The sequence below is a fragment of the Saccharothrix sp. CB00851 genome (genome assembly GCF_001905065.1).
In the GTDB taxonomy this organism is placed as follows: domain Bacteria; phylum Actinomycetota; class Actinomycetes; order Mycobacteriales; family Pseudonocardiaceae; genus Actinosynnema.
This window is the reverse complement of sequence record NZ_LWLC01000021.1, coordinates 1-113,792: the sequence shown is the minus strand read 5'-3', so window position 1 is coordinate 113,792 and position 113,792 is coordinate 1. Positions and strand designations below refer to the sequence as shown.

General features: G+C 70.0%; 108 protein-coding genes and 5 pseudogenes. 75 read left to right on the top strand and 38 right to left on the bottom strand.

What is annotated here, in order from left to right; translation table 11 throughout:
- Positions 1 to 644 precede the first annotated feature (644 nt).
- From A6A25_RS44150 to A6A25_RS21015, 5 genes are all read left to right on the top strand, one after another.
- Positions 645 to 1,187 (top strand): copper chaperone PCu(A)C, encoded by a 543-nt coding sequence (locus A6A25_RS44150; RefSeq protein ID WP_158073779.1) that lies wholly within the window; start codon positions 645 to 647, stop codon positions 1,185 to 1,187.
- A gap of 270 nt (positions 1,188 to 1,457) precedes the next feature.
- Positions 1,458 to 1,820, top strand: a complete 363-nt coding sequence (locus A6A25_RS46650) for a trypsin-like peptidase domain-containing protein (RefSeq protein ID WP_073892499.1) — start codon at positions 1,458 to 1,460, stop codon at positions 1,818 to 1,820.
- 12 nt (positions 1,821 to 1,832) lie between these two features.
- Positions 1,833 to 2,003: a hypothetical protein gene (locus A6A25_RS45635; protein ID WP_241828827.1), complete on the top strand. Its 171-nt coding sequence runs from the start codon at positions 1,833 to 1,835 to the stop codon at positions 2,001 to 2,003.
- Positions 2,004 to 2,381: 378 nt separating this feature from the next.
- Complete coding sequence (locus A6A25_RS21020; protein ID WP_158073778.1) at positions 2,382 to 2,732, top strand: SPW repeat domain-containing protein; 351 nt, start codon at positions 2,382 to 2,384, stop codon at positions 2,730 to 2,732.
- Entirely contained in the window at positions 2,729 to 4,816 is a 2,088-nt protein-coding gene (locus A6A25_RS21015) for a transglycosylase domain-containing protein (RefSeq protein WP_241828826.1), read from the top strand. Before A6A25_RS21020 ends, A6A25_RS21015 begins: the two co-directional genes overlap by 4 nt.
- A 480-nt stretch (positions 4,817 to 5,296) precedes the next feature.
- Here A6A25_RS21015 and A6A25_RS21010 read toward each other — a convergent pair whose 3' ends face one another.
- The 3 genes from A6A25_RS21010 to A6A25_RS21000 form a co-directional block, all read right to left on the bottom strand.
- Positions 5,297 to 6,664, bottom strand: a complete 1,368-nt coding sequence (locus A6A25_RS21010; RefSeq protein ID WP_073892496.1) for a DUF6414 family protein — start codon at positions 6,662 to 6,664, stop codon at positions 5,297 to 5,299.
- Positions 6,661 to 7,899, bottom strand: coding sequence for an ATP-binding protein (locus A6A25_RS21005; RefSeq protein WP_073892495.1), 1,239 nt, complete (start codon positions 7,897 to 7,899; stop codon positions 6,661 to 6,663). Before A6A25_RS21005 ends, A6A25_RS21010 begins: the two co-directional genes overlap by 4 nt.
- Positions 7,900 to 8,661: 762 nt before the next feature.
- The gene (locus tag A6A25_RS21000) at positions 8,662 to 9,120 is read right to left on the bottom strand and encodes a DUF3592 domain-containing protein (RefSeq protein ID WP_143193315.1); all 459 of its coding nucleotides are present in this window, start codon (positions 9,118 to 9,120) and stop codon (positions 8,662 to 8,664) included.
- A 786-nt stretch (positions 9,121 to 9,906) separates the two neighbouring features.
- Here A6A25_RS21000 and A6A25_RS46890 point away from each other — a divergent pair.
- Together A6A25_RS46890 and A6A25_RS46885 are read left to right on the top strand one after the other, a co-directional pair.
- A pseudogene (locus A6A25_RS46890) lies at positions 9,907 to 10,032 on the top strand (L-threonylcarbamoyladenylate synthase); the annotation flags it as partial.
- 7 nt (positions 10,033 to 10,039) lie between these two features.
- Positions 10,040 to 10,153: a Sua5 family C-terminal domain-containing protein gene (locus tag A6A25_RS46885; protein WP_380735009.1), complete on the top strand. Its 114-nt coding sequence runs from the start codon at positions 10,040 to 10,042 to the stop codon at positions 10,151 to 10,153.
- A 39-nt stretch (positions 10,154 to 10,192) separates the two neighbouring features.
- Here the strand turns inward: A6A25_RS46885 and A6A25_RS20990 are convergent, their stop codons facing one another.
- Positions 10,193 to 10,834 (bottom strand): carbonic anhydrase, encoded by a 642-nt coding sequence (locus A6A25_RS20990; RefSeq protein ID WP_073892492.1) that lies wholly within the window; start codon positions 10,832 to 10,834, stop codon positions 10,193 to 10,195.
- Between the two features lie 196 nt (positions 10,835 to 11,030).
- Between A6A25_RS20990 and A6A25_RS45630 the strand changes: the two genes are divergently transcribed.
- Complete coding sequence (locus A6A25_RS45630; RefSeq protein WP_241828824.1) at positions 11,031 to 11,381, top strand: response regulator transcription factor; 351 nt, start codon at positions 11,031 to 11,033, stop codon at positions 11,379 to 11,381.
- Complete coding sequence (locus A6A25_RS45625; RefSeq protein ID WP_241828823.1) at positions 11,369 to 11,677, top strand: response regulator transcription factor; 309 nt, start codon at positions 11,369 to 11,371, stop codon at positions 11,675 to 11,677. Before A6A25_RS45630 ends, A6A25_RS45625 begins: the two co-directional genes overlap by 13 nt.
- Positions 11,678 to 11,783: 106 nt before the next feature.
- On the opposite strand, the gene A6A25_RS20980 is transcribed toward A6A25_RS45625, so the two are convergent.
- Positions 11,784 to 12,779, bottom strand: a complete 996-nt coding sequence (locus A6A25_RS20980) for an exonuclease domain-containing protein (RefSeq protein WP_083668520.1) — start codon at positions 12,777 to 12,779, stop codon at positions 11,784 to 11,786.
- 239 nt (positions 12,780 to 13,018) lie between these two features.
- Here A6A25_RS20980 and A6A25_RS20975 point away from each other — a divergent pair, with 239 nt between their 5' ends.
- Together A6A25_RS20975 and A6A25_RS20970 are read left to right on the top strand one after the other, a co-directional pair.
- A complete protein-coding gene (locus A6A25_RS20975; protein ID WP_143193314.1) occupies positions 13,019 to 13,723 on the top strand; it encodes a DUF6218 family protein in 705 nt (234 codons plus the stop codon).
- Positions 13,724 to 13,917: 194 nt separating this feature from the next.
- Positions 13,918 to 16,020 (top strand): tetratricopeptide repeat protein, encoded by a 2,103-nt coding sequence (locus A6A25_RS20970; RefSeq protein WP_083668519.1) that lies wholly within the window; start codon positions 13,918 to 13,920, stop codon positions 16,018 to 16,020.
- On the opposite strand, the gene A6A25_RS20965 is transcribed toward A6A25_RS20970, so the two are convergent.
- On the bottom strand, positions 16,021 to 17,652 hold the full coding sequence (locus tag A6A25_RS20965) for a hypothetical protein (protein ID WP_143193313.1): 1,632 nt from the start codon (positions 17,650 to 17,652) through the stop codon (positions 16,021 to 16,023).
- Positions 17,653 to 18,087: 435 nt separating this feature from the next.
- On the opposite strand from A6A25_RS20965, the gene A6A25_RS20960 reads away from it, so the two are divergent.
- Complete coding sequence (locus tag A6A25_RS20960; RefSeq protein WP_083668518.1) at positions 18,088 to 20,187, top strand: tetratricopeptide repeat protein; 2,100 nt, start codon at positions 18,088 to 18,090, stop codon at positions 20,185 to 20,187.
- Here the strand turns inward: A6A25_RS20960 and A6A25_RS20955 are convergent.
- Both A6A25_RS20955 and A6A25_RS20950 read right to left on the bottom strand, forming a co-directional pair.
- Positions 20,175 to 21,779: a hypothetical protein gene (locus tag A6A25_RS20955; protein WP_158073776.1), complete on the bottom strand. Its 1,605-nt coding sequence runs from the start codon at positions 21,777 to 21,779 to the stop codon at positions 20,175 to 20,177. The genes A6A25_RS20960 and A6A25_RS20955 overlap by 13 nt on opposite strands.
- A gap of 1,204 nt (positions 21,780 to 22,983) precedes the next feature.
- Positions 22,984 to 23,904: a hypothetical protein gene (locus A6A25_RS20950; RefSeq protein WP_073892484.1), complete on the bottom strand. Its 921-nt coding sequence runs from the start codon at positions 23,902 to 23,904 to the stop codon at positions 22,984 to 22,986.
- A 348-nt stretch (positions 23,905 to 24,252) separates the two neighbouring features.
- Here A6A25_RS20950 and A6A25_RS20945 point away from each other — a divergent pair, with 348 nt between their 5' ends.
- The 12 genes from A6A25_RS20945 (at position 24,253) to A6A25_RS20900 (ending at position 34,207) form a co-directional block, all read left to right on the top strand.
- Positions 24,253 to 24,558: a hypothetical protein gene (locus tag A6A25_RS20945; protein WP_143193309.1), complete on the top strand. Its 306-nt coding sequence runs from the start codon at positions 24,253 to 24,255 to the stop codon at positions 24,556 to 24,558.
- A gap of 30 nt (positions 24,559 to 24,588) precedes the next feature.
- Positions 24,589 to 25,026 (top strand): hypothetical protein, encoded by a 438-nt coding sequence (locus A6A25_RS20940; RefSeq protein ID WP_073892481.1) that lies wholly within the window; start codon positions 24,589 to 24,591, stop codon positions 25,024 to 25,026.
- Entirely contained in the window at positions 25,023 to 26,246 is a 1,224-nt protein-coding gene (locus tag A6A25_RS20935) for a hypothetical protein (protein ID WP_073892479.1), read from the top strand. Before A6A25_RS20940 ends, A6A25_RS20935 begins: the two co-directional genes overlap by 4 nt.
- Before the next feature lie 425 nt (positions 26,247 to 26,671).
- Positions 26,672 to 27,475, top strand: a complete 804-nt coding sequence (locus A6A25_RS20930; RefSeq protein ID WP_073892477.1) for an ANTAR domain-containing protein — start codon at positions 26,672 to 26,674, stop codon at positions 27,473 to 27,475.
- 150 nt (positions 27,476 to 27,625) lie between these two features.
- Complete coding sequence (locus A6A25_RS20925) at positions 27,626 to 27,925, top strand: DUF3040 domain-containing protein (protein ID WP_073892475.1); 300 nt, start codon at positions 27,626 to 27,628, stop codon at positions 27,923 to 27,925.
- 285 nt (positions 27,926 to 28,210) lie between these two features.
- Complete coding sequence (locus tag A6A25_RS20920) at positions 28,211 to 29,422, top strand: zinc-dependent alcohol dehydrogenase (RefSeq protein ID WP_073892474.1); 1,212 nt, start codon at positions 28,211 to 28,213, stop codon at positions 29,420 to 29,422.
- A complete protein-coding gene (locus tag A6A25_RS45620; RefSeq protein ID WP_241828822.1) occupies positions 29,419 to 30,201 on the top strand; it encodes a thiamine pyrophosphate-binding protein in 783 nt (260 codons plus the stop codon). Before A6A25_RS20920 ends, A6A25_RS45620 begins: the two co-directional genes overlap by 4 nt.
- Positions 30,090 to 30,716, top strand: coding sequence for a hypothetical protein (locus tag A6A25_RS44830; protein ID WP_241828829.1), 627 nt, complete (start codon positions 30,090 to 30,092; stop codon positions 30,714 to 30,716). Before A6A25_RS45620 ends, A6A25_RS44830 begins: the two co-directional genes overlap by 112 nt.
- Positions 30,661 to 31,170, top strand: coding sequence for a thiamine pyrophosphate-dependent enzyme (locus A6A25_RS44825; protein ID WP_198932794.1), 510 nt, complete (start codon positions 30,661 to 30,663; stop codon positions 31,168 to 31,170). Before A6A25_RS44830 ends, A6A25_RS44825 begins: the two co-directional genes overlap by 56 nt.
- 167 nt (positions 31,171 to 31,337) lie before the next feature.
- Positions 31,338 to 31,553, top strand: a complete 216-nt coding sequence (locus tag A6A25_RS20910) for a DUF2945 domain-containing protein (protein ID WP_073892472.1) — start codon at positions 31,338 to 31,340, stop codon at positions 31,551 to 31,553.
- Positions 31,550 to 31,858 carry a DUF3140 domain-containing protein gene (locus tag A6A25_RS20905; protein WP_073892470.1) on the top strand — a complete coding sequence of 103 codons (309 nt, stop codon included), beginning with the start codon at positions 31,550 to 31,552 and terminating at the stop codon, positions 31,856 to 31,858. The genes A6A25_RS20910 and A6A25_RS20905 overlap by 4 nt, the downstream gene beginning before the upstream one ends.
- A 144-nt stretch (positions 31,859 to 32,002) precedes the next feature.
- The gene (locus A6A25_RS20900; protein WP_158073775.1) at positions 32,003 to 34,207 is read left to right on the top strand and encodes an alpha-glucosidase; all 2,205 of its coding nucleotides are present in this window, start codon (positions 32,003 to 32,005) and stop codon (positions 34,205 to 34,207) included.
- 8 nt (positions 34,208 to 34,215) lie between these two features.
- Here A6A25_RS20900 and A6A25_RS20895 read toward each other — a convergent pair whose 3' ends face one another.
- The gene (locus A6A25_RS20895) at positions 34,216 to 35,250 is read right to left on the bottom strand and encodes a LacI family DNA-binding transcriptional regulator (RefSeq protein ID WP_241828821.1); all 1,035 of its coding nucleotides are present in this window, start codon (positions 35,248 to 35,250) and stop codon (positions 34,216 to 34,218) included.
- 166 nt (positions 35,251 to 35,416) lie between these two features.
- Between A6A25_RS20895 and A6A25_RS20890 the strand changes: the two genes are divergently transcribed.
- From A6A25_RS20890 to A6A25_RS20870, 5 genes are all read left to right on the top strand, one after another.
- Positions 35,417 to 36,703 (top strand): ABC transporter substrate-binding protein, encoded by a 1,287-nt coding sequence (locus A6A25_RS20890; RefSeq protein ID WP_073892466.1) that lies wholly within the window; start codon positions 35,417 to 35,419, stop codon positions 36,701 to 36,703.
- 82 nt (positions 36,704 to 36,785) lie between these two features.
- Positions 36,786 to 37,733, top strand: a complete 948-nt coding sequence (locus A6A25_RS20885; RefSeq protein ID WP_073892464.1) for a carbohydrate ABC transporter permease — start codon at positions 36,786 to 36,788, stop codon at positions 37,731 to 37,733.
- Between the two features lies 1 nt (position 37,734).
- Positions 37,735 to 38,577 carry a carbohydrate ABC transporter permease gene (locus A6A25_RS20880; protein WP_073892462.1) on the top strand — a complete coding sequence of 281 codons (843 nt, stop codon included), beginning with the start codon at positions 37,735 to 37,737 and terminating at the stop codon, positions 38,575 to 38,577.
- Positions 38,574 to 40,178: a glycoside hydrolase family 43 protein gene (locus tag A6A25_RS20875; RefSeq protein ID WP_073892461.1), complete on the top strand. Its 1,605-nt coding sequence runs from the start codon at positions 38,574 to 38,576 to the stop codon at positions 40,176 to 40,178. The genes A6A25_RS20880 and A6A25_RS20875 overlap by 4 nt, the downstream gene beginning before the upstream one ends.
- A 25-nt stretch (positions 40,179 to 40,203) precedes the next feature.
- Positions 40,204 to 42,627, top strand: a complete 2,424-nt coding sequence (locus tag A6A25_RS20870; protein ID WP_143193307.1) for a hypothetical protein — start codon at positions 40,204 to 40,206, stop codon at positions 42,625 to 42,627.
- Positions 42,628 to 42,807: 180 nt separating this feature from the next.
- On the opposite strand, the gene A6A25_RS20865 is transcribed toward A6A25_RS20870, so the two are convergent.
- On the bottom strand, positions 42,808 to 43,803 hold the full coding sequence (locus A6A25_RS20865; RefSeq protein WP_073892457.1) for a LacI family DNA-binding transcriptional regulator: 996 nt from the start codon (positions 43,801 to 43,803) through the stop codon (positions 42,808 to 42,810).
- Between the two features lie 140 nt (positions 43,804 to 43,943).
- Between A6A25_RS20865 and A6A25_RS20860 the strand changes: the two genes are divergently transcribed.
- The 5 genes from A6A25_RS20860 (at position 43,944) to A6A25_RS20840 (ending at position 51,396) form a co-directional block, all read left to right on the top strand.
- Positions 43,944 to 45,002 (top strand): ABC transporter substrate-binding protein, encoded by a 1,059-nt coding sequence (locus A6A25_RS20860; protein WP_073892456.1) that lies wholly within the window; start codon positions 43,944 to 43,946, stop codon positions 45,000 to 45,002.
- Complete coding sequence (locus tag A6A25_RS20855; RefSeq protein WP_073892454.1) at positions 45,002 to 46,516, top strand: sugar ABC transporter ATP-binding protein; 1,515 nt, start codon at positions 45,002 to 45,004, stop codon at positions 46,514 to 46,516. The genes A6A25_RS20860 and A6A25_RS20855 overlap by 1 nt, the downstream gene beginning before the upstream one ends.
- Complete coding sequence (locus A6A25_RS20850) at positions 46,513 to 47,472, top strand: ABC transporter permease (RefSeq protein WP_073892453.1); 960 nt, start codon at positions 46,513 to 46,515, stop codon at positions 47,470 to 47,472. The genes A6A25_RS20855 and A6A25_RS20850 overlap by 4 nt, the downstream gene beginning before the upstream one ends.
- A complete protein-coding gene (locus A6A25_RS20845; RefSeq protein ID WP_073892451.1) occupies positions 47,469 to 48,443 on the top strand; it encodes an ABC transporter permease in 975 nt (324 codons plus the stop codon). Before A6A25_RS20850 ends, A6A25_RS20845 begins: the two co-directional genes overlap by 4 nt.
- Before the next feature lie 118 nt (positions 48,444 to 48,561).
- Positions 48,562 to 51,396 carry an AbfB domain-containing protein gene (locus tag A6A25_RS20840; RefSeq protein WP_073892450.1) on the top strand — a complete coding sequence of 945 codons (2,835 nt, stop codon included), beginning with the start codon at positions 48,562 to 48,564 and terminating at the stop codon, positions 51,394 to 51,396.
- Between the two features lie 243 nt (positions 51,397 to 51,639).
- Here A6A25_RS20840 and A6A25_RS20835 read toward each other — a convergent pair whose 3' ends face one another.
- From A6A25_RS20835 to A6A25_RS20825, 3 genes are read right to left on the bottom strand one after another with little or no spacing between them, the layout of a single operon-like run.
- On the bottom strand, positions 51,640 to 52,797 hold the full coding sequence (locus A6A25_RS20835) for a M6 family metalloprotease domain-containing protein (RefSeq protein ID WP_073892448.1): 1,158 nt from the start codon (positions 52,795 to 52,797) through the stop codon (positions 51,640 to 51,642).
- Between the two features lie 17 nt (positions 52,798 to 52,814).
- A complete protein-coding gene (locus A6A25_RS20830) occupies positions 52,815 to 53,996 on the bottom strand; it encodes a ricin-type beta-trefoil lectin domain protein (protein ID WP_073892447.1) in 1,182 nt (393 codons plus the stop codon).
- 1 nt (position 53,997) lies between these two features.
- Positions 53,998 to 55,998: an AbfB domain-containing protein gene (locus A6A25_RS20825; RefSeq protein ID WP_083668514.1), complete on the bottom strand. Its 2,001-nt coding sequence runs from the start codon at positions 55,996 to 55,998 to the stop codon at positions 53,998 to 54,000.
- Positions 55,999 to 56,238: 240 nt separating this feature from the next.
- Between A6A25_RS20825 and A6A25_RS20820 the strand changes: the two genes are divergently transcribed.
- The 3 genes from A6A25_RS20820 to A6A25_RS20810 all read left to right on the top strand — a co-directional run bounded on the left by A6A25_RS20820 (position 56,239) and on the right by A6A25_RS20810 (position 60,255).
- Positions 56,239 to 57,408, top strand: a complete 1,170-nt coding sequence (locus tag A6A25_RS20820) for a GH12 family glycosyl hydrolase domain-containing protein (protein ID WP_073892444.1) — start codon at positions 56,239 to 56,241, stop codon at positions 57,406 to 57,408.
- Entirely contained in the window at positions 57,405 to 59,612 is a 2,208-nt protein-coding gene (locus tag A6A25_RS20815) for a CBM35 domain-containing protein (protein WP_073892443.1), read from the top strand. The genes A6A25_RS20820 and A6A25_RS20815 overlap by 4 nt, the downstream gene beginning before the upstream one ends.
- Positions 59,613 to 59,826: 214 nt before the next feature.
- A complete protein-coding gene (locus A6A25_RS20810) occupies positions 59,827 to 60,255 on the top strand; it encodes an ATP-binding protein (RefSeq protein WP_073892441.1) in 429 nt (142 codons plus the stop codon).
- Between the two features lie 45 nt (positions 60,256 to 60,300).
- On the opposite strand, the gene A6A25_RS20805 is transcribed toward A6A25_RS20810, so the two are convergent.
- On the bottom strand, positions 60,301 to 61,584 hold the full coding sequence (locus tag A6A25_RS20805; RefSeq protein WP_338013221.1) for an NAD(P)/FAD-dependent oxidoreductase: 1,284 nt from the start codon (positions 61,582 to 61,584) through the stop codon (positions 60,301 to 60,303).
- Positions 61,585 to 61,899: 315 nt separating this feature from the next.
- Here A6A25_RS20805 and A6A25_RS20800 point away from each other — a divergent pair, with 315 nt between their 5' ends.
- On the top strand, positions 61,900 to 62,697 hold the full coding sequence (locus A6A25_RS20800) for a tryptophan-rich sensory protein (protein WP_073892438.1): 798 nt from the start codon (positions 61,900 to 61,902) through the stop codon (positions 62,695 to 62,697).
- Positions 62,698 to 62,752: 55 nt separating this feature from the next.
- Here the strand turns inward: A6A25_RS20800 and A6A25_RS20795 are convergent, their stop codons facing one another.
- Together A6A25_RS20795 and A6A25_RS20790 are read right to left on the bottom strand one after the other, a co-directional pair.
- Positions 62,753 to 63,796, bottom strand: a complete 1,044-nt coding sequence (locus A6A25_RS20795; RefSeq protein ID WP_158073774.1) for an NAD-dependent epimerase/dehydratase family protein — start codon at positions 63,794 to 63,796, stop codon at positions 62,753 to 62,755.
- 74 nt (positions 63,797 to 63,870) lie between these two features.
- Positions 63,871 to 64,539 (bottom strand): DUF1990 family protein, encoded by a 669-nt coding sequence (locus A6A25_RS20790; protein WP_143193306.1) that lies wholly within the window; start codon positions 64,537 to 64,539, stop codon positions 63,871 to 63,873.
- A gap of 250 nt (positions 64,540 to 64,789) precedes the next feature.
- Here A6A25_RS20790 and A6A25_RS20785 point away from each other — a divergent pair, with 250 nt between their 5' ends.
- Positions 64,790 to 65,233 (top strand): DUF4383 domain-containing protein, encoded by a 444-nt coding sequence (locus A6A25_RS20785; RefSeq protein ID WP_073892434.1) that lies wholly within the window; start codon positions 64,790 to 64,792, stop codon positions 65,231 to 65,233.
- A 121-nt stretch (positions 65,234 to 65,354) separates the two neighbouring features.
- Here A6A25_RS20785 and A6A25_RS20780 read toward each other — a convergent pair whose 3' ends face one another.
- Positions 65,355 to 65,945 carry a hypothetical protein gene (locus tag A6A25_RS20780; RefSeq protein WP_073892432.1) on the bottom strand — a complete coding sequence of 197 codons (591 nt, stop codon included), beginning with the start codon at positions 65,943 to 65,945 and terminating at the stop codon, positions 65,355 to 65,357.
- 100 nt (positions 65,946 to 66,045) lie between these two features.
- Here A6A25_RS20780 and A6A25_RS20775 point away from each other — a divergent pair, with 100 nt between their 5' ends.
- Positions 66,046 to 66,375: a transcriptional regulator gene (locus tag A6A25_RS20775; RefSeq protein WP_073892430.1), complete on the top strand. Its 330-nt coding sequence runs from the start codon at positions 66,046 to 66,048 to the stop codon at positions 66,373 to 66,375.
- A gap of 126 nt (positions 66,376 to 66,501) precedes the next feature.
- Here the strand turns inward: A6A25_RS20775 and A6A25_RS20770 are convergent, their stop codons facing one another.
- Complete coding sequence (locus A6A25_RS20770; protein ID WP_073892429.1) at positions 66,502 to 67,044, bottom strand: C40 family peptidase; 543 nt, start codon at positions 67,042 to 67,044, stop codon at positions 66,502 to 66,504.
- Between the two features lie 227 nt (positions 67,045 to 67,271).
- On the opposite strand from A6A25_RS20770, the gene A6A25_RS46395 reads away from it, so the two are divergent.
- The 3 genes from A6A25_RS46395 (at position 67,272) to A6A25_RS20755 (ending at position 68,894) form a co-directional block, all read left to right on the top strand.
- Positions 67,272 to 67,679, top strand: coding sequence for a P1 family peptidase (locus A6A25_RS46395; protein ID WP_073892427.1), 408 nt, complete (start codon positions 67,272 to 67,274; stop codon positions 67,677 to 67,679).
- Positions 67,680 to 67,686: 7 nt separating this feature from the next.
- Complete coding sequence (locus tag A6A25_RS46880) at positions 67,687 to 68,493, top strand: P1 family peptidase (RefSeq protein WP_073892426.1); 807 nt, start codon at positions 67,687 to 67,689, stop codon at positions 68,491 to 68,493.
- Between the two features lie 119 nt (positions 68,494 to 68,612).
- Entirely contained in the window at positions 68,613 to 68,894 is a 282-nt protein-coding gene (locus A6A25_RS20755) for a hypothetical protein (protein ID WP_143193305.1), read from the top strand.
- A 7-nt stretch (positions 68,895 to 68,901) separates the two neighbouring features.
- Here the strand turns inward: A6A25_RS20755 and A6A25_RS20750 are convergent, their stop codons facing one another.
- Complete coding sequence (locus A6A25_RS20750; protein ID WP_143193304.1) at positions 68,902 to 69,363, bottom strand: hypothetical protein; 462 nt, start codon at positions 69,361 to 69,363, stop codon at positions 68,902 to 68,904.
- 495 nt (positions 69,364 to 69,858) lie between these two features.
- On the opposite strand from A6A25_RS20750, the gene A6A25_RS20745 reads away from it, so the two are divergent.
- A complete protein-coding gene (locus tag A6A25_RS20745; RefSeq protein ID WP_143193303.1) occupies positions 69,859 to 70,230 on the top strand; it encodes a hypothetical protein in 372 nt (123 codons plus the stop codon).
- Positions 70,227 to 70,529 carry a hypothetical protein gene (locus A6A25_RS20740; RefSeq protein ID WP_073892419.1) on the top strand — a complete coding sequence of 101 codons (303 nt, stop codon included), beginning with the start codon at positions 70,227 to 70,229 and terminating at the stop codon, positions 70,527 to 70,529. Before A6A25_RS20745 ends, A6A25_RS20740 begins: the two co-directional genes overlap by 4 nt.
- A gap of 585 nt (positions 70,530 to 71,114) precedes the next feature.
- On the opposite strand, the gene A6A25_RS20735 is transcribed toward A6A25_RS20740, so the two are convergent.
- The 3 genes from A6A25_RS20735 to A6A25_RS45610 form a co-directional block, all read right to left on the bottom strand.
- Positions 71,115 to 71,519, bottom strand: a complete 405-nt coding sequence (locus A6A25_RS20735) for an OsmC family protein (RefSeq protein ID WP_073892418.1) — start codon at positions 71,517 to 71,519, stop codon at positions 71,115 to 71,117.
- A gap of 534 nt (positions 71,520 to 72,053) precedes the next feature.
- A complete protein-coding gene (locus A6A25_RS20730; protein ID WP_073892416.1) occupies positions 72,054 to 75,818 on the bottom strand; it encodes a glycoside hydrolase family 2 TIM barrel-domain containing protein in 3,765 nt (1,254 codons plus the stop codon).
- A 96-nt stretch (positions 75,819 to 75,914) separates the two neighbouring features.
- The gene (locus A6A25_RS45610) at positions 75,915 to 77,369 is read right to left on the bottom strand and encodes a cellulase family glycosylhydrolase (RefSeq protein WP_073892415.1); all 1,455 of its coding nucleotides are present in this window, start codon (positions 77,367 to 77,369) and stop codon (positions 75,915 to 75,917) included.
- Positions 77,370 to 77,697: 328 nt separating this feature from the next.
- Between A6A25_RS45610 and A6A25_RS20720 the strand changes: the two genes are divergently transcribed.
- Positions 77,698 to 78,831 carry an ROK family transcriptional regulator gene (locus tag A6A25_RS20720; RefSeq protein ID WP_241828820.1) on the top strand — a complete coding sequence of 378 codons (1,134 nt, stop codon included), beginning with the start codon at positions 77,698 to 77,700 and terminating at the stop codon, positions 78,829 to 78,831.
- Positions 78,832 to 78,938: 107 nt separating this feature from the next.
- Here A6A25_RS20720 and A6A25_RS20715 read toward each other — a convergent pair whose 3' ends face one another.
- Positions 78,939 to 79,628 carry a hypothetical protein gene (locus A6A25_RS20715; protein ID WP_073892413.1) on the bottom strand — a complete coding sequence of 230 codons (690 nt, stop codon included), beginning with the start codon at positions 79,626 to 79,628 and terminating at the stop codon, positions 78,939 to 78,941.
- A 197-nt stretch (positions 79,629 to 79,825) separates the two neighbouring features.
- Between A6A25_RS20715 and A6A25_RS20710 the strand changes: the two genes are divergently transcribed.
- Both A6A25_RS20710 and A6A25_RS20705 read left to right on the top strand, forming a co-directional pair.
- Entirely contained in the window at positions 79,826 to 80,944 is a 1,119-nt protein-coding gene (locus A6A25_RS20710; RefSeq protein ID WP_338013220.1) for a cellulose-binding domain-containing protein, read from the top strand.
- Between the two features lie 115 nt (positions 80,945 to 81,059).
- Entirely contained in the window at positions 81,060 to 81,710 is a 651-nt protein-coding gene (locus A6A25_RS20705; RefSeq protein WP_241828819.1) for a GAF and ANTAR domain-containing protein, read from the top strand.
- A gap of 325 nt (positions 81,711 to 82,035) precedes the next feature.
- On the opposite strand, the gene A6A25_RS20700 is transcribed toward A6A25_RS20705, so the two are convergent.
- The 3 genes from A6A25_RS20700 to A6A25_RS43170 form a co-directional block, all read right to left on the bottom strand.
- Positions 82,036 to 82,233: a hypothetical protein gene (locus A6A25_RS20700; protein WP_073892525.1), complete on the bottom strand. Its 198-nt coding sequence runs from the start codon at positions 82,231 to 82,233 to the stop codon at positions 82,036 to 82,038.
- A complete protein-coding gene (locus tag A6A25_RS46875; protein ID WP_380734555.1) occupies positions 82,152 to 83,105 on the bottom strand; it encodes an SU10 major capsid protein in 954 nt (317 codons plus the stop codon). The genes A6A25_RS20700 and A6A25_RS46875 overlap by 82 nt, the downstream gene beginning before the upstream one ends.
- 113 nt (positions 83,106 to 83,218) lie before the next feature.
- Entirely contained in the window at positions 83,219 to 83,548 is a 330-nt protein-coding gene (locus A6A25_RS43170) for a hypothetical protein (RefSeq protein ID WP_143193301.1), read from the bottom strand.
- Between the two features lie 725 nt (positions 83,549 to 84,273).
- Between A6A25_RS43170 and A6A25_RS44140 the strand changes: the two genes are divergently transcribed.
- Entirely contained in the window at positions 84,274 to 84,438 is a 165-nt protein-coding gene (locus tag A6A25_RS44140) for a hypothetical protein (protein ID WP_158073772.1), read from the top strand.
- A 236-nt stretch (positions 84,439 to 84,674) separates the two neighbouring features.
- On the opposite strand, the gene A6A25_RS20680 is transcribed toward A6A25_RS44140, so the two are convergent.
- The 4 genes from A6A25_RS20680 to A6A25_RS20665 are packed head-to-tail and all read right to left on the bottom strand — an operon-like array spanning position 84,675 to position 87,862.
- Positions 84,675 to 85,796, bottom strand: a complete 1,122-nt coding sequence (locus A6A25_RS20680; RefSeq protein WP_083668510.1) for an SPFH domain-containing protein — start codon at positions 85,794 to 85,796, stop codon at positions 84,675 to 84,677.
- A complete protein-coding gene (locus A6A25_RS20675; protein ID WP_073892405.1) occupies positions 85,775 to 86,230 on the bottom strand; it encodes an NfeD family protein in 456 nt (151 codons plus the stop codon). The genes A6A25_RS20680 and A6A25_RS20675 overlap by 22 nt, the downstream gene beginning before the upstream one ends.
- 13 nt (positions 86,231 to 86,243) lie before the next feature.
- Positions 86,244 to 86,900 (bottom strand): response regulator, encoded by a 657-nt coding sequence (locus tag A6A25_RS20670; RefSeq protein WP_073892404.1) that lies wholly within the window; start codon positions 86,898 to 86,900, stop codon positions 86,244 to 86,246.
- A gap of 2 nt (positions 86,901 to 86,902) precedes the next feature.
- Positions 86,903 to 87,862, bottom strand: coding sequence for a HAMP domain-containing sensor histidine kinase (locus tag A6A25_RS20665; RefSeq protein ID WP_241828817.1), 960 nt, complete (start codon positions 87,860 to 87,862; stop codon positions 86,903 to 86,905).
- A gap of 172 nt (positions 87,863 to 88,034) precedes the next feature.
- Between A6A25_RS20665 and A6A25_RS20660 the strand changes: the two genes are divergently transcribed.
- The 12 genes and pseudogenes from A6A25_RS20660 to A6A25_RS44790 all read left to right on the top strand — a co-directional run bounded on the left by A6A25_RS20660 (position 88,035) and on the right by A6A25_RS44790 (position 96,353).
- Complete coding sequence (locus A6A25_RS20660; protein WP_206745045.1) at positions 88,035 to 88,625, top strand: CBS domain-containing protein; 591 nt, start codon at positions 88,035 to 88,037, stop codon at positions 88,623 to 88,625.
- 176 nt (positions 88,626 to 88,801) lie between these two features.
- Complete coding sequence (locus A6A25_RS20655) at positions 88,802 to 90,088, top strand: SLC13 family permease (protein WP_073892402.1); 1,287 nt, start codon at positions 88,802 to 88,804, stop codon at positions 90,086 to 90,088.
- A gap of 129 nt (positions 90,089 to 90,217) precedes the next feature.
- Positions 90,218 to 90,698 (top strand): annotated as a pseudogene (locus tag A6A25_RS20650) (cation:proton antiporter regulatory subunit).
- Positions 90,699 to 90,707: 9 nt separating this feature from the next.
- Positions 90,708 to 91,889 carry a cation:proton antiporter gene (locus A6A25_RS20645; protein WP_073892401.1) on the top strand — a complete coding sequence of 394 codons (1,182 nt, stop codon included), beginning with the start codon at positions 90,708 to 90,710 and terminating at the stop codon, positions 91,887 to 91,889.
- A gap of 281 nt (positions 91,890 to 92,170) precedes the next feature.
- Positions 92,171 to 92,260, top strand: a pseudogene (locus tag A6A25_RS46870) (Tn3 family transposase); the annotation flags it as partial.
- Positions 92,261 to 92,346: 86 nt separating this feature from the next.
- Complete coding sequence (locus A6A25_RS20635) at positions 92,347 to 93,501, top strand: tyrosine-type recombinase/integrase (RefSeq protein WP_073892398.1); 1,155 nt, start codon at positions 92,347 to 92,349, stop codon at positions 93,499 to 93,501.
- Between the two features lie 306 nt (positions 93,502 to 93,807).
- On the top strand, positions 93,808 to 94,194 hold the full coding sequence (locus A6A25_RS44805; RefSeq protein ID WP_198932792.1) for a hypothetical protein: 387 nt from the start codon (positions 93,808 to 93,810) through the stop codon (positions 94,192 to 94,194).
- 288 nt (positions 94,195 to 94,482) lie between these two features.
- Complete coding sequence (locus A6A25_RS44800) at positions 94,483 to 95,610, top strand: tyrosine-type recombinase/integrase (RefSeq protein ID WP_338013223.1); 1,128 nt, start codon at positions 94,483 to 94,485, stop codon at positions 95,608 to 95,610.
- Positions 95,610 to 95,771, top strand: coding sequence for a Tn3 family transposase (locus A6A25_RS46390; RefSeq protein ID WP_274534328.1), 162 nt, complete (start codon positions 95,610 to 95,612; stop codon positions 95,769 to 95,771). The genes A6A25_RS44800 and A6A25_RS46390 overlap by 1 nt, the downstream gene beginning before the upstream one ends.
- Positions 95,735 to 95,917: pseudogene (locus A6A25_RS46385) on the top strand (Tn3 family transposase); the annotation flags it as partial. The gene A6A25_RS46390 and the pseudogene A6A25_RS46385, both read left to right, overlap by 37 nt.
- A 77-nt stretch (positions 95,918 to 95,994) precedes the next feature.
- Entirely contained in the window at positions 95,995 to 96,141 is a 147-nt protein-coding gene (locus A6A25_RS46380) for a Tn3 family transposase (protein ID WP_338013222.1), read from the top strand.
- The gene (locus tag A6A25_RS44790; RefSeq protein WP_198932789.1) at positions 96,111 to 96,353 is read left to right on the top strand and encodes a Tn3 family transposase; all 243 of its coding nucleotides are present in this window, start codon (positions 96,111 to 96,113) and stop codon (positions 96,351 to 96,353) included. Before A6A25_RS46380 ends, A6A25_RS44790 begins: the two co-directional genes overlap by 31 nt.
- 23 nt (positions 96,354 to 96,376) lie before the next feature.
- On the opposite strand, the gene A6A25_RS20620 is transcribed toward A6A25_RS44790, so the two are convergent.
- Complete coding sequence (locus A6A25_RS20620; protein WP_073892521.1) at positions 96,377 to 96,820, bottom strand: response regulator; 444 nt, start codon at positions 96,818 to 96,820, stop codon at positions 96,377 to 96,379.
- 94 nt (positions 96,821 to 96,914) lie between these two features.
- On the opposite strand from A6A25_RS20620, the pseudogene A6A25_RS45600 reads away from it, so the two are divergent.
- Positions 96,915 to 97,337 (top strand): annotated as a pseudogene (locus tag A6A25_RS45600) (ATP-binding protein); the annotation flags it as partial.
- A gap of 150 nt (positions 97,338 to 97,487) precedes the next feature.
- Here A6A25_RS45600 and A6A25_RS45595 read toward each other — a convergent pair.
- The gene (locus tag A6A25_RS45595; protein ID WP_241828831.1) at positions 97,488 to 97,715 is read right to left on the bottom strand and encodes a hypothetical protein; all 228 of its coding nucleotides are present in this window, start codon (positions 97,713 to 97,715) and stop codon (positions 97,488 to 97,490) included.
- A 56-nt stretch (positions 97,716 to 97,771) separates the two neighbouring features.
- On the opposite strand from A6A25_RS45595, the gene A6A25_RS20610 reads away from it, so the two are divergent.
- Both A6A25_RS20610 and A6A25_RS20605 read left to right on the top strand, forming a co-directional pair.
- Positions 97,772 to 97,996, top strand: a complete 225-nt coding sequence (locus A6A25_RS20610) for a hypothetical protein (protein WP_073892395.1) — start codon at positions 97,772 to 97,774, stop codon at positions 97,994 to 97,996.
- Between the two features lie 174 nt (positions 97,997 to 98,170).
- Entirely contained in the window at positions 98,171 to 99,505 is a 1,335-nt protein-coding gene (locus tag A6A25_RS20605; RefSeq protein WP_073892393.1) for a hemolysin family protein, read from the top strand.
- On the opposite strand, the gene A6A25_RS20600 is transcribed toward A6A25_RS20605, so the two are convergent.
- On the bottom strand, positions 99,455 to 99,853 hold the full coding sequence (locus A6A25_RS20600) for a MerR family transcriptional regulator (protein ID WP_073892519.1): 399 nt from the start codon (positions 99,851 to 99,853) through the stop codon (positions 99,455 to 99,457). The two genes, A6A25_RS20605 and A6A25_RS20600, sit on opposite strands and share 51 nt — an antisense overlap.
- Before the next feature lie 136 nt (positions 99,854 to 99,989).
- Between A6A25_RS20600 and A6A25_RS20595 the strand changes: the two genes are divergently transcribed.
- The 8 genes from A6A25_RS20595 to A6A25_RS20555 all read left to right on the top strand — a co-directional run bounded on the left by A6A25_RS20595 (position 99,990) and on the right by A6A25_RS20555 (position 106,908).
- Complete coding sequence (locus tag A6A25_RS20595; RefSeq protein WP_241828816.1) at positions 99,990 to 101,315, top strand: hemolysin family protein; 1,326 nt, start codon at positions 99,990 to 99,992, stop codon at positions 101,313 to 101,315.
- A complete protein-coding gene (locus A6A25_RS20590; protein ID WP_073892392.1) occupies positions 101,312 to 102,388 on the top strand; it encodes a hemolysin family protein in 1,077 nt (358 codons plus the stop codon). Before A6A25_RS20595 ends, A6A25_RS20590 begins: the two co-directional genes overlap by 4 nt.
- On the top strand, positions 102,388 to 103,461 hold the full coding sequence (locus tag A6A25_RS20585; protein ID WP_073892390.1) for a sporulation protein: 1,074 nt from the start codon (positions 102,388 to 102,390) through the stop codon (positions 103,459 to 103,461). The genes A6A25_RS20590 and A6A25_RS20585 overlap by 1 nt, the downstream gene beginning before the upstream one ends.
- Before the next feature lie 54 nt (positions 103,462 to 103,515).
- The gene (locus A6A25_RS20580) at positions 103,516 to 103,785 is read left to right on the top strand and encodes a GlsB/YeaQ/YmgE family stress response membrane protein (RefSeq protein ID WP_073892388.1); all 270 of its coding nucleotides are present in this window, start codon (positions 103,516 to 103,518) and stop codon (positions 103,783 to 103,785) included.
- 118 nt (positions 103,786 to 103,903) lie between these two features.
- Positions 103,904 to 104,668, top strand: coding sequence for a TerC family protein (locus A6A25_RS20575; RefSeq protein ID WP_073892386.1), 765 nt, complete (start codon positions 103,904 to 103,906; stop codon positions 104,666 to 104,668).
- A gap of 133 nt (positions 104,669 to 104,801) precedes the next feature.
- Positions 104,802 to 105,704 carry a KPN_02809 family neutral zinc metallopeptidase gene (gene ypfJ / locus A6A25_RS20570; RefSeq protein WP_073892384.1) on the top strand — a complete coding sequence of 301 codons (903 nt, stop codon included), beginning with the start codon at positions 104,802 to 104,804 and terminating at the stop codon, positions 105,702 to 105,704.
- 77 nt (positions 105,705 to 105,781) lie between these two features.
- A complete protein-coding gene (locus A6A25_RS20565; RefSeq protein ID WP_083668508.1) occupies positions 105,782 to 105,976 on the top strand; it encodes a PspC domain-containing protein in 195 nt (64 codons plus the stop codon).
- A 338-nt stretch (positions 105,977 to 106,314) separates the two neighbouring features.
- Positions 106,315 to 106,908, top strand: coding sequence for a hypothetical protein (locus A6A25_RS20555; protein ID WP_143193300.1), 594 nt, complete (start codon positions 106,315 to 106,317; stop codon positions 106,906 to 106,908).
- On the opposite strand, the gene A6A25_RS44785 is transcribed toward A6A25_RS20555, so the two are convergent.
- Positions 106,860 to 107,846, bottom strand: a complete 987-nt coding sequence (locus A6A25_RS44785; protein WP_198932788.1) for a hypothetical protein — start codon at positions 107,844 to 107,846, stop codon at positions 106,860 to 106,862. The two genes, A6A25_RS20555 and A6A25_RS44785, sit on opposite strands and share 49 nt — an antisense overlap.
- A gap of 488 nt (positions 107,847 to 108,334) precedes the next feature.
- On the opposite strand from A6A25_RS44785, the gene A6A25_RS20545 reads away from it, so the two are divergent.
- From A6A25_RS20545 to A6A25_RS20530, 3 genes are all read left to right on the top strand, one after another.
- Positions 108,335 to 108,544, top strand: a complete 210-nt coding sequence (locus tag A6A25_RS20545) for a hypothetical protein (RefSeq protein WP_206745044.1) — start codon at positions 108,335 to 108,337, stop codon at positions 108,542 to 108,544.
- A 418-nt stretch (positions 108,545 to 108,962) separates the two neighbouring features.
- Positions 108,963 to 109,370: a winged helix-turn-helix domain-containing protein gene (locus A6A25_RS46645; RefSeq protein WP_198932787.1), complete on the top strand. Its 408-nt coding sequence runs from the start codon at positions 108,963 to 108,965 to the stop codon at positions 109,368 to 109,370.
- A gap of 264 nt (positions 109,371 to 109,634) precedes the next feature.
- Positions 109,635 to 109,949 carry a transposase gene (locus A6A25_RS20530; RefSeq protein WP_241828815.1) on the top strand — a complete coding sequence of 105 codons (315 nt, stop codon included), beginning with the start codon at positions 109,635 to 109,637 and terminating at the stop codon, positions 109,947 to 109,949.
- Here A6A25_RS20530 and A6A25_RS20525 read toward each other — a convergent pair.
- The 4 genes from A6A25_RS20525 to A6A25_RS20515 all read right to left on the bottom strand — a co-directional run bounded on the left by A6A25_RS20525 (position 109,937) and on the right by A6A25_RS20515 (position 113,645).
- On the bottom strand, positions 109,937 to 110,470 hold the full coding sequence (locus A6A25_RS20525) for a hypothetical protein (RefSeq protein WP_143193298.1): 534 nt from the start codon (positions 110,468 to 110,470) through the stop codon (positions 109,937 to 109,939). The genes A6A25_RS20530 and A6A25_RS20525 overlap by 13 nt on opposite strands.
- On the bottom strand, positions 110,467 to 110,661 hold the full coding sequence (locus A6A25_RS42340; protein ID WP_143193297.1) for a hypothetical protein: 195 nt from the start codon (positions 110,659 to 110,661) through the stop codon (positions 110,467 to 110,469). Before A6A25_RS42340 ends, A6A25_RS20525 begins: the two co-directional genes overlap by 4 nt.
- Positions 110,662 to 110,844: 183 nt before the next feature.
- Positions 110,845 to 112,026 carry a hypothetical protein gene (locus A6A25_RS20520; RefSeq protein WP_083668506.1) on the bottom strand — a complete coding sequence of 394 codons (1,182 nt, stop codon included), beginning with the start codon at positions 112,024 to 112,026 and terminating at the stop codon, positions 110,845 to 110,847.
- 170 nt (positions 112,027 to 112,196) lie between these two features.
- On the bottom strand, positions 112,197 to 113,645 hold the full coding sequence (locus tag A6A25_RS20515) for a tyrosine-type recombinase/integrase (RefSeq protein WP_073892370.1): 1,449 nt from the start codon (positions 113,643 to 113,645) through the stop codon (positions 112,197 to 112,199).
- Positions 113,646 to 113,792: the final 147 nt, after the last annotated feature.

Here is a 113,792-nt window from a genome sequence, read left to right as displayed (position 1 = left end):
AGGTGGAGCGGTGGGTGCAGTCGGCGTCGCTGCTGCACTCCAACGGCGACGCGATGGACATCGCCGTGCGTGATGGGCGGATCGTCGGGGTTCGAGGACGTGAGGTCGATCGGGTCAACCGGGGAAGGCTGGGTCCGAAGGACCTGTTCGGCTGGCGGGCGAACGCCTCACCCGACCGGTTGACCAGGCCGTTGATCCGGGAAGGCGGTTCCCTGGTGCCCACCGACTGGGACACCGCGCCATGCTCAAGACCCTCTCACCACAGGTCCTCGCCAGCTGAAACGAGCCACCGCCGTCGATCGTCGGCCCGCCGAGTGCACCTGTCGGGACGCGGTCGGGGACCGGGACGGCTGCGACCGCACCACCGGCTCCTACCCCGAGCTGGTCGACGGGGCGCTGGCCGCGAACCCGCCCTCGGGCCGTGCTGTCACGCTGACCGACGTCGTTGCGGGCCACGATCGTCCACCCCAACGCACCAAGCCACACCGCCACCGCGACCGCGGTCGAAGCCGCCGTCTCCTGCCCCTCGTGGTCGGCTGCACCAGCTGCGGGGTTCGAACTTCGGAGCTGTCCTCGCACGTTGCGCTTTCCTGACGCCGGCACCGTGCTGGGTACGACCTTCCCGGGCTGGGTACCCGAGCGGCATGAACAGGATCGGCATCCTGGGGGCGGCGGTGTTGGCGGCTGCGGCGTTGGTTTCGTGCGGTGAGCCGCAGAGGGTGTTGGGCAGCGGCACGATCGGCACCAACGCTGAAGTGGGTGACGTCAAGCTGCGCAACGTGTTCGTCGAAGCCCCGGGAGGGAACGGTTACCGACCCGGTGACGACGCGGTGGTCCGACTGGCGTTGCTCAGCGCGTCCGACGAGGCGGACGCGCTGCTGGGTGTGAGCACGGGGCATGCGTCCTCTGTCGAACTGCGGTCCGACAAGGACTGTGACGGCACCGCGGAAACCGTGTCGCGCCTCCCGGTGCCCGCCGCGGACAGCGGTGCCGAGCCCGGCACCCCCGACCTGACCTACCACCTGCGGATCGTGGATCTCACCGAGGAGGTGCAGGCGGGCACGACGGTGCCGCTGACGTTCACCTTCGACAAGGCGGGGGAGATCACGGTGGACGCCATGGTGGAGGCCACCGACGACGGCGACGTGCCACCGGCGCCGAACTGCCCCACGACGTCGGCGAGTTGAGCACGCTGCGCAGGTCCTTCAACCGGTCTACCAGTACGGCAGTGTCCGCAGCCCACGATCCTTGCGATCGCCTCGACGAGGCCACCGCGATGTCCGCTTTCTCCGCTTCGGGTGACCCGAGGCGTTGATGCAGGTACGCCGGGAACCGTGGCGCCACCCACCGGGAGTCGGAACGTGAAAGCCTCCGCGCTGCGGCGTTCCTGATGGCCATGGCGACCGCCGCGGCGTGCACCGCCGGGACCGCCCCAACACCGCGACTTCCGATCCGACGTGGTGGCGACCAATCAGCACGTCGTCGGTGACCAGCGGGATGTCGTGGTCGAGTACGCCGACGGCGACCGGTCCGAGGGCGACGTGCTGGCCACTGACGCGGTCACCGACCTGGCGGTGGTGCGCACCGGGCGGAAGGATTTCCCGGTGCCCGAGTACCGGGAGGAGCTGCCCCGTACGGGTGGCCTGGTGTTGGCCATCGGGAGCCCGCTGGGGGTCGAGAACACCGTTACGGCGGGGATCGTGTCCGGGCCTGGGTGTGTCGCTGGGCAGGCTGACCGACGACATCCGCGAGCGGTTCGGCGTGGCGGCCGAGGGTGGGGTTTTGGTGCTAGGGCTGGACGACGGCGGCCCGGCTGCTGAAGCGGGGGGGGGGTGCAGTCCGATGACGTGCTCGTCTTGTCGGCCGGGCAGCAACTGCGCGACGTGGAGGATGTGCCGGGTGCGCTGCGCGGCACCGAGCCGGGTCGCCGGGTCGACCTGGTGGTCTTGCGGGACGGGCAGCGGCAGGAGCTGACGGTGCAGATCGCCGCGCGCGAGCGCTGAGCGGGCGCACCAGGCCGACCAGAGGTGGGACACCGGTTCCGGAGCCTGGAAGTAGTCGGGGCGCGGATCGCAGTGACCCCCGGACGGGAGTGGCAGGCCCGACGACGGGTTCCTCGCGAGTCGTGGTGAGGCATGAGGTCGCATCCGCCCGCGCCGCGAGTCGCAAGCCGGCCGCACGGTAATTCCCCAGCACCTCGGGAACCCGGCTGACCAAGACGAGCGATGCCGGTGGCGGCGAGGCGGTGGCTTCTGGCGGTGTACGGGCGTCGGCGACCGTGGAACGGGCAACCGGCGCGGACTGGTGACGTCGTGGTCCGGCATGTGCGCGATGCACCGGATCACGGGCGCGCTGCGCCTCAGAGCCCACCAGGACCGCGCGTGGTAGTCGCAGCCGCCGGCGTGTGGCTGGTGCTCGCTCCCTCGATCCTGGAGTACCCGGAGTCGGGTGCGGCGGTCGCCGATGGTGCGGTCGGCGCCGTGGTGGTGGTCGTCGCGATCATCGGTGCGGTGGTGCCGCGAGGCGTGCCCTGGTTCGACGTGATCACCGCGGTCCTCGGCGCGTGGACGAGCGTCTCGCCGTTCGTGCTCGACCACGCGGCCAGCCGGTCGGTGATCGTTAACGAGGTGGTGGTCGGTGTGGTGTTGACCGTGTCGTCGCTGGGAACGTGCCGGTCTCGATGGAGCGGTCGTGGGCGCGCCGGCCGCGCGGCGGTGAGGAGTAGGCGATGACGCGTCTTCTCGGGCTGTGCCTGGTAGCGGGTGTCCTCGTGGCCGGGGTGCTGTTCCCGGTCGTCGGTGGGGCGGGCGTGGTGCTGGTCCGGTTCGGTGACCAAGCCGCGGGTCCGGTCGTGCTGCCGGCCGATGTCGAGATGCCGCTGATGACCACGGTGGTGGACGCCGACGGCAAGCCGTACGCGTACCTCTACGACCAGTACCGCGTGCCGGTGGCGTCGGAAGAGATCTCGCAGGCGATGAAGGACGCCATCGTGGCCGTCGAGGACCACCGATTCTACGAGCACGGAGGCGTGGACTGGGTGGCCACCGCGCGTGCGGCGATGCGCAACTACACCTCGGGCGAGGTGGTGCAGGGCGCGTCCACGCTGACCCAGCAGTACGTCAAGAACCTGCTGGTGCACGTGGTGGCTCGCGACGACCCGGTGCGACAGGAGCGCCTGCGGGTACGGGACCCCGCGCGCAAGTTGCGGGAGATCCGCATGGCCATGGCGCTGGAGGACACGCTGTCCAAGGACGAGATCCTCACCCGCTACCTCAACACCGTGCCCTACGGCGTCGGGACCTACGGTGTCGCGGCTGCGGCCCAGGCGTACTTCGGCACCACGCCGGACCGCCTCACCGTGCCGCAGGCCGCCCTGCTCGCGGGCCTGGTCAACAGCCCCACGGCCCTGGACCCGCAGCGCCACCCGGACGCTGCCCAACTCCGCCGCAACACCGTTATCGACCTCATGGCACAACACGGCATGCTGGTGCGCGAGGTGGCCGAGAGGGCCAAGCGCGAACCGCTCGGCGTGCGCACACCGGTGCGTCCCCTGCCCACCGGGTGCGTAGGCGCGGAACCGAAGCTCGGCTTCTTCTGCTCCTACGTGGTCAATCACTTGGCTGCGAAGGGCATGGACCTGGAACGGTTGAAGACCGGCGGCTACACCGTGCGCACCACCCTGGACCGGGAGGCCAGCGCCGAGGTGCAACGGGCCGTGACCGCGCAGGTGCCCCGCGACGCGCTCGGCATCGCCAACACGATGGCGGTGGTGCACCCTGGCAGGGAGGAGCACCAAGTCCTCGCCCTCGTAGCCAACCGCGACTACGGTGTCGACGCGCAGCGCTTCCAGACCGTGCTCGACCTGCCCAGCGCGGTGGCCAACAAGTTCGGTGCCGGATCGGTCTACAAGATCTTCACCGCGGCCGCGGCGCTGCAGCACGGCTACCACATCGACTCGGTCATCCCGGCGCCCGCCTCCTACACCTCCCGGGTGTTCAAAGGCGGCGCTCCCGGCTGCCCGTCCACGGGTGAACCAGACACCCGGTGGTACTGCCTGTCCAACCACGACGACAGCTATCCACCCCGAATGACGCTGCGGCAAGCGCTGGCGACCTCGCCCAACACCGCGTTCGTCATCCTGGAGGAGCGCGTCGGCCTGGAGGCCGTCGTCGACATGGCCCACCGTTTGGGCATGCGCCGGACCCTGGCGACCAACATCGCCGGAGTGCCGCCGGACCCGCACTCGCCGCGACCGGAGCTGAGGGTGGACCAGGCGGAGTTCTTCACCGGTCGGCAGAACGCCTCGTTCACCCTCGGACCCTCACCGTCGAGCACGTTGGAGTTGGCCAACGTTGCCGCCACGGTTGTCAGCGGCGGCGTCTGGTGCGAGCCGACACCGGTCGTCGGGGTGATCGACCGGCACGGCGATTCGGTGGACCTGCCGGCGTCACCGTGCGAGCAGGCGGTGCCCGAACCGCTGGCCGACGCCCTGGCCACGGCGCTGAGCGACGACGACGATCGCGGCACCGCGGCGGCTGCCGCCCGGCAGCACGGCTGGACCCGGCCGATGATCGGCAAGACCGGCACCACGGAGGATTACAAGTCGGCCGCGTTCGTCGGTGCGACCTCGGACTACGCGGGGGCGGTGCAGACGTTCAACGACAGCCCTGAACCCCGGACCACCCAGGCTGTGCGCGACCGGCAACCTCTACGGCGGCACCGTCCCGGCCCACACCTGGTTCGGCGCCATGACGCCGATCCACGCCGGGACAGCCGTCACACCCCTTCGATAGCTCTGGCACACTTTCGGTGGTGACGGTGAGTAGTCTCGCGGCCGTGGCCTTGCGGTGGAGATCGATCCGCTTGCCTGGAAGGTGCTTTCGGGCTGTCGACGCCCTCGTCATCGCAGCGCCGGGCGCCGGGCGGCAAGGCCACAACTCGGATGCCGACCGCGACCACCGCCCTCCGCCGCGCACCCAACGGCTGGAACCGACAGTCCGGAAATACCGTCCTTGCAAGGAGATCGGCATCCATCATGGGATCACGAACCGACCGGCTACTCACCGTCACCAACGAAAGTGCGCCAGAGCCGCTCGTTTTGACCCACCCGATCTTGCCAGCGCGTAGATGGGAGCGCGAGGCTTTGGAGAGACCCGATCATGGGGTGTGGGCGCCGCCATTGGCAACGCGATCTACCACGCCGCCGGCAGACGTGTCCGCGACTTGCCCATCGTCCAGGGCAAGCTGCTCTGACGCGGCCGGGGACGAGAGTCCGAAATGGACTCTCGCCCCTCGGCTACCAGTAGATGGCAATGATCTCCGCGTCGATCAGGTTCTCCGCAACGCGTTCCTGAGGCGGGGAAGGGGCGTTACTCGCCGGGTTCACCGGCGTTCCGTCGATCTGAAGCCCGTTCCGGTGGCACGCCGTCTGGCGGAGGTGCGCGTGCACCTCTGCGGACAAGGGCCTATCGGCCAACCTCTCCACGTACTCCCTGATCGGTTTGAAGGCAATTGACGCACTGCCGGCGGATCGGAACACGTGCTGGTTCTCGGCGGCGAGGACCGACAGGGCGATCGCGTCGTCGGAACTGAAGGAGACGGCAAGCTCCTCGGCGATGAGCTCTCCGTAGGTGGTCAGCGCCGCTGTGCGGAGTTCGTCCGTCCTGGAGCCGGTGCTGGAGGTACCGGAGAAGGCGCCGACCGCCACCGAGCCGAACTCGGCGATCTTCTGGCTCAGGCTCGGGTCGATCCGGTTCAGCGAGTCTCCCAGCTTCAGCGGGTTCCACGTGGCGCTGATCCCTTGTTTGTTCAAGCGACAGAGCACGCGATACCGGGACTGGGTGAACAGGATCCGCCGGATGTCCTTCCAGTACAGATCCCGTTGGGTGTCGCCCACGAGGTAGATCGGCTGAGCGAGGTAGCCCGAGCCGACTTCGAGGTCGTCGTGGACGCTCCGGTGGACGATCTTGAGGCCGTGCTCGGTGTCCACGCCGACGTAGTCGACGACGCGGCCCTTCAGCGGGATGAGGTTGACCATCATCTTCTCGATCAGGTTGTTGATCGAGATGAGGCCGTCCAGCACCTCGGCTGATCCGAACTGGGCTCGCAGCTCGTCGTTCTCGTCGGCGAGCTCCTTCAGCGTGGCGAGGATGTTGCTGAGCTGGAAGATCGCGTCCGTGTCCAGTTCGACCTCGATCTCGGCGAGCTGGCCGCGGTCAAGGTCGGTGGCAGGTACGATCCAGTACTTCTCGGCTGGGTCGAGCTCATGCGCGAGGATGCGCTTCGCGTCGTTGCGGGACGGCCGACTGGTGGTGGGGAGGTTGGCGCGCAACGACATGTCGTTTTTCTCGAGGTCCCACAGACGTTTGACCAACGCCTGGACGGTGGCCTTGCTGACCACCTGCGCGTTGGAACTGCGAGACGACTCGAAGCGCGAGCCGAGACGGGCTTTGAACGGTGAGAAGCCCGCCTCGGCCTGTCCGTTCACCTCGCCCTTGTACGCGGAACCGTTGTTGTCGGTGAACTCGTGGGGAATCGCGCCGTCCCGTGAAGACAGCAGGCTGGTGACACTGACCTCGTCGAGGTAGATGAACTCGCGCAGCTCGTTCTTCACCTGCTGCGTCTGTGCGTCGGCTTTCGCCTCGCCACGCCGCTTCGTCGTCATGTTGCGGTGTCCGCCTTCGGGGTAGTTGCCGGTCGACTGGAGGCGATCAGGTTGCGGCGCTTGGCGGCCTGCTCGAACCCGGCGAGGTAGTCCTCGGTGGTGATCGCCTTACGGCGGTCCTTGACGGCGAATAAGGCGGCATCGCTCCAGATGGCCGTGAGCTCGGCCGGTGACCAGCCTGATGTCCGGTCCGCCATCGCGCCGTGCGGAAGGTCGCCGGATGTGGCGAGCTTGCGCGCACTCGTCACGAGGATGGCCTCGCGGTCGTCTCTGGAGGGGTTCGGGAAGTGGATCTCCCAGTCGAACCGTCCTGGTCGGCGGAGCGCTACATCGATGTCCTGAGGGCGATTCGTCGTCGCGATCACGATGACGTTGTCGGTCGTGTCGAAGCCGTCCATCAAGGTCAGGAACTGGCCGACGAGGCGACGTGACGATTCGTGCGACTCGTCGCCGCGTTGTGGTGCGACGCTGTCGATCTCATCGAAGAAGATGATCGCCCGCGGTTGTGAGCGAGCGTCTTCGAAGATCGACCTGATCACATCCTCGCTCTCGCCGACGTACTTGCTGATGATCTCCGGGCCGCTGATCTTGTAGAACACCGCGTCGGCCTGCTGGGCGATGATCCGTCCCAGCAGCGTCTTGCCCGTGCCGGAGGGGCCTGTGAACAGGACTCCCTTGATGGCGCGAGCGCCGATCATCTGCAACTCGTCGTGGTAGTGCAGTGGCAGTTCGATCAGGTCCTTGACTCGGTCCTTGACCTCCTCGTACCCGCCGAAGTCGTCGTAGCTGAACGATCCGTCAGGGGTTTCACGGAGCTTGTCGACGTCGAACGCGTCACCGAGGAAGATCTCGTGCTGCCGGATGGGCTTGTCGGCGAGCAGGCGCGTGATGCCCAGCCGGTCGGTGCCCTCGACCGTGTTCCCCATGACGACCTTGAAATCGGTCGGCAGAGGAACGGTCCTGAGGTTGCCGTTGATGTTGACGATCGCCTCGTCCGTGAGCACGGATCGAACGATCCCGATCCAGTGAGCCTCCGGCCACAGTGCTTGTGGCGCGCGATCGACGTAGTCGAGGTCCGGGGTGACGAGAACGACGTCGCCCACTGCCAGTAGGTCTTCATCGCTGTCGGAATCCTGCAGGGTGAACAGGTACCCGTTGGCCAGTTCGAGATAGACGAGGAGTTGGTCGTCAATGTGCTTAACGCGCGCAACCGCACGGCGAAGATCGTTCTGCAAAGCTCAAGCACCTTCCGTTTGAGCAACGGGGACTGCGTGATGTTAACTGTCAACGGGAGGCGTCGAGTTCGGAGTCCGGCTTTGGCCTTCGCCATCGGACCGGTGTTCGCGTGGCGGAGGGCAGTGGTCGCGGTCGGCATCCGGGTTGTGGCCGTGCCGCCCGGCGCCCGGCGCTGCGATGACGAAGGCGTCGACAGCCCGAAGCACCTTCCGGGCAGGGGATCGATCTCCGCCGCAAGGTCACGGCCGCGACCGACTACTCACCGTCACCGCCGAAAGTGTGCCAGAGCCCTTTCGGTGACAGCCACATCGACGGGCGAGGTTTACCGCCCCCGGTCTGGGCCGGTGCGTCGATCCTGTCAGACGGAGGTTTTGCGGACGGCGTTCTCACCGGCCGGGACGGCCAGGTCGACGGTCTCGGGCTGGTCGACCCCGAGGGTCGATCTGCCTGGCGATCACCGATCACGGCGGCGGCCACCGCTCGGGCGAGCGTGGGCAGCAGTTCATCGACCTCGGTCGCCCACAGCGGGCTGACCACCACGCGGTGAGCCGGCGCCACGGCGAACCCGATGCCGCGCCGCCGAGCGTCCTCGCTGAGCTCCAGCCCTTACCCACGGCGAGTCATCGGCAGACGCGTCATTACGGGCTCGCCTGGCCGATCACCAGGGTTGGGCGGGTGGCCCGTCCGACGCTCGAAGCCGGTGGACGCGCACCACATCCGCTCGTCCCGGATCCGTTCGTCGTCCTGCGGCACAGTGGCGCTCATCCCTCCTCGTCACGAGAGCCCGGCGACTCCGCTTGGAAGTTCTGGTGTCCGGCACTGGGCTCGCCAGCCGTGGTGTCCGCCGTCGGACCGGGCCGGAACTGCCTGCGCAACAGCACCACACCGAAGGGCGTCATCACCGCACCGACGCAACCGAGCGCCAGCTCGAAGTACCAGACTTCGCCGCGCGCCACGGACGACGGGTCCGTCCGGTCGTAGCGGACCCGCACGCGGTCGCCGGGCTCGTCCCGCGTCCTGGACCGCTCAAGCCGCTCGGTGACGACCGCCCCTTCGTCGGTGGTGAAACGCACGATCGCCTCCCACCTCGCCCGCGTGTGATCATTGACACCGCGGTCGGTGGACACGTCGACCGCGATCACCTCAGCCTCCGCGCGGACGAGCTGCAAGTCCTCCAGCAGGAAGCTGAAGCCCATGAAGAACAGCCACGGACCGGCCACGCACAACACCACAGCCCTGATCGCGCCCACCCGCGGCCCCCTCCCCGTGATCCCCACACCACGCTACGGGTTGCCTTCGTGCAATCGCCGTGAATCGCATGAATCGCCTGAAGAGCACTCTGCGCGAGCTCTGCCGGCACACGAGGGCGACTACGCCGGAATCGGAGATCGCCGGCGCAGCACGCTCATGCCAATGGAAACTGCTTCCATGGGATACCCGATCAAGCGGGCCGCGGTGGTGCCCCTCGCGATTGGCGGCAGACGAATGTGCTGTGCCAAGCTGGAGCGATCCAGCCGGTTGGCCGAACGGCGCCGGCACGCAACGCAAGTCCCGGCACGACGGAGACCACCGGTGAGCAATCCGCACAGGATCACGGTCACGCGGGTCAGAGCCACCGGTGAGCGGACGGTGCTCGACCGTCGGCGGCGAGATCGACCACGACAACGCGCACGTGATGTACGACGACGTGCTGGCCCTGATCGACGCAGACGTCCTTCACCTCGCGCTCGACTTCGCTGCGGTCGGGTTCTGCGACTCCTCGGGCCCTGAGCGCCTTGCTCAACATCTGGCAACGACTGCACGTCAACGGCGGCACGCTGACCGTCGTCGAAGCTCCCGCCAACGTCGTCAGGACCATACGCATCGGCGGCATGGGCGGCTGATCGCCGTCCACCCGCGGAAGTCGAACAGTGGAGGTTCGCCGGGTGACCGCAGGAACCGATGACATCGAGAAGGCCGCCGGCGTGCTGCGTGATGGAGGGCTGGTGGTCGTCCCGACGTAAACCGTGTACGGGCTGGGCGCGACCGTCGAGGACACCGCCGCCGTTGGCCGCGTCTTCCAGGTCAAGGGCCGCCCGCCCTCGCACCCGTTGATTGTCCACATCGGCAGCGCGGAGCAGCTGGGCGACTGGGTCGCCGATGTCACCGGCTGGGTGCGACCTCATCGTCGCCTCCCTGCCAGCGGAGGAAGGACTGGGCCTCGCGATCGCCAACCGGCTCCGTCGTGCCGCGGGACCCCGTCCCACCGCGTGAGCGGCACAAGTCCGGGTGGGGCGGCCGGCGCAGCCCCGATCACAACGCCGAGCCGACGGTGACGTCGAGGCCGCGGGCCGCGACGACATCGGCACGGCCTTCGGCCAGGCGGTAGCACAGGCCCACCACAGCGGACCGGCCCGCGTCGACCCGCTCGGCCAGCACGCGGGAGCGGTCCAACAGCAGGTCCACCGTGTGCCGGACGTGCTCGGCCAGAACCTCGTCGGCCGCCACCCGACCCGCGGCCCGCGCCGCCAACACGCTCGGCGTCACCCGCTCGACCACGTCCCGGATGTACCCGGCCGGCGCCGTCCCGCTCTCCACCGCGGCCCGCGCCGCCCCCACCGCGCCGCACGAGTCGTGGCCGAGGACCACGACCAGCGGGCAGTCCAGCACCTCCGCCCCGTACTCGATGCTGCCGAGCACCTCCGACCCGACCACGTGACCCGCGGTGCGCACCACGAACAGGTCACCCAGGCCACGGTCGAAGACGATCTCCGCGGCCAGCCGGGAGTCGGAGCACCCGAACAGCACGGCGAACGGCCGTTGGCCCGGTGCGATCTCGGCACGCCGTGCCGAATCCTGGTTCGGGTGCTGCGGAGCGCCCGCGACGAAGCGCCGGTTGCCGGCGAGCAGCAGTTCGAAGGCTTCGGCGGGTGTCCTGGACTGGATCTCTGACATGGCCCCAGCCTAGGTCAGGCCGCTGGCGCACGTCGGCGTCGGCGAAGCTCGAAGATCAACGCGCCGCGGCGGGGACGTCGTGTGAACGGCCACAGGTGGTCCACTCAACGGGTACCGTGACTCCAAGTAAGGCGTCCGGTCAGAAGGCTGAGGGCGAGCGCGGGCAGACTAACCAGCGAACAGGGATGTCCACGGCATGGCGGACTCCGACCCATCACGACCGGTACGCGTCGTCCTGGTCGACGACCACCACCTGGTGACCGAGGTCATCCGGTTGGCGTGGGCGCGGTCGGATGAGATCGAGGTCGTGGCCACGGCCCGGTCGATCACCACCGCACTGGTCGAGGTCTTCGAACTCCGACCGGACGTAGTGGTGCTGGACCGCAGGCTGCCCGACGGCGACGGCTTGAACGCGGTCGCCTCTCTCACCGCGCAAGACGTGCCGGTGCTGATGCTGACCGGCGACGCGACCGTGTCCGTCGCCGCCAGGGCCGCCGAGGCCGGCGCCGCAGGGCTGGTGCTCAAGTCGGCTCGGTGGAAGAGCTGACCGAAGCCCTGCTGCGCGTGGCTGCGGGCGAGGTCGTGTTCGACGGCGTGCTGCTCGCAGGCGGACCGGACAAGCCGGCGGGGCGTGGCGAACACGGCGCGGTGCCGCTGACGGGCCGTCAGCGCGAAGTTCTGGCGCTGATGGCCGAGGGCACCGGCACGGAGGAGATCGCCGAGCGCATGGGTCTGGCCCGCAACACCGTGCGCAACCACGTTCAGCGGGTGCTGGAGAAGCTCGGGGCGCGGTCGAAGCTGGAGGCGGTGGCGATCGCCCGACGCAACGGCCTCCTCTCGTAGCTCGGTTCAGCCATGCGGCGTGGTCGGCGTGGCCCTGGACGGCAGTCCCGAAAGGTGGTCACATCGCTGATCACGGTGGCCGGCCTGTACCCAGGGTAATCACCCTTCAGGAGCTGAGCCATTCGAGGAAGTCGACTTCTCCGATCATCTCGATCTTGTGGCCGCGGTCGAGCAGTTCCTGGGCTTTGCGGTGTTTGCTGCTGACGCTCATCCCGACCGCGAACCGGGACGGGTCCGCCATGCCCACCACGAGCACGTCGGTCTTCTTGGTGACCCCGGCGATCGCCTGTCCACCGGCGTCGGCGAGTCGCTGGTGGGCCTCCGCGCGCGTCATCGTGGTCAGTGTTCCGGTGAAGCACACGTTCAGGCCGTACAGCATCGAGTCGGGGTCGGCGTCGAGGTTGGCAGTGGGGATCTCTCGTCGTGCGGACGAGCTGAGTCGTCGTGCGGACGAGCCGAGTCGTCGTGCGGACGAGCCGAGTCGTCGTGAGCCGGTCCAGGCGTCGCTGGTCTGCTGCCCGTAGCGGACGCGCAGGCCCTCGAGCAGATCGTCAACGGTGTCCACCTGGTGGAGCCGCATGGCCGCGAGCATGATCTGGGCTGCGGTGTCCGCGTCGGCCTGCGCGTCGTGGTGTTCGCCCATCGCGATGCCCGCGGCGTCGGCGACGAAGGGCAGGCGATAGGTCAGCAACTGCCAAGTCAGTCGGGACACGACCAGGGTGCAGGCGTAGCTCAGCTCAGGCCAGGGCACGGAACTCGCCGTGCAGGCGTCGCGGATCACGCCGATGTCGAAGGCGGCGTTGTGGGCCACCAGCGTGCGGCCGCCGGCGAAGTCCATGATCTGTGTGAGTGCCCGCGGCCACTCCGGGGCGCGGCGAACCATCTCGGCGGTGATGCCGTGCAGGGACGTGTTGTACGGATGGAAGCCACCTTCGCCCGGCGGCTGGATGTAAGTGGACAGCCGGTCGGTGAGTTTCCCGTCCTTCACCAGGGTCATGCCGACCGCGCAGGCGCTTCCTCGCGACCAGTTGGCGGTCTCGAAGTCGACTGCAACCCATTCTCTGCCCATGATCTCCTCATCCGCGGCCGAAGCGTCCACCATCCGGGCCTGAGCACGTAAACGCGTGGCTGCTCTGGCACGGCGAGCGGTCAACTGCCCATCGGCACACGTCGGTCGAGGGTTACATGTGAAGAAGTCTCGGTATGCGGCGCGACTGACGGCTTGCAGGCACCGCTGGGCGCTGAGGTGAAACGAATGGCGACCCACGACGATGGACACGTCATGGACGAAGGTCAACCGCGTGGGCGGTGCCTTTGAGCACGTCCATCGTAGGAGAGATGATGACCGCCGAACCGCTGGAGCACAGTGCCCTCGGTTTGCTGCCCACTCGAGCGGCCGATGGCCGAACCATGATCGGGCACGTGATCGTCTGCCGAGCCGGAGCCGGTCAAGACGATGCCATCGCGGTCTGGCACCTCGACACCGAGGGATCGAGGACCGGAGCCTGGGTGAGGCCCGCCGCCACTGCCTTGACCGAACCTGAGACCGCTCGAAGCCTGCTCGACCTGTGCAAGCGGAAAGCACTCCTGGCGTGGGATCCCGCCGGAGCGGTCCGCACGCTACGGGAGCTGGAACAGGCGGCCGGCGTTCCCCAGACTGACTGGAGCGCCTGCGCGGTCGCCGTTCGAGACTTGGTGGCGGAAGTAGCCGACATTCGAGCCGCGTATGCCAAACGTGTCGCTGAAGAGAAAGCGGGCAAGAAGAACATCGTCGACCTGGACTGGGCGATCGCCCTGCCGGAGCCAATGCCGGCCACAGCCGAAGACTTCGAGAGCTTCGCGCGATTCGGAGAACTCGTCGCTCCCTCGGCAGCAGCGACGGAAGCGCTTCGCATCAGCCGAGTGGGCGGATGGGTAGTGCAGCGCTGGAGGGAAACCGTCGTCGCACTGGGGCGTCCCTACCTCCGAGCCACTTTCGGGCCACCCACCGTGCTGGCACCCGAGTGGGAGACGCGCTTGGCCGACGCCTACGCCCACCAACGCTGAGTTTCCGAATGAGTCTCAGGTTGGCCGTCGGCGCGGCACTGGGTGGTTGCAGTGCGCCCGCTGCGAGGAAGAGCGACGACGTGTGGGTCTAACGGGTGAAAAGTCACGCAGGTGGTGCGTGGATGGCCGTTGCGGGGACCGTCGCATGGCGTAGCGTGGTTCTTTGATCACGACGGCGGATGTGCGGGGCGTAGATGGGGCAGCCGGAATCGAGTCGGCCGCGGCAGGAGCCCGGTGTCGGCAACTCGGTCGTGGACGTCACCGGGTCGGTGGTGCAGGCGGGGTCCATCAACGGTGGCGTGGTGATCAACCACCACCCGGCGCCGTCGGTCGAGGTGCCGGACCAGTTGCCGCCGCCGGTCGCGGTGTTCGTGAACCGGGTTCGTGAGTTCGAGGCGTTGGACAACATGCTCGCTGCTGCCGGTGAGCGTCCGTCCGGGCTGGCGGTGGTCACGGGCTTGGCGGGGGTAGGCAAGAGCGCGTTGGTCAACACCTGGGCGGCGGGCAGGACCGAGCGCTTCCCCGATGGCCGGATGTACGTCGACTTCGCGGCCCTGCGGACGCCGGGCGGCACGGCCGTAGGTGACGCCCTGGCCGAGTGCTTGCGGTCGCTCGGGGTGCTGGAGGAGCACATTCCGCCGACCTTGGCGGGGCGGACGGCGTTGTTCAGGACCAAGATGGCGGCCGGTCGCCGGCTGGTGGTGTTGGACGACGTCACCGAACCCGCTCACGTGCAGCCGTTCGTGACCCGGTCGGCGGGCTCGGTGGTCGTGGCGACGAGCAACGAGCGGCTGGTCGAGTTGGCGCTGGACGGCGCGACCGCCGTCGCGCTGCGCCCCCTCGAACTCGCGGATGCCGTCCGCGTGCTGGCCGCGTTGTGCCCGGACGGGCGGCTCGACGCCGATCCGACGAGCGCGGAAGCGCTGGTGCGGCTGTGCGAAGGGTTACCGGTCGCGTTGAGGGTCGCCGCGGGCCGGTTGCTCGGCAGGCCGTACCTCACGCCGGCGGCCCTGGTCGAGCAGCTCGCCGACGAAGCGGGCCGGCTCGAAGGGCTTGCCCTGGGAGGGGAGCGTGTCGTGTCCGCCGTGTTCGACAACTCCTACCGCAACCTCGACCCGGCTGCCGCCGCCCTGTACCGGCGGCTCGGCCTGCTCGCACTGCGCGAGATCCCGCGTGACGTGATCGACCTCGTCGCCGCTCGTGCCGACGAAGCAGTGGACGCGCTGGTGCGTGCGCACCTGCTCGACGAGATCGGACCGGACCGGTACGCCTTCCACGGCCTGGTCGCGCTGCACGCGCGCGACCGCGCCGTCGAGGAGGAGGCGCCGGAGGACGCGGACTTGCTGCTGGTGAGGGTTCTCGGCCACTACCTGGAACGGCTGCGCCACGCCGATCGCGCCGTCATGGGTGAGCGGTTGCGGATCGACGCGGTGCCGCCGTCGACCCCCGCACCGTTCGGCGATCGGCGCCAGGCGTTGGACTGGCTGATGGCCGAACGCGCGAACCTGCTGGGTATGGTGCGGTCGGCGGCCCTGCACGGTCAGGACGACGTGGCCTGGCGGATGGCCGAGGCGCTCACGGCTCTGTACCTCAACCGCCGCTACCTCGCGGACTGGACCGAATCGGCGGATATCGGCGCCCAAGCCGCCCGGCGAGTCGGCGACCCGGCCGCCGAGGCGCGGCTGCGCAGCATGGTCTCGCGCGCCTACACCGACCTCGGGAGCCTGGACCGCGCGGGGGACGAGCTGGCGCTCGCGCGGGACCTCGCCGCCCGGTGCGACAACCCCGTGCTGGTGGCGTCGGTGTGGGAGTTCACCGGGCGGTACCTCGACCAGGTCGACCCGGCGGCGGCGATCGCGGCGTACCGCACGGCCCTCGCGGTCAACTTCGAGATCGGTGAACGCCGCGGCGCCGCCCTTGCCACCTACTTCATGGGCGGCTCGCTGCACGCGACCGGCGAGCACGACGAGGCGTTGACGGCCCTGTCCCACGCCCACGCAGAGTTCGAGTCGTTGGGCGACGCCAGGATGGCTGCGCGGGCGCTGATCAGCTTGGGCGCCCTGCGCCGGGACGTCGGCGACTTCGCCGCCGCGCTGGTGGACCTGGAGACCGCGGTCGCGCTGTTCCGCCAGTCCGGCGCGGCGCACTACGAGTCCCAGGCGCTGGTCGTGCTCGCGGACGTGCTGGAAGCGCTGGGGCGACCCGAGCCGGCGCGGACGCACCTGGTGCGGGCGGTGGCACTTCGGGAGGCCGCCGGCGCCGATGTGTCGGACCTGCGGTCCCGACTGGGTGACTGATCAAGCCTGTGACACGGTGACACGGCCCGCGCGTCCGCCGGCGAGCAGCTCGAACGACGCCGGCAGCTCCCCGGCGTGGACGAGGAGGGTGTAGAGCGCCGAGGTCAGCAGCGCGCTGTCCCCCAGCGGCCCGGGAGCCGTCAGCGCAACGGCACGGCCGTCCCGGAGGCGGACCTCGCACCCGGTCGGGGTGGCGTGTCCGGCCATCCGGCAGCCGGGGAATGCATCGAGGGTCTCGCCGAGCCAGCGGGACGCCTCCTCGAACGGCCCAGCCGCACGGACGATCGTCGCGGCGTCGGCGAAGCGTCGGACGTCCCGTTCCCGGTCGTCCACGCTGACGTGCCGCACTTCGGAGGACGTGACGTGCGGTGTCGCGGCGAACGGATGTCGGCGCAGCACGACCGTGTCGTCCACGACCGAGCCCACAACATGCAGGCTGTGCAGTTCCGGCAACGCCTGTGCGGGGTCGGCGGCGATCGGCGACTCCTGCGCCCAGGACGGTTCGGGCAGGCCCAAGGCGTCGTAGCACCAGGTGCGCAGCAGCCGCAGCGCTTGTCCCGGGGCGGCGAACACGGCGTCGGCGGGCACGAGCGCCGCATGCTGGTCTCCGGTCGCCTGCTCGACTTGTGCGCGCAGGTCCCGGTGGCGGTCCAACCGGGTGGCTTTGCGCCCGAGGTCCGCCATCACCGTGTCCGTGACGACCTCGTCGCCGAACGCCGCGAGCCGCAGCGGCACTCCCGTCGTCGCGGCGTACAAGCTCAACGATCCGTGGTCGCCGACCACGAGGTCGGACGCGACCATCGCGGCGTGCCAGCCCTTGGCCGGTTCGAGGAGGAGCAGACCGCCGCGCAGCGCGTGGTCGATCACGCGGCGCAGCTCCCAGCCACCTTCCCAGGTCCACACGTTGGGGTGGGCGACGAGCGCCACCCGGTAGTCGTCCACCGGCAGCTGGCGCACGAGCGCTGTGAGCAGGCCGGGATCGGTGCCCAGCAACGACTGCCCGCCCCAGGTGGACGAGACGAGGACCAGGCGCTGGTGGTCGTGCATGCCGAGTGCCGCGCGGTAGCGCGCCCGCTGTGGGGCGCTCGTGGTGAGCAGGTCGAAGCTCGTGTCCCCACCCAGGACCGTCCGTCCCGCCGTCGCCGGGGCCAATTCGGCCAACTGGCGCCGGTGGGAGGGGTGGGTGATGAGCATCCGGAGCTGTCCACCTCGCAGCACCGCGGGGTCCACCAGGCCGGACACTCTGGTGCCGGTGCTGTCGACGTCGGGCACGTGCTTGTGGAAGCCGATGCCGTGCGGGATGACCAGCATCGGCACCGGCTTGCGGGTCCGCAGGTCGAGCTTCTCACTGGCCGCGATCACGAGGTCGCAGTCGAAGTCGGCGACCCGGTTCCAGGGCACGATCGGGGCCGGCAGAGCGCGGATCAGCTCCGCCACGCCGTCCGAGTTGCGTGATCGCTCGTCGACCGTGAACGCCACCCGGACGCGGTCGTCGCCGGCGAACACCGGGAGTGCTTCCAGCAGCCGTATCGCCGAGGTGAGCGTCCTGGCCACCGCGAGCACCGTCGACCTGGGCCGCAACGTGCCCCACCGCGCCGCCTCCGACGGCTCCACGACCCGATCACCGCGCATGGACCGCACCAGCCCGACACGTCAACCGGCTCCCGGCTCCCGGCTCCCGGCTCCCGGCTCCCGGCTCCCGGCTCCCGGCTCCCGGCTCCCGGCTCCCGGCTCCCGGCTCAGCGTCGATCCTAGGCCAGCACCGGCTCCCGCCCGTCCATGGTCGTCTCGTGGCGCATACACATCACCGGATCGTGGACGGTTCGATCGGGTGAGCACGACAGTGCGGCAACCACCTTCGACGCTGACACCTCGAAAGCGTTGCGGTCCGCGCACACCGTCGATCATAGCTAGTGCTGACCCTGTCGCCGTCGCGGCGAACAACCCCGATACTGATCGAGCCCGCTGAGGCCTGACGTGGCAGCACCGAGGGCAACCTCGACGTAGGAGGCGCTTGGCTTCGAGCGTTGCCGTATTCTGCTGATCACTCTGTGCGATCGTCGTGCCTTGGGGGTTGTCGTGGCGGAACGGCCTGGCCAGGTGGCCAACAGTGCCGCCGGGACCGTGGCGGGCAACCTGGTCCAGGTGGGTTCGGTCGATCAGGTGAACTTCCGGGTCGGCAACGCCTTCCCCGGTGGTCTGCCGTGGCAGTGCCCGCCCGTCCCCGCGGTCTTCGTGGATCGGGCGGAGGAGATCGGAGAGTTGCTCGGCGCACGCGAGGCAAGTCGTCCCCTGTTGGTCGTGGTAACCGGTGGGCCTGGGGTGGGCAAGAGTGCTCTCGGGCGCCGCTGGGCGGCGGAGGTCCGCGAGTTCTACCCGGACGGTCAGTTGTACGCCGACCTGCGGTTGCACGGTCGGGGCAGCGGCGTGCAGGTCGGCGAGGTGGTCGAGGGCTTCCTCCGGTCGCTCGGTGTCGCGCAGGAGTGGATTCCGACCGGGCCGGGCGACCGCGAGGCGATGTTGCGCTCGTTGCTGCGCGACAGGCGGTTGTTGATCCTGGTCGATCACGTGTCGACGTCGGCGCAGGTGCTGTCCTGGTTGCCCGATGCGCCTGGCGTGGCGGTCGCGGTCACGTCGCACCGGGCGTTGGACGAGTTGGACCAGCACGGTGCCGTGCGCCTGCGGGTGGAGCCGCTGGCCGTGGATGACGGCGTGGCGCTACTGGCCGAGTACTGCGGTCGGGCGCGGCTTGATGCCGAACCCGGGCTCGCACGTGAGCTCGTCGCGTTGTGCGGCGGGCTCCCGATCGCGTTGACGGTGGTGGCCGCCCGTTTGCGCAGGCGCCCGGCCCTCACGTTGGGCAGGGTCGTGTCGGAGTTGGCCGGCGCGGTCGACCGGTTCGATCTGCTGGTGGGTGAGTCGGGACCGGTGGTGAGGGCGGTGTTCGACGGGGCGTATGACGACCTGCCCCCGGAGGCGGCGCGGTTGTACCGGCTGCTGGGTGTGCATCCGGGGCCGGAGTTGTCGGTGGGAGCGGCGAAGGCGTTGCTCGGCAGTGCGTCGGCGGAGCACCTGCTCGAGGTGCTGGAGGGCGCGAACCTGGTCGAGTGGGCCTCAGACGACCGCGTGCGCATGAGCGCGTTCGTGGCGGCCCACTCGACGTCCAAGGCCGATGTGGAGCTGACCCGGTCAGAGCGCGACACGTCGCTGCGCCGCTTGGTGCACCACTACTTGGCGCGCGCCCAAGCTGCGGATCTGGCGTCGATGGGTGATCGCCTGCGGTTGTCGGACGCGGATGACGAGGTCGTGCGCATCGCCGGCGACTTCACGTCGAAGGCTGCGGCGCTGGACTGGTTGGACCACGAGCTGCCGAATCTGTGCGGTGCGATCGAGGCGGCGGTACAACGCGGTTGGGCGGACGAGGTGTGGCGGTTGTGCGAGGCGTTGTGGCCGCTGTTCCTCAACCGCAAGCACTACCGGGACTGGGTGGCGACGCACGAGCGCGGTGTGGCAGCCGCGGTGGCCGTCGGCGATCCCCGGGTGGAGGCGCGGATGCGCAGCCAGCTCGCCCGTGCCTTCATCGAACTGCGGCGGTTCGAGCTGGCCGAGGTGGAGTTGCTCGCGGCGGCGTCGGCGGCCGCGGCCGGTGGGGACGTGCGGGTGCTGGCGTCGGTGGAGGAGTTCACGGGTCGCCTGCACCTCGACCGCGGCGCCTACGACCGCGCGATCGAGCACTACACGCGTTCGCTCGCGCTGAACCAGGGCATCGGGCGGGACCGGGGCGTGGCGTTGCAGCGCCACTTCCTCGGGCAGGCGCTGCACCGCAGTGGTGACCTGGAGGCGGCGCACGACCAACTCCAGGAGGCGCTGGAGTCGATGGGGCGGTTGGACGACCGGCGCAACGTGGGTCGGATCAGGATGAGCCTGGCGGCCGTGCAGCGAGACCGGGGACTGGACGATCAAGCACGTGAGCAGCTCACGCAGGCGTTACGGCTGCTGCGTGAGGCCGGCGCGTGGTTCTTCGTCGCGCAAGCCCTCGAACAGCTGGCCGACGTCGATGATGACCGGGCGCGCGAGCACTTGGCAGCAGCCTTGGACATCTACGAGCGTGCCGGCAGCCCATTGGTCGAGCGTGTGCGGGAGCGGATCGCCGGTTATCCGGGGTAGCTGTCGCGGAACCGGAACCGCACCTCGTGGGTGCGGGAGCCCAGGCGAACCGTCAGACGGTCTTGGGCGGGGGTGAGCCGGTCGGCGGCGGACAACGCGTACACGGCGGAAGCCGCGATCGACGGCTCGACGGCTGTGCGGTCGAGGTCGAACAGGTGCAGTCGGCCTCCATTCCCACGAACTACCAGGCTGTCCGCGGTCGCGGCGACGCGGGCGCCCGGGTGGGCAGCCAGCGCGGACCGACCCCAGCCGACCGCGTCGTGCGGCCGGACGGACGCCAGCAAGACGGCGGCGCTGTCCAGCAGCGCCGTGTCGAAGCTGTCGTGCTCGACCGCCAAGTGTTGATCGTGCTCGGCGTTGTGGGACGGCCAGGAGGGTTCCGGAAGGGTAGCGGGGAAGCGCTCCACCGCCACCGTCGAGTCGTGCGAGACCGTGGTGACCACGCGGTGAGCCGTGACCGGCCGGACTTCGGGTTCGGGGTCGCCCACCGGACGGGCGTCGAACTCGGCGTCGTCCTGGGCCAACGACATCGTGTCGTAGAGCAACGTACGCAGCACCCGGGTGGCCTGATCGCGCAGGGCGAACGCACGGCGGGTGATCGGGTCGTGGATCGTCGGGTCGTGGTCTGCGATCGCGGTTTCGATTTGGGTTCGGAGGTCTGCGTCGGGGCGGAGACGCGGCGCGTGGTCGGCCAACTCCGCCATCGGCGAGGTCGGCACGACCTCCTCGTCGTCGAACGCCCCGAGCATCAACGGCACACCCAACGCGGCGCCGTAAAGACTCAGCGAACCGTGGTCGGAGACCAGCACGTCCGCCGCGACGAGCGTGGCGCGCCACCCCTCGTGCGGCGGCACCAGCAACAGACCCGCCCCGATCGCCGAGGCCAACCAGCCGCGCACCTGGTAAGGGCTGTGCCCGAACCACACGCTGGGGTGCAGGACCAACGCGACCCGGTACTCGTCCGCAGGCAGCTCGGCCAACATCCGGGCAGGCAACCGGAGGTGCTGCGCGAATACCGACCGTGCGCCCCAGGTCGAGTTGACCACGACCAAGCGCTGGCGGTCGTGCAAGCCCAGTGCTCGTCGGTAGCGGGACCGGTGGGAACGGCTGGCCGACAACCGGTCCAGGCACACGTCCCCGGCCACCACGGCGCGCGGCAACGCCGGCGGGCAGCTCAGGGCAAGCTGGTTCAATTGCTCTTCGTGTGACAGCACGATCGCGATGGGAACCACGCGCCCGTCGCGGACCAACTGGTCGGCCCGGAAACCCGACACGGACCGCGGTGCGCCGGGCTCCGTCTTGATGTACTTGTTGTGCCCCGCACCGTGGGGGAGCACTACGACGGGCGCGTCCAGCAGGTGCAGGTCACCGGCCTCGCTCGCCGCGATCACCAGGTCGAAACTCATGCCGAGGACCTGGTCCCACGGCACCAACCGACCACCGAAGGAGCGCACGAAGTCGACCACACCGTCGGTGAACGCCGAGCCCGGCTCCACCGTGAAGACCACCTGGATCCTGGCGTCCTCGCGTACCAGGTCCAACACGTCGAGCAACCGCGTCGTCGTGGTCACCGTCCGGGTGACGGCCAGCACGGTGCGTCGGAAACCGACCGTGGACCACCGACGCGCTTCGGGCCCGACCGGCACTCGAACAGGCAGATCAGGCGCCACCAGGACCGCCCGACGAGATTATTCGACTCGCGTGTCCGGGCTTCCGGGCTTCCGGGCTTCCGGGCTTCCGGGCTTCCGGGCTTCCGGGCTTCCGGGCTTCCGGGCTTCCGGGCTTCCGGGGTGATGATCAATCCTAGACGATCGGGCCAGTCCGAATGACCCGTGAAGCCCGGCCAATGCGACGTCTCGTCCAGGGTGCTGCTCCCGCCGCCGGACTGACCGCCGAAAGCCCACGGGCGGCACGGCGGCAGGAGTCGGGACATGGGACGAGATGCTACCTGCCCGGCTGAACCGCTGAACGTCCAACGGTTCGCAGGTCGACCGCCTGGTCACCCGTGTCACCGCGTGGTCGACCGACTCGGCCGTCCTCCACAGCAAGTCAGTCCGGAGTACCGCAGACGGTTCCGGAGAACTCCTCCGGTGTGGAGCCGGGCACGGCTTTCGACGGCGGCTTCACCACCCGGTGGACGTCGCATACCGCCGGAAACCAGTGGCTGTCGGTCGATCCGGGCACGGCTCGGCAGCGGCTACACAAGTTGGTCGGGTTGTGCCGCTGGTGTCGGTCGATGGAAGGTGTACGCCGTCCGGTCAACGATCCCGGTGGACGGCTGACCGGTCCAGGTCGGCGAGGTACCAGCGATGGAAGCGGCCGGACACGAGTTGGGCGGTGGTGGCCTCGGCGACCGCCGGCACAGCTTCCTCGGCTCTTTCCCTCGGCGTGCAGCAACCTCAACACGCGAGCCACCGCCAGGTGCTGTTGGAAGCTGCCCAACGATCGAGCCCTTGATCAGGGCGGCGGTTGAACACATCCGGCGGGCGCCGGTCATCGGCAGTGCCGCCTCCGGCTTGCTGAAGCCGTCGGGCATCCTCCGGTCCGACTCTTCGTCGTCGCGGCACTGCGCCACCCCAGGGTCGTCGGCAGCCATCCGTTGGCGATCGCCATCGCCCGGTAGGAGGGGTACGGCTCGTGCCGCCGTCGCTGATCAGATCCTCGTCCGGGCCGTTGACCCTCACCTCCAGGTTGTGCCGTGGCCCTCGCAGTAGGAACCGCGCACGTCAAGGGCCTGGTTGGGTCGGTGGAGTTGTGGCAGCCGAAGCGCCGGTCGGACAGCTCGCAGGCAAATTGTCACGCGGAGTCGGCCATCAGACGGAGGTACTGCTGAACCGTTCTGCGGTGTGCGCCGCGCAGCCCCTCCATCTGCCCCAGACGGTCGAGTGCCTCGTTGGCGTCAGGTTTGACGCGAGGTCCGCTACGTGACCAGACGTCCGTGCCGCGCAGCATGTGGTTGGTGGTGAGCACGGTGCTGCCGTGGGCCAGCAGGATTTCCAGCACGCGCAGCTGCTTGGCCGTGTCACGGGAGAAGCGGCTCAGGGATGGCACGAACACGATCGTTGGCTGCTCGACGGCTCGGCGCAGCAGCGCCATGATGTTCTGGTCGAAACGCGGATCCGTGCCGCTGAGCAGCACGGCGCCGTCGATCTGCTGGGAGAGTCGCACATCCACTTCCTCTTCCTGGCCGGGAAGAGGCGGACGGTTGGTGGTAGGACAGCGATAGTCGGCGCGACCGCCGTCACCGGTAACGATGCCGGCCAGGGCCTCCAGACACGCCCATGCCCTCGGGTATCGAGCGTCCAAGCCCGTGAACGGGTCGTGCCCGGTGGGTTGGACCGGGCTGCGCCTGCCAGCGGCGATCAGGTGTGACAGCGGGCCCGCCGCTCTGGTGGTGATCACACGGAGCGCGCTGTCGCCGACCGGTCCGGACGCGTGCAGGTCCTCCAGGCTGCTGTTGCGCACAACTACGGTGGTGGCGGCGATGATCTCCATGCTCGCGTCACGCGGCTCGTAGTCGAACACCTCTTCCACGAACGGCGTCATCAGCACGTCGCGGGTGCGGTCGGAGAGGGACGAGAAGGCCGTGGCCCTGGCGAGCACGTCGTCCGCGACCGCGTCGGCTTGTTCTTGCTCGACCTCGCACCCGTCGACCAACACCTTGATCAGGTCTTGCCGGCACCAGACGCCCATCAGGTCCGGATCAGGACCGGTCATCTCCTAGCCTTTCGTCATGCTCCATGCGTGTCAACTGCTGTGGTCGCGCAACGGTATTCGCTGGCGGAAGGAGCGACCCGGCTGGGGTGGGCACGCCTGTCGCACTTCCCCGTTAACCCGTTCGTGTGTATGAGAGAGCGTTCAAGGCCGTTGGGTCGGCATGGCGAGGCAGGGTCACCGCAGATCTCGTCCGAGAAGGGAGCACGGCCTTGTCCGAACTCACCGGTGACATCCCGTTCGGGCCGTTCGAAGGGGCACCTATCCGTGCCTTCGGGACACTTGCGAAGCAAGTCGCGGCTCCACGTCGACCCGCGGTGCTCCTCCCTTCGGGGGAAGAACGCCGGAGAGGTGACCGTCCCGCTGAACGCTGCCTCAGTGGCCCGAATGTGTCGCTCGTGTGCGCAGTCGCCGATGTGGACCCGGCCGAGCACATCGCTGAGGGCCTTCCTGGATGCCCTCACCGGCGCCGGACTGCTCCGCCAGTTGTCGAGCTTCACGCCCGGTTACCTGGACGACGAGCTCGACGGATATGAGGTGCAGCGGGCAACGGAGTTGTTGAGACTGGGTGAGTGGCCCGACGATGACGATGACACGGCCGCGTGGGAGGCGTATGAAGCTGCGCACTTCGTCAGGGACAAGCTGTTGCTTCCGTGATGGTTTCGCGCGGGGGATAGCCTGTACGCGGTGCACCAGACTTTGGCGCGCTACCCGTGGCTGGCCGAGTGGGCCAGGCCCCGCGTCGACCTCAAGGTCGAATACGCCGGCGAGCTCCGTCGGGAGTTCGCGGGCATGATCGTCCCGCGGAACCTCGTCGACGCCGCCGCGGTGGCCCACTTGCCGAAACCCGACCTCCCCGTCGATCGTGGCGAGTTCTCGGTCTTGGGAGACGTCCGTCGTGCGCTGGACGAGCTGTGGCGCCGGTGGCAGCACTCGGCCTCGACCGGGTGGACACGGCTGGAGTCGCACACCCACCCCGTGCACAGCGTTCTCGCCGCCGCCATGGGCAACAGGAGAAGGGGACGTCCCGAAGCCGACAAGGCCCTGCGCGACCTGGTACGTGGATGGTCCGCCGCAGCCGCGCCGCAGGCGATGAGTCGACTACCTCGCCGGAGCGGTGGGTGACCGCTACGCTGCCGACCTTCGATGACCACGGCCGCAGCGGGCGCGAGCCGGTCGACCTGCTGCCGCGATGGCATCTGGCAGTGCTCGCGGTGCACCGCGTCACCGTCGATTGGCGGTCCCGTGCCGTGGTGCTCCGGGTTCCCGACGCAGTCGGCCGCGTACTGCTCGACGACCACGTCCTGAGCTGTCAACAGGTCGATCGGCCGGACAGCGCCCCCGCCGACACCCTTGCCGAGCTGAGTTCCGGGAACCGAGCGGAGGATGGTCTGGGGTTGGGGCTGCTGGACGACGGTCCGGTGGCCGATCGCCGGCTCGTCGGCCCGAACGAGGCGAAGGCGCTGGACGCGACGGAAGCCGGCGATCAGCTCTACCTCGTCCACACGCAAACCGGCGTGGAGGTCGTCTACCTCGACGCGATCGCCGCACGTGCCGATAGCGAGTGGCGAGGGGTGGTCCTGGTCGGAGCCGACAACCTACCCGCTGCGATGATCGAGCCGTGGCGGCGGGAAGTGACGTCCAGGTCCGCGGATGAGCGATTCGACCTGCTCGGCGCCCGGGCCGGTGAACACGAGCTCGTCCGCTTCGCCGATCGGGGCACGCGGGACGTCGAGACCCTTCTGCGGACACTGGCCATCGCCCGATGCGCACCCGACCTGCGCATGATCAGCACACCCGACGGACGATCCCCGCGGTGGCCGGTGTGGCGGGCGCTGTTGGCCGCCGAGCGGCTCGACCTCACGCCGTTCACCTCGCCCCAGGAGCAAGGGCACCGCCGCACGTCGGGACTCGGGCTGCCCCTATTCGTCCTCGCCCAGGCGCAGTTCTACACCACCAACGCACACGTCGATTACGGCAAGGGACATTCCCTGTACTGCGGTCACGCCCGTCCGCGCTCCGGACTCGACAAGGGCTACGATCTGTTCACCGTCGCCGACCTGGCGAAACTGGGGGAGACCGACTGGTGCAGCAAATGCGGAGGCTATGCCGTCCGGCGACTTGACGACAGGCAATTGGAGTATTATCGGTCCTCCCATCGATTGCTCTCGATCAGCGAAGAACTCGACCGCCAGCTCGACGAAGCCGCTCTCGACCACCTACGCGGAGATCTCGAAGAAGTCGCAGACCTGGAATTCGACCCCGACGAGGGTTGCAGCCCGCCGATGCAGCAGTGGTGGGAGGCGTTGCGCGCGTTACGGCGAATAATCGACACGTATCGGTGACGACGCGGTTCCAGCCGAGGTCCGTACCGCTCGTCGGAACGCGACCGCTCGTCCACCGCGCACACCACCGCAGCCGTACCCGGTCGTCGCGGTGAACGCCGATAGCGCCTCGATCAGCCGCCTCTCGGAGGTGAGCGTCCTGACGACCGCGGCAACGTTGACTTCGGCCGGAACGGGCCCCGACAGCGAGGGCCGGGGTGCTCGCGTGCCGCGGTGGTGAGGCGGATCTCGTCGTGGGTCGGCGTCACCGGGCAGGTCACGTCGAACGCCCAAGCCTGGGTTCAGGCTGGCACCGGAAGAAGTCGGTACTGTGATGTTCGGCACCGGCCGGCCGGCCCTGCTGCCCGTGAGTGTCCGCCCGGTCCGGTGGGGCGTGACCGCAGGCGGCCTCAGAGGTTGTTTCGAGTGGTTGGGAGTCTTTGAGCGTGGTCGATCATGGGGCAGTGTCAGCGGACTGGAAACCACTGGTCGCACTGCTGGAGACCATCTTGCTCCGAGTCCGGGCGGACCTGGGAGACTCTGAGCCGGTCTGCCTGACGATCAGCGCCGGCCACACCGATTCCCCCGCCGGTACGGGACTGGAGCGGCTGGCCACCTTCGGTCAGGGCGCCGAGCTGATCGACGCCCAGGTCGAGGTTTTGGGCGGCCCGGTGCCCGACGTGGTGCCGGGCGACGAGCCGATCATCACTCCCGACGTGTGGCACGACCCTCGATGGCCCGAGCTGACCCGGCAGGCGATGACGCTGCGCGAACCGGCGTTGGCGGCACTGTGGCAGCGCGTCACCGGCATGGCCGCGATCGGGACCGGGTGGGATGGCGGAGGCGTGGCCGTGCTCGCGTGCTGCCTGACCGACGCACCCGATGACCGTGTGCTGGCGGTGCTGCGCCGCTACGAGCAGCTCATCGCTGCAGCGCTCGCGGTGGTGCACGCCTCGACCGTCGAAGGTCCCGAGCAGGTGTTGCACATGCTGCAGTCCCGTGCGGTGATCGAGCAGGCCAAGGGAGCGGTGATGGCGGTCTCTCGCTGCGACGCCGACACCGCTTGGAAGACCCTGCGCAACGCGAGTCAGCACTTCAACGTCAAACTCCGCCACCTGGCCACCGCGCTGGTCGTCCACCTCGGCAACGCCCCGGCTGAACACCCCACCGGTCTGCCGACGATCACCTTCGACCACAACGCCCACAACGCCGCACTGCTCACCTGGCAGGCCTTGACAGCCACCGACTGACGCTGCCTGCCGCACCACCATTCGCAGCTGGCGTATCCGGACGAGCACGTCCGTGCCGTTGTCGTGTGGCTGTGCTCTGTTTTCCCGGCACGTGCGGCGGGTACTCCGGGCAACAGAGGACGAAGTCATCGCCGGATCGTTGGAGTCGCGATGCTCAGCCGTGACGAGGAACGTCGGCTCGCCGAGATCGAGCAGCAACTGACCGCAACCGACCCGGCATTCGCCGCTATGGTGCGCGACGGAACGATGAGACCGGCCATCGGAACGCGGACCGCTGCGGTCCTGGCGCTGTGCGCACTCGGTGCCTTGCTGTTGATCCTGGGAGTGATCGCCGCGACGTTCTCGTTGATCTTCTGGAGCGTCGTGGTGCTCGGTTGTGCGGTGGTTGCGCACGTCGTGGGAGGTAAACGGGCGGGGCGGGGTCGAACGTCCGATGAGGGTCCGCTGTGATGATAGAGACGCGCCGCCGGACCGGAGGCGGGACGAGGGTGCCCCAGCGGTGTGAGCCACGTCGATGGCGAGTTGGTATCGCGCCGCGGTGGGTGGTCCGAAGTGGTGCAGCCGGCGGTGTAGGGCCTGTTCCGCGGTCAGGAGGCGGACAGACAGATGGGGGACGTACTGGAACTCGCAGGCGATCGGGGGACCGTCCCGCGCCTACCGCACAGGCGATGGCGGTGTTTCGGGGGTGTTGTCGCGGGAACTCGGCGGCGGAACCCGCGATGAGGAGGCGACCCGGTGAAGGCTGTGGTGTGGCACGGGACCGGTGACATCCGCCTGGACGACGTGCCCGACCCGAAGATCCTGGAACCGAGTGACGCGATCGTGCGCATCACGCGCAGCGCGATCTGCGGCACCGACCTGCATCTGGTGCGCGGCACGATGCCCGGCATGGTCGAGGGCACGATCCTCGGGCACGAGGCGGCGGGGGTGGTGGAGGAGGTCGGTCCGGCGGTGCGCGGGTTCACCCCGGGTGACAGGGTGGTGGTGACTTCCACGATCGGGTGCGGCACGTGTTCGTACTGCCGGGCCGGCTACTACGCGCAGTGCGACACCGCGAACCCGAACGGGCCGTCGGCGGGCACGTCGTTCTTCGGCGGGCCGGAGTCGACGGGACCGGTGGACGGGTTGCAGGCGGAGTACGCGCGGGTGCCGTTCGCGATGACGACCCTGGTGCGCATCCCGGACGCGGTGACCGACGACCAAGCGATCCTGCTGTCCGACATCTTCCCCACGGCGTGGTTCGGCGCGCGGCTGGCCGAGGTCGGCCGCGGGGACAGCGTGCTGGTGCTGGGCGCCGGGGTGGTGGGCCAGTTCGCCATCGCCTCGGCCAAGAGGCAGGGCGCGGGACGAGTGTTCGTCGTCGACGGCGACGCCTCGCGGCTGGACAAGGCGCGCGAGCAGAACGCCGAGACGGTCGACTTCAACCGCGAGGACCCGGTGGCGCTGGTGAAGGAGTTGACCGGCGGCATCGGCGTGGACCGCGTCATCGAAGCCGTCGGTGTGGACGCCCAACGTCCGAAGACTGGCCCCGCCGCCGAGCAAGCCGGGCAGAGAGCGGAGCAGTTCGAGCAGGAAAGGCGCCAAGCCGCACCTGCGGCGAACCCGAGCGGCGACCAGTGGGTGCCCGGCGACGCGCCCAGCCAGGCGCTGCGGTGGGCCGTGGAGGTGGTGGCCAAGGCGGGGAGTGTCGGCATCATCGGCGTCTACCCGCCGGGCTTCGACCGCTTCCCGATCGGCGAGGCGATGAACAAGAATCTCACCGTGAAGATGGGCAACTGCGACCACCGCCGTTACCTGCCCGAACTGCTCGACCTCGTGGTCGGCGGCACGGTCGACCCCACCGCGTTCATCACCCAGCACGAACAGCCGGTCAACGCGATCGAGGCGTACAAGACGTTCGACCGTCGCGAAGAGGGCTGGCTCAAGACCGTCCTGGACGTCGCATGAGCGGCACGGTCGCGGACGCGCTGGTCGGGCGTTTGCGCACGTGGAACGTGCCGAGGGTGTTCGGGTACGCGGGCGACGGCATCGACCCGATCCTGGCCGCCCTGCACCGTGCGGGCGGCGACCCGGAGTTCGTGCCGACCCGGCACGAGGAGATGGCCGCGTTCATGGCCTGCGGGCACGCCAAGTACACCGGTGAGGTGGGTGTGTGCCTGGCGACCCAGGGGCCGGGCGCGATCCACCTGCTCAACGGCCTGTACGACGCCAAGCTGGACCGCCGCCCGGTGGTGGCGATCGTGGGCCAGGTCGTGACGATCGCGCTGGGCACGGGCTACCTGCAGGAAGTCGACCTGCACTCGCTGTTCAAGGACGTCTGCGGGCAGTACCTGCAGACGGTGTCCACGCCGGAGCAGTTGCCGGTACTGCTGGACAACGCCATGCGCACCGCCCTTTCCCAACGGGTTCCCACGTGCCTGATCGTGCCGCACGACGTGCAGCGCGCCGACGCCGTGGACGACCTGCCGCACACCCACGGTGTCGTGCCGTCCTCGGCGGTCACCGCCCGGCCACGCGTCATCCCGCGCGAGGACGACCTGCGGCGCGCGGCCGAAGTGCTCAACGCCGGGCGCAGGCCGGCGCCGAGCGGGAGGTCGCCCGGGTCGTCGAGGCGCTGGGTGCGGGCGTCACCGCGTCGTTGGTGGGCAAGCCGGTCATCCCGGAGGACGCGCCGTGGCACACCGGCGTCATGGGTCATCTGGGCACCACCGCCTCCGCCGAGCTGATGGCGGAGTGCGACACGCTGCTGATCGTGGGCAGCAATGACCCGTGGACCGAGTTCTACCCGAAGCCCGGCCAGGCCCGCGCGGTCCAGGTCGACATCGAAGCCCGTGTCGTGGGCAGCAAGTACCCGGTGGAGGCGGCTCTGGTCGGCGATGCCGGCGAGACGCTGCGGATGCTGCTGCCGCTGCTGGCGCGCAACCCCGATCGCGGGTGGGAGCAGCGGGTGTTCGCCTGTGTTGCCAAATGGCGTGCGGTGGCCGGGCAACGCGCCCATGCGTCCGCCGATCCGCTGAACCCGGAGTTGGTGGTGCACGAGCTGTCGGGCGTCCTGCCGTTGGACGTGCAGGTCGCGGTGGACGTGGGCTCGGCCACCTACTGGTACGCCCGCCACCTGGCCCTGCCGGTCGGCGCGCCGGCCCACACCTCCAGCTACCTGGCGTCCATGGGCTGTGCCATGCCGTATGGGTTGGCGGCCGAGCTGCACGCCCGACCGGCCCGTCGTCGCTCTGGTGGGTGACGGCGCGATGCAGATGAACGGGCTGTCGGAGCTGATCACGGTCGCCGACCGGTGGCGCACCTGGGCCGACCCGCGGTTCGTGGTGCTGGTGCTGCACAACCGCGACCTCAACGAAGTGACCTGGGAGCAGCGCGAGATGGAGGGCGACCCCAGGTTCCCGACCTCGCAACGCGTGCCCGAGTTCCCCTACGCCGCCTACGCCGAACTGCTCGGACTGCGCGGCCTTCGCATCGACTCGCCTGATCAGGTGGCCAAGGCGTGGCGCGCGGCGTTCGACGCCGACCGGCCCGTGGTCGTGGAGGCCATGGTGGACCCCGCGGTGCCGCTGCTGGCGCCGCACCTGCCGGACGAGAAGATGGACATGATCCACAAAGGACTCGACCAGGAACCCGGCGGCGACGCGGAACGGGAACACCTGCGGAATCAGCGCGCGGCCGAGGGACACCGGGAGTGACCACGCGCCGCGCTGGCCCGCGGCGCGTGATCGGGCCGTGTTTCGAAGACCGGCACGAAGCGCGACCGGTGACCGTCGTCACCCGATCGGGTGAGAACGACGCGTCCCGCGCTTGGTCGGCACGTGACCGTCATGCGGGGCCCGGTGTCGCGGCACAGACTTCGGTCATGGGTGAGAAGGAGTTCCGCAAGGGTGACGAGGTCACCTGGTCCAGTCACGGGCAGACGGTGCACGGCGAGGTGGTCGAGGAGATCACGGAGGACACCGAGGCGGCCGGCAGGCAGGTGCGGGCGTCGGAGGACGATCCGCAGTACCGGGTGCGCAGCGACAAGAGCGGCAAGGACGCGGTGCACAAGCCGACCGCGCTGGAGGACGACTCGTGAGCGGCGGGTTCGACGAGGCCGTGAACATGACGGCGGCGGAGTTGGAGCGGTGGCTCAAGACCGACGAGTCGAAGTCGGTCGGGCAGTCCGACGGTGGTGAGTCGGTCGGGCACGAGTCCGGCAGGCAAATCGTGAAGTTGCTGCGGACCAAGAAGGGCGAGTTGACCGAGGACGACCACGCGCACATGCGCAAGGTCGTCGGGTACGTCCACCGGCACCTCGCCCAGCGCCCGGACGGGGATGTCGAGCACACGAGGTGGCGCTACTCGCTGATGAACTGGGGACACGATCCGCTCAAGGATTGACCACCGCGCCAGCAGGACGACGGCGTGGCGGACGACGTGACGGGCGACGACCGGCCTGCCTGGTGGATGAGCCTGAGGCGAGCGGTCGTGAGCGCGGTCGGCTCAGGCGTGTGACGTTGATACGTGGTATGTAACACTGCACCGGTGTCGGATGCGCGCAAGATTTCCCGGCGGGTTCTCCTGACCGCCGGTGCGGTAGCCGTGGTCGCCGGCGGGCTGGGGTGGGGATGGTCGATCGGCGACCGCTACGCGCCGCCCCGCCCGCTGCCCGCACCCGGCCCCCTGCGAGGCTCCGCGCTCGACCAGGTGGTCGGCGGGTATCGGCTGCGGATCGGTCCCCGGCAGTGGCAGGTCACCTCGCCCGGCGGTGTCGTGGTGTGGGACGTGCCGCACGCGCCGGTCACCGCATTGGTAGGCGGGGTGGAGTGGCAGGAGCGGGTCGGGCACTTCACCCCTGATCAGTCGGTGGTGGCGATGTCCGCGGACTTCACCGTCACGCGGGTAGAGGCGGCGGGGAACGAGGTCGTGGTCACCGGGGTCGTGGTGGTCCGGACGCGTTCGCTGCACGGCGCCGTGCGGCTGCGCGCGGTCGACGCGGAGCGGCTGGCGGTCGAGGTGGACTTCCCCGGCGCGGACGCGGTCGTGCTGCGGTTCGACAGGTCGGGAGAGGGCGTGCGCGGTCTTGGCGTGCAGTGCGCGCCGTTCGACCACTCCGGGCGGTTCGTGCCGGTAGTGACCCGCGAGCAGGGCATCGGGCGCGGAGGGCAGCCGCTGACCTGGCTGGCCGAGGCGACTCAGGGCGCCGGCGGGGACCGGTTCGCCGCCTACGCGCCGGTGCCGTTCGCGCTGGTCGGTCAGGGTCGTGCGATCGGGTCGGAGACCACGGACTACACCACCTGGGACGCCCGGGACGACGCCCGGCTGGACGTGACGGCGTGGTCGGAACGCGTCGAGGTGACGGTCTACAGCGGGACGGGTGCGGCCGAGGTGGTGTCGGCGCGCACCGGGGACACCGGCAGGCCGCCGGTGCCGCCGCGGTGGGCGCTGGAGGGAGCGATTGTCGGGCTGCAAGGCGGCAGCGCGGAGGTGCGGCGCAAGCTCGGCGTCGTGCGCGCGGCGGGCGCGCCGGTGTCGGCTGTGTGGTTGCAGGACTGGGTCGGGCAGCGCACCACGTCGTTCGGCGAGCGCTTGTGGTGGACGTGGGAGGTCGACCGCGACCGCTACCCGGACTGGGACGACCTGGTCGCCGAACTGGCCGACGAGGGCGTGCGGGTGCTGACCTACGTCAACCCGTTCCTCGTCACGGGCAAACCCGGGGTGCGGCGCGACCTGTACGCGGAGGCCGAGCGGCTGGGACACCTGGTGCGCCACCCCGACGGGGGCGCCTACCTGCTCGGCCAGGGCGAGTTCACGGCGGCGCTGGTCGACCTGTCCGACCCGGGCGCCCGGGAGTGGTTCACCGACGTCATCGCGCGGCAGGTGGCGGGCGCGGGCGCGTCGGGGTGGATGGCCGACTTCGGGGAAGGGCTGCCGTTCGACGCGGTGATCGCGGGCGGTGACGCGGCGGCGTGGCACAACCGGTGGCCCGACCTGTGGGCCAGGGTCAACCGGGACGCCCGGGAACGCGCCGGAGTGCCCGACGCGGTGGTGTTCCACCGCTCGGCCGGACCGCTGTCGCCGGGGCTGGCGCCGATGCTGTGGGCCGGTGACCAGACCACCACGTTCGACGGGCACGACGGGCTGCGCTCGGCGCTGCACGGGATGCTCGCCGCCGGTGCGTCGGGGTTCCCGCTGATCCACTCCGACACCGGCGGCTACACCGGCTTGGACCGGCCCGTGGTCGGGGTCAGCCGCTCGCCGGAACTGCTCGCGCGGTGGGCCGAGCTGTCGGCGTGGGGCGCGGTGCTGCGCACCCACGAGGGCAACCGGCCTGCCGAGTCCGCCCAAGTGCACCAGGTCGAGCACGCCGCCGCGTTCGCCGCGCAGGCCCGGGTGTTCGCCGCGCTGGTCGACTACCGGATCGCGGCTGTCGAGCACGCGTGCACCACCGGTGTGCCGGTGCTGAGGCACGGGTTCCTGCTGGATATGCCGACCACGGACGACCAGTACTTCTTCGGCGAGTCGTTCCTGGTGGCCCCGGTGCTCGACGAAGGCGCGACCACCGTCCGCGCGCTGTTGCCGCCGGGTCGGTGGGTGCACCTGTGGACGGGGGAGGAGCACGGCGACCCGGCCGCGGCGGTGGAGGTCACCGTCCCGGCTCCGCTGGGGCGGCCCGGTGTGTTCCACCGGGTCGAGGACGCCGTCGCGGCACGTCACGCCGTCGCCGTCCGGGCCGCTTCGGGTGCTTGAGCCCGCGCTCAACTCTTCCGCGTCGGAGCCGTGCTGCCGCGCACCACGAGGTTGGTGGCGAGTTCGGCGCGCGGTGCGGTGAGCTTCTCGCCGCGGATCAGGGAGATCAGCATGCGGGTGGCCATGGCCCCCATGTCGCGCAGCGGTTGGCGGACGGTGGTCAGCGGTGGCGCGGTCCACGGGGCGAAGGGCAGGTCGTCGAAGCCGACCACGCTGACGTCGTCGGGCACGCGCAGGTGGTGTTCGTGCAGGGCCTGGTAGGCGCCGAGGGCCTGGAGGTCGCTGCCGGCGAAGATGCCGGTCGGCGGCGTGGGCAGGTCCAGCAGCGCCTTCGTCTGGCGGTAGCCCTGTTCGTGGCGGAAGTCGCCGTAGCGGACCAGGCGTGGGTCGTGCGGTATCCCGGCGACCTCCAGGGCATCGCGGTAGCCGGCGACGCGGGCTTTCGTGCACATCATCTGCTCCGGGCCGCCGATCACCGCGATCCGGCGGTGCCCCAGGGAGATCAGGTGCTGCACGGCGGAGTAGCCGCCGTGCCAGTTGGTGGCGCCGACCGAGTGCGCGGTGGGGTCCTGCCGGCCCAGCGCGTCCACGATCACGAACGGGATCGACAGCCGGTGCAGCTCGCTGCGCTGCCGGGCGCTCAGGTCGGCCAGCACCAGGATGACGCCGCGCGTGCCGCGGGTGGTCAGCGATTCGAGCCAGCCCTTGCCCGGTGTCGGGGCGGCGTGCACGGCGGTCAGCACGAGGTGCATGCCGTGTTCGCGGGCGACCTCCTCAGTGCCGGTGAGGATCTCGGTGGCCCAGGAGCTGTCCAGCTCGTTGATCACCAGGTCGAGCAGGGCGGCGCGGCTGCGACGTGGTTTCGGCGCGGCTTTGCGCGGGCGTTCGTAGCCCTGCTGGGCCACGATCCGCTCGACCTGCTCACGGGTGCGCGCGGCCACGTCCCGGTGGCCGTTGAGGACCTTCGACACCGTCGGGACCGACACGCCCGCCAGCTCGGCGATGCGCGCCAGGGTGGGCTTGCCAGCCTGTTCCGTGGTCACCACACGACCTTAACTTTCCGGTCAAGCACGAACTTTCGTACCTGCTGATCTGCGATTTTTCGGTCTCGTGCCGAAAACTGCCAATGTTTCGTAGTCGAAACCTTGTCGTTTCCGGACGGCTGTTCCTAGCGTGACGCCGCACACAGCAACGCCGGAGGAACTGATCATGGGTCAACGCAGACACCGCTTCGCCGTCGCCGCCGCGACGGCGCTGCTCGCCTTCACCGCCGCGTGCGGTACCGCCGCCGAGGAGAGCGGCGGCCCGGTGGAGCTGACGTTCTGGACCTTCCTGGACAACAGCGCCGAGGTCGAGATCTGGAACAGCAAGAACCCCGATACCAAGGTCAAGGCCGAGAAGGTGCCGGCGCAGGACTACTACGCCAAGCTCCAGGCCGCGGTGAAGGCCGGGAACGCGCCGGACGTCGCGCTGGTCGAGTACCAGTTCGTGCCGTCGATGATCGCCTGCGACTGCCTGGCCGACCTCACCGGCAAGGTGGGCGCCAACCTCCAGGAACGGTTCCCGGAGTGGGTCTGGAACCAGGTCAACCAGCAGGGCAAGCTCTACGGCGTCCCGCAGGACATCGCGCCGATGGGCCTGTTCTACCGCACCGACGTGTTCTCCCAGTACGGCCTGACCGTGCCGAAGACGTGGGACGAGTACGCCGCGCAGGCCGAGAAGCTGCACACCGCCGACCCGTCGAAGTACCTGGCCACGTTCGCCACGAACGAGGCCGGGCAGTGGGCGGGCCTGGCGTGGCAGGCGGGCGCGCGGTGGTTCGGCACCGAAGGTGACCAGTGGACGGTGTCGATGAACCCGCCGCAGTCCCAGCGCGTCGCCGACCTCTGGCAGGACCTGATCAGCCGGAAGCTGGTCAAGGCCGAGCCAGACTTCAGCACCGGCTGGGTGTCGGACCTGACCAGCGGCACCGTCGCCTCGTGGGTCGCGCCCGTGTGGGCCGGCTCGTACCTCAAGGGGAGCATGGCGGCCAGCGCCGGCAAGTGGGCCGTCGCGCCCATGCCGCAGTGGGACCCGGCCAAGCCGCAGGTCGGCAACTGGGGCGGCTCCTCGATCTCGGTGACCAGCAGCAGCGAGCACGTCGACCAGGCCGCGAAGTTCGTCGAGTGGCTCAACACCGACCAGCAGTCGCTGAACTCGCTGATCACCAAGTCCTCGATCTTCCCGGCCGACAAGTCCGGCCTGCTCGACCCGTCGTTCGCCAAGCCGCAGGAGTTCTACGGCGGCCAGAAGATCTACGAGGTGTTCAGCGAGGCCGCGAAGCAGGTCGACCCGAACTTCACCTGGGGTCCGACGATGACCAGCGCGTTCCCCGCCTTCACCGACGAGTTCGGCAAGGTCGCCAACGGCGAGCAGACCGTGTCGCAGGCGCTGGACGCCCTCCAGCGGCGCACCGTCGAGGACATGGGCAAGCAGGGCTTCTCCGTCCGGAACTGAACGCGCCGCACCCCAGCCTCCGCCCGGCGTCGCCGGCGTCCTCCGCGGCGCCGGGCGGAACCCCAGCCCGAAAGGCCACTCCTTGACCACGCTCGCCCCACCGCGGGCGGACCGGCCGACCAGGCCGCCGACCGCCGCCGCACCGAGGCGCCGACGACGCAGCGTCGCGCCACTGCTGTTCCTGCTGCCCTTCGCGCTGTGCTTCACCGCGTTCTTCCTCGTCCCCATCGGCGTGGCGGTCTGGCAGAGCCTGTTCCAACCGCGCCGCAGCGGGTTGCTGGGCAAGACCACCGAGGTGTTCGTCGGGGCGGCCAACTACCTCGACGTGCTCGCCGACCCGAAGTTCCACGAAGGACTGCTGCGGGTCTTGGCGTACGCGGTGCTGACCATCCCGCTGATCATGGTCGTGGCCACGGTGCTGGCGCTGCTGCTGGACTCGGCGCTGGTGCGGGCGCGCAAGGTGTTCCGGCTGCTGGTGTTCCTGCCCTACGCGGTGCCCGCGGTGATCGCGACCCTGCTGTGGGGGTTCTTCTACCAGCCGCAGTTCAGCCCGATCGTCCGGACCTTCGACGCGCTCGACTGGAGCAGCCCCGACTTCCTCAACGGCACGGCCGTGTTGCTGTCGATGACCAACATCGCCGCCTGGGAGTGGATCGGCTACAACATGATCATCGTGCTGGCCGCGCTCCAGGCGATCCCGACCAGCGTGCACGAGGCCGCCAAGCTCGACGGGTGCGGCGAGCTGGCCGTCGCGGTGCGGGTGAAGCTGCCGATGGTCCTGCCCGCGATCGGGTTGAGCCTGCTGTTCTCGCTGATCGGCGCGTTCCAGTTCTTCAACGAGCCGGCCATCCTCAAGCCGCTGTCGGCGACGATCACCAGCTACTACACCCCGAACGTCTACGCCTACCAGAAGGCGTTCGCCGAGGGGCAGTCCGGCTACGCGGGCGCGATCGCCGTGACGCTGGCCGTGGTGACGTTCCTGTTCAGCCTGTACTTCCTGCGGCTGGGCCGCAGGCGCGGGGTGATCTGACATGACCAGGTTCAAGACCCTGCCCGCGCACGTCGTGCTCGTCGCGGCGTCGGCCTACTTCGTGCTGCCCCTGCTGTGGCTGGCGATCTCGGCGACCAAGGGCCGCGACGAGCTGTTCACCACGTTCGGCTTCGCCCTGCCGGAGAACTTCGCCCTGCTGGACAACATCCGCCAGACCCTGTCCTACGAGGACGGCATCTACCTGCGCTGGACGGCCAACACCCTGCTGTACGCGGGCGGGGGAGCGCTGGGCGCGACCGCGCTGGCCGCGATGGCGGGCTACGCCCTGGCGAAGTACTCGTTCCGGGGTTCGGGCGCGATCTCGTGGGTGATCATCGGCGCCGTGCTGGTGCCGGTCACCGCGTTGGCGTTGCCGCTGTACTTCCTGATGTCCGCGGTCGGGTTGCAGAACACACCATGGGCGGTGCTGCTGCCCAGCCTGGTCTCGCCGATGGGCGTGTACCTGTGCCGCCTCTACGCGATTTCGTCGGTGCCCGACGAGGTGCTGGAGGCCGCGCGCATGGACGGCGCGTCGGAATGGCGGGTGTTCCGCGCGGTCGTGCTGCGGATCATGTCGCCGATCCTGGTGACGGTGTTCCTGTTCCAGTTCGTGGCGATCTGGAACAACTTCTTCCTGCCGCTGGTCATGCTCAACTCGCGCGAGCTGTTCCCCCTCACCCTCGGGTTGCAGGACTGGAACACCCAACCGCAGGTCGGCAACCAGGTCATCTTCAACCTCGTGGTGACCGGCGCGTTCCTCGCGGTCGTGCCGCTGGTGGTCTGCTTCCTGCTGCTGCAACGGCACTGGCGGCAGGGCTTGGCCCAGGGGAGCGTGGTCGCGTGACCGCCACCGCCCGCACGGGCCTGCGCGTGGCGCACAACCCCGTGCTGCCCGGCTTCCACCCCGACCCGTCGATCATCCGCGTGGACAGCGCGTTCGTGGTCGCCACCTCCACCTTCCAGTGGTTCCCCGGCGTGGCTCTGCACCGCAGCACCGACCTCGTCACGTGGGAACGCCTGCCGCACCCGCTGACCCGGCACGCGCAGCTCGACCTGCGAGGCGTCCCCGACTCCGGTGGCGTGTGGGCGCCCTGCCTGTCGCATGTGGACGGCGTTTTCCACCTCGTCTACACCAACGTGCTGGGCTACAACGTCGACGGCTTCTACGACACCCCGAACTTCCACGCGCAGGCACCGTCGGTGTTCGGCCCGTGGTCCGACCCGGTGCCGCTGCACTCGCGCGGCTTCGACCCGTCGCTGTTCCACCACGACGGGCGGTCCTGGCTGCTGTCGATGCAGTGGGACCACCGGCCGGGGCGGCAGCGGTTCGCGGGCATCCTGCTCCAGGAGTTCGACCGCGACACCCGAACCCTGCTCGGCGAACCGGAACTGATCTTCACCGGCACCGACCTCGGCGTCACCGAGGGCCCACACCTCCATCACCGCGACGGCTGGTTCTACCTGGTCGTCGCCGAGGGCGGCACGAGCTGGAACCACGCCGTCACCGTGGCCCGATCGCGAACCCCGACCGGCCCCTACCAGGCCGACCCGGCCGGGCCGATGCTCACCAGCGCCGGGCAACCCGGGCTGGAGTTGCAGAAGGCGGGGCACGGCAGCCTGGTCGCCGACGAGGACGACCGGTGGTACCTGGCCCACCTGGTCGGCCGTCCGGTCGACGGCGAGGGACACTGCGTGCTGGGCAGGGAGACCGCGATCCAGCGCGTGGAGTGGGTGGACGGCTGGCCCCGCGTGGCAGGGGGAGTGCCCGCCACGTCGGTGACCGTGCCCGACGACTACCCGCAACCGGCGCCGCCCACGCCGGCGAAGCTCGCCGAGCTGGGACCGGAGTGGCAGACCGTGCGCCGCGCGCCCGACCCGTCGTGGCTGTCGGTGTCCGAACGGCCGGGCGCGGTGCGGCTGCGCGCCGACCAGTCACCGGCCAGCCGGCACGACGTCAGCCTGATCGCCCGCCGCCAACAGGCCATGACCACGACGTTCACCGCGACGATCGAGGCCGAGCCGGAGCACTTCCAGCAGATGGCCGGCCTGATCCACTACTACGACTCGGCGCTGTGGCACTGGCTCCAGCTCACCCACGACGACCGGGTCGGCCGCTGCCTGACCCTGCTGTCCTGCGACCACGGCACGCTCACCGACCCGTTGGCGGGCGCGGTCGTGCCCTGGCCGCACGAGGGGCCGGTGCGGCTGCGCGCCGAGGTCGACCACGCCGAGCTGCGGTTCTCCGCCGCCCGGCCCGACGGTCCGTGGCAGCGCGTCGGGCCCGTCCTCGACGCGAGCACCCTGTCCGACGAGCACGCCGCCCGCGCCGCCGTCGCGGGCGGCAACGGCACCGCCGTCGAGGGGTTCACCGGCGCGTTCCTCGGCGTCTGCGCCACCGACCTCACCGGCCGTCGCATGGTCTGCGACGTCTTGGACGCCACCTGAAGCCCTGCAACGAAGGAGAAGGCACATGGGTCAACGACGATCTCTGTTCTCACTGGTGGTGGCCGCGGCGCTGGCCCTCGGCCTGGTGCAGTTCGCACCGGCCGCCGCGGACCCGAACATCCCCGCGAACGAGAAGATCCGGATGTTCGTGGGCCAGGACAGCGACACGCTGTCGGACTACAAGCGGGACGTCCTCAACGGGACCAACACCCCGCAGCCGGGTGGTGTCACCCTCTACACCAACCTGGTGCTGGGCGGCACCCCCGCACCGCTGGCCGGCATGAACGGCCCCGTCAACTGGGGCTCGGGCACCGTCGACTTCAACCGGACGTTGAGCGAGTTCCCCGGCGCGTCGCTGGCAGTCGGCCTCTACCTCTCCGACGCCACGGCGGGCTGCGGCAACCAGCCGCTGCGCGCGATCATCGGCCGCACCGACGCCGACCTCGTGCAGGGCAACCTCGTCGCCCAGTACCGCGCCAAGGTCGACGAGATGATCACCAAGTTCAAGTCGTACAACAGGGAAGTCTTCCTCCGCATCGGGTACGAGTACGACGGTCCGTGGAACTGCTACAACGCCGACTTCTACAAGCAGGCGTTCCGCTACATCAAGGGCCGCATCAACGCCCTGGGCGCCAACAAGATCGCCACCGTGTGGCAGTCGGCCGCGTGGCCGCTCGACGAGCACACCGGCAACCCCGAGTGGGGCTACGTCGTCACCGCGCCCAACCACTTCGACATGTGGTACCCCGGTGACGACGTGGTCGACTGGGTCGGCATGTCCGCCTTCTACGGCAGCACCTACAACCGCTACCAGTGGGCGTGCAAGGCACCGAGCATCAGCCCGCGCGCGTTGCAGGACCGGGTGCTGTCCTTCGCCCGCGGTCACGGCAAGAAGGTGATGATCTCCGAAGCCGCCCCGCAGGGCTTCACCACCGGCTCCAAGACCTCCAGTTGCATCTTCGCCAAGAACCCACAGCCGGTCAGCGGCCAGACCATCGTGGACACCTGGTTCAACGACCTGTTCTCCTACGTCACCGCCAACCGCGACGTCATCCGCGCCGTCGCCTACATCAACACCAACTGGGACGCCCAGACCCAGTGGCAGTGCAACGGCGCTCCCGCCGGCCAACCCGGCTGCGCCAACGGCTACTGGGGCGACTCGCGGGTCCAGGCCGATCCGACGGTGAAGGCCCGCTGGATCGCCGAGCTTCGCAAGGCCCAGTACGTCAACGGCACCGACGGCACCCCGCCGCCGACCACGACCACCACGACCACGACGACGACGCCGCCACCCACATCAGGCAGGCAGTTGTTGGTGGGGCAGAGCAACACCGCCGCGTGGCAGGACCTGACCGGTGCGACCCGCACGGACCCGGCGGGCGGCTCGGTGTACTACGGCGTGCGCGACGGAGGCTTCGCCGGCCAGTCCGGCTCGTCGTCCCACCTGGCCTACGCCGACTTCCTGGCCGCGCGCGGCAAGCAGATCCAGGTCGGCATCAGCTGGAAGGACTACCCGCCCGCCTGGAACGGCGACCCGAACACCCACCTCCAGGCGTCCCGCCAGGCCACCGCGGACATCGCCGCCGGCCGGTACGACAACCAGTTCACCGCGCTGACGAACTACATCAACGCCCACCGCGGCTCGACGTTCCTGCTGCGCCTGGACTACGAGGTCAGCAGCGCGTTCCATTGCGCGAACGGCACGGACTGCATCACGTACCGCAACGCCTTCCGCAAGCTCGTGCAGCTCATCGACTCGCGCACCGGCGGTGGCGCGAACGTCAAGTACGTTTACCACCCGGTGCGCGGCGAGTTCGACAAGCTCTACCCCGGTGACGACGTGGTCGACCAGGTCGGTCTGAGCATCTTCAACCAGGACCTGTGCCAGCCGTTCTGGGAGAACGGCACGCCCTACTGGAACGGTGAGCAGAACACCGCCAACCGCACCTGCCTGGGCTACTACGACGCCATCGTCAACGGCAACCGCAACGCGATCCGCCACGAGTACCCGGTGGACCAGAACGTGCTGCGGATGATGTGGTGGGCCCAGCAGCACGGCAAGAAGATCATCCTCTCCGAGGTCGGCGTGCAGCGCATGAGCGGCTCGCTCGACGGCTCCGGCCGGCAGTCCGACGCCGACTACAAGGCGTTCATCGACCGCCTCGGCACGTTGCTGAACTATCGGGGACCGATCCCCAACGGGGTGATCGACGGACGGCAGACCAGCTTCCTGGGCACCGGCTACGACCTGTCCCAGGTCATCGGGTCGGTGGTCTTCATCGACCTGGACTGGCGGTACGGCTTCGACGGCAAGATCGGCGCCAACCCGCCGTTCGGCTTCCCGTCCACGTCCGGCTGGTTCGTCAACTCCCTGGTCAGCCAGTACCCGCAGGGCAAGGCCGCGTTGTGCGGCGTGCTGGCCAACGGGTTCTCCACCCGCTGCGCCTGACCACCGATGCCGGTCGTCGGACACGGCACGTGTCCGACGACCGGCACCGCACCCAGACCCGTTTCAGCGATCAGGAGGCGGGTTCGGGCGCGCTCCGGGAAGGGCGGGTTCGGCGTGGACGGGACCGGTTGTCCGGCACCGGGCGCACCCGATCGTGAGTGGATCGCACCTGCGACCGGTTCAGCCGCCGGTGCTCTCCCTGATCTCCAGCGTGAACGGCGTCTGCACCCGTTCCGGCGGCAGGTCGGGGGTCTCGACGCGGCGGCGCAGCAGGTCGACGGCCGCCTCGGCGATGGCTGCCTTGTCCGGTGCGACTGTGGTCAGCGAAGGGCGGCCGTAGCTGCCTTCCTCGTTGTTGTCGAAACCGACCACGGCCAGGTCCTCGGGCACGCGCACACCACGTTCGGCCGCCATGCGCAGCGCACCGACGGCGAGGAGGTCATTGAAGCAGAAGACCGCGTCGGGCGGCTCCGGCAGCGCCAAGAGCTCCGCCATAGCCGTCGCCCCGTCCCGGCGGTGGTAGTTCAGGGCGGTCGCCACGAGATCGTCCCGCAGTGGCAATCCGGCGGTGGTCAACGCCGACCGGTAGCCCTCCAGGCGTTGCGCGGCCGTGCCGCGGTGCGGATGTGCGCCGATCGCCGCGATCCGCTTACGTCCCAGCGACACCAAGTGCCGCACCGCGTCCTCGGCGGCGGCGACGTTGTCGATGCCCACGCGGTCGATGGGCAGGTCCACGGTGTGCTCGCCGAGCATCACCACGGGGATGCCGGGCGCGAGCGCGGCGAAGTCGCCTTCCTGCAACGCCTCCGGGCTGACGATCGCGCCGTCGATCAGGTGCGTGCCGAGGGAAGCCAGGGTCGCGCGTTCGCCCTCGCGGGTGCCGAGAGTCTGTTCGATGAGGACATTCCACTCGTGGGCCTGAGCCGCTTGGAGCACCAGCCCGGCCAGTTCGGCGAAGTAGGGGATGCCCAGTTCCGGCAGGACCAGCGCGAGGAAGCCTGTGCGACCTCGCCGCAGGTTGCGCGCACCGAGGTTGGGCCGGTAGCCCGTGGCGAGCAGGGCCTCCTCGACCCGGCGGCGGTTCTCGGCTTTGACGAACTCGTGGCCGTTGACCACGTTGGACACCGTTTTCACCGACACGCCCGCGAGCGCGGCGACGTCTTTGAGCGTGGCCAACCACTGCCTCCATTCGACCAGCGGTGCTGGGGTCGAATGGAGGCTATCTGCCGCGAAGGGTCTTTACAACGTTGTTCCAACGATGTAAAAAATGCCTCGTGACGCGAGTCACGTACACCCGGAGTGATGGAGCAAATCCCATGTCGCAGTTCGTCCGTGCCGGAGCCGCCCTGGCGGTGGCGACCGTCCTGATGACCGCCTGCACCGCCCGTGAACAGCAGACCACCACGGGCAGCAGCGCGGGCCCCGCCGCGTCGGCCGCGGCCACCCCGTCGTCCGGAGCGGGTTGCTCCCGCGAGGCGATCGGCTACCCGAAGATCGACGTCAAGGACGCGGTCATCGGGTTCTCCCAGTCGGAGAAGGAAGCGAACCCGTTCCGCACGGCGGAGACCCAGTCGATCCGGGACGAGGCTGCCAAGCTCGGCGTGCCGGGCGACAAGCTGCTGGTCACCAACGCGCAGAGCGATCTGAACAAGCAGATCAGCGACATCAAGTCGCTGCTGGACCGCGGCGCGCAGCTGCTGGTCGTCGCGCCGCTGAACTCAGACGGCCTCCAGCCCGCCCTCGACGCGGCGAAGGCCAAGAAGGTCCCGGTGATCACGATCGACCGCAAAGTCACCTCGAAGGCTTGTGACGACTACCTGACGTTCATCGGCTCGGACTTCGTCGAGCAGGGCAAGCGCGCCGCCGAGGCCATGGCGAAGGTGACCGGCGGCACGGGCAAGGTCGCCATCCTGCTCGGCTCCTCGGGCAACAACGTCACCACCGACCGCGCGAAGGGTTTCAAGAACAACCTGCCCGCCGGGCTGGAGGTCGTGGCCGAGCAGACCGGCGAGTTCGACCGCTCCAAGGGTCAGGCGGTGATGGAGCAGCTGATCCAGTCGAACCCGGAGATCACCGCCGTGTACGCCCTGAACGACGAGATGGGCATCGGCGCGGTCACCGCGCTGCGCGCCGCGGGCAAGACGCCCGGCAAGGACGTGAAGGTCGTTTCCATCGACGGCACTCGCAACGCGGTGCAGCTCGTGGCCGACGGCGCCTACAACGCCGTGATCGAGTCCAACCCCCGGTTCGGGCCGCTGGCGTTCCAGACGCTGCAGGACTTCGCCGACGGCAAGGCCATCCCGGAGACTGTGATCATCTCCGACGACCAGTACGACGAGTCCAACGCCGCCGCGAAGCTGGGGAACGCGTACTGATGGTGCTCGAAGCCGTCGACGTCACCAAGGAGTTCACGGGCGTGCGCGCCCTGGACCGGGTGTCGTTCAAGCTGGAACCGGGGGAGGTGCACGCCCTGGTCGGCGAGAACGGCGCCGGCAAGTCCACCCTCATCAAGGTGCTCACGGGCGTGCACCTTCCCACCTCCGGCACGCTGCTGCACCGCGGGCGGCCCGTGGAGTTCGCCAGACCCGTGGACGCGCAGCGGGCCGGGATCTCCACCATCTACCAGGAGGTCAACCTCGTCCCGCTGATGAGCGTCGCGGCGAACCTGTTCCTGGGCCGCGAGCCGCGCAGGCGCGGGCTGGTGGACTGGAAGAAGGTCAACGCCGACGCGGCCGACCTGCTGGCCGACTACGGCATCCGCTCGGACGTCCGCCGTCCGCTCGGGACGCTGGGCGTCGGGGCGCAGCAGATGGTCGCGCTGGCGCGGGCCGTGGCGATCGACGCGGACGTGCTGATCATGGACGAGCCGACGTCGTCGCTGGAGCCGCGCGAGGTGGAGACGTTGTTCTCGGTCGTGCGGCGGCTGCACGAGCGCGGCATCGCGATCGTCTACGTCAGCCACCGGATGGACGAGCTGTACCGGATCTGCGACCGGGTCACCGTGCTGCGGGACGGGCGGCGCGTGCACACCGGGCCGTTGGCGGACCTGTCGCGGCTGGAGCTGGTGTCGATGATGCTGGGCCGCAGCGTCGGCGACCTCCGCGCGCACGGCGCCACCGCGTTCGGCGAGGACCACCACGCGGGCCGCGAACCCGTGCTGGAGGCCAAGGGCTTGACCAGCGGGCAGCGGCTGCGCGACGTGTCGGTGTCGATCCGGCCCGGCGAGGTGGTCGGTCTGGCCGGACTGCTCGGCTCGGGCCGTTCGGAGACCGCGCGGGCCATCGTCGGCGCGCTGCCACTGGATTCGGGCACCGTCCTCGTCGGCGGCGTGGAGACCGGCTCGGGGGTCGCGGGCGCGATGCGGGCGGGGATCACCATGCTGGCCGAGGACCGCAAGGCCGAGGGCATCATCCCGAACCTGTCCGTGCGGGAGAACATCGTGCTCGCCGCCCTGCCGAGGCTGTCGCGCTTCGGCGTGGTCAGCCGCGCGAAGCAGGACCGCGTCGTGGACACGTTCATCGAGCGGTTGCGGATCAAGGTGTCGAGTCCTGAGCAGAAGGTCTCCGAGCTGTCCGGCGGCAACCAGCAGAAGGTGCTGCTGGCCCGCTGGTTGTGCACCCAACCGACGGTGCTGCTGCTCGATGAGCCGACGCGGGGCATCGATGTGGGCGCGAAGGCCGAGGTGCAGGCGTTGATCGACGAACTCGCACGGGAGGGGTTGGCCGTGCTGCTGATCTCCTCGGAACTGGAGGAGCTGCTGGCCGGCGCGGACCGGTTGCTGGTGCTCAAGGACGGCGCGGTCGTCGGCGAGCTGGTCGGGGACCAGCTGACCCAGGACAACGTGCTCGCGGCGATCGCCACCGGTGACTCCGAGGTGGAGAAGTCATGACCGCTCTCGCGCTCGACCGGTTCGACCGCCGCCGCACCGCGCGGTGGTTGCAGGAGTACGGCGTCTACGCGGCCGTCGTGGCACTGCTGCTGTTCAACATCGCGTTCACGGCGAACTTCCTCACCGTCGGCAACTTCCGCACCCAGCTCGTCCAGGCCGCGCCGGTGTGCATCGTGGCGCTCGGCATGGCGCTGGTGATCGGCACCGAGGGCGTGGACTTGTCCGTGGGTGCGGTGATGGCGTTGTCCGCCGCGCTCATCCCGCTCTACCTCGGCTACGGCCCGCTGCCCGCGATCGCCATCGCGGTCGTGGCCGGGCTGATCGCGGGCATGTTCAACGGCGTGCTCGTCGCCTACCTCGGCATCCAGCCGATCGTGGCGACGCTGGCGCTGCTCGTCGGCGGGCGCGGGCTCGCGTTGGTCATCGCCAACGGGCAGCTCGTGCAGGTCCACGACCCTACCTTCCTGTGGCTGGGCACGGGCGATGTGCTGGGTGTCCCCGTCAGCGTCCTGATGGCCGGGGTGTTCGCCGTGGTCGTCGCACTGCTGGTCGGCCGGACCACGTTCGGTCGCCACGTCGTGGCGATCGGCGGCAACCGGGCGGCGAGCACGCTGGCCGGTCTGCCGGTCAAGCGCGCGTTGGTGGGCGTGTACGCCATCTGCGCCGTGCTGGCGGCGGTGGCGGGTGTGCTGTCCACCGCGCGGCTGTCGGCGTCGGACCCGGCGGACATGGGGCTGCTCATGGAGCTGTCCGCGATCACCGCTGTGGTCGTCGGCGGCACACCGCTGACCGGCGGGCGCGTCCGCGTCCTGGGCACCGTGATGGGCGCGCTGCTCATGCAGCTCGTGGCCGCCACCCTGATCAAGCACAACCTGCCCTACTCGACCGCGCAGATGGCGCAGGCCGCCATCATCGTCGGCGCGGTCTACCTGGCCCGTGAGCGGAGCAGCCGATGACCGTCGAGACCCGCGTCCGCCGGGCGTCCTGGGTGAGCGTGCTGCAACGGCAGGGCGCCGCCGTGGCGCTGGTGCTGATGGTGCTGGTCGCGTGGACCGCCTTCCCCCGGTTCGGCAGCCCGGACAACTTGCGTGACATAGCGCTGCAGAGCTCGTTCCTGGCCGTGATCGCGCTCGGCATGACATTCGTGATCATCACCGGCGGCATCGACCTGTCCGTCGGGTCGGTCTACGCGCTGGGCGGCGTGCTGGCGGCCTACGGCGCGCAGTGGGGCTTCCTGGTCGCCCTGCTGCTGCCGCTGGTGGTGTGCGGGCTCATCGGGCTGCTCAACGGCCTGCTGGTGGCCAAGACCGGCATGGCGCCGTTCATCGTCACGCTCGCCACCCTCCTGTTCGCCCGCGGCCTGCTGCTGGCGATCACCTCCGAGGGCGCCACCACCTACCGGATCGCGGACGACTCGCCGTTCCTCGAACTGGGCCGCGGCACGGTCTTCGGCTTCGGCTACCCGGTGTTCGTCGCGCTGGCCCTGTGCGTGGCGGGCGGGGTGCTGCTGCGCCGCACGGCGCTCGGCCAGTCGGTGTTCGCGGTGGGCGGCGCGGAACACTCCGCGCTACTCATGGGTTTGCCGGTGGCCCGTACGAAGGTCCTGGTGTACGTGATGTCGGGCGTGCTGTCCGGCCTCGCGGGCGCGATGACCGCCGCCTACCTCCAGTCCGGCGTCACGGTCATCGGCGTCGGACTGGAACTGGACGCCATCGCCGCGGTCGTGATCGGCGGCACCCTGCTGACCGGCGGCCTCGGCACGGTGCTCGGCACCGTGATCGGCGTGGCGCTGCGCACCGTGATCCAGAACGTCATCAACCAGATCGGCACGCTCGACAGCAACGTCCAATCCGTGGTCAGCGGCGCGTTCCTGCTGGTGGTGGTCATCCTCCAGCGCTCGCTGGCCAAGTCGCCCGATCGAAGATGACCGCACGGCCGACCCTGCTCGTCCGTGCGGCTACGGCCGTGGAAGCGAACCGCCAGGAGAGCGGTCACGGCCGTAGCTCTTCGTACCGCCCCTGTCGCCCCTGCACCGAAGGAGTCCCATGCGCAGCCTCGTCGCCTCGGCGGCGGCCGTGCTGGCCCTGGCCGCCGGCCTCGCCGTCGTGCCCGTGACCACACCGGCCGCGTCCGCCGCCATCGTGCCCAAGACACCGCCGCTGTCCACGCCGTGGACCAACCAGGTGTCCACCACCAACCCCCTGCCCGAGTACCCGCGCCCGCAGATGACCCGACCCGACTGGCAGTCGCTCAACGGCGAGTGGCAGTTCCTCAACCCCGCCACCGACGGCGCGGGCAACGTCAACCGGTATGCCGCGCCCCCGTTGGGGCAGACCCTGCCCGAGCGCATCCTGGTGCCGTACCCGGTGGAGTCGGCGCTGTCGGGCATCATGCGCAACGACAACCGCGACCTGATGTTCTACCGCCGCACGTTCACCGTCCCGCCGTCGTGGAACGGCCGGCGCGTCCAGCTGCACTTCGGCGCGGTCGACTACGAGGCCACCGTCTGGGTCAACGGCACGCAGGTCACCACGCACAAGGGTGGCTACGACCGCTTCGAGGTCGACATCACCCCGCAGCTCAACGGCGGCACGAACGAGATCGTCGTCCGCGTCTACGACCCGACAGACGGCCGCGGTGAGAAGCAGCCGGTCGGCAAGCAGGTCAACAATCCCAGCGGCATCTTCTACACGCCGTCCTCCGGGATCTGGCAGACCGTGTGGCTCGAACCCACGCCCACGTCCTCGATCTTCTCGGTCGACGTCTACCCGAACCTGGCGAACAACACCGCCCGGGTCCGCGTCTTCACCCGCGGCAACGTCACCGGCCACACCGTGCTCGCCGAGGCGATGACCGGCTCGACCGTGGTGGGCAGCGCGACCGGCGGCTTCACCGAGTTCGCCGTGCCGGTGCCCAACGCCCGGCGCTGGTCGCCCGACGACCCCTACCTCTACAACCTGCGGGTGTCCCTGCGCAACGCCTCCGGCGGCACGGTGGACCAGGTCGTGAACTACTTCGGCATGCGCGAGGTGGGCAAGAAGCTGGTCGACGGGGTCCTGCGGCCCACCCTCAACGGCGAGTTCGTCTTCCACGTCGGCACGCTGGACCAGGGCTTCTGGCCAGACGGGCTCTACACCGCGCCCACCGACGCGGCCCTCGCGTCCGACCTGCAGAAGCACAAGGACCTCGGCTTCAACATGGTGCGCAAGCACATCAAGGTCGAACCGGCGCGCTGGTACTACCACGCCGACCGGCTCGGCCTGCTGGTGTGGCAGGACGTGCCGTCCACACCGGCGTTCGACGCGAACCGCACACCGGCGCAGATCGCCCAGTTCGAGACCGAGGCACGCGAGATCGTCGACGAGCACCGCGCGTTCCCATCGGTGGTCGCTTACGTGCCGTTCAACGAGGGCTGGGGGGAGTGGAACCTCGCCGACACCCGGCGTGTCACCACGGACCTGGAGAACTACGACCCGACCCGGTTGATGAACGCGCACAGCGGCTACAACTGCTGTGTCTCCAAGGGCGACCCCGGCACCGGTGACATGATGGACTGGCACGTCTACACCGGACCGGACGCGCCACGCCCGTCAACGACCCGGTTCTCCGTGCTCGGCGAGTTCGGCGGTGTCGGGCTGCGCACTCCCGGCCACGAGTACAGCCCCAACGGCCAGTTCTTCGCCTACGAGCAGGTGTTCAGCAACGCGCAGCTCAACGACCGCTACACCGGCATGGTCCGCGACGTGAAGCAGCTGATGACCACCAAGGGCGTCTCCGCCTACGTCTACACCGAGATCACCGACCTGGAAGGCGAGTACAACGGCCTGCTCACCTACGACCGGCGCGTGCAGAAGGTCGACACCAACCAGCTGCGCGCCGCGCACACCGACCTGATCAACTCCTCGCGCAACCTCAACGCCCAGTCGCCGATGACCCTCGGACACGTCCGCTCGTTGCGGGTCACCACGCCCGGCTTCACCGACCGGTACCTGCGGCACTCGAACTCCACCGCGCGCACCGACGTCATCACCACCGGGAGCGCCGACGGCGCGCGCCAGGACGCGTCCTACCGGACCGTGGCCGGCCTGGCCGACTCCCGCTGCTACTCGTTCGAGTCGGTCAACCTCCCGGGCCGCTACCTGCGGCACGCCGACAGCCGGGTCCGCCTGGACGGCGACACCGGCGGCTCGTTCCGCGCCGACGCCACCTGGTGCGCCCGCCCCGGCCTGGCGGCCGGCGGCACGTCGTTCGAATCGCTGAACTTCCCCGGCGCCTACCTGCGCCACTACGCCGACAACGCCTACCTGGCACGCAGCGGCGGTCCGAACGCCTGGGACACCGCGACCGGTTTCGCCGCGGACGCCACGTGGGACACGAGCGCTCCGGCGCTGTGGCGCAGCTCGGTGCTGCTGCCCACGAATGTGCGCCGGTCTTTGCAGGTCACCACGTGGGGCCACACCGACCGCTACCTCCGCCACGCCGACAGCCTCGCCTACACGGAGGTCGTCAACGGGGGTAGCAGCGCCCTGCTCAAGGCCGACGCCACCTACACCGTCCGACGCGGCCTGGCCGACTCGTCCTGCTACTCGTTCGAGTCGGTGAACTTCCCCGGCCAGTTCCTCCGCCACGCGGCCAGTCGTGTGCGCAACTCTCAGGACGACGGCTCGGCGTTGTTCCGCGCCGACGCCACGTTCTGCGCCCGACCCGGCGTGGGCGGCACCGGCCTGACGTTCGAGTCGATCAACGCGCCCGGCTCCCACCTGCGCCACTACGAGTCCCAGGTGTTCATCGCCTCGGGCAACGGCGACGGCGGGTTCAACCGGCCGCAAACGCTGACCGCCGACAGCAGCTGGAACCTCGCGTCCCCCTGGGCGCCGTAACCGCTCGGCCCGCCGTGGTGGTTGCACCCGCGACCACCACGGCTTCTTCAGGTCTCGGACAGCACACCGCGCACGAGGGCGGCCCGGCTGACGTGCTGGAGATCGTCCTCGATCAGGTTGCACCTCACCCCGTCCATGCCTGGGTCAGGGGCCGGCCCTCCGTCCGTCGATGCCCCGCCGGGCACGCGTCCGCCCGGCCCGCGATCTTCGCGGGCCGGGCGGGTGGCGCTGTGGGGCGATCGACTACGGGCTCACACCGAACGCGATGGTGATCGTGTAGTTGTCCCCGGACCGGCCGACCACGTTGATCGTGGTGTTGCTCGCCGCGTCGCGGAACCTGCCGCCCACGCCGAACGGCGCATCGTTCAGCTCGTGCCCGCCGCAGCCGCGTGAGTTCGGCCGCGCGTCCTTGACCAGCACCGGGCCGTTGCCGCTCGCCACGGCGGTGTTGACCGAGTAGACCAGCACACCGGTGGCGCACACCGCGGAGTCCAGCCCGGTGCGCGCTCGCGCCTCGGCCACGAGGGCGGTGGTCGCGCTGGTCCGGATCACCACAGCCTTGCGGCCGCCGACCACCGAGACCGGCACGAGCGTGTCGGTGTAGCGACCGGACGCGCTCACGCACCCGATCTGGTCGTACCGCAACCAGTCGAGCTTCCACTTGTGCCACGCCAGCAGGTCGGGGCTCGGTCCGGAGATCAGGCCCATCACGTCCCAGCCGCCGACGAACCGGTGTCCGTCGCCGCCGTAGGCGTACAGGTCGGGCAGGCCCATGGCGTGTCCGGTCTCGTGGTTGAGGACCTTGCTGCCCCAGCCCCACATGTCCTGGCCGAACGTGACCGACTTGCCGATGACCGTGCCGTCCGGCGCGGTGAGCGCGCTCATGAAGGTCGGGGAGAAGGAGATCTCCGACGCGGCCCGGGTGGGCACGACGTAGAGCAGGTTCGTGCCGCTGAACGACGCCGAATGGCCGACCGCGGCCAGTGCGTCGTTGAGGTAGCGGGCGTGCGCCTGCCAGGTGAGGCCACGTCGCCAACCGTAGTCGGTCGAGGGGCGGGGCATCCGGTAGAAGCGGCTCGTGACGGCGTTGACCGAGACGGACAGGTTGCCGTACGAGCTGGTGGCGAACCAGTTCGGGCCGCCGGGCAGCAGTTGGTCGCGCAGGCTCGTGGTGGAGTCGTTGGCGGGTGCGTCCGGGAAGTCGACGAAGATCATCGTGGTGCGCAGGGTGCCGCGCGAGGGTGCGAACCCGCGCGGGGTGGGCACACCTTCGGACAGGTTCACGGTGGTGGGTGCCAGTGCGCACGCGCCGGCGGGCACGTCTGCGTGACCGGTTCCGGCGGGCGTGAGGGTCGTGGCGAGTGCCAGTGCCGCGGCGAGGACGAGTCGGTGGTGTGGCACGGTGGACCTCCGGGATGTCAGAGCGCGACCGTCCAGCGCTGGTCGGGGGTTCCGTTGCAGTCCCAGACCTGGAGCCGGGTGCCATTGCCGCCCTCTCCACCCGGGACATCGAGGCAGCGGCCGGAGTTCGGGTTGAGCAGCGAGCCGTCCGCGCGCCGCACCCACTGCTGGAACACCGACCCGTTGCAGTCGTAGACCCACAGCGGTGTGCCGTTGCCGGTCTGCCCGCCGGGAACGTCCAGGCACCGGCCCATCGACCGGATCGTGCCGTCGGTTTCCACGGCCCACTGCTGGACCGGTGCGGTGTTGCAGTCCCACAGCTGCACGGCGGTGGCGTTGAGCTGTCCACCGGCGGCGACGTCCAGGCAGCGGCCCAGCGCGTTGCGGATGCCGCCGAGGGCGTGCGGGACGGTGGCGCCCGGGGCCAGGCGCAGGGCGCTCTCCCGCCGGTTGCCGCGCGACCAGGCGGGCGAGCCGAGGCCGATCGTGCCGCCGGCGACGGTCCCGTTGAGGTAGTCGCGGTACCAACCGAGCCAGTACGGCAGGTTGCCGGAGTTCTGGTGGTAGCCGTAGGCGGCGGCGCAGTGGACGCCGTCGGTGCGGCTCGGGTCGTCGGCGCACTGCGGCGCGCGACCGGTGCCGAGTTGGCGGAAGTAGAACTGGGCGAGGCCGTGCAGCGCCTCGTGCGTCCAGCCGGCCAGGGCGTCCTGGTTGTAGCCCAGGTCGTCACGGGCGTTGACGCTGCTCCAGCCGGTGTTGTGCGGTCCCGCGCCGCCGAGTGTCCAGTAGGAGTGGTCGCGGAACGCCCCGTACACCAGCACGCCGTCCCACCCGCCGTTGCGCACCCAGCGGGACACGTCACCGCGCACGTCCTCGGGGCGGATGATGCCCTCCGGGCTGGTGCTGGTGAGCGGGTCGGGGGAGACCTGCACGGAGGTCTGGAGGAACACGCTGCCGCCGGTGAGGTCGCGGACCATCCGCGGCCAGGTGGTGAGGAAGGCGTTGCGCGCCGCGTCGACCTGGGCGGTTGAGAGCTGCCCGCTCCAGCCGGGCGCGGTGGACAGCGGTTTGACGATCATCAGGAAGCGCAGGGCGACGGCGGGCCGCGGTGCGGCCGACGCCGGGACGGTCATCGTGGATAGGGCGATCAACACGGCGGACGCGACCGCGGTGGCGCGCCCGAGCAGGGAGGTGGTCACGTCACTCCAGTCCGGGCTCGACGGCCCAGGTCGTGTCTTCGGTGAAGCCCGCCGGGGCGTCGAACGCCTTGCCACCGTTCGGGGACGCGATGTGAACTTCCGACGCGTAGTGCCGCACGAGCCGGTCCGGCACGTTGTGCGCGCGAAGCCGGACCTGCCCGACACCGGCAGGTTCCGCGCAGAACGTGGCATCGGCGCGGAACAGGGCCGAGCCGTCGTCCGCCGCGAGGCGAACCCGGAAGTCGGCGTGCCGCAAGCGGCTGCCCGCGAAGCCGACCGGTTCGAAAGAGAAGCAGGACGCGTCGGCGAGGCCGGGGCGCACCACCATCGTGGCGTCGCGCCGGTCGGGCAGCGGGCTGCCGGCCGCGATCGGCGAGGTGACCGCGAGTCGGTCCCGGTGCCGCAACCGCCGGTCGGTGAAACCGGGCGTGGTGGCCCGCAGCGAGACGACCATGCCCGCCTTCAGCGGCTGGGATAAGGCGGTCGGGGTGAGGCGTTGGGCGGCCGAACCGTTGCAGTCCCACAGGCGCAGTCGCGTGCCGTTCGCGGTCGCGCCGTTCGGCGAGTCCAGGCAGCGGCCGGACAGCGGGTTGACCAGCGTGCCGTCCGGGCGGTGCAGCCACTGCTGCGGTGGCAGGCCGTTGCAGTCCCAGATCTGCAACGGGGTTCCGGCGGCGGTCGCCCCGCCCGGGACGTCCAGGCAGCGGCCGTTGACGGTCAGGGAACCGTCGGGCCGCCACGTCCAGCGCTGCACCGGGGCGCCGTTGCAGGACCACAGCTGTACCGCGTCACCGTTGCGCCCACCACCGGCGGCGGCGTCCACGCAGGTGCCGCCCACCGCGGTCAGCGACGTGGTCTGCTCGACCGCGGGTGGCAGCACGGCGTTCCCGGCGAACGCGCGGCACACCCCGTCCGCGCCCGCGTCGGTGGTCACCTGCGCCAGTCGGTCGCCGTCCAGCGGGACCAGGGTGGGGCTGTAGTTGGGGCAGACCCCGGGTCGTGCGCCCGGCACGCCCACCGGCGCGGGCAGGGTGCTCCACGTGTCCAGCGCGGGGCCCGCGGCGAAGACGACCAGGCCGTTGCCCGCCGCGGTCGAGCCGTTGGCGTTGAGCACCCGCTGCCCGACCAGCAGCACGCGTCCCGACCCGGTCACCGCGAGGGTCGGCGTGGCGACGAGGTAGCGGCCGTCGCGGGTGCGGGCCAGCGGGCCGAGGTCCGTTGGGTCGCCCCACGACCAGCCGTCGGGGGAGGTGCGGTGGCGCACCGCGCAGTCGTACTGCCCGCCGTAGCCGCACACCTCGTACGCCATCAGGTAGGCGCCGCTGGGCAGGCGGCGCACCGAGGCCATCCCCGGTCGGTGCCCGGCGGCGGTGCCGGACACCGTCGTGGTGCGCTGGGTCCACTGGAGGCCGTCGTTGCTGGCCACCCGTGCCAGCACCTGGCTGCGGCCCGGCTGCCCCTCGTCGGCGTAGTGCAACACCAACCGGCCCGAGGCGTCCACGGAGAACTCCGGCTCCCACAGGCCACCGGTGCCGCTCGCGCGCACCGCCGTGGACAGGTGGTTCCACGTGCGGCCCAGGTCGGTGCTGCGCCACACGCGCAACGCCATCCGGCGGTCCGCGCCGTCCTGCCCGGTGCTGCCCGCCCACAGCAGCGTGCCCGGCGGCAGCGAGCCGACCTGGCGCGGCAGCTCGAACAACGTCGTGCAGCACAACCCCGTCCGCGCCTCGGGGTCGGCGACGGCGCCCACCCGGCGGTAGGTGGTGCCGCCGTCGGTGCTCTCGCTGATCGCGCCCACCGGTCCGCCGGGCGGGAAGGCCGTGGTGGTCAGCAGCAGCCGGCCGTTCGCCGCGCCGTTGTGGGCGAGGCGGATCGCCCTGGGGTACATGGCGGCGTCCTGGCTCACCGGCGTGCCGCCCGCCGCCACCGCGACCGGCGCGGCGGACACCAGGGCGGCCAAGACCGCGAGTACGAGGAATAGTGCGGAACGTCGGCGCTTCACCGTTGAACCTCCCGAGTTCGCCCGGTCGCAGGATCAGGACGGCGGGACCGGTGTGTCAATGAGATGTCCGCAGGAGAAAGCGAAAAGTCGACGCACTTTCGGAGAAGTCGGGGCGTAGCAGCGAAAACACCGCGGTTTTCGGCCGAGTTCCTTGCCGATCCCCGCCTCTGGTCCCATCGTGAGCAAGCTGGGAACGCTCCCAGGACACGTTTCTTCTCCGATGACGTGGAAGGAAGACCGATGCGAACCTGGAGAGTGCTCACCGCCGCGGCGGCCGGAGCCGCCCTGGCCCTGACCGGCCTGGTGGTCGCCCCACCGGCCGGAGCGGCCGTGGAGATCTGCGAGCAGTACGGCTCGACGCGACTGGACAGCGGCCGGATCATCGCGCAGAACAACCGGTGGGGCGCCTCGACCGCACAGTGCATCAGCGCCGACGGCACCGGGTTCCGCATCACCCGGTCGGATCACAACAACGCCACGAACGGCGTGCCCGCCGGCTACCCGTCGGTCTACAAGGGTTGCCACTACGGCAACTGCACCACCGGCAGCGGCCTGCCGCTGCGGGTGGCCGACTTCGGCGACCCGCGCGGCACCTACGACATCAGCACGCCGAACTCCGGCGAGTGGAACGCGTCCTTCGACATCTGGTTCGACGCCAACGCCAACCCCGCCGGGCAGAACTACGGCGCCGAGCTGATGATCTGGGCCAACCACCGCGGCCGGCCGCAGCCGATCGGCTCGAAGCGGGCCGCGGTGACGCTGGAAGGGGCGGCCTGGGACGTGTGGATCGGAAACATCGGCTGGAACGTCATCTCCTACGTCCGGCAGCAGCCCACCAACCTCATGGCGAACTTCAGCCTGAAGGCGTTCACCCAGGACGCCGTCAACCGCGGCCAGATCAACCCCGCCTGGTACATGACCAGCGTCCAAGCCGGGTTCGAGCCGTGGATCGGCGGCGCCGGCCTGGCGGTCAACCGGTTCGACTTCACCACCAACGGCAGCGGTGGCGGGAGTGGCGGGCAGAAGATCGTCGGCGTCGGCAGCAACCGGTGCGTCGACCTCGACGGCTGGGGCACCGCCGACGGCACCGCGACGATCCTGTGGGACTGCCACGGCGGCACCAACCAGCGCTGGGAGTGGCGCGGCGAGTCCCTGGTCAACCCGGTCTCCGGCAAGTGCCTCGACGTGCGGGGCAGCGGCACCGCCAACGGCTCGCAGGTGTGGCTGTGGTCGTGCCTGGGCAACGGCGCGCAGCGCTGGGTCCGCGAGGTCAACGGCAACCTGCGCAACCCGCAGTCCGGCAAGTGCCTCGACGCGGTCGAGCGCGGCACCGCCAACGGCACCCGGTTGCAGATCTGGGACTGCGGCAGCGGTGTCCAGCCCCAGCAGCAGTGGCGGTTCGAGGCATGAGGGCGGTCCGCGTGGCGCTCGCGGTGGTGGTCGTGGCCGGTGTGCTCACCCCGGTGACGGCGAACGCGGCGGCGGCGCCGGTGATCGTGGTCGACGCGAACCGGCTCGGCGGGCCGCTGAAGAAGGCGGGGCTGGGTTCGCTGCTCGGCGTCACGTCCCGCACCACGGAGACCCCGGCGCACCTCCTCGCGCAGACCCACCTGACCGTCTCGCAGCACATGACGGCCCGGTGGAACGAAGGCGAGCGCGCCGGAACCGAGGTCGTCGCGCCCAAGGTGCGCGGCACGGACGTGAAGATGATCGCCCGCTTCAACGACCTCATGGGCGGCAACCCCTGGTACCAGTGGCAGGGCACGGCCCACTGGTTCGAGCGGGTGGACGAGGCCACCCGGCGCATCCAGCCCTACCGCGACACGCTGCTGGCGGTCGCGCCGTTCAACGAGGCGGACAACAAGCTGCACGGCCTGGAGCGCGACGTGGCCGTGCCCGGTGGCACGTACGACCAGAAGTTCAACTGGCTGTGGACGCAGACCGTCCGACGCGTCCGTGCCATCGACGCGACCGTGCCGCTGATGGGTCCGAACTGGGAGTTCTACCTGCCCTGGCAGTCCGGGCAGCAGCAGAAGATGCGCGACTTCCTGCGCAACGCCGTCGACACCGGCACCGTCCCGCAGCTCATCGGCTGGCACAACCTCGGCCCCAGCCCCGGCGACGTCCCGGAGGCGTTGACCCGCTACTACCGGCCGTTGGAGAACGAACTGCGAGTCCCCGGACGGCCGCTGCGCGTCGTGGTCGAGGAGTACGGCCCGCAGACCACCGACCCGGCCAACCCCGGCGACTTCGAGGGCGTGCCGGGCTCGGCGATCCGGTACTGGGCGGACCTGGAGCGCTACGACGTCGACCACGGCGCGATGGCGATCTACACCAACCCCGGACTGCTCGGGAACACGCTGCGCCGCGTCGGCGGGGGAGCGCTGCAACCCAACGGCGGGTTCTGGATGATGAAGTGGTACAAGGACATGCGTGGCCGCAAGGCGCACGTCAACCGCTGGGACGACACCGCCAACGGGCGCGGCTACCTGCGCTCGGACGCCATCGCCTCCTGGGACGACGGGCCCCGCACCCTCACCGTCCTCGCGGGTGGTGAAGACGGTCCGGTCGACGTGCGCGTGACCGGCTTGGCCGCGCGCGGCCTCGGCGGACAGGTCCGCGTCCGACTGGACACCACCGTCTGGGACAAGGACCCGAACGAGGCCAACCGGCGCGTCGACGCGGGAGGGGACCCGAAATCGGGCACCTACAACGTGTTCGACAAGACCTTCACCGTGGACGGGAGCGGGAACCTCACCGTGCCCATCCGCAAGATGAAGCGCTACGACGGCTACCGCGTCACGATCTCGCCTGTCGGCGGGCCGGACGCGTATCCGACCAAGTACGAGGCGGAGAACGCGGCCGTCGTCCACGCGGTGCGGCACGGTGGCGGCAACGGCCGGTTGGCCTCCGGTGGCTCGTACATCGGAGGCATCGACCACGCCGACAGCTCGGTCACCTTCCCGGTTGACGTGCCGTCCGCCGGAATCCACACGATGACCGTGCGGTACGCGGCGGGTGTCGGCGCGGCGACCCACGCGGTCACGGTCAACGGCGTCCGGCAGGGCGAGGTGGCCTACCCGGCGACCGGCGGTTGGGCGAACACCGAGACGGACACGGTCACCAAGCGGGTGGTGCTGCGGGCCGGGCGCAACGACATCCGCCTCGGCAAGGGCGCCGGGCACGCGGAGGTCGACTACATCGACGTCCGGCCGGACACCCACCGGTACGAGGCGGAGAACGCGGTGGTCACCTCGGCCCGCCTCGTCCCGTACCGGTCGAACTACCTGCCGGACTACGTCGGCGGCATCGACTCGCCGGTGAGTCAGGTGGAGTTCACCGTGGACGCGCCGGTCGCCGGCACGTACGCCCTCGACATCGGGCACGCCAACGGCTCCACCTCACCCGCCGACCACATCGTGCTCGTCAACGGTGTGCAGCGCGCGGTCGCCGGCTACCCGCCCGGCGGCTCGTGGCTGGACGCCGAGCAGCACGACCGCGCCACCCGCGTCACCACCGCCACCGTGCCCCTGACGACCGGGCTCAACAAGGTGGTGCTGCGCAAGCGCACCGGGTTCGCCGAACTGGACTGGCTCTCGGTCCGGCTGCCCTGACCCGCGGTGGGGAGGGGCACACCCGCCGCCCCTCCCCACCGCCACCTGCTCGACCGGCGGCGTGCACGTCAGCGGACGACTCCGCCGCGTCGGTACCCTGGACCGAGCCATCGCCTGATCGGGGGTGATCAGCCGAAGACGTGTCGAGACCTGCCTGACGGGGTAATTCGCCGGCAGACCCGTTGAGGTGGCAGCGGGGCGGATCGGAGGGGTCGTGGCGCCCGATGTCGGTGAACCAGAACCCCTGCTCTTCGCGGTCTCCGGTGAACACCCCTCGGAACTGGTGGCGGTGCGCCGCTGGGCCGCATCGGCACTGCGCGGCTTGGGCGACGCCCACCTCAGCGACGTGCTGCTCGTGGCCACCGAGCTGGTCGCCAACGTCTACGACCACGCTCCCGGTCCTTCACGGTTGCGGATGCGGCACAGCCCTCAGCCGTGTCGGGTGTGGATCGAGGTCGATGACACGTCGACCGAAATGCCCGAGACGGGCAGGTCACGACTGGGTGAGCACCGCGGCCGCGGACTGACCCTGATCGACGCCATCGCCGAGGACTGGGGCGTGCGCGCCCTTCCCGACGAAGGCAAGACGGTGTGGGCACTGATCGACTGCGACGGCACCCGCTGCGGACAACACAGATCCTGACCACAACCGTCGGACCCTTGAGTACCAAGCTCGGTGGCCCGCTGTTCACCGGGCGCCGTCGGACAGGTCCCGCCGGACGATGTCGGCGGTGCGGCGACCGGACACCAGTGCGCCCTGGATGGAGGCGGTGTCCCGGTGGTCGCCGCACACGTACCGGCCGTCGTCGAACCGCACCGGTTGCCGCATCGACCGGCCCGGCGGCGTCACCGGCAGCGCGTGCGGGATCGCGTACCTGGCCACGAGTTCCCAGCCGCCGGTGTCACGGCCGTACAGCGCGCCCAGCCGCGCGCGGACCAGTGACTCGACGGCCTCGTCGGCAGCCATCACCCGGTCGGGTATCGATGCGGTGATCAACGCCGTGTCCGCGGGTGCGTAGCCCTCGGCCACCGCGCTGATCACCGCCGTGTTGATCAGCAGGTCCGAGTCACCGTCGAGCACCAGCACCGGCTGGTCGTCGGCCGAGGCAGGCGCGGTGAAGTACCACGTGGTGACAGCGTGCCAGGAAGGCTCCGGAACGTCCGGTACCAGCTGGTGCGCGGTCGTGCCGTCGGTGGCGACCACGACCGCCCGTGCCCGGATCGCGGTGCCGTCGGCGAGGTGGACAGCGGTCTTGCGCACTTGTTCGACCGCGCACGCGGTGCGAATGGATCGACTCGGCAGCGAGCGCGCCAGTTGGCGGGGCAGCTCTTGCATCCCGGCGTTGGGCACGGCGCCGCCGCCTTTGAGGAAGCACCGCCAGATGAGGCGGAAAGCCCGGGCCGAGCCTGCCAGGGACGGATCGAGGAACACCCCGGCCAGGAACGGCCTCAGGACGTCCTCGACCGTGCGGTTCGTGATGCCCCACCGGGACAGTTCGGCCCGGATCGACCGGTCGTCGGTCGGCCGCCCGCGCACCGCTACGTCCGGGCTGAGGAGAGCACGTGCCGAGAGCGCGCTCACGGCCGCGACGTCGCGTGGCCGGTGCGCGGCGAACCGGGCCGCGTCGGCTATCCGGCCGGCCACCGTGCCCGTCATCGCGGACGGCCGTCGCCAGGGCGGGACGAGGTGGTATCGCCCGTTCGTGGTGACCGCGACCGCGCCGCGTGCGAAGGGCCGCAGGTCCAGGGCCGCGAGGTCGAAGATGCGCCGTACTTCCGGGTAGGAGGGCAGCAGCACCTGGAACCCCCGGTCCAGTCGGAACCCGTCGACCAGGTCCGTGCGCACCCGACCACCGACTTCGGCGCCGGCTTCGCACACCGTGACTGCCAGGCCGGCACGGTGCAGCCGGCGTGCCGCCGCGAGTCCGGCGAGCCCTGCTCCGACGACCACGACGTCGACGTCCGGTTCCACCACGGCTCCCTTCCCGCCTCGTGACGTATCGGGATCAGTCAACCGCAGCGACCGCGGGGCGGCATGACGGCGGGTGCGGCGTGGCTCGCGCCGAAGTTGCCGGCAGACGGCCGCGCGTCGTCTGGAACGGCTCAACAAGCCGATGGTCCCGATCGGCCGTATCTTCGATCGTGCGGCGAGCCACGTCCAGGTGCGTGCTGCGCGGCGGATCGACTGTGCCGGCAGATCCTGTCGCGACCGCGCCGCCGTCACCGCCATCGCGGGTGGCTGAGGGCACGTCATGGACCACGCCGTACATCGGAGGGAGAGCCAAGCATGCGTCGAGACACCGCTGCTGACCGACTTCGTCCCGATCGGGGGAGTGCCGACCTGTGCCGGTCGGTGGCGGTGCTGGTGGCCGCCGCGGTTCAGACGGCCGCGGGCGTGGTCGGCGGAGCGGGTCTGTGGGGTGAACCCGTGGGGACGGTGGCCAACTCCTATCCGACGTTGCTGCTTCCCGCGGAAGGAGCGTTCACGATCTGGACGTTGATCTATGCGACGTTCGCGGCGTTCGCCGTCCGACAGGCCCTGCCCGCCCAGCGCGCCCGTCGAATCCACCGCTCGACCGGCTGGTGGCTGGCGGCCGCGGGGGTGCTCAACGCCGGGTGGGTCGCTTTGTTCGCGCACCGCGAGATCGTCGCCGCGCAGGTGGTGATCGTCGCGTTGCTGGTGTGCCTGACCGTCGCGGCCACCCGTCTCACTCACCACCCGGCCGCGGACTGGCCCGATCGATTGCTGGTGCACACCCCGATCGCCGCCTACACGGGATGGGTGGCGATAGCGACCGTGGCCGGCGCGGCGACTGCCGGCGCCGCTTCGGACGCGGCCCCGTCCGTGACCGTGGCGGTGATCGCGGTGCTGCTGACCGGCGCAGTGGCCGCCACCGCGGCCCTGCGACTTCCGGCCGTGGTCGGCTACGCCGCCGCGGTGTGCTGGGCGCTGACCTGGATCGTGGTCGGCACCACGGCCGTGCCGGTGCAGGTGGCCGGGACGTTCGCCGTCGTGATGGTGGTGGCGGCTTCGGTGCTGCGCACGTTTCGGGCGGGCGACGTCACCCGCAGCGCATGGGGTTGAGTCCGGCGTCGACCAGAGGTGGGTTCGCTGGGCGTGGATCTGCCGGGGTGAGTCGTCAGGTCAGCGCCCTGGCGCGGTTGTCGTCCCGGAGTCGATTGCGGTCGAGAGCGGCACTGGGGCCTGGCGTGGCTTCCGCCAGCCCTTGGAGCTGCTCGCGGGCGCAGTCGGCGCTGCGAACCCGAGGTGACCAGCCCAGCACCGTGCGGGCCCGGGAGGTGTCCACCAGCGGGGATCGCGTGCCGACGTCGAACCAGCCCGGTGACATGCCGATCGCCCGCAGCCGCCACAGCAGCCCGACGGCGGTGCGCATCGCCATCGCGGGGACGGGGACGACCTGTGCTTTCGCGACGTGGGCGAGGTCGGCCGCGGTGAGGGTGTCCGCGGCGAGGTTGAACGGGCCCGCGGCGCGGCGTCGCAGCATCCGCACGACCGCGTCGCCCACGTCGTCGGCGTGCACCAACTGCACCCGCAGGCGAGCCGGCAGCGGCAGCAGCGGCAGCCTGCCGTCCCGCAGCAGTCGGATCAGCCACAGCGGGACCAGCGGATCGAAGAACAACGCCAGGAAGCTCGCCGAGGCGGCGCCCTGCGCGACCAGCGTCGGCCTGATCACGGCGACGGTCGTGTCCGGGTTCTCCTCGGCGAACCGGCTCACCGCGGCCTCGACCTCCGACTTGCCGAGCCCGTAGACCGAACCCGGGACCCCGGTGGTCGGCCACGACTCGTCCACCGGCTGGTCACCCGCCGGGGCGTACGCGGCGATGGAGGATCCGTGCACGACGTGCGGAACCCCGGCCCGACGCACGGCCTCCAGCACCGCCGCGGTGCCTTTGTGATTCGTGCGGTGCAGGCGCTCGCCCTGCCTGGTCGGCTGGAACATCCACGCCAGGTGCACCACGGCGTCGGCGCCCGCCATCGCCTTGTCGAGCACGTCCCGCGCGCCCTCCTCCCCCAGGTCGCACGAGTACCAGGTGACCTCGTCGAAGGGTGGCCTGTGGTCGGGCGGACGTCGGCAGATGCCCACGACCTGATGGTCCTCCGGGTCACCGGCCAGCGCGCGCAGCACCCCGGATCCGACGTTGCCCGAAGCTCCGGTGATCACGACTTTCACGGCAGCGCCCCGTCCGCTCGGCCATCCCTCGCGGGGTGGACTACCCGGCTCGACCGCCGGCAACCTCACCGGATCGGGTCGGGCAGGCTGAGCGGCCAGTAGCCGGTGCGTTCCACCACGACCGGCGCCACCGCGACGGGTCCGCGCGTGTCGTGGGCCAGCAGTCGCAGCCTCTGCCCGGCACGCCGGTAGAAGCGCAACTGGATGCGCCTGCCGAACAACCGCCACCCGTACCGCATCCACCACGGCGCTCGCGGGTGCAACTGCGAGTAGCCGCGTGCGATGAACTCCACCTCGCCGCCGGCGTGGTGCTTGACGAGTTCGTAGTCGACCCGGCCTCGCTCCAGGTGGCCTTGGAGTGTCTGGTAGCTCCACCCCCACAGCGTCCGGTCCGCGGAGGTCTCGTCGCGCACGTCCGTGATCCGCACACCCATCAGGAACCGCAGTCCGGGCAACCGGGCTTGTAGGACCATGTCGCGGCCCAGGAAGTCCGAGCCGGGCTCGTAGAAGGCCCGGACGATTTCCGGTGGGCTGAACTCGTAGTCGGCGACCAGCACCCGCGCCCGCTGCCACAACCCGCCGACCTCGGGCGGCCCCGCTGCCTCCCGGCCCAGTTCGTGCCGGTGCACGTCGAAAGTCCACCCGTTCGGCTGGACTTCGGCCGGGTCGTAGTTGAGCGTTCGCTCTCGAAGGGAGCGCAGCAGCGAGGCGACCTCGACCCGTCCAGACGGCATCACCGCGACCACTCCTCAGACGTCCGGAACCATGGGTTACCCGTGAGCGCCCGTGCCAACCGACAGTACGGCCGGCTGCCGTGCCGGAAGGCCGGCACGAACGACCGGACACCTGGTGTGGACGCATTGACAGTGGCGGACGGGGTCGGCGACAGCCGGTCGGATGGCTCGAAGGGGTGGATTGATCCACTGTCGCTTCGGGTACTTCCGACCGAACAGGCAGTTCCGAGCCTCTCAGCGGGAGGACGACATGTCCCGGACCGAACGCACCACGCGCACCCCGGTACAGATGGTCGCCATGCTCTTCGGCGTGGTGTTCACCCTCGTCGGCATCGCCGGGTTCATCCCCGGACTGACCACCGACTACGACACGCTGATGTTCGCGGGCCACCACTCAGAGGCCATGCTGCTGGGCCTGTTCCAGGTGTCCATCCTGCACAACGTCGTGCACTTGGCGTTCGGCATCGCTGGGCTCACCTTGGTGCGCACGGTGCGCGGCGCTTACCTCTACCTGGTGGTCGGCGGCGTTATCTACGTCGTGCTCTGGATCTACGGCCTGCTCATCGGCATGGACAGCACCGCCAACTTCGTCCCGCTCAACACCGCCGACAACTGGCTGCACCTGTTCCTGGCCATCGCCATGCTCGGGCTCGGCCTGGCACTGGGCCGACGGTCCCTGCCCGCCCGCACCTGAGTTGATCCCACCCGGTGGACAGGTCCTTGCCGTGCGGGGTGGAGGCTTCGAGGGGCGGGTGCCGGTCACCGATTGATCGGTGAGTGCACTCGGAGCAGTCGTGTCGTCGCTCGGGTGAGGCTCAACGCGGTAGGAGTTGCCGCTCCCGGGTCTGGGTGGTGCGCCACCGCCACCAGGGCGAGATCACGCAGAGCCAGGCGCCCACGACTGCGTCGGTCAACGCCATCGGGGTGGTGAGAAGCGCGGCGGTGACCACGACCGCCACGACACCGGCCGCGAGCACCTGCAAGGTGTTGTCGTTCCACGTGCGTCCCGCCACGACGGCGCCGAGCGCGGCGGCGAGCCACGGGAGGCTGAGCGAGGTGGGGTGGAACGGCTGCACCCAGAGCAGCACGGCGAGCAGTTCGGCCGCGGCGACGTGCCTGGTGGCGTTGCGCCAGTCGAGGCCGATGCCGCGGGTGCGCAGCCAGCGCGCGTAGTGCACCGCGATCGACGGAGGCGCGGCGATGGCGACCAGGATCCACCAGCTGGTGTAGAGCCACAGCGGCGTCCAGGCCAGCGCGGCGGCGCTGACGAGACCCGCGATCCCGTAGAGCCGGACCGGGAAGGCGAAGCTGACGCCGTCGGCGCGTGCCAGGTGGTGCAGCTGGTCGATCTCGGTGATGACGTCGTGCGCGTCGCCCCGGGACCAGCCGCTTGTCATGGTGACCACGCCTCGTCGTCCGGTTCGACCTGCCGCGTGGGTGAGGCTACGCCGGTGGCACGGGGCCGGACTAGAGTCGTCGGCGCAGGCCCTCGGGAAAGGGGGACGGGTGTCCGCGTGGCAACGCCATCCGTCGGTGGAGCTGGACGATGTGGTCCACCAACGGGTGCGCTTGGGCATCCTGGCTGTGCTGCACGCCGCCGAGGCGGCGGAGTTCTCCTACCTCAAGCAGTTGCTGGAGCTGACCGACGGCAACCTCAAGCGGCACTTGGACGTGCTGGTCGAGGCGGGCTACGTCACCAGCGAGCGCACCGGGACCGGGCGTCGTCGCACCACGATCACCATCACCGAGCCGGGGCGTGCGGCGTTCCGCCGGGAGATCGAGAGCCTGCGCAGGTTGGCCGAGCAGCCGCTGCCGCCGACGAACGTGGAGCGCTGACCGCGCCGGCCCGCCCGTCGACGTCGGCGGTCGAGCGCACTGAAGTCGACGGGCGGCGGCGTGCGGGTCGTGGTCTCGCCCCCAGTGCGGAACCGCGACCCGCGGCCGGTGGCGCGGCGTTGGGGCTCAGTAGCCGTTGGGGGTGAGGACGTCGACGTAGATGGGTCGGTAGGAGCCGCCGAGGGTGGTGGTGTCGTAGCGGACGCGGCCGGCGACGGCGTTGGCGTCGATGACGGTGGTGCCGCCGATGTAGATGCCGGTGTGGTCGTAGTCGCCGCCGTAGGGGATGCCGTCGTTGGGGTCGGTGTTCCAGAAGACGAGGTCGCCGGGGCGTGGGTTGGTGGTGCGGCGTCCTTGGTTGATCTGCCCTTGCAGCCAGTAGTTGAGCTGGAGTCCGCGGCCGGTGACGCGGGCGGTGGCGTCCCAGATGACGTTGCGGTTGAAGCACTCGCAGTCCATGGCCTGGCGCGAGCAGGTCCAGCCGGTCGCGTACCGGTACGGCAGGCCCAGGTAGGACTTCGCCGCGTTCACCACGGCGTTGCGCACGGCCGAGGCCTGGGCGGTGAGGTCGGAGTCGGTGGCCGCCGACGCGGGTGTGGCGAGGCCGGCGGCGGTCAGCAGGGCGACGGCCGCACCTACGACGGTGCGGCGGGCGGAGGACGGCTTCATTCGGACTCCCGAGGGGTGGAGGTGCTGCCGGGTCGACTAGCTTTGTGCTGCAAAGTCACGGATGTTTCTAGTGGCTCGGTCCGACTTCGCGCTATGTCGTCGAGGAGGGCGACGGGTGGACGGCACGGTTAACAATTAACTGGCACACCTTGGACATGGTTGCTATCCGGCGAGCGACTGGTGGGCACTCCTTGTGCGAAGTGGGCGTCGGTCGAACACTGGATGTCGTGGTGCGCGCAAGGGGCCTGGGTATCGAGGTCGGCTCCGGTGAGCCCGGCCCGTTGAACGCGATCACCGACGTGCCCGGTGTGCGGGTCGGGCACCGCACCCTGATCAACGGGGACGGGCAGCTCCGGCGGGGCCTCGGTCCGGTGCGCACCGGGGTCACCGTGGTCGTGCCGGCGGACGGTTCGCTCGGGATGCGTCCGGTTTTCGCCGGTCGTCACCGCCTCAACGGCAACGGCGAGCTGACAGTACTGGAGTGGTTGCGCGAGTCCGGCACGTTGACGTCGCCGATCGGGCTCACGAACACCCACGGCGTCGGTGTGGTGCGTGACGCCCTCGTCGCCGCCGAGGTGGCCACGAGGGGGTCGGGCGAGTTGTACTGGTGCCTGCCCGAGTTGAGGGAGACTTGAGGACGGGATGTGCAACGACGTCAGCGGCTTCCACATCCGATCCGAGCACCTGCGCGAGACGCTCGCCGACGCGTCCGGGGGCCCATCGCCGAAGGCTCGGTCGGCTTCGGCGCCGGCATGGTGTGCCACGGCTTGGAGGGAGGGCATCGGCACGGCCTCGCGCGTCATGGACGGGCACACCGTCGGCGTGCTGGTCCAGGCCAATCACGGTCGACAGGAACGCCTCAGCGTCAACGAGATGCCGGCCGGCACGTCATCGGCACCGATGACGTGCCGGTGCCCGCGGTGTCGGAAAGCACCACTCCGGGTGTCGGGCACCGGGTCGATCATCGTGATCGTCGACCGACGCGCTGCTGTTGCTCCACCAGTGCGATTGGCTGGAGCACCGAGCCGCCTTCGGCATCGCGCACCGGCGGTGACGGCGAACCGACCAGTGGCGGCCTGGGTCATCGCCTTCAGCGTCGCCAACCGCCTCGAGACACAGGTATGGCGCCGCCGTGCCGTGGAGTTCCCTCGACCTCGCCGGCGGGGACCAGCGGGTGCTCGCCGCCGTGCCGGCACCGCGTACACGATGCGGACAAGGTGGGTCCGGGTCCTCCACGACTGCGGCTACGCCAGCGTGAACGACGGTGCCACCGTCAGCATCTCCTGCTCGGCCAACGGCACGACCCACACAGCGGTCCCGGAGCGGCCGTTGAGCCTCGGGGCGGGGGTGCTGGTCCCACCGGCAGGCGCGGATGCCGAGCCGCGAGACGGGTTGTTTCTCGCGGAACAGCGCGACGGCCGGTGGCGAGTCGGGTTGGACGGGTGGTAGCACCGGGGTCGACTCCGCAATCGCCCTTCGACCAGGTCGGGTCACGGTTCGAAGTCCGGTGAGGCGGCTTCGGCCCGGCGGGGACGGCAGTACGCACGATGGACGTCGAGCGGTGTGGGATGGCTACGAGGGATGTGGTCGCGGCGCGCACCGGCAACATCGGCAGGCGGCCGGTGCAGTCGGGGCGGGTGCTGGAGGGATCGATCATCGGTCTGCAAGGCGGCACTGCGGAGGTGCGGCGCAAGCTCGGCGTGGTGCGGGGTGCGCGTGGCGGGCGTGCCGGTGTCGACGGTGTGGTTGCAGGACCGGGCAGGGCAGCGCACCACGTTGTCCGGCGAGCGTTCGCCGTGCACGCCCAGCGGCACCTCCGGGTGCGGCTCGCTGCGGCAGGCGGCGGGTGACGGGCGGTCACCGGCTGGGGCGCAGAGCCTGACGGCGCGCGTCGGCGATCATGCCCAGTTGGTCGGCGGTCAGGGACAGGGTGACGCCGTGGTCGATCTCGGTGCCGACCACGGCGACGGTTCCGCACCACCGCTGTGCCGGCGCGCCGAGGGTGGTCAGCACCGCCCACGCGGTCGGGTTGGGTGGATAGCGGTCGACCACGGACGCCGAGGCGGCCTCGGACACATCCACCACCTTCGCCCTCATCCCCGCGTCGAGTCCCACCCCGTTGGCCAGGCGGCGATACGGATCCACCACCGTGGCCACGGCCGTCCACAGGCCCGATTGATAAGGGCCGCCCCACTCGTCGGGCACCGCCTGGCCGTCCGCGGTGCGGCGCAGCAGCTCCCCGTCCGGGGTCAGCAGCACGAACAGCACCTGCCCGGGTCCGGCGGACCAGGACGTCACGGACTCGAACGGTTCGGTCACCAAAAGCCCTTCCTTGGGCGTCGCCCGGTCCCGCGACGTGAGCACGGTGAGTGACAGGGTGCACGGAGCGTCACGATAGCCGTCATTGTCGATCGGGCTCGGTGGGCGCGCCGACGCGCAGGCGAACAGTTCGTGACAACCGGCCCGAACCGTCCCGGCCCACCCGCTCACAGAATCGGACGCCACCCATGTCGAACAACCGCCGACCGGGCGTTCACCAACGGGTGACGAGCCTGTGTCTCCGGCGGCCATTGCGGCGACCGGCGTCCGGTTCCGGACGTGTCACGGTGGCCGGTCGTCCAGTAGCGGGGCGCCGCCTGCCACCGCCGTGCGCATCGTTCCGCGACGACCGCGATCGGCGCTGGACCAGCAGGGCGCCCAAGTGGTGTGGTGCGCTGATCGGGTGGCCGGATTAATACACGACCGTGGGCCAGAGTCGTCCGATCCAGCAGGAGTCGGCGCCGGGCGGTGTGAAGTCCTGGCTCGACGGCGGGCATGGTCGAAGGCCGGAAACGCTCGTCGGTGCCCCGATACGCTGATCTCCGCTGGGTGATGAAGGGATCGCCGGTGACCGATCGTGACACCGCCGTCGGTGTGAGTTTGAGCGTAACGCCCGGCGCGATCGCCCGCACGTTGCGGGCCGAACCCGACGTCGCCGTGATCGTCAAGGTCGCGGCGCGCGCCCTGGTCGTCGCCACCAACCGCGACAGGGTTCCGACACCGGTCGACGTCGCCGACCACACTCGCCACGCCCGCATCGCCGTGCCGGCCGAACTGTTGCGAAGGAGTCGGATCCCGACCGTGCCCATCCCCGTCGAGCTTGGCGAACACCTGGTCGACACCAAGCGCTCCGCATCGTCGCCGTGACCACCGGCGGGCAGCACGACCACGCGCAGCACGCCGCTGAGGATCACACGGCGGTGATCGCCGCCGCCCTGCGCCAGCACTGGCCCGACACCGGCCCAGACGCCGACAGGCAGATCCACGCCGCCGCCCGCGCCCTGGCCCGCCACCACAACCCCTCGCACTCCCGTGCGCGGCAGACCACCACCCTGGCCAACCTGCTGCGCCACTGGTGGCCCAACCACGCCGAACAGGGACTGCACTGGGTCGACATCCGCACGGCGGCGCACCACATCGTCACCGCCCTCACCACACGACTCTAGGCAGGGCCGCACCACACCGGTTCCCGCCGCCTGCCGCCCGGGAAGTGACCTGATCGGGTGGCCGCGCTGCGCTTGGCGCGGACGTGGTGTGCACTGGGACCGGAACACGAAGAGGACACCATGCCGGTTCCGGGTCTGCCGGGGCAGTCCCATAAAGCAGGGACCGGCGAAACGCGGAAGGGTGCGTCCGGCGGCGACGGTGTCGACCCGGCACGGAACGCGGGAACGCGAACCGTCTGGCGCGGACCCGCGCGTCAGACGGTGGCTGGGCCGGCCGCCCGGCCACGGCTCCGAGTCCGTCGCCGTCGGATCACCACCAGCCCGGCCGTCCGCGCCGGCAGATGCCGCTGACGCAGCGGTTCCGCCCGTCGACAGCCAACGCGCTCAGGTCTTCGGTGCCCACGTTGCCCGACGTCCCGGCGATCACACGACCTTCACGACAGGCTCTCCGAACGTGGAGCAACCTAAGTGGCGTCACGCACCGATGAATTGCGGGACGCGACCCGCACGGCCTCAGGTCCGATTCGTGCGCTCTTTCGGGCACACGCCACCGGCGGGTCCGCGCGCGGTCCGTAAGGTAAGCACTCAGCCGACCGACACGTCCCAGCCGCCGGCCAACGGGCAGTGCTGCGCCGCCCGGTCCACCAACTCGCGGCGACGGTCGGGGTCCCGGACGTTGGGCAGTTCCACGACCAGTCGGGCGTCGATGGTGTAGGACTGCGCGCCATGATCGCCCAACCGCACCTGCGCACGCACGACACTGCCGGTCGTGTCCTTCCCCTCGGTCGAGGCCAGCACCACCAGACTCTGGTGCAGGCAGGTGGCCAACGCCGCCGCGTAGAGCCGCTCAGGATCCCAACCATCGCCGCGACCGCCCAACTCGGGCGGCTCGACGATGGCCAGACCGCCGGGTTCGGCTCCCTCCACCTCGACCCTGCGGCTATCGGCCCGCGACACGGCCGACGTGGTGTAGAGCGTTCTCGTGTCCATGTTTCGCTACGCCTCCCTGTCGATCCACCTCCGATCGAATACCCCTCGCACACACCACCAACCGCCGACAGAGCACAGACACGCCGACGGATGACCCGATCAGATCAGACTCGCTGCGGGTCGCCGTAGCGCAGGCTGCAATGAGACCGATTCGGTGACCGTCGCCTCGCCGGGACGGTGGTCCGCAGAACGAGTCGACCAGCACGGCGTCGGATGTGGTCCACCTGGAGCAAGCCGCGCACCGGGCCTCGGTGCGCTGGCCCGCGGATCACCACGCCTGCCAGGCGTGCTTCATCGCTTGCGTCAATCGAGTGGAACTCAGACCACCGTCCACATTGGGGACCGAAGGAGAGTCGACAGCGAATACTTGGCTTCGTCAGTCTCAATGACCAGTGCTCTTGATGGTGTGCCGGGCTCGCGGACCCACAGCACGCCGGCGACCGGATCGTCCGTAGTCGGGCGAACCTGTAGGGCGGAGCCGGGGGTTGCAGAAGTGTGCGCTTCTGCAGACGTGCTCCTTTCTGTCCATCGTGGTCATCCGCCGTTGGGTGCTCCCGCGCGGGCTTCCTGGACGGCCAACGGCCGCAGGGAAAGCGTGTATTCGTAGGTGGTGTCGGGTCGGACCTGGCCGGCGGGCCGTACGGGGTTGGGGGTGTCGCCCACACCGGTGACGGCGTGGCTCGCGTGCAGGGTGACCCAGCCCTTGTTGCGCTGGAGCTGGAACGGGTACGCGGCCCGGTCGAGGTCGTCGTACGGCGTCACGCTGACGTCCTTCGCGCCCGCCACGAGCAGGCCGCCGGTCTTGCCATCGGTCAGCAGCGCCCAGCGGGCGTCCGTGTGGTTGCCGTGGTCCTGCGGGCGGTGGTAGTCGACGTACTGCTCGTCGACGGTGGACGAGTGGACGCCGATGGGCGTGCCGTCCTTGCGGTCGACGTAGCTCTCGGCTTCGCGGCCGTACCAGGAGAACCGGTCGTAGCTGTCGGGCACGGCGAGCGAGACGCCGATCCGGGGCAGGTAGGGCAGCGTGCGCATCGCGCCTTGCGGCGTGACCTTGTGTCCGAGCCGCAGCACGCCGCCGCGTTCGATGGTGTAGGTCATGGTCTGGTCGAACCAGGCGCCGGTGACGTCGGGGGCAGCCACCCGGCTGTCCACGACGACGCGCACGCTGCCGGGGGGAGCCGGTTCGGCGCGGATGCCGGTGACGGTCGTGGCGAGCCGGTCGAGTCCGACCGCACGCCAGTCCTCGCCTTCCGCGCGGCCCCACCGGAAGGTCTCGTTGCTGATCGGAGCGCGCCACGCGTCGAGCTTCGGTCCGGTGCGCAGCAGTTCGCGATCGCGCACCTTGATCGACGACAGTGACCCGGTCCTTCTGTCCACCGTGTAGCTGACGCCCTCGGCGGACGCCGTGACCGCGGCAGCGTCGTCGGTCGTGATCGCGGCAGTGCCGCCGCGAGTGCCCAGGTCCTGGTCGAGACCCGGGATCCTGGTGCCGCCCAGCGAGAACTGGTCGTGGGCGAGAACATGCCCCGCCGGCACCATCGGCTGCGCCGAGGAAGTGACGGCCTCCACGGTGAGGAACCGTTCGCGGTCGGCCGGGTTCGGCGGTACGGGGATCCGAATCGTGCCGGTCGAGTTCGCCGCCACGCGCAGCGGCTGTTCCCCGCGGGTAACGACCCGCGAGCCCTCGGTGACGCGCCACCTCAGTGCCAGTTCGTCGGTGCCGGTGAACTGCCGCTCGTTGAACACCGACAGCGCGCCGCCGGTGTAGCCGAACCGCAGTGGCTGCTGGGCCCACGCCAGCTGCGTCGTCTCGGGCTGGGGATCGCGGTCCGGGCTGACCAGGCCGTCCAGGCCGGAGATGCTGGAGCCGTAGGACAGGTGGGTGCCGCGCTCCTCGACGCGGTCGAAGTCCAGCGCCAGCACCGCGCCGCCCACAGGTTCCGGTGCGGTCAGCTCGGCCGGGGTGAGAGGGCGGTCGTAGATGCGGACGTCGTCCACGGTGCCGTGGGCCATCCGGCCGACGTTGCTCGGGTCGTTCCAGGACGTCTCGAAGTCACGGCCGATGTTGACCTCGGCCGACGAAGGGTCGATCGCGCCGGTGAACGGTGTGCTCGCGACCTCGCGGCCGTCGATGTAGAGCCGCAGCGCCGTGCCGTCGTAGGTGCCGCTGACGCGATGCCAGTTCCCGTAGAAGTCACTCGGCACGGTGGCCCGCACCGCGCGCCAGGTGCCGCTGTGGATGAAGAACTCCAGCGTGCGCTCGTCCTTCATCTTCAGCGCGTACTGGTGGTCGCCCTTGCCGAGGATCCGGAAGTCACCGCTCCAGGCCGCGGGCTTGACCCACGCGTCCAGGGTCAGCGCCTTGCCGGTGATGTCGAGCCTGCGGTCGCGGTAGACCTCCACGAAGTCGTCCAGGCCGGACAGGTGCAGCGCCTTGCCGCGATGCCCGTCGACCAGCTCCGGTGCGCCGGACAGGTGCGCGGAGATGTTGTTGCCGGACGAGTCGGGCAGGATGCGCACCCGCTGCCGGATGCTGCCCTCGGCCCAGTCCCAGATGAAGCCGCCCTGGGTGGCGGGGTTGGCCCGGATGGTGTCCCAGAACTCGCGGAAGTTGCCGAGGCTGTTGCCCATCGCGTGCGCGTACTCGCCGAGGATGACCGGCTTGGTGGTGCTCTTCGCCTGTTCTTCGAACCGCTCGGGTGACGGGTAGCGCGGGCCCCAGACGTCGGCGAACGGCGCGTCGCCGTCGGGGTTGTTGGACTGGTGGTACTTGGGCCGGGTGGGTTCGTTGGCGTCCAGCCACTCGGCCATGGCGTAGTGGTGCGCGCCGAGACCGGCCTCGTTGCCGGTGTCCCAGAGGAACACGCTCGGGTGGTTCTTGTCCCGCTCGACCATGGCGGTGAAGCGGTCCAGGAACGCGGCGCGCCACTCCGGCTGGTTGGCCTGGCACCAGCGTGAGCAGTCCTCGTGGTTGTGGGTCTCGATGTCGACCTCGTCGGCGATCCACAGCCCGTGCTTGTCGGCCAGCTCGTAGAAGTAGGGGTCGGACGGGTAGTGCGAGGTGCGCACCGCGTTGATGTTGAGCTGCTCCATCAGCGCCACGTCGCGCTCCTGCGCCGCACGCGGCACGTGCCTGCCGTGGTCGGGGTCGGTCTCGGCGCGGTTCACGCCCTTGAACAGGACTCGCTTGCCGTTGACCAGCAGCTGCTTGTCGCGGATCTCGATCTCGCGGAAGCCGGTGGTCTCGGAGGTGAGGTGCGTCGTGCCGTCGGGCGCGGTCAGGGTGAGCACGACGGTGTGCAGGTTGGGCGTCTCGTCGGTCCACTTGGCCGGGTCGCGGACGGGCAGCTCGAACCGGGCGGCGCCGCCCCTGTCGGTGATCTCGACGTCCTGGGCGGCGGACGCGATCTCTTTGCCGCGCTCGTCGCGCAGGCTCAGCGCCAGGCTGTGCGCGCCGGTCGTGCCACCGGGCTTGCGCGCCACCTCGACGTCGGCGGACAGCACGGCGTCGGTGTAGGTCTCATCGAGGTCGGTGCGCAGGGTGACGTCGTGGACGTGCGTGGCGGGCGTGGAGACCAAGTGGACCGAGCGGAAGATGCCCGAGTACCGCCACTGGTCGACATCCTCCAGGTAGGCGCCCGCGCTCCAGCGGTGCACCTGCACGGCGACGCGGTTGCGGCCCGGCTTGAGGGCGGCCGAGATGTCGAACTCGGCCGGGGTGTAGCCGCCCTGGTCGTAGCCGACGTAGGTGCCGTTGACCCACACGAAGTAGGCCGACGTGACGCCTTCGAAGCGGAGCACGGTGGTGCGGTCGGCCCAGTCGCGCGGGACGTCGAAGTCCTTGGCGTACGCACCGGTCGGGTTGACGTCGCGTGGCACGCGGGGCGGGTCGTCGGGCTGGATCTCGGTGGCGATGTTGCGGAAGATCGGGTGGTCCAGCCCGTCGGTCTGCCACGTGTGGGGCACGGTGACCCGCTGCCAGCGGGACGTGTCGAAGTCCTCGGCGTGGAAACCGACCGGGACCTCCTCGGGTCGCTTGGCCATCGCGATGCGCCAGTCACCGTCCAGGGAACGCGTGTACGGCGTGCGCTCGTCACCCCGGACGGCCGAGGGCACGTCAGCGTGCGGTGGCAGGAAGGCGTGCGCCGGTTCCTGGTGCTCGGCGACCATGGCGGGGTTTTCCAAGTAGGTCGCGTACAGGTCGCCCGGGGGAGCGGCGGACGCGGTGCCGGGGCTGGCGCCGACGACAGCACCACCCAGAACCGACAACACCACAGCGAGGACGCGCGAGCGCGACATGCCGAACCTCCATCTCTTCTTCGGCACCGAGCGGCTGCGGTGTCCGGTCCGCCCTGCGCGTGCCGGACCGGACACCGGTGCTCTGACAGAGTTGCGCTACCTCATGTTGGCCACGACGAAGGGTGCGTGACCGTGTAGGTAGTTGCTCCAGCCCCCGGTGACGGGTGCGCCTGCCCTGAGCAGGTTGGTGGAGTCGCTGCCGGTGTGGAGCTTCCAGGCGGTCCAGGAGATGCCGTTGGCGCGCATCCAGTCGATCCATGCCTGCGCCTCGGGCAAGCAGGTCCGGCCGTCGAGGCCGCCGTCGGCGTGGCTGGCGCCCCACTCGGTGACGAACAGCGCGAGACCGGCGCGGATGGCGGTGTTGCCCCTGTCGCGCAGCCAGGAGCCGTGGCTGCAGGAGTAGAAGTGCAGCGTGTACATGAGGTTGGTGCCGGACACCGGGCTGGCTGCGGCTTGGTCGACGCCCTGGGACCAGTTCGGCGTGCCGAGCACGATGATGTTGTCGGGGTCGGCGGCGCGGATGGCGGAGACCACGGCCTGGTGGTAGGGCTTGACGACGCCGGTCCAGCTAACCTGGAGGGGTTCGTTCCAGGGTTCCCAGATGACGTTGGGCAGGTGGCCGTAGCGGCGGGCCAGGTCGCTGAAGAACGCGACCGCCTGCGACCGCGAGTTCTGCGCCTCGTGGGCGTGGTAGTCCACGATCACGTAGACCCCGGCGGCGACGGCGTTGTTGATGATCGTCTCGACCTGGCCGCGGGCCCTGTCGGGGTCGCTGAGGTAGGCGCCGGACGGCTCCACGCCCATCGCGGCGCGGATGACCTGGAGGTTCCAGTTGTCCCGCATCCACCGCAGCGCCGAGAGGTTCTGGGAGTAGGCAGGGTTCTCCCAGTTCAGCCAGAAGCTGCTCACGCCGCGCAGTTGGACCCGGGCGCCGTTGCGGTCGCACATCGTGGTGCCGCAGACGCGCAGTTGCCCGTGCCGGGCGACGGGGGTGGTGCCCGCCGGCGGGGTCGTGGTGGTCGTGGTGGGCCCGCCGGTGGTGGTCCACCGCTGGTTGGACGCGCCGGTGCAGGTCCAGAGCACGATCAGGGTGCCGTTGGCGGTGCCCGCGCCGGTGGCGTCGAGGCACAACCCGGACTGCACGCCGCGGATCGTGCCATCGGTGTTGACGTTCCACTGCTGGCCGGCGCTGCCGTTGCAGTCCCAGATGGTGACCGCGGTGCCCGGGGTGGTGCCGCTGCCGGCGGCGTTGAGGCACTTGGTGCCGTACACCTGCAACTGGCGGGAGGAGGTGGTGTCGAAGGTCTGGTTCGCGCCGCCGGTGCAGTCGCGCAGGGCGACCTGGGTGCCGTTGGTCTGGGAGGACCCCGGTACCTCGACGCAGCGGCCGGAGCCGACGCCTTTGATCGTGGTGGTGGCCGCCGAGGCGGTGCTGATGACGGTCAGGAAGGTGCCCACGAGCACCGGGACGGCCACGAGGGCCGCCAGGAGTGGGCGGATGGGCTTGCGTCGCCGGCTCGCGTCGGTGGGGGCCGGTCGTTCTGGTTCCACTTCTTCTCCCTCGGGGGTGAACAGTCCAGGCCGACAGGGCTTGGCCCGGTGTCGGTGTGTGAAGGCGGGACGCCGACCCTGCTCAGCGCCGGGACGACCGGTGTGAGAGCGACGGGGGCTCGGCCGTGTGTCGTAGGGCGCGCATGCGATCTCCTTGATCCACGCGGGGTGACGACGAGGCGGCGGCGCACATAGTTAATCACACGATGAAACGAAGTCAATGGTGTGTTGTAGACGTCGGAAGCTGTGCCGGATGCCGTCCGGTCGTGTTCGGCTCCTGGCGTTGCCGACCCAAGGCCGGCACCGGTCCGAACGGTATCGTCGCGTCGTGACGACGCCCGCCCGCGCCCGTGCCACGCCGACGTGGCCGGACCTGCCCGAAGCAGCCCGTGACGTGCTGCTGGAGGTGCTGATCAACGGGGCCATGCCCCGGGCCGAGATCGCCCCGCGGGTGCGCTTGTCGAGGGCGACCCTCACCCGCGCGGCCAGGGTGCTGGTCGGTCACGGGCTGCTGGTCGAGGGCGGCACCGAACTGCGCTCCGCCACCGGTCGCCCTTCGGAGATCCTGCACGTCCGCGGCGAGGCGCACCGTTTCCTGGGCGTGAAGCTCACCGCCGACCGCCTCTATGCCGTCGTCGCCGACCTGACCGCCACCGTGACCGACGCGGTCGAGCAGCCGTTGCGCTCCACCGACCCCGCCGAGGTCGTCTCCCTGGTTGCCGAGCTCGCGACCGACCGGCCATGGTTGACCGGGATCGGTGTCACGCTCGGCGGTGTCGTCCGCGACGGCGTCGTCGTCAACGCCGGGTTCCTGGGCTGGGAGGGCGTGTCGCTCGCGGAGTCGGTCATGCGAGCGACCGGGCTGCCCGTCGCGGTCGACAACGACGTCCAGGCGTTGACCTCGGCCGAGCACTGGTTCGGCGTCGGTGCGGGTGTGGAGTCGATGGTGGTGATCACCATCGGCGCGGGCGTCGGCACCGGCCTGATCATCGACGGCAAACTCGTCCAGGGCGCACACCGCCTACCTCCTCGTTTCGCCCACCTCCTGGTCGATCCCCAGGGGCCGCAGTGCGGCTACGGGCACCGGGGCTGTGCCTCCAGCTACCTGATGGGCCATGTCATCGCCCGCCGGGTCGACGGCTGCGACACCTTCGACGAGGCGGTCGAGAGAGCGCGGGCCGATGACCCCGATGCCCAGAAGGTCTTCGCCGAGGCCGGTTATGCGCTTGGTGTCCTCATCGGGCACGCGGCGAACTTCGTCGACCCGGCCAAGATCCTCCTCACGGGGGACGGTCTGCCCATCTACGAACTCGCCACCGGACAGGTCCACGACGGCATCGAGGAGACCTACGAGGACGATTCCGCTCTGATCGACCTGACCGTGCAGCCGTTCGACTTCGGTGAATGGGCACGCGCCGCCGCTGTGCTCGCCATCAAGGCCGCGATCACCGGTGCCGTCTGATCCCACACCGGGGGAGCGGCCCGGTGCGGTGGACGACCGGACTCCGGCCGGGGCGGCCCATCGCTGCTCGACCCCGGCCGGACGCCCGGTCCTGTGTGGACCGTCGATCAGATGGGCCTGACGTCTACCCAGAAGCGCGTGTCGTTGCTCAGGTTGGCCGAGTTGCTGTTGAGCTGGTCGCGGATCCAGTAGATGGCGGCCTTGTAGCCGTTGATGTCGCTGGTGTTGGGGTTGTTGATGCCGGTCTGGCCGTTGCGGTGGCCGCCGAACCAGACGGTCATGCCGTAGGCGTTCTGGCTCTGGTGCAGGCAGGAGATGTCGGCGGAGAGGTTGCTGTTGAGCGCGGCGCCGTTGTTCCACTGGCTGGTGCTCTGGCCGCGGAAGCGGTCGCACTTGCTGCGCAGCATGTACCAGTTCTGCTTGAAGATGCCGAAGTTGGCGGCGTCGTCCCGCTTGTTGTCGCCGTAGGGGTAGTTGGTGTCCATGCGGTCGGTCTCCAGCATGGCTACCGCCAGGTCGAGCACGTTGGCGCCCGCGTTGCGGACCTGCTGCTTGCGGCTGCCCAGGCCGCTGATGCTGTACGAGCCGCACCGCATGCCCGAGGGGCAGGCCGCCATGACGACGTCGTCGGGTGTCGAGCAGTAGTTGTCGTTCCCCCACCCGTCGCCGTCCGCATGGTGGTCGGCGCAGTAGGACGGGGCGTCGAGGACGCTGTTCGCACCGGCTGGGACGGCGAACAGCGTCGCCCCGGCGAGCGCCAGCATCAAGGTGACCATGATCGCGGACAGTCTCCGCATGTGCTCTCACTCCTTTGTGAGTTCACTGGTCAGACGCGGGGCGGTGTCAGCAGGATGGGATCATTAACCGCTTAAGTCAAGTCGTCTGTTTGAGGTACTCCACTTCGGCTTTACCAAGCTGTACCGCTTAAGTATGCCTCCGTGAAGCGTTCGAGCCGGCAGTGCGCGGACAGCCTTGCGGCGGTGTTTTGATCACGATGAAATCAACTCTTGACCCAGAGGGGTGCCAGGCTCCATCCTGGGGTCGGCCCGGCCCGGCCGAGGGGTCAGAGCGCCCCGGCGGTCGAGCGCGCCACCCGTGGCGGGCGGTGTCCGTGCCGGGCCGGCAGGTGCCGCCACCCCGGAACGCGCTGCAGCTCGGTGTCCGACTGCGCCTCCGGTTCGGCCTGACGACCTCATCCCTCGATGTTCGACTTCCGGTGCGGTGCTCTGGGAGCGCTCCCAGAGGTGTAGAAGAAGGAGCAATGGTGCTCATGACCTCGTTGAGAGTGCGAGCGTTCGCCGCCGTGGCGGCGGTCAGCGCGTTGACCGGGGGCCTGGTGGTCGCCGGCGTGGCGTCCGCGGCCCCGGGCTGCAAGGTCGACTACGTGGTGCAGAACAAGTGGCAGGGCGGGTTCACCGGGAACGTCACGATCACCAACCTCGGGGACCCCGTCGACGGTTGGGCGTTGCGGTGGTCCTTCCCCGGCTCGGAGCGCTTCGGCCAAGGCTGGAACGCCACGTTCAGCGCCTCCGGGGCGAGCGTGACGGCGTCCAACGTGGACTGGAACCGCTCGATCCCGACCGGCGGCACGGCGTCGTTCGGTTTCAACGGAACCATGACCGGCGACGCGGTGGGCGTGCCTGCGACGTTCACGTTGAATGGGACGACCTGCACCGGCGGCACCGTCTCCACGACCACGTCCTCCACTTCGACATCCACCACCACGACCACCACGACGACCGGAGGCGGCACGCCCCAGTGTTCGACCAACCCGGTGAACCCGAACGCGTCCGTGCAGGCACGCAAGTTGTTGTGCTGCCCGCCCACGGTCTCGGACTTGTTGCCGTCCGGTGGGGAGGCCAACGCTCGCAGCACGGCCGTGGCGATTGCGCCGGGGGCGGTCGCGCGCGGCGGGTCGGACAGGTCCGGGACGCGGGCGTGGATGATGGCCGAGGCGTCGCCGACCAGTAGCGCCGCGCGGGTCTGCTGCTCAGTGGTCAGCTGTGCTTCAGTGCGGGCTTGGACGTTGGCGACGTTGGCGACGGTGGCCAACGGAGGCAGTGCGGCAGTGGACACTCACCACCTCCTCCCGGAACGACGGCCGTGTTCGTGATCACTGGCAACCGGGTAACCGGGATCACGGGTCGCCTTACCGTGCGGGTAGGAGCCCTGTGTGGCTGGTCGGAGTCGTTACGCTGATGTCCGCTCTGGTGATGGAGGGATCGCCCGTGACCGATCGTGAAGGTGCCGTTGGTGCGAGCCTGGGAGCGACGCTCGGCGCGATCGCCCGCACGTTGCAGGCCGAGCCCGACGTCGAGTCCACCCTCGCCGCGATCGTCAAGGCCGCGGTCGACCACGTCCCGGGTGCCCAGTACGCAGGGATCGCCCTGGTCGAGCGGGGCCGCAAGGTCCGCACCGTCGCGCCGACCGGCGACGTCGTCGCCACGATCGACGAGGTGCAGTTCCGCACCGGTCAGGGCCCGTGCCTGGACGCGATTGCCGAGCACCGGGTCTTCCGCACCGGGGACCTCATCGCGGAGGACCGCTGGCCCGCGTTCACGCCCGAGGCCGCCGCGACCGGGCTGCGGTCGATGCTGTCCTACCGGCTGTTCGTCAGCGACACCACCCTGGGCGCGCTGAACCTCTACTCCCGTGCCCGCGACGCCTTCGGCGACCAGGCCGACGACGACGGGCGGCTGTTCGCCGCGCACGCGGCGATCGCCCTCGCCGGGGCGCAGACCGAAGCCCAACTCCACCTGGCGATCGAGAGCCGGGACGTGATCGGCATGGCCAAGGGCATCCTCATGCACCGCCACGACATCGACGCCGTGCAGGCGTTCCGGATGCTGGTGGAGTCCTCCCAACGCACTCACGTGTAGCTGAACCAAGCCGCCGCCTGGCTCATCGAGCACCGCCGCGAGCTGTGACCCGGGACGCCGCGACCGCCGACCCCGCGCACGCATCCGGTCCGGCCGGTGCCGGTCGTCGGCGACAGAACGGTCCCGCCGGCCGCTTCTTGACCGACGAGACCGCCCTCGCACACGTCGTTCCCGACGTGTGGTCCAAACCGGCACCCGCAGATGGACTCCTACCCGGGCTCGGGCGGGACAAACCCGTCGCGGGGCAGGTCTACGGCCGTGAGCTGCACGACGTCTCCCTTGCGGCCCGGACTGCGGATTCACCGTCGCGGGGACGGTATCCCGATCAGTCGTGTGTTCGTCGTACCGCCGCGTCCGAGTCCTTGGGCGGACGCCTACCGGCCCCGCTCACGCCCAGCTCTGCGGGCAGCCCGCGCAGGGCCTCGATCACCGTCTTGTCGGTCACCTCGGCCTCGCCGTCGGCGAACCGCACGCCGCGGTCGGCCACGACCAGCTCCTTGTGCTGCGGGCTGACGAACTCCACGACCACCCCCGGCGGGAACAGGACCGGTGGTGAAGTTGGGGATCTCGCCGTAAGCGATCTCCGGCCCGTACTCCAACGAGATCTCGCCGTAGATCTGCGCCCTGTCCGTGCTGCCGGTCTTGGCCGGCGGTCGCAGAACAGGAACCCCTGCCGGGGCTTCTCCAGCAGCACCGGGGGCACTGGTCCAGGCAGACCACCTGCACCGTGACGGTGGACGTCCAGCGGTTCAACCTGCTGTTCACGCCGCCGACGCCGGTCTCGATGGTGGACACCGCGGCACCGCCGACGTTGCGGGACTCCTCGCAGTAGTTCTTCTTGGTGACGAACTCGTGGGTCAACATCCGCTTCTTCTGCCAGGCATTGCACATCAAGGTGGCCGTCTCGCTGATCTGCATGCCGCCGTTCTCCCAGACCTTCTGCATCAGGTCGATGATCAGCGCCTCGGCCAACGGGGCCGGGTGGCTTTGAGCTTCGGCGGCGGTGGCGCGCTCGGCGGCCTTCTCCGCGTCAGTCTTGTTCGCGGCCTCGGTTTCGTCCAGACGGCGGGCCTTCTCGCGGTTCCCCCGCGCCTTGGTCTCCGCACAGGCCAACTTCGTGCGGGTCTCCTCGTACAACGCCCGGTAGTCCGGTTCGGAGTCCTGCCCGGTGTCCTCAGCCGGTGGGTCGAGGTGGGTGGTACGGGGTTGCGCGAGTGGCTCTATGTCCGAATCTGCACGTCGGAGTAGCCGAGCGCACAGCGGTATGCGCGGCGCGGCAGCAGCCGGTCCGCGCTGAACAGCTGCACGGCCCCGCCGGCTTGGGCGGCGATCGTAAGCGTGGCCGCGTCGACCGCGCGGCCGGTTGACGATCGGGACTAGCGGGACACTGGCCATGCCGTGCTCGTCGCGCTGGTCCTCGACCCAGGACCCGCCGCCGTCCTCGGAGCCGTACCAAATGGCCCGCGCCTCGGTGGAGCCGTCCTCGGCGTCGTCGGAGAACTGCCGCTTCAGCGCGGCGCGGACGCGGCGGGTCCGTGGGTCGATGTCCACGTGGACGTCCAGCGGGACTCCACCGTGACCAGCGGCCTGGCGGCGTTGTTCTTGTCGGTGCCGACGATGGCGAACGTACGGTCCAGGGTCAGGGCGTCGATGTGCGTCTGCTCCGCGTGCAGGTCCAGACGGTTTGCCTGCTGACCTGCCAACCATCCTTGCTTGCCCCGCGCCGCCCTGGTGACGAACGCACCTGCTGCGCGGTCGTGCTCGCGTTCCGGGCGATTCGACGGTCCAGTTGTCTGATCGCGAACCGATGCGAGGGTTCGTGCAGGCATGTCGGGCACGGACCCTCTGTGCCGTCGCCGGGCGCCACTGGAAGGGCGTCGGCGGGCCGGACGCGCGGTACGCATTGTGGTGCTGGGCGCGCCACGTAGGCTGTGCGCACTGCGGAAGAGTGCGTTGATGCCGTGGAGGAGGGGGTGAGGCGGTGCGGGCAGCGGTGAGGACGCGTCGTCTCGGGCTGTTGTTCGCCCTCCTGCTGGTGCTTCTCGGCGTAAGCGCGGCTGTGACGCCGCACTCCGGTGTCGGACCTGCCGGGCCGCAGCTGACATCACTGCTCGGAGCACCTGTGCTCCGGGAGTCGGTGTCGGCGGCGCCGGTGATGAACGACGACCTCCACGACTGGCTGAGGGTGTCGATGGCGGCGCGGTGTGTACCGGCCGTGGCTGTGCCCGAGACCTGGTGGGCCGTGCGCCCTCACGCGACCGGAGGGTGCGCCCAGCAGGGCCGGTGGCGTCTCGACGAGGCCGGTGGGACCGGTGCGGCTGTCGCGGAGTCGACACCTCGGTCGAGCCGGGCGCCACCGTTCGCGTGAACCGGTGAGCCGGACCTGAACCGCTCCGCCAAGCCTGTCGCGCACGCCCCCGGCCGGGGACGGCGTGGTGGATCGCATGTGGGGCGTCGACGTCGTGTTCTTCTCCTGTGCCGGGTACTTCACGTGCCGACGCCGGAGTGGCGGTGATCGGCGGTGGGTGCCGGGCATGACCGCAACTTCCGTGAGGACCCGTACATGTCTGTTGTCGTGCTCGCTCTGCTCGCCGTCGCGGTCTTGGCCGCGGGTGGCCTGATGGTGAGGATGTTCGTGAAGGATGAACCGTTGTACGGCGCTGTGGCGCTCGGTGTCCTGACCGGTCCGGGTAGCGTGCTGGCGCTCGCGCACATGGCCGTGGCCTAGCGCCAGGGAGCCCTCGGTGGCGTTGTCGTTCCGTCAACGCCACCGGCTCGACAAGCCGGTATGGCGGCAGTCCGGTCGACGCGATGGACCGATCGGGCTGCCGCCGAGTGCGGCAAGATCCTGGGGACGCCTACCTGATTCAGAGGCCGGATCGCCAGAACCGTAGGTCTTGCCGGCGGCGCCACTTCGGGTCAGCCTCGTGGTCGTCGGCGTCGAGGGTTGGCCGCGGTGGGTGGTCATGAGCGCGGCGGTGAGACCGGGTGTGCGCGGTGGTTGCTGTCGGTCCGGTCGGCGTGCGGCTCTCGGCCGTCATCGCCGGGAGTCGGTACGTGGATCGTCGTGGTCGGCGGCGGCTGTGAGGTGCTTGTTTCGGCTCGGGCGGCGTCGGCGACCGCAGCCGCTGCCGCCTGTGCCGCGTGATCGGCCGCACGGTCCGCGAGTTCGTCGGAGGCGGCGGTGTGACGGGTGGCAGGGGACTTGGGCAGGGTTTCGGTGAAGGCGCGTGACACGCTGTTCAGCGCGGTGGTGACTTCGCTGGGGATGACGAAGAGGGTGTTGCCGGGTCCTTCGGCGAGTTTGGGGAGGGTCTGGAGGTAGTGGTAGGCGAGGAGTTTGGGGTCGGGGTCGTTGCGGTGGACGGCTTGGAAGACCTGGTCGATGGCGCGTGCCTGTCCTTCGGCTTTGAGGATTTCGGCGGCGCGGTTGCCTTCGGCGCGCAGGACTGCGGCTTGTTTGTCGCCTTCGGCGGTGAGGATCTGTGATTGTCGTTGGCCTTCGGCGGCGAGGATGGCGGCGCGCTTGGCCCGTTCGGCGCGCATCTGTTTCTCCATGGCGTCTTTGATGGTGGCGGGTGGGTCGATGGCTTTGATCTCGACGCGGTTGACCCGCAGGCCCCATTTGCCGGTGGCGTCGTCGAGCACACCGCGCAGTTGGCTGTTGATGGTGTCGCGGGAGGTGAGCGTCTTCTCCAGGTCCATGGAGCCGACGACGTTGCGCAGGGTGGTGACGGTGAGCTGCTCGACGGCCTGCAGGTAGTTGGTGATCTCGTAGGCCGCGGCACGGGGGTCGGTGACCTGGAAGTACAGCACGGTGTCGATCTCGACGACCAGGTTGTCCTCGGTGATGACCGGTTGCGGCTGGAAGGACACGACCTGCTCGCGCAGGTCCATCCTGGGGTGGACGCGGTCGATGTAGGGGATGACGAAGTTGAGGCCGGGCTGCAGCGTGCGGTGGTAGCGGCCGAGTCGTTCGACGTTGCGGGCGCGGGCCTGGGGCACGATGCGCACCGCCCGCAGCACGGTGAAGACGGTGAGCAGGGCGATGACCAGGGTGGCGATCAACGCGGCTGAGATTTCCACGGTCCCTCCCGGGGGTAGACGAGCGCGGTGCTGCCCTGGATCTCCATGACGTCGACGACCGTGCCGGCGGGGATCACGAGGGTGTCGTCGTAGGCGCGGGCGGTCCACTCCTCCCCGCCGATGCGGACCCGACCGTCGAGTCCGGTCACGTCCTGGATGACGTAGGCAGGTGTGCCGATGAGCGCGTCCACACCGAACCGCGCGAGTTGGGGCCGCCGCATGTGCCGTACGGCCATCGGGCGGACGAGCACGACGCCGACGGTGGACACGACGGTGAACACCAGCAGTTGCAGGGGCAGGGGCAGCCCGAGCGCGGCGGACCCGGCGGTGACCAGGGCGGCCCCGCCGAGGATGCCCAGCGCGGCGGTCAGGCTGAAGATCTCGGCGACGCCCAGTACGACCGCGAAGATCAGCCAGATGAGCCAGTCGTCCATGAGCCACCTCTGTTCACGGTTCGATGAGGCCGGCGCGGATCGCGTAGCGGGTGAGTTCCAGCCGGTCTTTGAGCCCGAGCTTCTGCAGAAGGTTGGCCCGGTGCCGCTCGACGGTCTTGACGCTGATGACCAGAAGGCCGGCGATGTCCTTGGAGGAGTGGCCTTCGGCGACGAGTTTGAGGATCTCCTCCTCGCGGTCGGTGATGGCCTTGTCGGGGATGTCGGCGCCGTCGCGCACGCGGTCGAGGTAGTTGCGGATGAGCGCGGTGACCGCACCGGGGTAGAGGAACGGCTCGCCGCGCATCGAGGCCCGGCACGCTTCGACCAGGTCGCGGTCGGCGACCGACTTGAGCACGTAGCCGGAGGCGCCGGCCTTGAGCGCTTCGAAGAAGTACTGCTCGTTGTCGTACATGGTCAGGATGAGGATGCGCAGGTCCGGTTGGAGGCGGGACAGTTCCCGGGCGGCCTGCAGGCCGGTCAGCCGGGGCATGGCGATGTCGAGGATGGCCAGGTCGGGACGCTCGGCGCGGGCTTTCTCGATGGCCTCGGCGCCGTCGCCGACCTCGGCGACCACGGTCAGGTCCGGCTCGCCGTCCAGGATCAGCCGGACTCCCCGGCGGACCAGCGCGTGGTCGTCGGCGAGCAGGACGCGGGTCGTCGGCTTCGACATGGTCAGCTGCTCCGGGTGGGGGTGGGTACGCGCAGTCGCACCTCGGTGCCGCCGCCGGGATCGGAGTCGACGGTGAGTCCGGCGCCGATGAGCAGGGCTCGTTCACGCATGCCTCGGATGCCGGAGCCCTCGGGTGCGCGGCCGAGCCCGCGGCCGTCGTCGCGGATGCGCAGGTCCACACCGTCGCGGTCGTGGGTGAGGGTGAGGTCGAGGTGGCGGGCGCGGGCGTGGCGGGCGATGTTGGTGATAGCTTCCTGCGCGACCCGGTAGACGACCAGTTCGACCTCGGTGCCGAGATCGGGGAGGTTGCCGTCGAACCGGTGGCGCACCGACAGCCCGCTGTGGTCGGCGATCTCGGTGGTCAGTGCCTTGAGCGCGCTGACCAGCCCGAGTTCCTCCAGCACGCCGGGGCGCAGCCGGCGGGCGATCCGCCGGATCTCGTCGAGGCCGCCTCGGGTGGTCTCCTGCACCTGGCGCAGCTCGTCACGCACGGTGGGCGGTGCGTGGTCGGCCACCCGTTTGAGTTCGAGCAGGACGGCGGTGAGGGTCTGGCCGACCTCGTCGTGCAGTTCCCGGGCGATGCGGCTGCGCTCGGCCTCCTGCGCGGACAGGGCGCGGGCGGTGCTGTCGCCACGCTCGGCCTCCAACCTGTCGAGCATGGTGTTGAAGGTCCTGATGAGACCCGCGATCTCGCCGTGACCGGTCGGTGCGGGGCGCGGACCGGGGCGCAGCAGGTCCGTCGTGGTCATCGCACGGGTGAGCCGCTCCAACGGGGCCAGACCCAACCGCAGCAGCAAGGCGTTGGCGACCAACATCACCACCAACCCTCCTGACAGGATCACCGCTTCGGTCAACAAGACCGGAGTGGACACCGTCACCGGCCCGAGCAGCAGCGCCGCCACGGCCACCACCAGCACCACGGCGTTGAGCAGGAAGATCCGCCAGAACAGCGACACGGTCACGGCCTCCTCCGGTTCCAGGCTGCCGGGAGATCCGGACCCTGTCCATCCGGGGCGGCACCCATTCGCCACCTACATGCCGGCACCGCCCACGAATGGGTGTTGACCCCGATTGTGTCGCCGCCGGACACCTCACAGACTGGTGCGGACGGTTCGCCACGCCGGAAGGAACGAGGTGACAGCCGTGTTCGGATCGAAACCTCCCACGCTGGCACCGCCGCCGGCGCTCCCGATCACCCGTGATGCGGCCGTGACACTGCAGGCGCACTTCCACCGCTACGCCGAACAGGTTGATTTCATGCACGCTAGCGATATCGCGGTGAACGTGCCGACGGTCACCGTCCACGATCCGGTCGCGCAGGCCGTGCGGGTGATGGCGGTGAGCCGCCTGCCGGGACTCATCGTCGTCGACGAGCGCTCACACCCGCAGATGGTGCTGCCCGGAACGCAGGTGTTGCGCTTGGCGGTCCCCAGCGCCTACCAGGAGGACTCGGCACTCGCGCGCGCCGTCGACGAGGCCCACGCGGACCGCTTCTGGCTGGAGTTGGGCGACCTGACGGTCGGCGACTGCGCACCGCGCCGACCGGTGAAACCCGTGACCGTGAGGGCCGACGCGACCCTGCTGGAGGTCGCCGCCCTCATGGCGCGCCTGCACAGCCCCCTCATCGCGGTGGTCGACGAGGACGGAGCACTCCTCGGCGCCGTCACGTTGGAGCGCCTGATCACCAGTCTGGCGGTGTTCGGCGCCACGCCGAGCGATAGCTGACGCCGCCCACCGTTCCCATCCGCACCCGCGCCCGCTCGCGGGTGCGCTGCGCCATGTCCTGTGAGGAGAGTGTCCTGCGTGTGCCCGAGTGCCGCGACCATACGACCACCCGGCCGCGAACCCATCGCCCGCTCGGGCCACGCCGACGGCCGGACCGGCCCTCCGGGTCGTGACCGATGAGCGCGGTCCTCGCTCTCGCGATCTTCCTGGTGGCGTTCTTCTTCATCGCCACCGAGAAGGCGGACAAGCTCAAGGTGGTGCTCATCGCCTCGGGCGCGATGGCCATCCTGGGCCTGGTCCCCGGCGCCGAGGTGTTCTTCTCCGAGCACGCCGGCATCGACTGGAACGTCATCTTCCTGCTGTTCGGCATGATGGTCATCGTCGGGATCGTCAAGCAGACCGGGATCTTCGACTACCTCGCCATCTGGGCGGCCAAGACGGCCAGGGGCAAGCCGTACCGCCTCATGGTGATGCTGATGGCCATCACCGCCGTGGCGTCGCCGTTCCTCGACAACGTCACCACGATCATGCTCGTCGTCCCGGTGACCATCGTGGTGTGCAACCGGCTGCGCATCGCACCCCAGCCCTACGTGATCGCCGAGGTCCTGGCGTCCAACATCGGCGGCGCGGCGACGCTCATCGGCGACCCGCCCAACATCATCATCGGCAGCCGCGCCGGGCTGACCTTCACCGACTTCCTGGTGCACATGGCGCCCATCGTGTGCGTCATCTTCGCGGTGTTCGTGCTGCTGACCCGGGTGCTGTTCCGCAAGTCGTTCCAGTACAACCCCGACCACGTCGCCGCCGTGATGGCGCTCAACGAGCGCCGGGCCATCACCGACGCCAGGATGCTGCGCCGGTGCCTGGCCGTGTTCGCCGTGGTGGTCGTCGGGTTCAGCCTGCACTCCGTGCTCCACCTCGACCCCGCCATCGTCGCCCTGCTGGGCGCCGGGCTGATGATGCTGGCCACCGGCGCCGACGTCGGCGACGTCCTGCGCGAGGTCGAATGGCACACCCTGGCTTTCTTCATGGGCCTGTTCGTCATGGTCGCCGGTCTCGTGCACACCGGAGTCATCGAGACGATCGGCAGCTGGGCCGTGCAAGGGGTCGGTGACAACTACTTCCTCGCGGCCACCGCGCTGCTGTTCGGCTCCAGCGTCCTCGGCGCCTTCTTCGACAACATCCCCTACGCCGCCACCATGAGCCCCATCGTGGAAGGCATCGTCGCCGAAGTCCCGGACCCCGCGACCGGGCAGGCGCTGTGGTGGTCCTTCGCCCTCGGCGCCGACTTCAGCGGTAACGGCACCGCGGTCGCGGCCAGCGCCAACGTCGTCGCCATCGGCATCTCCGCGCGCACCGGCCACCACATCAGCTTCTGGCAGTTCACCAGGTACGGCATCGTCGTGACCGTGCTGAGCACCGTGATGGCTTGGGTCTACGTCTGGCTGCGCTACTTCCTGTGACACCCGCCGTATCGCATCCGGGGTGGCCGACAGCATCGGCCACCCCGGAGGTTCCCGACAACTGTGTCCAACGCCACGGCAGAAGCAGAGAGGGGACGAACCGGACATCCCCCTTGTAGCGTGACGCGCGTGAACGTCGAGGTGACGCGCTGCCCGGGATAGGCACACGTCAGGACTTCGTCATCCGTTCCGGCCGGCGGATCGGAGTGATCACCCACCGGGACGGGCACTTCGACCTCGTCATCTACAAGCAGGACGACCCCGACTCCTCCGCCGCGTCCGTCCCGTTGACGAATGAGGAGTCCGCTGCGCTGGCCGCCCTGCTCGGCGCGCCGCAACTGGTGGCCCAGCTGGAGAAGCAGCACCGCGACCTCGACGGGGTCGACACCCGGCAACTGCCGCTGTTCCCCGGCACGCCCTACGACGGCCGGCCACTGGGCGACACCGCGCTGCGCACCCGCCCACCGTGTCGGTCGTCGCGGTCGTCCGCGCGGGAACCGCGCACCCCTCACCCGGCCCGGACTTCCTCCTCGGTGGCGGCGACCTGCTCGTAGCGGTCGGCACCGCGAAGGGACTCGCCAAGGCCGCCGACGTGCTCGAGAACGGCTGAGCCGGCAGCATGCACAACACCGCCATCTCCCTCATCGAACTGGGGGCCGTGTTCTTCGGCCTCGGCCTCCTCGGCAGACTCGCCTGGCGCATCGGCATCTCGCCCATCCCGCTCTACCTCGTCGGCGGACTCGCCTTCGGCTCCGGCGGTCTCATCCCGCTGCACGGCATCGAGGAGTTCGCCCGCCTCGCCAGCGAGATCGGTGTCATCCTGCTGCTGCTCCTGCTCGGCCTGGAGTACTCGGCCACCGAACTCGTCACCGGCCTGAAACGGTCCTGGACCGCCGGCCTGCTCGACATCGTCCTCAACGCCCTGCCCGGCGCCGCCGTCGCGCTGATGCTGGGCTGGGGTCCGGTCGGCGCGATCACCATGGCGGGCGTCACCTACATCTCCTCCTCCGGCATCATCGCCAAAGTCCTCGGCGACCTCGGCCGGCTCGGCAACCGTGAAACCCCGGTCATCCTGTCCATCCTCGTCTTCGAGGACCTCGCGATGGCCGTCTACCTACCGATCCTCACCGCGCTCCTGGCCGGCGCGACCCTGCTGGGCGGCTTCACCGTCGTCGGTATCTCCCTGGTCGTGGTCACCGTCGTACTGGTGGTCGCCCTGAAGTTCGGCCGCTACGTGTCGATGATCGTCGACAGCCCCGAACCCGAGGTGTTCCTGCTGCGCGTGCTCGGCGCGGCACTGCTCGTCGCCGGGATCGCGTCCCAGCTCCAGGTCTCCGCCGCCGTCGGCGCGTTCCTGCTCGGCATCGCCATCTCCGGCTCCACCGCGGAGAACGCCACCAAGATGCTCGAACCCCTGCGCGACCTGTTCGCCGCGATGTTCTTCGTCGTGTTCGGCCTCAACACCGATCCCGCCAGCATCCCCCCGGTCCTCGGCGTCGCCGTCCTGTTGGCACTGGTCACCACCCTGACCAAGATCGCCACTGGCTGGTGGGCTGCCAAACGCCAAGGCATCGCGCGCATGGGCCGCGCCCGCACCGGCGCAGCCCTGGTCGCACGCGGCGAATTCTCCATCGTCATCGCCGGACTCGCCGTCAGCGCCGGCGCCGTCGACAACCAACTCGCCGCCCTCGCCACCGCCTACGTCCTGCTCATGGCCATCCTCGGCCCCCTCGCGGCCAGACTCGTCGAACCCGTCGTCACCACCCTGCAACGCAGGTTCAAGCCCACTCCGACCACCTGACACCGGCGACCACAGTCGACAGAGGGGCAGGCCCGATCCGCGGTTACACGGGCCCTCACCTGCAGTGTCAGACCGCGACATCGGGACAGCCACGCCAGACCACGGCGCCGCTGTTGGTTCGACCGGGCGCTTTCGGTGTCCGCCGGGTCTGTCCCAAGAGACCCACGCACACGACGTGTCGACGGGGTGCGAACTCGGAACCCGCACCCCGTCAGCTTCTTCCGCGCCGGCAGGCCGCACCCGGCCACGGTTGACGTACGCGACATCGCTTCGAACGGTGGACGAGGCGGGAGGCGCACTACGTGCTGGACGAGATCCTGGGCAACGCCACCGACATCCCGGTCACCGAGCACGCCACCGACACCCACGGGGATGTAGTTACCTGGACACCTCGTGCCCCGTTGGTCCGAACAGCCGGTCGGTCCGGCTGCCGTCCGGGGCAGTCTCGGAGGTGTCCGTGCGGGTGCAGCACCGGTGGGAGAACGGCTCCCACCAGATCGAGTTGCTCGGCGATGACGGCGAGCCGGTCGAGGTCGTCTCGGGGTTCCTGCGGTTCCTGGCGGCGCGGAACCTCTCGCCGAACACGTTGGTCTCCTACGCGTACGACCTGCGGCACCTGTGGCGGTTCTTCGCCGAGCGGGGCTTGAGCTGGGACAGGTTCGGCCCGCCGGACGCCATCGCGCTGCTGGAGTACCTGCGTTCCGTGCCGTCCCGTCGACCCCGACAGCGCATGACGCTCACGGTGGCCACCCGCGACGCGGGCGTCCCTGCCACGAAGCTGGCGGGGACCACGGTGAACCGCGTCCTGGCGGCCGTGTCGTCGTTCTACGAGTACTTGATCCTGGCCGGGCGGTTGGACCGGGCGAACCCGATCGAGAAGCGCCCCGACCCGGCGCTGGCCCGCGTGTCGGAGCGGCACCGGCCGTTCATGGGCAGGGCCAGCCGTCAGCGGCCGGTCCGCCGGGCGGTGCGGGTCAAGACCGTGCAGCAGGTTCCGCGCCCCCTGGACGAGCGCCAGGTCGAGGCGCTGTTGGCGCAACTGCGGTCCGTGCGCGACAAGGCGATCGTGCTGCTGATGCTCCAGGGCGGCCTGCGGCCCGGCGAGACACTCGGGCTGCGCCTGGAGGACGTCGCCTACGGCCGTCGGCGGGTGGTCGTCCGCCACCGGGAGGACCACCCGAAAGGCGCCCGGTCGAAGTCCCGCTACGAGCGGGTCGTCGACCTGCACGAGCCCGAGGCCCTGACCGCGGTGAGCGCCTACATGATGGCCGAGCGCCCCGACGACGCGGACACCACGCTGGTGTTCCTCATCTGCGGGAAGGGTCGGCGACGGCTGGAGCCGCTGGGCTATGGCGGCCTGGTGCGGATGTTCACGCGGGCCTGCGTGCGTGCCGGAATCCGCGAGCCCTGGGTGACGCCGCACGCCTTGCGGCACATACACGCCACGCGGATGTGGGAGGGCGGGATGCGGGAGCTGACCTTGCAGAAGCGGTTGGGGCACGCGTCGCCGGAGTCGACCCGGATCTACATCCGCGTCTCGGATCCGGCGGTCGTCGCCGACTACAGCCACGCCCTCGGGAACCGGCGCGGCGATGCGGGAGAGGCCCGGTGAGGGCCGGTTCCGTGTCGGCGGCGGCCCTCGCGGCCAGTCCCGCGGCCGTCACCCGACCTCGTCGCAGGCGGCACTGCACGGAGGCCGAGTGGAAGGCGCACGTCGAGGCCCAGGGCGGCAACCCCCAGTACCGGTTGATGAAGCTGCGGTGGCGTCGGCAGTTCGTCGACCGCTGGCCCACGCTGGCCGGTTGGTTCGCCGCGCCCCTGGTCGAGCGGGTGGTAAGGTTGCTCGGCGAGTCGTTCCACCACCCGTCTCACCCGGTGTCCTTCCGCGCCCGCACCTACCTGATCCACCTGGGCCTGCGTGGATACGCCACGTTCGACTACCCGTGGCTGTTCGCCCCCGGCCAGCTCGCCGTCGTCGAGCCCGCCGAGGCACTGGGCATCGACCTGGGCGAAGGAGCTGGTCGAGGAGGCCGTCGCGCTGGGCTTCGACCGGAACTCGGCCCGGCAGGCGATGCACTGGTCGGTCAGCCGCATCGCCCTGCACACCGGGATCTTCGACGTCACCGCGATCACCAACGACCACATCGTCGAGGCACTGGAAGCCATCCGGCATTTCGCCGAACACCCCGACCTGGAGAGGTTCTACCCCTCGCCGCAGCGTTACCGCGACGGCGCCGCGAAGAACTGGATCACCCACCTGCACCAGCTCCAGGTGGTGCTCTACCCACCGCGGCCAGGTCGCTGAGCAACCCCGCAAGCTTGATGCCCGGGTGGAAGCCGCCCCTGGTGCTGCCGCCCACCATGCAGGCTGTCGCCGACAAGTGGCTGGCCGCCCGCCGACTGACCGACCGGCCCTCCACGGTGGACAAACTGGAGCTGGCGGTCCGCCGTTTCGGCGACTGGCTCGGCGAGCACCACCCCGGGATCGAGTCCTTCGCCGAGGTCACCCGCGACCACTGCCTGGCCTGGCTCCAGCACATCGCCGAGGAACCCACCGAACGCACCGGCAAACCCCCCCGGCGTCGTCTCCCGCATCCAGCGCGCCTCCGGGCTCGGCCAGCTCTTCCGCGACACCGCCGCCTGGCAGTGGGACGACGTCCCAGGCCACAGCCTCCTCGGCCCCGGCGACTCCCCGAAATCGCCGCTCAAGATCCCCCGGTTCATCCCGGACGACGACCTCGACCGGCTGATGCCCGTCGTCGACGAGATCGCCTGCCCGTTCCAACGAGCGGCCCTGCTGGTTGCCCGCTGGTCCGGCGCTCGACGCGACGAGATCCGCCGCCTGCCGATCGACTGTCTGGACCGCTATGCGGACGGCACCGGGCGGCTGCGGCTGCCCGCGCGTAAGACCTACAAGGAGCGCGTCGTCCCCCTGCACGAGGACGGCACCACCGCGTTGCAGAAGGTCGTCGACCTGCGAAGGGACGGCAGAGAACGGCCGTTCACCGACGAGCTGACCGGGCAGCCGGTGCGCTACCTGTTCATGCAGCACGGCAAGCTGCTGTCCACCTACTACCTGTTCGACACGCCCATCCAGGAAGCCTGCAAGGCCATCGGCCTGGTCCGCCCCGGCGGACGCGACGGCCAGGGACGCGGCACCGTCACCGCCCACCGGTTCCGGCACACCGTCGGCACCCAGCTCGCCGAGCGCGGCGCCAAGCTCCACACGATCATGAAGGTGCTCGGGCACTCCAGCGTCTCGATGGCGCTCGTCTACGCCCAGATTAGCGACCAGGAAGTACTGCGGGACTACAAGACGGTCCTCACTCTCGGTGCCACGATCGCCGGTCCGGCCGCCGACGAGCTGAAGTCCGGCGCCCTGCCGGAGGAAGCCGTCGACTGGCTGAAGACGAACTTCTTTAAGACCGAGCTCGAACTCGGTTACTGCCTGCGGCTGCCGCAGGAAGGGCCGTGCGAGTGCGATCTCTACCTGACCTGCGCGAAGTTCGTCACGACCCCTGCCTACGCGCCTCGGCTGCGCGCCCGTCGACAGGTTGAGCAGACCCTCGCCACCGACGCCGCCGGCCGGGGCTGGGACCGCGAGGTCGAACGCCACAACTGCACCGCCGAACGCATCGAGAAGCTGCTGACCGACCTCGATCAGCCCTTCGACAACGCCGACGACACGCTCGTGGAGGAACGCCTTGACTTGTCCACATAATGACGCTGGTCAACTTCGGTCTGTTCGACCTGCTGGGATTGCAGCTCTCGCCGCGGATCCGGGACCTGGGCAAGGTCACCCTGTACCGGGCCGGGCCGGGCCGGGGGCGGGCCGGGGGGCGGAGGTGGCGGCGGCGTTCCCGCGCACCGGGCCGCTGCTGACGCGCAGGCTCAACACCGACCTGATCGCCGAGCACTACGACGACCTGCTGCGGGTGGCCGGGTCGTTGCAGTTCGGGCACGCCACCGCGTCGCCGCTGGTGGGCAAGCTCTCGGCGCCGGGGCGGCAGAACGCCCTGTCCACGGCGCTCAAGGAGTACGGGGCGTTGCTGCGCACGGTCTACGCCGCCCGTTATCTGGCCGACCCACCCACTATCGGCGGCGGATCTCGCGGCAGCTCAACAAGGGCGAGTCGCTGCACGCGCTCAAACGCGACCTGCTCTACGCGGACGAGGGCGCGATGCGGGCCCGGCACCTTCAGCAGCAGACCGAGCAGGCGTGGTGCCTGACGCTGGTGACCAACGCGCGGTGATCGCCTGGACCACCGAGTACTACGGCCTGGCAGTGGAGTCGCTGCGCCGGTCCGGCCGGCGTGTCGAGGACGAGGTGTTGGCGCACATCTCCCCGGCCCACTCGGAGAACATCAACTCCTTCGGCGCGATCGAGGTCGACGTCGAGGGCGAGCTGCCCCTGCTCGGCCCGACCGGGTACCGGCCGCTGCGAGTGCGCGACACGCTGTTCTGACCCCGCCGTCGGTCGTGACGCGGTCAGCCGGGCAGCTTCACCACGGTGCCGAAGAACGTGCCGACCTGCCGCACCGCGGTGGCGAACGCCTCGGCGTCGGACGGCTTGGTGACATAGGCGTTGGCGTGGCCGGTGTAGCCGGCCAGCACGTCGGCCTCGGCCTGTGAGGAGGTCAGCACGATCACCGGGATGGCGCGCAGCGTCTCGTCGGTCTTGACCCGGGTCAGGACCTCGCGGCCGTCGAGGCCGGGCAGGTTGAGGTCGAGCAGGACCAGTGCGGGCCGGGGCGCGTCGGCGTGCTCGCCGGTGCGCAGCAGGAACGCCAGCGCCCGGTCGCCGTCGCGCACGGTGTGCAGCCGTACGCCGCTGTCGGCTAGGGCTTCGGCGACCATGAGCGCGTCGCCGGCGTCGTCCTCCACCAGCAGCACGTCCAGCACCACGTCCTGGTCGACGGCCGAGGAGCCCATCGCGTTGGTCACGCGGTGGCCATAGTCGTCACGGCACCGGCTGCGGAACGGCGCGTCGCGCGGACGCGAATACCATTCGACACCGGTTGCGGTCATGATGGGCAGGGTGAGCACTGCGTCAGCGCGGGACGAGGAGTCCCGGCCGCCCGTCGGTCCCGCGCCGCACCGGCCTGTGCACGTTCCCGACGCGACGGTGCTGGAGCTGGCCGGGCGGCCGCCGCTGGGGGTGGTGCGCCGCTGGACCGCCGGGGTGCTGCCGCCGCTGGACGAGGATCTGCTCGACGACGTGCTGCTGGTGGTCAACGAGCTGGTCGCCAACGCCTACGACCACACCGGCGCCCCGGTGCGGTTGCGCGTGCTGGCCGGCGACGACCGGGTGCGAGTCGAGGTCGAGGACGGCTCGTCGGCACCGCCCGCGCCGCGGGGGCCGCAGTCGGCTGGCACCCGCGGCCGCGGTCTGCTGCTGGTCGCGAGGCTGGCCTCGGCGTGGGGCAGCACGCAGCACCCGCCGGGCAAGACGGTGTGGGCGCACCTGCGTGCACTACCCGACCACCCTGCCCGCCGACCGGTTGGACCCGCTGCGGACCTATGTCACCAGCCCGGAGGGCGGCAAGGTCGTAGCCGGCGCCGAACCGGGATAGACGGCCCAGCTCAAAGCGGTCGACGCCTACGTGACGATGACCTGCGCCGACTTCGACTTGGAGGCGCTCAGGACCTCCGCCAAGGCATGGTTCGCCGATCCCCGCTCACGCACACCCCGGTAGTGAGCCGACAGTCGCCAGCCGCCACGCAAGGTGCCGCGCTGCGATCGGGAACGGCGCGACCGACTCCGGTCGCGCGGCGCGACGGGGGCCGGATGGGTGACGATCCGGTCATAGGCGACGAAGCGGATCACGGGCCCGATAGGGTGACACGGTCATGATCGACTATGAGCGTGAGGGGAAGTCACCAGTGGCTGTTTCCGTGGACTTGGCCAAGCAGTTGGACAAGGCGTTCGAGGGGCTGACCGTGGCCGAGGTCCTCGACGCGCCGGTCGCGGCGTTGGCCGGGGTCAGCGGGGGTGACGCGGAGAAGTTGGCCGCGGCCTTCGGGATCAAGACCGTGCGGGACCTGGGGACCAGCAAGTACTTCAAGCTCGCCGCGGCCCTGGTGGACCTGGACCAGGCCGCCAAGTAGCGTCACGCGGTCGCTGATACGACGGGGTGCGAGCCTGTAGGCCCGCACCCCGTCGGCTTTCCGCACGACCGGCGGGTACCGCGCGTGGGTGACGGACGCGCCGTGGGCTTCGCCGGGTGGGCGGGGCGTTGAGGCAGTAGCGTTTCGCCACTCGGTCGGGGATGCGGAGTGGGTGTGGACGGCTACGGTTTCACCATCGCGCTGGTCGCGGTGTTGGTGCTGCTCAACGCGGTGTTCGCGGGCAGCGAAATGGCGTTGATCTCGCTGCGCGAGGGTCAGCTGCGCTCGTTGGAGCGTGACGGCCGCGCCGGGGCGCGCACGCTGGTGCGGCTGGCGCGTGATCCGAACCGGTTCCTGGCCACGATCCAGATCGGGATCACCCTGGCGGGGTTCCTGGCCTCGGCGACGGCGGCGGTGTCGCTGGCCGAGCCGCTGGTGCCGCTGCTGGACTTCTTGGGCGGCGCGGCCGGCGCGGTGGCGATCGCCCTGGTCACCGTGGTCTTGACGTTCCTGACCCTGGTGTTGGGCGAGTTGGCGCCCAAGCGGCTGGCGATGCAGAACGCGCTGCGCTGGGCGCTGCTGGTGGCCCGCCCGCTGGACGTGCTCTCGACGATCTCGCGGCCGGCGGTGTGGGCGCTGAGCGCCTCGACGAACCTGGTGGTGCGGCTGTTCGGCGGGAAGCCGGACGCGGAGTCGGAGCAGATGTCGCCGGAGGAGCTGCGGGAGCTGGTGTCGGCGCAGCGCGGGTTGAACGCCGAGCAGCGGATGATCATTTCCGGTGCGTTGGAGATCCACGAGCGCCGCCTGCGGGAGGTGCTGGTGCCGCGCCGGTCGGTGGTGACCCTGGCCGCGGAGCTGGACGTGGCCTCGGCGCGGGCGCAGCTGGCGGGCTCCGGGCACTCGCGTGCCCCGGTGGCCCGCGGCGGGCACCTGGACGACCTGGTCGGCGTGGTGCACCTGCGCGACTTGCTGCGTGATGACGTGCCGTTGGCGCAGGTGACCCGCGAGGCGCTGGTGTTCCCGGACACGGTGCGGGTGTCGGACGCGTTGCGCCGGTTCAAGGCCGAGCGCGAGCAGATGGCGCTGGTGGTCGACGAGCACGGCGCGGTCGCGGGCATGGTCACCCTGGAAGATCTGCTGGAGGAGATCGTCGGGGAGATCTACGACGAGACCGACCGCGACGTGATGGCGGTCCGGGCCGCCGAGGACGGCTCGCTGGTGCTGCCCGGCGCCTTCCCCGCGCACGACCTGGTCGATCTCGGGGTGGAGCTGTCCGACGCGCCGGAGGGCGACTACGCGACCATCGCCGGCCTGGTCCTGGTCGTGTTGGGCAGGATCCCCGACGGGCCGGGTGATCGGGTGACGGTGTCGGGGTGGACGATCGAAGTGCTGGGGGTGGAGCACCACGCGATCACCGAGGTGCGGCTGCGACGGGGGTCGGCGCCGGAGGTGCCGGGGTCAGGGCAGCAGCAGGTCCGGGGGGATCTGCAGGGCGACGGTGATCAGTGAGTGGACCCTGGTGGCGATGGCGGCCAGCAGGCCCTGCAGCTCGGGCGAGGCGGTCTCCGAGGCGGCTTGCAGGGCGCGCAGGTCGGTGTCGATGCGGTCCAGGATCGAGGCCACGTCGACCTGGCCGGTGGTCAGCGCGGCGGCGATCTCCTCGAGGGGAACTCCCTGGACCTCCAGACGTTGGACCAGGTGGATGCGGTCGACGTCGGCGGGGGCGTAGAGACGGTAGTTGCTCGCCGTGCGCTTGGCCGGCGTGAGGAGCCCGAGGCTGGTGTAGTAGTCGACGGTGCGGGGGCTGACCTGGGCACGGGCGGCGAGTTCGCCGATCCTGAGCAGAACCTCGGTCACCGCCACCTCCTCTTCCGGGGCACTCACCGTCAACCGTACAGTGTCGCGTGCTAGTGTGAAGCATGCCTGATGGTGCCGACACAGAGCCTTGTAGTAGTCGGCCGGGTGCGACGACCCGGCTGATCATAGTTTCCCCGTGCGTGGCGGGTGCGCCGTGTTGATCTTCACCGGCCTGCTCGCGATCGTGGCCCTCACCGTGGCCACGGGCTATTTCGTGGCCCAGGAGTTCGCCTACATGGCGGTGGACCGGGGCCGACTCCGGCAGATGGCCGAGGACGGCGACAAGGCCGCCGAGCGGGCCCTGCGGGTGACGCAGAAGCTGTCGTTCATGCTCTCGGGCGCCCAGTTCGGCATCACCGTGACCGCGCTGCTGGCCGGGTACGTGGCCGAGCCGCTGCTGGGCACCGGCCTGGCCGGCCTGCTGGGGTTGACCGGTCTGTCCCCGGCGGTGGCGGTGTCGCTGTCGATGGTGGTCGCGCTGGTGTTCGCCACGGTGGTGCAGATGGTGCTGGGCGAGCTGTTGCCCAAGAACTTCGCCATCGCCCGGCCGGAGCCGCTGGCCAAGGCGCTGTCCGCCTCCACCCTGGCCTACCTCAAGATCGCCGGCCCGATCATCCGGCTGTTCGACGCGACGGCCAACCGCCTGCTGCGCGCCGTCGGGATCGAGCCGGTGGAGGAGCTGCCGCAGGGAGCCACCCCGGAGGACCTGCGCCAGATCGTCACCGACGCGAACGCCGGGGGCCATCTGGACGCCGAGTTGTCCCGGCTGCTCGAACGCGGCCTCGGGTTCCGCGACCTGGTGGCCGAGCAGGCCATGACCCCCAGGGTGATGGTGCACACCGTGCGCGCCGACGAGCCCGTCGTCCGGGTGGTGGAGCTGCTGGACACCGGCCACTCCCGCTTCCCGGTCTTCGGCGAGGACCTGGACGACCTGCGCGGCGTGGTCGGGCTGGCCGAGGTGCTGACCGTGGACCCCGAGCGGCGCGCGGACGCGCTGATCGGTGACGTCGCCTCCCCCGCTCTCGTGGTGCCCGCCTCGCTGCCGCTGCCCGCGGTGCTGGAGCGGCTGCGGGCCGAGCGTCGGCAGTTGGCGTGCGTGGTGGACGAGTTCGGCGGGTTCGCCGGGGTGGTGTCGCTGGAGGACCTGGCCGAGGAGCTGGTCGGGGAGATCCACGACGAGGACGACCCGGTCGAGGACGCCATCGAACCGCTGGGCGAGGGCATGTGGCGGGTGCCCGGTCGGATGCGGGTGGACGAGATCGCCGACGCCACCGGCGTGGAGCTGCCCGAGCACGACAGCTACGACACCGTGTCCGGGCTGGTGCTGAGCCGGTTGGGGCGTACCGCCCGGGTGGATGACGAGATCAGCTTCGACGGCGTGTCGGTGCGGGTGACCGAGGTCGCGCGCAACGTGCCCTCGTCCGTCGTGCTGGCCACGGCCGTTCGGGAGGATGCCCGATGAGCACCACCTGGTCGTTGCTGATCTCCCTGGTGTTGCTGGTGGCCAACGCGTTCTTCGTGGCCGCCGAGTTCGCGCTCATCGCCGCCAAGCGCCACCGCCTGGAGCAGGACGCCGAGACCAGCCGCGCCGCCCGCGCGGCCGTGGCCGGTATCCGCGAGCTGTCGTTGATGCTGGCCGGCGCGCAACTGGGCATCACGCTGTGCACGCTGGGGTTGGGTGCGCTGGCCAAGCCCGCGGTGGCCGACCTGGTCGACCCGCTGCTGCTCGCGACCGGCCTGCCCTCGGGGGTGTCCTACGGGATCGCGTTCACGCTCAGCCTGGTGCTGGTGGTGTTCCTGCACATGGTGGTCGGCGAGATGGCGCCGAAGTCGTGGGCGATCTCCCATCCCGAGCGCTCGGCGCTGCTGCTGGCGCTGCCGTTCCGGGCGTTCGCGCACTCGGTCCGGTGGATCCTCAGCGGACTCAACGGCGTGACCAACGCGTTGCTGCGGGCGATGAAGGTCGAGCCGCAGGACGAGCTGGCGCAGGCCCACCGGCCCGAGGACCTGCGGATGCTGGTGCGCCAGTCCGCCGAACACGGCCTGATCCCCGAAGGTCAGCAGCGGCTGCTGACCCGGATGCTGCAACTGCAGAACACCACCCTGGCCCAGGTCATGGTGCCCATCGAGGACACGCTGAGCGTGTCCGAGCACAGCAGTGCCCAGGCCGTGGAACGCCGCAGCCGCGAGTCCGGACGCTCCCGCTTCCCGGTGATGGACGTGCACGGCCGCTTCGTCGGGCTGGTCCACATCCGCGAGGCCGTGCGCGCCGCTGCCGCCGGGCAACGGGCCACCGCCCGCGACATGATGGCCCCGGCGCTGACCCTGCCCGCCGCCATGCCGGTCGCCGGCGCCGTCACCGCGATGCGCGCCGACCGGGCGCAGCTGGCGCTGGTGGCCGACGACGAGGACCGCGTGATCGGCATCGCCGCGTTGGAAGACCTCCTCGAAGAGCTGATCGGCGACTTCGAGGACGAGACCGACACCCCGCTTCGCACCACCCGTGCACCCGCACCCTCCGGAAGGAAACCTTGATGTTCAAACGGATGCTCAGCGCCTTCGGCGTCGGCGGACCGTCCGTCGACACCGTCCTGGACACCCCGCACGCCACCCCCGGCCAGGTGATCACCGGGCAGGTGCGCATCCAGGGCGGCAGCAACGACGCCCACATCGACCAGATCGTGCTGTCGCTGGTCACCCGCGTCGAGGTCGAGCACGGCGACCACGAGTTCGGCGGCGTGTCGGAATTCCTGCGTGTCGCCGTCGCCCAGAGCGTGCGGGTTCCGGCCGGTCAGCCGATGACGGTGCCGTTCCAGCTCCCGATCCCGTGGGAGACGCCGATCACCGCCGTGGGCGGGCAGCAGCTGCCCGGCATGACCGTCGGCGTACGCACCGAACTGGTCATCTCCGGCGCCCCCGACAAGGGCGACCTCGACCCGCTGCTGGTCGGCCCGCTGCCCTCGCAGGACCGCGTGCTGGAGGCGTTCGGACAGCTCGGGTTCCAGTTCCGCAGCGCCGACGTCGAGGCCGGCCGCATCCACGGCGTCAACCAGGAGTTGGGCTTCTACCAGGAGATCGAGTTCTTCCCGCCCGGCCAGTACGCGGGCCGGGTCAACCAGGTCGAGCTGACCTTCGTCACCAACCCCCACGAGCTCGTGGTGGTGCTGGAAGCCGACAAGCGCGGCGGCATGTTCTCCTCCGGCAGTGATGCGTTCGGCCGGTTCCACGTGTCCCACCAGGACGCCCTGCACACCGACTGGGCCTCGGCGATCAACCGGTGGATGGCGCAGATCGCCGAACGCGGCGGCCACTCCGCCTTCGGCGCCCACGGGGCGGGCTACCCGCAACACGGCAACCCGGCCTTCGGCGGCCAGCCCGCCTACGGCCAGCCCGCCTACGGCCAGCCCGGTTACGGCCAGCCGGGGTACGGGCACCACGGCGGCCACCACGACGACCACCACCACGGTCATCACCGGGGCTCGGGCATGGGCGGCGTGGTCGCCGGCGCGGCGGCCGGCATGGTCGGCGGCATGATCCTCGGCGAGGTCCTGGACGACGCGTTCGAGGGCGACGACGGCGGCGGCGAGGACATGGCCTTCGAGGAGTGAGCCGGTCGTCGACCGGGTAATTGCAGCTCACCCAACCTCGTGCAAGGAGTGGACATGCCCGTTTCCGGACTCATCAGCGCACTGATCGTGGGTCTGATCATCGGCGCGCTGGGCAGGCTCGTCGTGCCCGGCAAGCAGAACATCCCGATCTGGCTGACCATGCTGATCGGCGTGATCGCCGCGATCATCGGCACGTTCATCGCCAACGCCCTCGGCGTCGGCGACACCCGCGGCATCGACTGGATCGAGATCGTCATCCAGGTCGCCCTCGCCGCGGGCGGCGTCGCCCTGGCCGCGGGCATGTACGGCCGCAAACGGGTCTGACCCCCTCAGACCGGCGCGGCAGGCGGCCACTCCCAAGAACTGCCTGCCGCGCCGCCCGTTCCCCGATGTCCACGCCCACAGACCACCCGCCGCCAGGATGCAAGGAGTAGGCCCGCACATGGACTGGATGCTCAGCCCCGAACTGTGGGTCGCCTTCGGCACCCTGCTGCTGCTGGAAGTCGTGCTCGGCATCGACAACGTCGTGTTCATCTCCATTCTCGCCGGCCGCCTCCCGGCCCACCAACAACAACGCGCCCGCGTCCTGGGCCTGTCCCTGGCCCTGATCACCCGCCTGCTGCTGCTGGCCTCGCTGTCCTGGGTCATCGGCCTGACCGCGCCGCTGTTCACCGCACTCGGCCAGGAGATCTCCGGACGCGACCTGATCCTGCTGCTGGGCGGGCTGTTCCTGCTCGGCAAAGCCACCTACGAGATCCACGAACAACTCGAAGGCACCGAACACGGCAGCACCCGCAAAGCCGTGTCGTTCGCCTCCGTGATCGCCCAGATCCTCGTGCTCGACGTGGTGTTCTCCCTCGACTCGGTCATCACCGCCGTCGGCATGGTCGACGAACTCGGGATCATGATCACCGCCGTCGTGGTCGCGATGGTCATCATGCTCATCTCGGCCAAGACGATCAGCGAGTTCGTCAACCGTCACCCCACCGTGAAGATGCTGGCCCTGTCGTTCCTGCTGCTCATCGGCGGCAGCCTCATCGCCGAGGGCTTCGACCAGCACATCCCCAAGGGTTACGTCTACGGCCCCATCGCCTTCTCCATCCTGGTGGAGTTCCTCAACCTGCGTGCCCGCGCTAAACGCGCCAAGCAGCCCGTGCACCTGCACCCCACCTACGTCAAAAACGACCAGACGTCCCCACCGGACTGACCACCGACCGGGGCACGACGCGCAGCGGGGACCGCACCGCGTCACCGGCCCACGATCGCCCGATCGCGCCACACCACCCTTGGCGGACCTCAACCGCCCGAACCCTGCTCGACCGCACCGAAAGGACACGCGGGTGCAGTTCAACGAGGGCGCCGAACTGGACACCTCCCAGGTCACCGACCAACGCGGCATCGGCGGCCGGGCCGCCCTGGGCGGCGGCGGCCTCGGCATCGTCGGCCTGATCATCTACCTCGTGCTGTCCCAGATCGGCGGCACCCCGCAACTGCCCGCCGGCTCCGGGTTCGGCGACGTCAACCGCGGCCAGCAGGTCGACTCCGAGGCCATCAGGACCAAGTGCCGCACCGGCGCGGACGCCAACCGCGAGGCCGACTGCCGGGCGGTCGCCTTCATCAACTCGATCCAAGCCTTCTGGACCGACCAGTTCGCCCGCTCCGGCCGCACTTACCAGCCGGCGCAGACCAACTTCTTCTCCGGCGGCGTGCAGACCCGCTGCGGCAACGCCACCTCCGCCGTCGGCCCCTTCTACTGCCCCGCCGACGCCCAGGTCTACATCGACCTGACCTTCTTCCAGGAACTACAGCAGAAGTTCGGCGCCACCGGCGGCCCGTTCGTCGAGGCCTACATCCTCGCCCACGAATACGGCCACCACGTGCAGAACCTGCTGGGCACGTCCGACCGGGTGCGCACCCGCCAAGGTCCGAAGTCGGACTCGGTGCGGCTGGAGTTGCAGGCCGACTGCTACGCCGGCGCCTGGGCACACCACGCCACCACCATCCCCACCGCCTCCGGCAAACCCCTCATCACCGGCGTCACCGACCAGGACGTCGCCAACGCCCTCGACGCCGCCTCCCGCATCGGCGACGACTACATCCAACGCGAATTCGGCGGCGGACGCATCGACACCACCCAGTTCAGCCACGGCACCTCCGCCCAACGCCAGCAGTGGTACACCACCGGCTACCAGACCGGCGACCCCACCCGCTGCAACACCTTCGACACCGACAACCTCGGCTGAACCCCGCACCCTCGACCGGCCCGCCCCACCCGACTCGGCGGACGCCATCGCTGATACGCCCACAACCCACGACGGAGATGACGGACATGACGAGCTCGACGTTGAGCAGGCCACGCGACAACCGCAGGATCGCCGGCGTGTGCGCAGGACTGGCGCAGCGGTGGGGCATGAAGCCCGGGACGGTCCGGCTCCTGTTCGTGCTGTCCTGTCTGCTGCCCGGCCCGCAGTTCCTGATCTACATTGCCTTGTGGATTATCCTGCCTTCCCGCTGACCACCGCGGAGGGCCGGTGGCAGGCCGCCGGAACCGACGGATTCCCCGGCTCGGCAGCGCGACAATCAGGAAAGCGCGGACACCGCTGATCGTGCCGGATCCGCAGTGGCCCCTGCTTCCCACACGGGTCGACCCGTCTTGGCTCGTGCCGCGCACGCCGTGGCCGCCGGCGGGTTGCCCGGCGTCGGCACCACGATCCTGCTCACCGCCCTTCTCGCGTTCGCGGGTCGGGCGGTGGCCGAGCGGCAGTGGAAGACCATGAGCGTGATCGTGCTGTTAGTTGAGTTCACGCCGGTGAAGGGCATGATCGGCCGGTTCGAGCGCGACCCGGCGGGCATGTGGCACTCGCTGGTCACCGCCCGGCGGGCATGTGGCACTCGCTGGTCACCGCGGTGTTCGACCTGGGCGGCCCGAGGCTGAGGGTCGGCAGCGTGCAGCTGTCGCCGTTCGACCCGGGTCTGGGCTGGGGTTGGGCCGATGCCGGGCAGGTCATGCGTGCCATGAACAGCACCGCGATCCTCGGGCTTGTCGGCGGCGACTGGAACGGGCTCGGCGCCACCACCGTCACGTTGCCCGACGGCGGTGTGACCGACTACGACCCCGACTGCTACGCCGGGGTCGAGTGGTATCCCGACCACGCCTATCAGCTCGACGAACACGGCCTGCCCGACCGCAGCGTCGCTCGCAGATTGGAAGGGCCCTCCCGGTTCCGGGACTGCGCGCGCATCGCCGACGCGCCTTGGACCCCCACGTCCGGCAGGTTTCCGGCGGACAGGCATTCGCCGCGCCGGATCGACCGCTGGTACGCGACCCACCACTTTCCCGATGCGGCGGTGACCGGTTTCGGTGTGGTCGGGGCGGAGGTCGTCGGCTTGTGCACTGATCACGACCCGGTCGTGGTGGAGGTCGACGAATCGGTGCTCGGAGCCTGAACGAGCGGGACGACCGACCGGAGTCCGTGATCGGCGATGGCTGCCCTCAGCCGGGTGATCTCGGCGTGCTGCGCGGCGAGCCGGGAGACGGCGGTCGTCTTGAACTCGGTCAGGTCGCGGATCTCCAGTTGGTGCTCGGCGAGTTTTCGACGTAGGTGGGCGTTGTCGTCCTTGAGGCGCAGGATCTGGCGGCGCGTGGATCGGGTTGGTGCCCGTCGGCGCGCAGCCGGGCCAGTCTCTGCTCGAACTCGGTCTTGAGGTGGCCGTAGGTGCGGTAGAGCGCGGCGCGGGAGACGCCGGCCTCGGCAGCGAGGGGCTTCACGTCGTAGCCGCCGCCGGGCGGAACTTGTCCGCGCAGCAACCGGTCGATGGCGGCCCGGATCCGGTCCTCGGTGTTGCGGCGTTGAGCAGCGCTGATCGTCACGAGGTCCCTCGGCGGCGATGTCGATGGCCTGGAGAACACCGAGCGCGCGGTCGTGTTCGGCAGTCAGCCGCCGTTTCTCGCCTGCGGGGACGCGGGGGTTGCCCAGGAACGTCCCGGTGTGCCTGGCGCTGCTCTCCCACACCGGGCGGTGCCGGGGATGGAAGGTGGCCTGTGGGCATCGCGCCGCGTCGCAGAGCCCGGCCAGCGGCGCGGTCGCGGTCGGGGTTCCGGCGAGTTTGAGGCAGAGGGCCTTGGCGGGATCGGTGAACCAGCAGTAGTTCGCCGGTTGGACACGTAGCGTGTCGGCGCGTCGTTGAAGCAGCAGCTCGATGTGCCGGTCGGTGGCCACCACGGTGGGCTGTATGTGGGCGAGCCGGGCGAGTTCCTCGTCGACGTAGGCGAACGTGGCCAGCAGGGCTTTCGCGCCGGGCCCGGCCGGGCGGATCCCGCCCTGGTAGTCGCGGTAGGCCACCGCGGCGAGTTTGCGGCGGTGCGCCTGTTCCTCGGCGACCATCTCGGCGTGGAACTTGGCCCGGGAGCCTCCGGGGCGGTGGGTGTAGCCCTCGGGGGTGGCGACCGAGATGTGCTTGAGGTGGATCTTCGCCGCGAACAGCCCCTGCGGGCGGTGCGCGAGTTCGAGGGCCAGGGTGCGGCGCAACTCCCGGGCGTTGAAGCGCCCGGCCGGGATGGGGTGGAGACCGAGCCGCGTACCCGCAGGACTGTTGACCTGCGGAAGGTGGCGAACCGGGTGGCGAACTCGAACCTGCGAAGATCGACTCTTCGGGCTGGAAGTGGGAGATGCCCTTTTCGCTGTGGGACAGGCGGGTCGCCAGCGCGACCGCGCGGTAGGCGGGTTCGATCACGACCCATTCGTCGGCGACGTCACTGCGCGTTTCACCTTTGATCCGGCGGCTGGCCATGCTGTACCGGAACAACGTCTCGCCGTGTTCGCGTGGCGACGGGCAGGACTGCGTGGTCAGTTCCATCAGCTCGCTCGTGCGCATGCCACTGAGCGCGGCGACCACGATCAGGCAGGCGTTGAAGACGGCGAAGGGCAGGTCGGTGGCCGGCTGCGAGGTCAGCGGCACCGTCCACGGGACACGTCCGGTGCCGTCGGCGCGGTCGACCTCGGCCGCGTCCCGTTCCCAGCACGGCGCGAAGCCCACCTGGCAGGCGACCTCGACGAGCAGCGGACGCGCTCGCGCGAGGTAGGAGGACGGCATCGCCCGCCGGCCGAGGTCACGGAAGAACTCGGACAGGTTGAGGTGCAGCAGCGGGTCGTCGGGTTCCCAGCCGTCGGCCAGGCGGTCTCGGACCACCTTCGCGTCGGCCTGGGGCAGGGGGCGGCGCCGCTCGACCCAGGAGGCCATCGCCGTGGTCAGCTCCGCCGGGCTGGGCCAGCCGTGGATCCTCGGTTCGGCCAGCCTGGCGCGGAGCCGGTGGAGCAGGTCGACCAGTCGCGGGCCGATGCGGTCGACGAGGTAGAGCGCCGCGTGCAGCGCCGGCCACAGGATGTGCTCGGGCACGGCCGGCGTGGTGTTGCCGACGGCGGCCCAGGACACGCCGGCGACAGCGGCGGCGGACCTGCCGGGCCACGGCTCGAACCCGCGCGGGTACGGCGGAGCTGTTCGTGCAGGACGTGTCGGTGCCGGAGATCGCCCGGCGGCTGCGGGTGTCGCACAACGCGGTGTACGTGTGGCGGCGGCGCTGGCTGGCCGACGGCGAGGGTGGATTGGTGTCGAAGGGTCCTTCGGTCGCGGACTGTAGGCTCTCGCCGAAGCAGGTGGATCGGCTGGCCGCGGCGTTGGAGGAAGGTCCCGCCGCGCACGGTTACACTGAGGATCAGCGGTGGACGCTGGCGAGGGTCGCGGACCTGATCGGCCGGTTGTTCCGGGTCCGCTACACGCTGCGCGGGGTGTCGTATCTGTTGCACCGCATGGGGTTTTCTCCGCAGGTGCCCGCGCACCGGGCGATCGAGCGCGACGAGGAGGCGATCGTCACCTGGCGACGGGAGACGTGGCCGGCGGGAAAACGGTAGCGGCGGAACGGGGCGCCTGGCTGTGCTTCGAGGACGAGGCCGGACAGACGCTACGTCCGCCGAAGGCCCGGACCTGGGCGCCACGCGGACAGACCCCGACGATCCCGGTGTGGGGCAAAGGGTCCGGCCGCCTCTCGGTCGCCGGACTGTTCTGCGTCCGCCCCGCGGAACCCGAACAACGCCCGCGCTTGTTATACCGCCTCAAGATCCACCGCGCCCGCAAGGGCGAACGACGCCGCACACCAGTACTTCAAGGCCGAAATCGTGCTGATCTGGGACAACCTCAACACCCACACCAGCCACGCCATGCGCGACCTGATCACGACCCGGACCTGGCTGCACGTCATCCGATTACCGCCCTACGCGCCCGAGCTCAATCCGACCGAGCACGTCTGGTCACATCTCAAGCGCGGCCTGGGAAATCTCCTCGTCCACGGCATCGACCACCTGGTCGACGATTGTGCGGAACCGGCTCAAGCGCATCCAGTACCGACCCGAACTCCTGACCGGCTTCCTCGCCCAGACCGGCCTCACCCTCGCCCCAGAGCCACCCTAATCCTGACCATTCAACCTCTGTAGCGGTCGGTGGTGAACAGCTCGCCGTACCGCGCGAGATTTTTGACAACGGAGACCTCGGCCGCCATCGCCTGCGCCGACGCGCCGGACTCCAGCCGATGGACGAGATAGCGGTCGCAGTGGTCCTGCGTGAGCTCATGCAGCGAGCCGACACCGTCCTCGGCGAGCCAATTGAACCAGCCGAGGGTGGTCTGGAGTCGGTTGAAGCCCGTGATCACGGCGATCGGCTCCCGCCGCGCCGCGGGCAGCGCGAGTACGCGCTCGTGACGCAGTGCGAGCATCGCGATCAGGAACTCTTTGGCGACCGTGCGCCACGCGGGATTCACGATCGTGGTGAAGTCCCAGACGACCCGGTCGGGACGCACCTGGACGGGTAGGCTGCGGACACCGGTCAGCGGCCAACACTCGTCGTCGAACCAGGGCTGCGGGGCACCGTGCTCGATGTCGACGCCGATCAGCGTGTGCACCCGACGGCCCGAGAACGGCGACGCCGGAACATCCTCCGAGCTGGTAGTCGCGGTCACGTCGTGCCTTCCTCGGGGCGGAGCGGAAGTTCGTCGTCGTGCTCGCGTACCCCGGATGCGGCGGAAGCGAGCACGGCCGGCGCGAACCTGGGCAGGATGTCCTGGTCCAGGCGATCGGCGTAGGCGCCGAACACGGCCATGAACTGCGCGGTCGGCATCTGCCGGAACTGACGGGCGAAGAACGCCTTCAACCGCAGCAGGTTCGGCGCGTGCCGTGGCGCGAACACCGCAAGCGGACACAGCAGGCACACCCAGGGCCGTGCCGGACACGGTCGCCCGACCGGGCCGTGGGACCCCGGCGAGCTGGTCGACGCAGGCCGCGGTGAACACGTCCCGCGTCCCTCCGACCAGCTCACCGACAACCTCGGGTGTGATCACCAGCTCCCGCACCGCCGTGGGCAGCGCCTGCGCGGCTGCTTCGAGGTCCTCACCGGCCAGCACGAGCGGGGTGTGGGCTTGCGCACGAGGTCGGCCTGCGCTTCCTTGATGACGGTGTCGATCGCGTGCCGCTGGGTCGGCGTCGGCCGTGACAGGTAGTGGTCACCCTCGACCCGCGCGCTGTGGTGCGGGTCGATTGTGGCGCGGCCGGTCCAGGCACTGGTGTCGCAGTTGTTCTCGAACGTCGTGCGGATGCGGTGCTTGTGCAGCCGGAAAGGCTGCCCGTCGTCGCCGAGCAGCCGGTTCCTGCGGATCCACCGGAACACGGTCGTCTCGTGGAACCGCGGCACCGCTACCGAGCCCGTGTTGCCCTTGTAGCGGGACGAGTACACCAGCCACAGGCTGCCGCGGTCCTCGGGCGCGGCGAAGGTCCGCAGCAGGGCGGAATGCTCCAGCCACCGCCGCAGCACACGCACCGCAGCTGGCGAGAGGACCAGACTCTGGGGTCCGCCGCGGCCCTTGACGAAGTCCAGCAGAACGGTCGTGTCACCGGCCCAGTCGAGATCGCCGAGTTCGAGGTCGGCCAGTCCGTCCGGCACGATGCCCGTCATAGTGCCCAACGACAGCCGGTAGGCTAGGGCGACGTCGACCGTAGGAAACAGCACACCCGCGTGGCCGGCGAAGCCGCCCCGTTTCAGGATGGTCGAGTGGTGCAGCTCCACGTGGGCGCTGATCTGCCTTTCCAGTAGCGGCCCGTGTCGGCTGAGCAGCCAGAGCGCGTTCTCTCGCGTCCATTGCCCGTTCGCGGGGTCCACGCCCTGCTCCGCGGCCTTCAGGCCTGCACGGTGCCCGCGTAGCGCGTCGTCGGTGATGCGCTCGCAGCAGGCGCGAAGCGGGTCCCATTCCGTCGTGCTGTACGGCGCGAACGGCTCGGTGCGGCGACGTGGCCCGGCTTTCAGCGGCTCGCCGGCCAGGTGTTCCCGGATCTGTGGTGACAGTCCGCCCCGGGCGGCGTCCCACGACGTCAACAAGGTCCGGGTCAAGTTCTCCCAGTTGCGGCTGGTGCCCATCCAGAACTCGATCAGCAACGGCCAGGTCAGCGCGCCCGCGCCACCACGGAACCCGTGTTCGTCGGCGAAACGGCTCAGCAGGCCGATCGCGGTGCGGTAGTGCTCCACGGTGGAACGCGAGTCGACGCGACCGTGCGGATGAGCGATCCGGGCCAACGCGTACGCGAGATCGACAACCAGCTCACCGCATGGGAACTGGCCGAGTTACAGCGTGTAGCGCCGCGCGTCGCTGAAGACGAGCCGGACCGCGAGCGGATCGGTGAGCACCCGCGCCGGCATCAGCTCACCCCCAGCTCTTCGGTATCCTCGAACTCGGCGTCGACCTCGGCCAGCACGTCCCCGGAGACGACGTCGCCCGGTGCGGAGTGGGAATACGCGTCCCGGAAGACCCGGGTCATGTCCAACCTGGACAGATAGATTTCCGTGGTCGTGACGGAGACATGCCCGAGCAGGTCACGCAGGACCAGCAACGGGTCGGAACTGGTCAGGTAGAGGGCCATCGCGGCGTTGTCGTCGGTGTCAGCGACCAGCTTCGCGGCCTGCCGGTAGTAGCCCGCCACCAGCTGTTCCAACGTGAACAAAGCGAACGAATGACGCAGCCGATGCGGTTTGACGTGGGGAATCCGCGGCTCGAACCGATTGCGGATGTCATCACCGGCCCGGCGGAACACCGTCGGCCAGTCGAGGAACGGCTCGCCGCCGACCTGGACGCCCAGCAGACAGGACCCCCGCCCGCGTCGACCAGCCGCTGCCGCTCGGCGCCCGAGCATGGCCCAGGCGACCCGCGTGCCGTTGATCCGCGCGCCGCGCCAGTCAGGATCGGTCACGACCAGCGGATCCGCCGGGCGCCACGCCGAGCCGTCGGTGGCGAGCCGGCGGTCCAGCGCGATGTAGCGGTGCACCGCGGCCAGGGCGTCGTAGGACACCCAGGTGGTGCGGGCCTTGCGGCCCTTGGTGATCGCCGACGGTACGTGCAGCGGTATCGGCAACGGTGACGGTGCCGACGGCAACGGCGGGAGCTCGTGCACCAGCAGGTGGGTGAACTCCTGGCGCCGAAGCCCGCTGGAGAGCACCAGCTTGGCCATCGCGGCGTTGCGACCCGGATTCAGTCCCCGGAAGGCGGGATCGGGGCTGCCATCCGGGAGCAGCCCTTCCAACGCACGTACGAACAGGTCGGAGAAGTCCCGCACCAAGTACTTGATCGTGGTGTGCGGCCTCGGTGCGCGCACCTTCGCCAGATTGCTGCGGACCTCGACGAGGCGGTCCTCGACCAGCCGCTTGGCCATCGTGTAGGTGAACGGCACCGCCGTGGCGTGTCCCTCCTCGACAGCCCAGTCGTAGAACTGGGCCAGGACCACCACGTAGAGATTCCAGGTCGACTCGGACACCCTCATGTCGAGCGGACCGGCGAGCCGATGCCCGGCGTACATGCTCAGCCCGGCACGCAGCTGTTGCCGCGACCCGAAAACCGGAATGTCCTGGGCTGTGAGGAAGACCAGCCAACCCTTCAGGACCCGCGCGTAGACCTCCCACGAGTTCGCGGACGGAGCGCCGTTGACCGGCAGCTCGCGTAGCCACCGATTCACCACGGTCGTCGCACGTGGACCGGCAGCGTCCTCGAACCGGAGATCGTCGTCGATCAGCACCGGCATCGCCTGCCGGATCGCCGGCTTCCGCGAGACATCCCAGGCCTGCCAGCCAGCCGACGAATAGAAGATCAAGTGCATTCGCAGGAAGCTAGACGCGCGACACGATCAGCCGCAACGCGTAATCGCAGAGTTCGGTGCCGGCCGCTGAACTATGCGACACACGGCAAATGTGCATTGTTACAGATCTTGAAAGGCCAGCATTACGGTGGTTCCGGTTCGAGGTCC

Excerpts from the sequence above, each read along its gene's own strand:
- A6A25_RS44150 (WP_158073779.1), top strand. The coding sequence starts at position 645 with ATGAACAGGATCGGCATCCTGGGGGCGGCGGTGTTGGCGGCTGCGGCG.
- A6A25_RS21015 (WP_241828826.1), top strand. The coding sequence starts at position 2,729 with ATGACGCGTCTTCTCGGGCTGTGCCTGGTAGCGGGTGTCCTCGTGGCC.
- A6A25_RS21010 (WP_073892496.1), bottom strand. The coding sequence starts at position 6,664 with ATGACGACGAAGCGGCGTGGCGAGGCGAAAGCCGACGCACAGACGCAG.
- A6A25_RS46885 (WP_380735009.1), top strand. The coding sequence starts at position 10,040 with ATGTCACCGGCTGGGTGCGACCTCATCGTCGCCTCCCTGCCAGCGGAG.
- A6A25_RS20990 (WP_073892492.1), bottom strand. The coding sequence starts at position 10,834 with ATGTCAGAGATCCAGTCCAGGACACCCGCCGAAGCCTTCGAACTGCTG.
- A6A25_RS45630 (WP_241828824.1), top strand. The coding sequence starts at position 11,031 with ATGGCGGACTCCGACCCATCACGACCGGTACGCGTCGTCCTGGTCGAC.
- A6A25_RS20980 (WP_083668520.1), bottom strand. The coding sequence starts at position 12,779 with ATGGTGGACGCTTCGGCCGCGGATGAGGAGATCATGGGCAGAGAATGG.
- A6A25_RS20975 (WP_143193314.1), top strand. The coding sequence starts at position 13,019 with ATGACCGCCGAACCGCTGGAGCACAGTGCCCTCGGTTTGCTGCCCACT.
- A6A25_RS20970 (WP_083668519.1), top strand. The coding sequence starts at position 13,918 with ATGGGGCAGCCGGAATCGAGTCGGCCGCGGCAGGAGCCCGGTGTCGGC.
- A6A25_RS20965 (WP_143193313.1), bottom strand. The coding sequence starts at position 17,652 with ATGCGCGGTGATCGGGTCGTGGAGCCGTCGGAGGCGGCGCGGTGGGGC.
- A6A25_RS20950 (WP_073892484.1), bottom strand. The coding sequence starts at position 23,904 with ATGACCGGTCCTGATCCGGACCTGATGGGCGTCTGGTGCCGGCAAGAC.
- A6A25_RS20925 (WP_073892475.1), top strand. The coding sequence starts at position 27,626 with ATGCTCAGCCGTGACGAGGAACGTCGGCTCGCCGAGATCGAGCAGCAA.
- A6A25_RS45620 (WP_241828822.1), top strand. The coding sequence starts at position 29,419 with ATGAGCGGCACGGTCGCGGACGCGCTGGTCGGGCGTTTGCGCACGTGG.
- A6A25_RS44825 (WP_198932794.1), top strand. The coding sequence starts at position 30,661 with ATGGGTTGGCGGCCGAGCTGCACGCCCGACCGGCCCGTCGTCGCTCTG.
- A6A25_RS20910 (WP_073892472.1), top strand. The coding sequence starts at position 31,338 with ATGGGTGAGAAGGAGTTCCGCAAGGGTGACGAGGTCACCTGGTCCAGT.
- A6A25_RS20890 (WP_073892466.1), top strand. The coding sequence starts at position 35,417 with ATGGGTCAACGCAGACACCGCTTCGCCGTCGCCGCCGCGACGGCGCTG.
- A6A25_RS20880 (WP_073892462.1), top strand. The coding sequence starts at position 37,735 with ATGACCAGGTTCAAGACCCTGCCCGCGCACGTCGTGCTCGTCGCGGCG.
- A6A25_RS20870 (WP_143193307.1), top strand. The coding sequence starts at position 40,204 with ATGGGTCAACGACGATCTCTGTTCTCACTGGTGGTGGCCGCGGCGCTG.
- A6A25_RS20860 (WP_073892456.1), top strand. The coding sequence starts at position 43,944 with ATGTCGCAGTTCGTCCGTGCCGGAGCCGCCCTGGCGGTGGCGACCGTC.
- A6A25_RS20855 (WP_073892454.1), top strand. The coding sequence starts at position 45,002 with ATGGTGCTCGAAGCCGTCGACGTCACCAAGGAGTTCACGGGCGTGCGC.
- A6A25_RS20850 (WP_073892453.1), top strand. The coding sequence starts at position 46,513 with ATGACCGCTCTCGCGCTCGACCGGTTCGACCGCCGCCGCACCGCGCGG.
- A6A25_RS20845 (WP_073892451.1), top strand. The coding sequence starts at position 47,469 with ATGACCGTCGAGACCCGCGTCCGCCGGGCGTCCTGGGTGAGCGTGCTG.
- A6A25_RS20840 (WP_073892450.1), top strand. The coding sequence starts at position 48,562 with ATGCGCAGCCTCGTCGCCTCGGCGGCGGCCGTGCTGGCCCTGGCCGCC.
- A6A25_RS20820 (WP_073892444.1), top strand. The coding sequence starts at position 56,239 with ATGCGAACCTGGAGAGTGCTCACCGCCGCGGCGGCCGGAGCCGCCCTG.
- A6A25_RS20815 (WP_073892443.1), top strand. The coding sequence starts at position 57,405 with ATGAGGGCGGTCCGCGTGGCGCTCGCGGTGGTGGTCGTGGCCGGTGTG.
- A6A25_RS20800 (WP_073892438.1), top strand. The coding sequence starts at position 61,900 with ATGCGTCGAGACACCGCTGCTGACCGACTTCGTCCCGATCGGGGGAGT.
- A6A25_RS20790 (WP_143193306.1), bottom strand. The coding sequence starts at position 64,539 with ATGCCGTCTGGACGGGTCGAGGTCGCCTCGCTGCTGCGCTCCCTTCGA.
- A6A25_RS20785 (WP_073892434.1), top strand. The coding sequence starts at position 64,790 with ATGTCCCGGACCGAACGCACCACGCGCACCCCGGTACAGATGGTCGCC.
- A6A25_RS20770 (WP_073892429.1), bottom strand. The coding sequence starts at position 67,044 with ATGAAGCCGTCCTCCGCCCGCCGCACCGTCGTAGGTGCGGCCGTCGCC.
- A6A25_RS46880 (WP_073892426.1), top strand. The coding sequence starts at position 67,687 with ATGTGCAACGACGTCAGCGGCTTCCACATCCGATCCGAGCACCTGCGC.
- A6A25_RS20755 (WP_143193305.1), top strand. The coding sequence starts at position 68,613 with ATGGCTACGAGGGATGTGGTCGCGGCGCGCACCGGCAACATCGGCAGG.
- A6A25_RS20745 (WP_143193303.1), top strand. The coding sequence starts at position 69,859 with ATGGTCGAAGGCCGGAAACGCTCGTCGGTGCCCCGATACGCTGATCTC.
- A6A25_RS20735 (WP_073892418.1), bottom strand. The coding sequence starts at position 71,519 with ATGGACACGAGAACGCTCTACACCACGTCGGCCGTGTCGCGGGCCGAT.
- A6A25_RS20730 (WP_073892416.1), bottom strand. The coding sequence starts at position 75,818 with ATGTCGCGCTCGCGCGTCCTCGCTGTGGTGTTGTCGGTTCTGGGTGGT.
- A6A25_RS20715 (WP_073892413.1), bottom strand. The coding sequence starts at position 79,628 with ATGCGGAGACTGTCCGCGATCATGGTCACCTTGATGCTGGCGCTCGCC.
- A6A25_RS20710 (WP_338013220.1), top strand. The coding sequence starts at position 79,826 with ATGAAATCAACTCTTGACCCAGAGGGGTGCCAGGCTCCATCCTGGGGT.
- A6A25_RS46875 (WP_380734555.1), bottom strand. The coding sequence starts at position 83,105 with ATGGCCAGTGTCCCGCTAGTCCCGATCGTCAACCGGCCGCGCGGTCGA.
- A6A25_RS44140 (WP_158073772.1), top strand. The coding sequence starts at position 84,274 with ATGTCTGTTGTCGTGCTCGCTCTGCTCGCCGTCGCGGTCTTGGCCGCG.
- A6A25_RS20675 (WP_073892405.1), bottom strand. The coding sequence starts at position 86,230 with ATGGACGACTGGCTCATCTGGCTGATCTTCGCGGTCGTACTGGGCGTC.
- A6A25_RS20670 (WP_073892404.1), bottom strand. The coding sequence starts at position 86,900 with ATGTCGAAGCCGACGACCCGCGTCCTGCTCGCCGACGACCACGCGCTG.
- A6A25_RS20655 (WP_073892402.1), top strand. The coding sequence starts at position 88,802 with ATGAGCGCGGTCCTCGCTCTCGCGATCTTCCTGGTGGCGTTCTTCTTC.
- A6A25_RS20645 (WP_073892401.1), top strand. The coding sequence starts at position 90,708 with ATGCACAACACCGCCATCTCCCTCATCGAACTGGGGGCCGTGTTCTTC.
- A6A25_RS46390 (WP_274534328.1), top strand. The coding sequence starts at position 95,610 with ATGACGCTGGTCAACTTCGGTCTGTTCGACCTGCTGGGATTGCAGCTC.
- A6A25_RS20620 (WP_073892521.1), bottom strand. The coding sequence starts at position 96,820 with ATGGGCTCCTCGGCCGTCGACCAGGACGTGGTGCTGGACGTGCTGCTG.
- A6A25_RS20590 (WP_073892392.1), top strand. The coding sequence starts at position 101,312 with ATGAGCACCACCTGGTCGTTGCTGATCTCCCTGGTGTTGCTGGTGGCC.
- A6A25_RS20585 (WP_073892390.1), top strand. The coding sequence starts at position 102,388 with ATGTTCAAACGGATGCTCAGCGCCTTCGGCGTCGGCGGACCGTCCGTC.
- A6A25_RS20580 (WP_073892388.1), top strand. The coding sequence starts at position 103,516 with ATGCCCGTTTCCGGACTCATCAGCGCACTGATCGTGGGTCTGATCATC.
- A6A25_RS20575 (WP_073892386.1), top strand. The coding sequence starts at position 103,904 with ATGGACTGGATGCTCAGCCCCGAACTGTGGGTCGCCTTCGGCACCCTG.
- A6A25_RS20565 (WP_083668508.1), top strand. The coding sequence starts at position 105,782 with ATGACGGACATGACGAGCTCGACGTTGAGCAGGCCACGCGACAACCGC.
- A6A25_RS44785 (WP_198932788.1), bottom strand. The coding sequence starts at position 107,846 with ATGGTCGCCGAGGAACAGGCGCACCGCCGCAAACTCGCCGCGGTGGCC.
- A6A25_RS20545 (WP_206745044.1), top strand. The coding sequence starts at position 108,335 with ATGCCACTGAGCGCGGCGACCACGATCAGGCAGGCGTTGAAGACGGCG.
- A6A25_RS20515 (WP_073892370.1), bottom strand. The coding sequence starts at position 113,645 with ATGCACTTGATCTTCTATTCGTCGGCTGGCTGGCAGGCCTGGGATGTC.